Source organism: Halorubrum sp. Ea8, assembly GCF_002252925.1.
Classification (GTDB): domain Archaea; phylum Halobacteriota; class Halobacteria; order Halobacteriales; family Haloferacaceae; genus Halorubrum.
Genome location: NZ_NHPF01000033.1, coordinates 1 through 92,180, shown reverse-complemented (window position 1 = coordinate 92,180; position 92,180 = coordinate 1). Strand labels below are relative to the sequence as shown.

The 92,180-nt window shown below is 69.7% G+C and carries 85 protein-coding genes, 3 tRNA genes, 3 rRNA genes and 1 pseudogene; 44 read left to right on the top strand and 48 right to left on the bottom strand.

Features of this window, described 5'->3' with window-relative positions; genetic code table 11:
• Window positions 1–191 precede the first annotated feature (191 nt).
• Together DJ74_RS02835 and DJ74_RS02830 are read right to left on the bottom strand one after the other, a co-directional pair.
• On the bottom strand, window positions 192–1,238 hold the full coding sequence (locus DJ74_RS02835) for a hypothetical protein (protein ID WP_094526292.1): 1,047 nt from the start codon (window positions 1,236–1,238) through the stop codon (window positions 192–194).
• Window positions 1,239–1,290: 52 nt separating this feature from the next.
• Window positions 1,291–2,010: a DUF1405 domain-containing protein gene (locus tag DJ74_RS02830; RefSeq protein WP_094526291.1), complete on the bottom strand. Its 720-nt coding sequence runs from the start codon at window positions 2,008–2,010 to the stop codon at window positions 1,291–1,293.
• A gap of 120 nt (window positions 2,011–2,130) precedes the next feature.
• Here DJ74_RS02830 and DJ74_RS02825 point away from each other — a divergent pair, with 120 nt between their 5' ends.
• A complete protein-coding gene (locus DJ74_RS02825; protein ID WP_094526290.1) occupies window positions 2,131–2,799 on the top strand; it encodes an FxsA family protein in 669 nt (222 codons plus the stop codon).
• Between the two features lie 106 nt (window positions 2,800–2,905).
• Window positions 2,906–2,979 (top strand) — tRNA-Ile (locus DJ74_RS02820).
• A 253-nt stretch (window positions 2,980–3,232) separates the two neighbouring features.
• Here the strand turns inward: DJ74_RS02820 and DJ74_RS02815 are convergent.
• From DJ74_RS02815 to DJ74_RS02805, 4 genes are all read right to left on the bottom strand, one after another.
• Window positions 3,233–4,417 (bottom strand): MFS transporter, encoded by a 1,185-nt coding sequence (locus DJ74_RS02815; RefSeq protein ID WP_094526289.1) that lies wholly within the window; start codon window positions 4,415–4,417, stop codon window positions 3,233–3,235.
• A 149-nt stretch (window positions 4,418–4,566) separates the two neighbouring features.
• Window positions 4,567–4,704 carry a hypothetical protein gene (locus DJ74_RS19005; protein ID WP_170938289.1) on the bottom strand — a complete coding sequence of 46 codons (138 nt, stop codon included), beginning with the start codon at window positions 4,702–4,704 and terminating at the stop codon, window positions 4,567–4,569.
• Window positions 4,692–4,934, bottom strand: coding sequence for an amphi-Trp domain-containing protein (locus tag DJ74_RS02810; protein ID WP_094526288.1), 243 nt, complete (start codon window positions 4,932–4,934; stop codon window positions 4,692–4,694). The genes DJ74_RS19005 and DJ74_RS02810 overlap by 13 nt, the downstream gene beginning before the upstream one ends.
• Before the next feature lie 6 nt (window positions 4,935–4,940).
• Entirely contained in the window at window positions 4,941–5,360 is a 420-nt protein-coding gene (locus tag DJ74_RS02805; RefSeq protein WP_094526287.1) for a CBS domain-containing protein, read from the bottom strand.
• A gap of 279 nt (window positions 5,361–5,639) precedes the next feature.
• Between DJ74_RS02805 and dhaK the strand changes: the two genes are divergently transcribed.
• Genes dhaK through dhaM form a run of 3 tightly spaced genes read left to right on the top strand, consistent with a single transcriptional unit; the run spans window position 5,640 to window position 7,800 of the window.
• On the top strand, window positions 5,640–6,641 hold the full coding sequence (dhaK, locus tag DJ74_RS02800) for a dihydroxyacetone kinase subunit DhaK (protein ID WP_094526286.1): 1,002 nt from the start codon (window positions 5,640–5,642) through the stop codon (window positions 6,639–6,641).
• Window positions 6,638–7,420 (top strand): dihydroxyacetone kinase subunit DhaL, encoded by a 783-nt coding sequence (dhaL, locus tag DJ74_RS02795; RefSeq protein WP_094526285.1) that lies wholly within the window; start codon window positions 6,638–6,640, stop codon window positions 7,418–7,420. The genes dhaK and dhaL overlap by 4 nt, the downstream gene beginning before the upstream one ends.
• A complete protein-coding gene (dhaM, locus tag DJ74_RS02790; protein ID WP_094526284.1) occupies window positions 7,420–7,800 on the top strand; it encodes a dihydroxyacetone kinase phosphoryl donor subunit DhaM in 381 nt (126 codons plus the stop codon). The genes dhaL and dhaM overlap by 1 nt, the downstream gene beginning before the upstream one ends.
• Before the next feature lie 3 nt (window positions 7,801–7,803).
• Here dhaM and ptsP read toward each other — a convergent pair whose 3' ends face one another.
• The 3 genes from ptsP to yqeC all read right to left on the bottom strand — a co-directional run bounded on the left by ptsP (window position 7,804) and on the right by yqeC (window position 10,803).
• Window positions 7,804–9,522 (bottom strand): phosphoenolpyruvate--protein phosphotransferase, encoded by a 1,719-nt coding sequence (gene ptsP / locus DJ74_RS02785; RefSeq protein ID WP_094526283.1) that lies wholly within the window; start codon window positions 9,520–9,522, stop codon window positions 7,804–7,806.
• Complete coding sequence (locus tag DJ74_RS02780) at window positions 9,519–9,866, bottom strand: HPr family phosphocarrier protein (RefSeq protein ID WP_094526282.1); 348 nt, start codon at window positions 9,864–9,866, stop codon at window positions 9,519–9,521. Before DJ74_RS02780 ends, ptsP begins: the two co-directional genes overlap by 4 nt.
• A gap of 118 nt (window positions 9,867–9,984) precedes the next feature.
• A complete protein-coding gene (gene yqeC, locus DJ74_RS02775) occupies window positions 9,985–10,803 on the bottom strand; it encodes a selenium cofactor biosynthesis protein YqeC (protein ID WP_094526281.1) in 819 nt (272 codons plus the stop codon).
• 155 nt (window positions 10,804–10,958) lie between these two features.
• Here yqeC and DJ74_RS02770 point away from each other — a divergent pair, with 155 nt between their 5' ends.
• Window positions 10,959–12,854: an aldehyde ferredoxin oxidoreductase family protein gene (locus tag DJ74_RS02770; protein WP_094526279.1), complete on the top strand. Its 1,896-nt coding sequence runs from the start codon at window positions 10,959–10,961 to the stop codon at window positions 12,852–12,854.
• A gap of 17 nt (window positions 12,855–12,871) precedes the next feature.
• Here DJ74_RS02770 and DJ74_RS02765 read toward each other — a convergent pair whose 3' ends face one another.
• Together DJ74_RS02765 and DJ74_RS02760 are read right to left on the bottom strand one after the other, a co-directional pair.
• Entirely contained in the window at window positions 12,872–14,074 is a 1,203-nt protein-coding gene (locus tag DJ74_RS02765; protein ID WP_094526274.1) for a redox-regulated ATPase YchF, read from the bottom strand.
• Window positions 14,075–14,197: 123 nt separating this feature from the next.
• The gene (locus tag DJ74_RS02760; RefSeq protein ID WP_094526271.1) at window positions 14,198–14,455 is read right to left on the bottom strand and encodes a hypothetical protein; all 258 of its coding nucleotides are present in this window, start codon (window positions 14,453–14,455) and stop codon (window positions 14,198–14,200) included.
• 114 nt (window positions 14,456–14,569) lie between these two features.
• On the opposite strand from DJ74_RS02760, the gene DJ74_RS02755 reads away from it, so the two are divergent.
• Window positions 14,570–15,055: a universal stress protein gene (locus tag DJ74_RS02755; protein ID WP_094526266.1), complete on the top strand. Its 486-nt coding sequence runs from the start codon at window positions 14,570–14,572 to the stop codon at window positions 15,053–15,055.
• A gap of 42 nt (window positions 15,056–15,097) precedes the next feature.
• On the opposite strand, the gene DJ74_RS02750 is transcribed toward DJ74_RS02755, so the two are convergent.
• A complete protein-coding gene (locus tag DJ74_RS02750) occupies window positions 15,098–16,084 on the bottom strand; it encodes a biotin--[acetyl-CoA-carboxylase] ligase (protein ID WP_094526264.1) in 987 nt (328 codons plus the stop codon).
• Window positions 16,085–16,178: 94 nt separating this feature from the next.
• Here DJ74_RS02750 and DJ74_RS02745 point away from each other — a divergent pair, with 94 nt between their 5' ends.
• The gene (locus tag DJ74_RS02745) at window positions 16,179–16,520 is read left to right on the top strand and encodes a 2Fe-2S iron-sulfur cluster-binding protein (protein ID WP_094522375.1); all 342 of its coding nucleotides are present in this window, start codon (window positions 16,179–16,181) and stop codon (window positions 16,518–16,520) included.
• A 191-nt stretch (window positions 16,521–16,711) separates the two neighbouring features.
• Window positions 16,712–17,284 (top strand): hypothetical protein, encoded by a 573-nt coding sequence (locus tag DJ74_RS02740; RefSeq protein WP_094526294.1) that lies wholly within the window; start codon window positions 16,712–16,714, stop codon window positions 17,282–17,284.
• A 17-nt stretch (window positions 17,285–17,301) separates the two neighbouring features.
• Here DJ74_RS02740 and DJ74_RS02735 read toward each other — a convergent pair whose 3' ends face one another.
• On the bottom strand, window positions 17,302–18,258 hold the full coding sequence (locus tag DJ74_RS02735; RefSeq protein WP_094526263.1) for a DMT family transporter: 957 nt from the start codon (window positions 18,256–18,258) through the stop codon (window positions 17,302–17,304).
• 182 nt (window positions 18,259–18,440) lie between these two features.
• On the opposite strand from DJ74_RS02735, the gene DJ74_RS02730 reads away from it, so the two are divergent.
• The gene (locus DJ74_RS02730; protein ID WP_094526261.1) at window positions 18,441–18,923 is read left to right on the top strand and encodes an Lrp/AsnC family transcriptional regulator; all 483 of its coding nucleotides are present in this window, start codon (window positions 18,441–18,443) and stop codon (window positions 18,921–18,923) included.
• Between the two features lie 8 nt (window positions 18,924–18,931).
• Here DJ74_RS02730 and DJ74_RS02725 read toward each other — a convergent pair whose 3' ends face one another.
• From DJ74_RS02725 to DJ74_RS02715, 3 genes are all read right to left on the bottom strand, one after another.
• On the bottom strand, window positions 18,932–19,453 hold the full coding sequence (locus DJ74_RS02725) for a phosphate-starvation-inducible PsiE family protein (RefSeq protein ID WP_094522378.1): 522 nt from the start codon (window positions 19,451–19,453) through the stop codon (window positions 18,932–18,934).
• A 101-nt stretch (window positions 19,454–19,554) separates the two neighbouring features.
• Window positions 19,555–21,438 (bottom strand): Glu-tRNA(Gln) amidotransferase subunit GatE, encoded by a 1,884-nt coding sequence (gene gatE, locus DJ74_RS02720; protein WP_094526259.1) that lies wholly within the window; start codon window positions 21,436–21,438, stop codon window positions 19,555–19,557.
• A gap of 395 nt (window positions 21,439–21,833) precedes the next feature.
• Window positions 21,834–21,918, bottom strand: a tRNA-Leu gene (locus DJ74_RS02715).
• A gap of 181 nt (window positions 21,919–22,099) precedes the next feature.
• Here DJ74_RS02715 and DJ74_RS02710 point away from each other — a divergent pair.
• Both DJ74_RS02710 and DJ74_RS02705 read left to right on the top strand, forming a co-directional pair.
• Window positions 22,100–22,660, top strand: a complete 561-nt coding sequence (locus DJ74_RS02710; protein ID WP_094526257.1) for a DUF420 domain-containing protein — start codon at window positions 22,100–22,102, stop codon at window positions 22,658–22,660.
• A gap of 111 nt (window positions 22,661–22,771) precedes the next feature.
• Window positions 22,772–23,287, top strand: coding sequence for a metal-dependent hydrolase (locus DJ74_RS02705; RefSeq protein WP_094522381.1), 516 nt, complete (start codon window positions 22,772–22,774; stop codon window positions 23,285–23,287).
• 15 nt (window positions 23,288–23,302) lie between these two features.
• Here DJ74_RS02705 and DJ74_RS02700 read toward each other — a convergent pair whose 3' ends face one another.
• From DJ74_RS02700 to DJ74_RS02680, 5 genes are all read right to left on the bottom strand, one after another.
• On the bottom strand, window positions 23,303–24,052 hold the full coding sequence (locus DJ74_RS02700; RefSeq protein WP_094526255.1) for a halocyanin domain-containing protein: 750 nt from the start codon (window positions 24,050–24,052) through the stop codon (window positions 23,303–23,305).
• Between the two features lie 109 nt (window positions 24,053–24,161).
• Window positions 24,162–25,661 (bottom strand): amidophosphoribosyltransferase, encoded by a 1,500-nt coding sequence (gene purF / locus DJ74_RS02695; RefSeq protein ID WP_094522383.1) that lies wholly within the window; start codon window positions 25,659–25,661, stop codon window positions 24,162–24,164.
• Between the two features lie 147 nt (window positions 25,662–25,808).
• Window positions 25,809–26,192, bottom strand: coding sequence for a DUF5820 family protein (locus tag DJ74_RS02690; protein ID WP_094522384.1), 384 nt, complete (start codon window positions 26,190–26,192; stop codon window positions 25,809–25,811).
• A 47-nt stretch (window positions 26,193–26,239) separates the two neighbouring features.
• Window positions 26,240–28,432 carry a ribosome rescue protein RqcH gene (gene rqcH, locus DJ74_RS02685; RefSeq protein WP_094522385.1) on the bottom strand — a complete coding sequence of 731 codons (2,193 nt, stop codon included), beginning with the start codon at window positions 28,430–28,432 and terminating at the stop codon, window positions 26,240–26,242.
• A 79-nt stretch (window positions 28,433–28,511) separates the two neighbouring features.
• On the bottom strand, window positions 28,512–30,260 hold the full coding sequence (locus DJ74_RS02680; RefSeq protein WP_094522387.1) for a tRNA uridine(34) 5-carboxymethylaminomethyl modification radical SAM/GNAT enzyme Elp3: 1,749 nt from the start codon (window positions 30,258–30,260) through the stop codon (window positions 28,512–28,514).
• A gap of 87 nt (window positions 30,261–30,347) precedes the next feature.
• On the opposite strand from DJ74_RS02680, the gene DJ74_RS02675 reads away from it, so the two are divergent.
• The 3 genes from DJ74_RS02675 to DJ74_RS02665 all read left to right on the top strand — a co-directional run bounded on the left by DJ74_RS02675 (window position 30,348) and on the right by DJ74_RS02665 (window position 32,751).
• A complete protein-coding gene (locus DJ74_RS02675) occupies window positions 30,348–31,862 on the top strand; it encodes a DUF790 family protein (protein WP_094526253.1) in 1,515 nt (504 codons plus the stop codon).
• A gap of 84 nt (window positions 31,863–31,946) precedes the next feature.
• Complete coding sequence (locus DJ74_RS02670; RefSeq protein WP_094522393.1) at window positions 31,947–32,480, top strand: DoxX family protein; 534 nt, start codon at window positions 31,947–31,949, stop codon at window positions 32,478–32,480.
• 13 nt (window positions 32,481–32,493) lie between these two features.
• Window positions 32,494–32,751 (top strand): hypothetical protein, encoded by a 258-nt coding sequence (locus DJ74_RS02665; RefSeq protein WP_241881481.1) that lies wholly within the window; start codon window positions 32,494–32,496, stop codon window positions 32,749–32,751.
• A 97-nt stretch (window positions 32,752–32,848) separates the two neighbouring features.
• Here the strand turns inward: DJ74_RS02665 and DJ74_RS02660 are convergent, their stop codons facing one another.
• Both DJ74_RS02660 and DJ74_RS02655 read right to left on the bottom strand, forming a co-directional pair.
• On the bottom strand, window positions 32,849–33,409 hold the full coding sequence (locus DJ74_RS02660) for a hypothetical protein (RefSeq protein ID WP_094526251.1): 561 nt from the start codon (window positions 33,407–33,409) through the stop codon (window positions 32,849–32,851).
• The gene (locus DJ74_RS02655; RefSeq protein WP_094526250.1) at window positions 33,406–34,353 is read right to left on the bottom strand and encodes an RsmB/NOP family class I SAM-dependent RNA methyltransferase; all 948 of its coding nucleotides are present in this window, start codon (window positions 34,351–34,353) and stop codon (window positions 33,406–33,408) included. Before DJ74_RS02655 ends, DJ74_RS02660 begins: the two co-directional genes overlap by 4 nt.
• Before the next feature lie 112 nt (window positions 34,354–34,465).
• On the opposite strand from DJ74_RS02655, the gene DJ74_RS02650 reads away from it, so the two are divergent.
• Complete coding sequence (locus DJ74_RS02650) at window positions 34,466–35,206, top strand: proteasome assembly chaperone family protein (RefSeq protein WP_094526248.1); 741 nt, start codon at window positions 34,466–34,468, stop codon at window positions 35,204–35,206.
• Window positions 35,207–35,301: 95 nt separating this feature from the next.
• Here DJ74_RS02650 and DJ74_RS02645 read toward each other — a convergent pair whose 3' ends face one another.
• Window positions 35,302–36,663: an isochorismate synthase MenF gene (locus DJ74_RS02645; protein WP_094526246.1), complete on the bottom strand. Its 1,362-nt coding sequence runs from the start codon at window positions 36,661–36,663 to the stop codon at window positions 35,302–35,304.
• Between the two features lie 114 nt (window positions 36,664–36,777).
• Window positions 36,778–37,416, bottom strand: coding sequence for a sulfite oxidase-like oxidoreductase (locus DJ74_RS02640; protein ID WP_094526244.1), 639 nt, complete (start codon window positions 37,414–37,416; stop codon window positions 36,778–36,780).
• A gap of 343 nt (window positions 37,417–37,759) precedes the next feature.
• On the opposite strand from DJ74_RS02640, the gene DJ74_RS02635 reads away from it, so the two are divergent.
• The 3 genes from DJ74_RS02635 to DJ74_RS02625 all read left to right on the top strand — a co-directional run bounded on the left by DJ74_RS02635 (window position 37,760) and on the right by DJ74_RS02625 (window position 40,346).
• Window positions 37,760–37,975 carry a cell surface protein gene (locus DJ74_RS02635; RefSeq protein WP_094522403.1) on the top strand — a complete coding sequence of 72 codons (216 nt, stop codon included), beginning with the start codon at window positions 37,760–37,762 and terminating at the stop codon, window positions 37,973–37,975.
• 116 nt (window positions 37,976–38,091) lie between these two features.
• On the top strand, window positions 38,092–38,370 hold the full coding sequence (locus DJ74_RS02630; protein ID WP_094522405.1) for a UPF0058 family protein: 279 nt from the start codon (window positions 38,092–38,094) through the stop codon (window positions 38,368–38,370).
• Window positions 38,371–38,438: 68 nt separating this feature from the next.
• Window positions 38,439–40,346: a rhomboid family protein gene (locus DJ74_RS02625; protein WP_094526242.1), complete on the top strand. Its 1,908-nt coding sequence runs from the start codon at window positions 38,439–38,441 to the stop codon at window positions 40,344–40,346.
• Window positions 40,347–40,404: 58 nt separating this feature from the next.
• Here the strand turns inward: DJ74_RS02625 and DJ74_RS02620 are convergent, their stop codons facing one another.
• Together DJ74_RS02620 and DJ74_RS02615 are read right to left on the bottom strand one after the other, a co-directional pair.
• Window positions 40,405–41,028, bottom strand: a complete 624-nt coding sequence (locus DJ74_RS02620) for an METTL5 family protein (RefSeq protein ID WP_094526240.1) — start codon at window positions 41,026–41,028, stop codon at window positions 40,405–40,407.
• 3 nt (window positions 41,029–41,031) lie between these two features.
• Entirely contained in the window at window positions 41,032–41,421 is a 390-nt protein-coding gene (locus DJ74_RS02615) for a hypothetical protein (RefSeq protein ID WP_094526238.1), read from the bottom strand.
• A gap of 290 nt (window positions 41,422–41,711) precedes the next feature.
• Here DJ74_RS02615 and DJ74_RS02610 point away from each other — a divergent pair, with 290 nt between their 5' ends.
• The 4 genes from DJ74_RS02610 (at window position 41,712) to DJ74_RS02595 (ending at window position 46,438) form a co-directional block, all read left to right on the top strand.
• The gene (locus DJ74_RS02610; RefSeq protein WP_094522413.1) at window positions 41,712–42,668 is read left to right on the top strand and encodes a transcription initiation factor IIB family protein; all 957 of its coding nucleotides are present in this window, start codon (window positions 41,712–41,714) and stop codon (window positions 42,666–42,668) included.
• Window positions 42,669–42,831: 163 nt separating this feature from the next.
• Window positions 42,832–43,266, top strand: coding sequence for a universal stress protein (locus DJ74_RS02605; protein ID WP_094526237.1), 435 nt, complete (start codon window positions 42,832–42,834; stop codon window positions 43,264–43,266).
• A gap of 27 nt (window positions 43,267–43,293) precedes the next feature.
• On the top strand, window positions 43,294–45,225 hold the full coding sequence (gene menE, locus DJ74_RS02600) for an o-succinylbenzoate--CoA ligase (RefSeq protein ID WP_094526293.1): 1,932 nt from the start codon (window positions 43,294–43,296) through the stop codon (window positions 45,223–45,225).
• 64 nt (window positions 45,226–45,289) lie between these two features.
• Entirely contained in the window at window positions 45,290–46,438 is a 1,149-nt protein-coding gene (locus tag DJ74_RS02595; RefSeq protein ID WP_094522417.1) for an acyl-CoA dehydrogenase family protein, read from the top strand.
• A 28-nt stretch (window positions 46,439–46,466) separates the two neighbouring features.
• On the opposite strand, the gene DJ74_RS02590 is transcribed toward DJ74_RS02595, so the two are convergent.
• Window positions 46,467–47,141 carry an MBL fold metallo-hydrolase gene (locus DJ74_RS02590; RefSeq protein ID WP_094522419.1) on the bottom strand — a complete coding sequence of 225 codons (675 nt, stop codon included), beginning with the start codon at window positions 47,139–47,141 and terminating at the stop codon, window positions 46,467–46,469.
• Between the two features lie 132 nt (window positions 47,142–47,273).
• On the opposite strand from DJ74_RS02590, the gene DJ74_RS02585 reads away from it, so the two are divergent.
• Both DJ74_RS02585 and DJ74_RS02580 read left to right on the top strand, forming a co-directional pair.
• Entirely contained in the window at window positions 47,274–49,121 is a 1,848-nt protein-coding gene (locus tag DJ74_RS02585; protein ID WP_094522421.1) for a DNA mismatch repair protein, read from the top strand.
• Window positions 49,114–49,590 (top strand): hypothetical protein, encoded by a 477-nt coding sequence (locus DJ74_RS02580; RefSeq protein ID WP_094526235.1) that lies wholly within the window; start codon window positions 49,114–49,116, stop codon window positions 49,588–49,590. The genes DJ74_RS02585 and DJ74_RS02580 overlap by 8 nt, the downstream gene beginning before the upstream one ends.
• Before the next feature lie 27 nt (window positions 49,591–49,617).
• On the opposite strand, the gene DJ74_RS02575 is transcribed toward DJ74_RS02580, so the two are convergent.
• Window positions 49,618–54,348 carry a glycoside hydrolase family 15 protein gene (locus DJ74_RS02575; protein ID WP_094526233.1) on the bottom strand — a complete coding sequence of 1,577 codons (4,731 nt, stop codon included), beginning with the start codon at window positions 54,346–54,348 and terminating at the stop codon, window positions 49,618–49,620.
• 112 nt (window positions 54,349–54,460) lie between these two features.
• Between DJ74_RS02575 and malA the strand changes: the two genes are divergently transcribed.
• The 4 genes from malA (at window position 54,461) to DJ74_RS02555 (ending at window position 61,860) form a co-directional block, all read left to right on the top strand.
• Window positions 54,461–56,593 (top strand): alpha-amylase MalA, encoded by a 2,133-nt coding sequence (gene malA, locus DJ74_RS02570; protein WP_094526231.1) that lies wholly within the window; start codon window positions 54,461–54,463, stop codon window positions 56,591–56,593.
• Entirely contained in the window at window positions 56,593–59,256 is a 2,664-nt protein-coding gene (gghA, locus tag DJ74_RS02565) for a glucosylglycerol hydrolase (RefSeq protein WP_094526228.1), read from the top strand. Before malA ends, gghA begins: the two co-directional genes overlap by 1 nt.
• A gap of 77 nt (window positions 59,257–59,333) precedes the next feature.
• A complete protein-coding gene (malQ, locus tag DJ74_RS02560; RefSeq protein WP_094526225.1) occupies window positions 59,334–60,824 on the top strand; it encodes a 4-alpha-glucanotransferase in 1,491 nt (496 codons plus the stop codon).
• Between the two features lie 4 nt (window positions 60,825–60,828).
• The gene (locus tag DJ74_RS02555) at window positions 60,829–61,860 is read left to right on the top strand and encodes a sodium:calcium antiporter (RefSeq protein WP_094526222.1); all 1,032 of its coding nucleotides are present in this window, start codon (window positions 60,829–60,831) and stop codon (window positions 61,858–61,860) included.
• 4 nt (window positions 61,861–61,864) lie between these two features.
• Here the strand turns inward: DJ74_RS02555 and DJ74_RS02550 are convergent, their stop codons facing one another.
• On the bottom strand, window positions 61,865–62,077 hold the full coding sequence (locus DJ74_RS02550) for a PLDc N-terminal domain-containing protein (RefSeq protein ID WP_094522434.1): 213 nt from the start codon (window positions 62,075–62,077) through the stop codon (window positions 61,865–61,867).
• A 95-nt stretch (window positions 62,078–62,172) separates the two neighbouring features.
• Between DJ74_RS02550 and DJ74_RS02545 the strand changes: the two genes are divergently transcribed.
• The 5 genes and pseudogenes from DJ74_RS02545 to DJ74_RS02525 all read left to right on the top strand — a co-directional run bounded on the left by DJ74_RS02545 (window position 62,173) and on the right by DJ74_RS02525 (window position 66,482).
• Complete coding sequence (locus tag DJ74_RS02545) at window positions 62,173–63,441, top strand: Zn-dependent hydrolase (protein WP_094526218.1); 1,269 nt, start codon at window positions 62,173–62,175, stop codon at window positions 63,439–63,441.
• A gap of 72 nt (window positions 63,442–63,513) precedes the next feature.
• Window positions 63,514–64,468 (top strand): annotated as a pseudogene (locus tag DJ74_RS02540) (mechanosensitive ion channel family protein).
• A gap of 273 nt (window positions 64,469–64,741) precedes the next feature.
• Window positions 64,742–65,752, top strand: coding sequence for a transcription initiation factor IIB family protein (locus DJ74_RS02535; RefSeq protein WP_094522439.1), 1,011 nt, complete (start codon window positions 64,742–64,744; stop codon window positions 65,750–65,752).
• Between the two features lie 107 nt (window positions 65,753–65,859).
• Complete coding sequence (locus DJ74_RS02530) at window positions 65,860–66,039, top strand: hypothetical protein (RefSeq protein ID WP_094522441.1); 180 nt, start codon at window positions 65,860–65,862, stop codon at window positions 66,037–66,039.
• Window positions 66,040–66,248: 209 nt separating this feature from the next.
• Complete coding sequence (locus tag DJ74_RS02525) at window positions 66,249–66,482, top strand: UPF0058 family protein (protein ID WP_094522443.1); 234 nt, start codon at window positions 66,249–66,251, stop codon at window positions 66,480–66,482.
• A 207-nt stretch (window positions 66,483–66,689) separates the two neighbouring features.
• Here DJ74_RS02525 and DJ74_RS02520 read toward each other — a convergent pair whose 3' ends face one another.
• Window positions 66,690–67,076, bottom strand: a complete 387-nt coding sequence (locus tag DJ74_RS02520) for a DUF555 domain-containing protein (protein WP_094522445.1) — start codon at window positions 67,074–67,076, stop codon at window positions 66,690–66,692.
• A gap of 88 nt (window positions 67,077–67,164) precedes the next feature.
• On the bottom strand, window positions 67,165–68,091 hold the full coding sequence (locus DJ74_RS02515) for a DNA-3-methyladenine glycosylase (protein ID WP_094522447.1): 927 nt from the start codon (window positions 68,089–68,091) through the stop codon (window positions 67,165–67,167).
• Window positions 68,092–68,234: 143 nt separating this feature from the next.
• On the opposite strand from DJ74_RS02515, the gene DJ74_RS02510 reads away from it, so the two are divergent.
• Window positions 68,235–68,732 carry an SRPBCC family protein gene (locus tag DJ74_RS02510; RefSeq protein WP_094526215.1) on the top strand — a complete coding sequence of 166 codons (498 nt, stop codon included), beginning with the start codon at window positions 68,235–68,237 and terminating at the stop codon, window positions 68,730–68,732.
• 28 nt (window positions 68,733–68,760) lie between these two features.
• Here DJ74_RS02510 and DJ74_RS02505 read toward each other — a convergent pair whose 3' ends face one another.
• Together DJ74_RS02505 and DJ74_RS02500 are read right to left on the bottom strand one after the other, a co-directional pair.
• A complete protein-coding gene (locus DJ74_RS02505; RefSeq protein ID WP_094526212.1) occupies window positions 68,761–70,401 on the bottom strand; it encodes an ATP-binding protein in 1,641 nt (546 codons plus the stop codon).
• Between the two features lie 60 nt (window positions 70,402–70,461).
• On the bottom strand, window positions 70,462–71,349 hold the full coding sequence (locus tag DJ74_RS02500) for a DMT family transporter (RefSeq protein WP_094522453.1): 888 nt from the start codon (window positions 71,347–71,349) through the stop codon (window positions 70,462–70,464).
• A 105-nt stretch (window positions 71,350–71,454) separates the two neighbouring features.
• Between DJ74_RS02500 and DJ74_RS02495 the strand changes: the two genes are divergently transcribed.
• On the top strand, window positions 71,455–71,751 hold the full coding sequence (locus DJ74_RS02495) for a hypothetical protein (protein WP_094522455.1): 297 nt from the start codon (window positions 71,455–71,457) through the stop codon (window positions 71,749–71,751).
• A gap of 27 nt (window positions 71,752–71,778) precedes the next feature.
• Here DJ74_RS02495 and DJ74_RS02490 read toward each other — a convergent pair whose 3' ends face one another.
• From DJ74_RS02490 to DJ74_RS02465, 6 genes are all read right to left on the bottom strand, one after another.
• On the bottom strand, window positions 71,779–72,669 hold the full coding sequence (locus tag DJ74_RS02490; RefSeq protein WP_094522457.1) for a hypothetical protein: 891 nt from the start codon (window positions 72,667–72,669) through the stop codon (window positions 71,779–71,781).
• Window positions 72,670–72,867: 198 nt separating this feature from the next.
• Window positions 72,868–72,989: ribosomal RNA gene (gene rrf, locus DJ74_RS02485) — 5S ribosomal RNA — on the bottom strand.
• A 140-nt stretch (window positions 72,990–73,129) separates the two neighbouring features.
• Window positions 73,130–76,046, bottom strand: a 23S ribosomal RNA gene (locus DJ74_RS02480).
• Window positions 76,047–76,310: 264 nt separating this feature from the next.
• Window positions 76,311–76,382: transfer RNA gene (locus tag DJ74_RS02475), tRNA-Ala, on the bottom strand.
• Window positions 76,383–76,544: 162 nt separating this feature from the next.
• A 16S ribosomal RNA gene (locus DJ74_RS02470) occupies window positions 76,545–78,014 on the bottom strand.
• Together the 16S, 23S and 5S rRNA genes with 1 tRNA gene alongside form the textbook arrangement of a ribosomal RNA operon.
• Window positions 78,015–78,447: 433 nt before the next feature.
• Window positions 78,448–78,777 carry a non-histone chromosomal MC1 family protein gene (locus DJ74_RS02465; protein WP_094524118.1) on the bottom strand — a complete coding sequence of 110 codons (330 nt, stop codon included), beginning with the start codon at window positions 78,775–78,777 and terminating at the stop codon, window positions 78,448–78,450.
• A 326-nt stretch (window positions 78,778–79,103) separates the two neighbouring features.
• On the opposite strand from DJ74_RS02465, the gene DJ74_RS02460 reads away from it, so the two are divergent.
• Together DJ74_RS02460 and DJ74_RS02455 are read left to right on the top strand one after the other, a co-directional pair.
• Window positions 79,104–79,307 carry a hypothetical protein gene (locus DJ74_RS02460; RefSeq protein ID WP_092564125.1) on the top strand — a complete coding sequence of 68 codons (204 nt, stop codon included), beginning with the start codon at window positions 79,104–79,106 and terminating at the stop codon, window positions 79,305–79,307.
• Window positions 79,308–79,440: 133 nt separating this feature from the next.
• Window positions 79,441–80,496 (top strand): quinone-dependent dihydroorotate dehydrogenase, encoded by a 1,056-nt coding sequence (locus DJ74_RS02455; RefSeq protein ID WP_094526209.1) that lies wholly within the window; start codon window positions 79,441–79,443, stop codon window positions 80,494–80,496.
• A gap of 28 nt (window positions 80,497–80,524) precedes the next feature.
• On the opposite strand, the gene DJ74_RS02450 is transcribed toward DJ74_RS02455, so the two are convergent.
• Together DJ74_RS02450 and DJ74_RS02445 are read right to left on the bottom strand one after the other, a co-directional pair.
• Window positions 80,525–83,203 carry a valine--tRNA ligase gene (locus tag DJ74_RS02450; RefSeq protein ID WP_094526206.1) on the bottom strand — a complete coding sequence of 893 codons (2,679 nt, stop codon included), beginning with the start codon at window positions 83,201–83,203 and terminating at the stop codon, window positions 80,525–80,527.
• Between the two features lie 82 nt (window positions 83,204–83,285).
• Complete coding sequence (locus DJ74_RS02445; protein ID WP_094526203.1) at window positions 83,286–83,540, bottom strand: hypothetical protein; 255 nt, start codon at window positions 83,538–83,540, stop codon at window positions 83,286–83,288.
• 199 nt (window positions 83,541–83,739) lie between these two features.
• On the opposite strand from DJ74_RS02445, the gene DJ74_RS02440 reads away from it, so the two are divergent.
• The gene (locus DJ74_RS02440) at window positions 83,740–83,982 is read left to right on the top strand and encodes a ferredoxin (protein WP_094524122.1); all 243 of its coding nucleotides are present in this window, start codon (window positions 83,740–83,742) and stop codon (window positions 83,980–83,982) included.
• 187 nt (window positions 83,983–84,169) lie between these two features.
• Here DJ74_RS02440 and hemB read toward each other — a convergent pair whose 3' ends face one another.
• The 3 genes from hemB to DJ74_RS02430 form a co-directional block, all read right to left on the bottom strand.
• Window positions 84,170–85,150, bottom strand: coding sequence for a porphobilinogen synthase (hemB, locus tag DJ74_RS02435; protein WP_094524123.1), 981 nt, complete (start codon window positions 85,148–85,150; stop codon window positions 84,170–84,172).
• A gap of 96 nt (window positions 85,151–85,246) precedes the next feature.
• Window positions 85,247–85,411: a DUF6757 family protein gene (locus tag DJ74_RS19000; protein WP_170938336.1), complete on the bottom strand. Its 165-nt coding sequence runs from the start codon at window positions 85,409–85,411 to the stop codon at window positions 85,247–85,249.
• Between the two features lie 25 nt (window positions 85,412–85,436).
• Window positions 85,437–86,273: a PHP domain-containing protein gene (locus DJ74_RS02430; RefSeq protein WP_094526201.1), complete on the bottom strand. Its 837-nt coding sequence runs from the start codon at window positions 86,271–86,273 to the stop codon at window positions 85,437–85,439.
• A 144-nt stretch (window positions 86,274–86,417) separates the two neighbouring features.
• Here DJ74_RS02430 and DJ74_RS02425 point away from each other — a divergent pair, with 144 nt between their 5' ends.
• Window positions 86,418–86,702 carry a DUF2795 domain-containing protein gene (locus tag DJ74_RS02425; RefSeq protein ID WP_094524133.1) on the top strand — a complete coding sequence of 95 codons (285 nt, stop codon included), beginning with the start codon at window positions 86,418–86,420 and terminating at the stop codon, window positions 86,700–86,702.
• A 146-nt stretch (window positions 86,703–86,848) separates the two neighbouring features.
• Here the strand turns inward: DJ74_RS02425 and DJ74_RS02420 are convergent, their stop codons facing one another.
• Complete coding sequence (locus DJ74_RS02420; RefSeq protein ID WP_094526197.1) at window positions 86,849–87,895, bottom strand: DUF5784 family protein; 1,047 nt, start codon at window positions 87,893–87,895, stop codon at window positions 86,849–86,851.
• A 147-nt stretch (window positions 87,896–88,042) separates the two neighbouring features.
• On the opposite strand from DJ74_RS02420, the gene DJ74_RS18995 reads away from it, so the two are divergent.
• Window positions 88,043–88,210 carry a DUF5786 family protein gene (locus tag DJ74_RS18995; protein ID WP_170938337.1) on the top strand — a complete coding sequence of 56 codons (168 nt, stop codon included), beginning with the start codon at window positions 88,043–88,045 and terminating at the stop codon, window positions 88,208–88,210.
• A 178-nt stretch (window positions 88,211–88,388) separates the two neighbouring features.
• Here DJ74_RS18995 and DJ74_RS02415 read toward each other — a convergent pair whose 3' ends face one another.
• Together DJ74_RS02415 and DJ74_RS02410 are read right to left on the bottom strand one after the other, a co-directional pair.
• The gene (locus tag DJ74_RS02415; RefSeq protein WP_094524126.1) at window positions 88,389–89,057 is read right to left on the bottom strand and encodes a hypothetical protein; all 669 of its coding nucleotides are present in this window, start codon (window positions 89,055–89,057) and stop codon (window positions 88,389–88,391) included.
• Window positions 89,054–90,004: an NAD(P)H-binding protein gene (locus tag DJ74_RS02410; protein WP_094526194.1), complete on the bottom strand. Its 951-nt coding sequence runs from the start codon at window positions 90,002–90,004 to the stop codon at window positions 89,054–89,056. The genes DJ74_RS02415 and DJ74_RS02410 overlap by 4 nt, the downstream gene beginning before the upstream one ends.
• A 126-nt stretch (window positions 90,005–90,130) precedes the next feature.
• Between DJ74_RS02410 and DJ74_RS02405 the strand changes: the two genes are divergently transcribed.
• The 3 genes from DJ74_RS02405 to DJ74_RS02395 form a co-directional block, all read left to right on the top strand.
• On the top strand, window positions 90,131–91,054 hold the full coding sequence (locus tag DJ74_RS02405) for an MBL fold metallo-hydrolase (RefSeq protein ID WP_094526190.1): 924 nt from the start codon (window positions 90,131–90,133) through the stop codon (window positions 91,052–91,054).
• A gap of 66 nt (window positions 91,055–91,120) precedes the next feature.
• Window positions 91,121–91,726, top strand: a complete 606-nt coding sequence (locus tag DJ74_RS02400; RefSeq protein ID WP_094524129.1) for a hypothetical protein — start codon at window positions 91,121–91,123, stop codon at window positions 91,724–91,726.
• A gap of 4 nt (window positions 91,727–91,730) precedes the next feature.
• Window positions 91,731–92,180: hypothetical protein (locus DJ74_RS02395; RefSeq protein ID WP_254922124.1), on the top strand; the 450-nt coding region annotated here is incomplete at its 3' end.

Sequence of the window (92,180 nt, the reverse complement as noted above, 5' to 3'; positions counted from 1 at the left end):
CGCCTCCCCAGCCTCGTCACCGGCGCTACGCGCCGGTTGCAAGCGAGAGCTTTGCTCTCGCCCTGTCGCTGGCGCCGACGGCGCCAGCGACTCCCTCGCGCGTGCTCCTCGGCCGCAAGGGCGGCCTCGCAGGCACGCGCCGCCGCAGCCGGTTTATAAATAGATTTGGTCGATACCCGGATCCGACGGTCTCAGAACTCGAAGCCGACCGCGTCGCGGTGAGGCCGGAGCGGGCTCATCGGGTACGGCGGCGACGACTCGGGGTCGTTGAACTCGCGGGGAGCGACGTCGTTCGGGGTGTCGGGGTAGAACAGCGCGGCGAGCGTCTGTATTGCGGTCCGCCCGCTGGCCAGTTCGAACTGACCGCCGCCGTAGCAGTCGATGCCGCGCTCCTCGCAGTACGCGATCGTCTCGAACAGGGATTCGAGGGTGCCGAACCGCGAGGGTTTGATGTTACACCAGCCGGGCTCAACCGGGAGCGATTCGAGGCTCTCGACGCCGTCGATCGGGTAGTCGAAGGAGAGCCGGTCGGCCTGCGGCTCGACGAGCGGACTGGTCTGCGGCGTGAACGCCGGGTCCTCGACGATCGCGGCGGGGAACGCGGCGAACACGTCGCGGTACAGCTCCGGGTCGGCCTCGACGTCCACGTCGGTGTCCTCGTACCAGCCCTTCAGGTCGAGGATCCGAACCGCGTCGGTCTCCCTGAGCGCGACGAACGCCTCCTCGGGCCAGTCCGGAGTCGGGTCGAGCTTGAACTCCAAGTCGTCGTCGAGCGCGAGTAACTCCTCGACGCGGTCGGTCGTCGGCGGCTCGCCGAGCCGGGTGGAGACGACGAACCGGACCGGGTCCGGTTCGATCCCGAGGTACTCGCCGAGCGACTCGTCACGCTGTCGGAGCGCTAGGTCGAGCGCGGCGCTCTCTACGGCCCACCGGCGGTAGTTCCGGAAGTACTCGCGCGTGGGCGGCTCGTGGGCGAACAGGTCCTCGTCGTCGAGCCGAGCGGAGAGCTCCTCGATCGTCCACTCGCCCTCGATGTCGATGGGGTCGGTCCCGACGAGGGCCGCGTGGTCCTCGGCCTCGTAGGTCACGTCCTCGCCGCGGCCGACGACGCCGTCGCCGGTGAGCCGGAACTCGGTCGTGGTGCGCTCGAACCCGCTGGTCGTGGCCCCGGTGTATCGGCGCCGGTCCACCGACTCGATCGTCACGGACAGCTCCGCGATCCGCTCGTAGGCGCTCATGCGTCGTCAGACGCCCCCGGAGAACTTAAATCAGGGACGCGGACGGCCGCCGTCAGGGCCGCGCGCCGTCGCCGTCGCGTTCGTACCGCGCCCGGAGCGTCTCGACGTGCGTGCCCAGCGTCCAGAACAGCGGGATCACGGTGAGCGCGACCGCGCCGGCGGCCGCGACCTGTAGCACGGTGGTGGTGAACCACGGCGTCGCGTCGGCGTACGGAAGCGAGGTGTGCGTCACGCCGCCGGTGACGGGGACGAAGTAGTCCATCAGGAGGTCGACGGTGTACCACGCGGTCGCGACGGCGACCGCCTTCGGCGGGAAGTCCGTGATCCGGTAGAGGACGAACGCCTGCACCACCATTCCGAGGTGACTCACGAGGAGGAACGCGTACAGCGGGACCCCCGACGTCTCGACGAACCGCGGCGCGAAGACGACGAGCACGTACGGGGTCCACAGCCCGAGTTTGACGTTGCCGAAGAACGCGAGCGTCGAGAGGGTGTCGCTCGACCGGCCGACGGCCCACGCCGCGAGCGCGAGGGCGATGAGCAGCGTCGCCCCGGGGCTGTCCGGGACGAACGCCCACATCTCGGCCGGGATCTCCCGGAACTGGAACCGGTAGTACCAGAAGCCGAACGCGGTGCCGACGAGGTTGATCGCGACGATGACCCACGCGAACCGGAAGGCGACGTCCTCCAGCGCCTCCGGCAGCGGCGCGACCCACCGCGGCAGCGACTCGCGCTCCGGGGGCTCGCGTCCGAGCGCGCCGACGATGTCCATACGCTCGGGTCGGACCCGCCTGTCAAAGCCGTGGCGGTCGCGGATCGCGAGCCCGGGCGACGCCGTCGGCCGTCGACCGGACGAAAAGGGCTATGAGTCCCCGGCCGGAACGCTCGTGGTATGCGCCCGCGCACGCTGCTCGCGCTGCTGCTAGTCGTCCCCCTCGTGGACGCGCTGTTCCTGATCGTGGTCGCGACGCGGCTGGGGTGGGCGGTCACGGTCGCGCTGGTCGTGCTGACCGCCGTCCTCGGCATGCTCCTCTTGCGCGCCGAGGGGCGGGCGACGCTCGCGCGCGTCCAGCGCAAGCTGGCTCGCGGCGAGCCCCCGACCGACGAACTGCTCGACGGCGGCCTGCTGATCGCCGCCGGCGCGTTCCTGCTCACGCCCGGGCTCGTGACGGACGCGGTCGGCTTCCTGCTCGCGCTCCCGCTCTCCCGAGTCCCGATTCGGATGGCGCTCAAGAAGTACGTCGTGGTGCCGTACCTCGACAGCGAGACCGGCGGCTTCGCCTCCGGGAACGTGTACATCGGGGGATTCCCCGGCGACGGCGGCAGCGGCGGTAGCGGTGGCTTCACCATGGGCGGTGGCGGCGGATTCGGCGGTAACGGATTCGACGGCGACGCCGCCGGCGACACCCCCGGCGACGACCCCGACGACTTCCCCGGCGCGAGCGGCGCCGGCGGAGCGGGAGGCGACGGCGGTGACCGCTTCGACGATCCGGATCACGCCGACGACGTGGTCGATGTCGATTTCACGGTCGAAGACGAGAAGTCCGACCGAACCGACTGACCGCGAGACGGTCGCGGCTCGGGACGCCGAAACCGCGAGACGGCGGAGGAGTGGTGAAAGGAAACCCTTAAAATCCTACCCGCGCAACGCTTGAATGCGCTCACCTGGGCCAATAGCTCAGTCAGGTTGAGCGCTCGGCTGATAACCGGGAGGTCCACGGTTCAAATCCGTGTTGGCCCACCTACAGCGTCCACGGTCTCTGGCCGTGGCGTGTTAGGGGCTGTACGCCTCCCCAGCCACCTAACTTCGTTCCTGTTCTCGATACTGACATGTTTTTCGAGGATTGATAGATAAACGATCCCCGACAAGTCACGCAATGACTGATGCTCAATGGGCAGGTCCTCAGTCTAGTACTTTCCAGCGATTCACACGGTTCTATCTCGCGGTCGTGGATCCAGACGACTCTCTCACGAGCGCTCCGTCTGGAATACGCTCACGACTCAGTCGCACTCGCGACGCGGTCGGCCGCGGGGAGCCGATCGGTCCAGTAGAGCGCCGCTGCCAGCCCGAGGATGACGGCGAGGCCGGCGGCGAAGCCGCGGAAGACCGCGGCGAACGGGTAGCCGGCCTCGACGAGCGCCCCGACGACCCCGCTTCCCGACGCCTCCACGGCGATAGAGAGTCCGCTGAACGCCGCGAACGTTCCGGCGCGGGTGTCGGCCGGAAGCGCCGAGAGGACGTAGGTGTCGAGCGCGGGGAACAGCCCGTGAATCGTGTAGCCGAGGAGGACCGAGATCGCGCCGAGCGCGAGCGCCCCGCGGAAGACCGTCAGTCCGAACACGCCGGCCGTGAACGCCCCGACCAATCCGAGGATGTAGGGGACCGTCGGGAGGCGGTCGACGAGGGTTCCGCTGGCCCAAAAGGCCGGTATCCCCGCCGCGAACGCGACCGTCAACAGCGCGTTCGCGGTCCCCGGGGCGAGCCCCCGAGCGAGCATCACGGAGACGTAGAAGTTGAACAGTCCCTGCCAGACGAAGCCGGCGGCGCTGATGAACAGCATTCCGGCGAGGACCACCCGCCAGTTGCCGAGCACGCCGCGGAAGTTCCGCGCCGGCGGTTCCTCCGGGACCCGGTCGGCCCGCCGGAGGCCGACGGCGAACGCGAGGGTGGTGACGAGGGCCGCGGCCGCGAGGAGCCAGAACACCGCCCGCCACGTCGCGATCGCGACGACCGACACGACCACCGTCGGGGCGGCCACCGCCGCGAGCTGCGCCGCCGTCCCGTGGATGCCGATGCGCTTGCCGACCCGGTCGGGGTACAGCTCTCCGATGAGCGGCACCGCGGAGACGAAGTAGGTGCCGGAGGCCACGCCGACGGCGAACACCCCGACCCGGAGCGTGCGGAGGTCCGGCGACGAGGCCGTGAGGGCGGCCGCCGCGGTGAGGATGACCCCGGAGACGACGACGATTCGTCGCCTGGAGACCCGCGTGAGAACGTAGCTCAGCGGCAGTCGAGGGAGCGCCGTGCCGAACCAGACGAGCGACACGACCGCGCCGACGGTCGCCGGTCCGACGTCGAACGCCGCCTGTAGCGGTTCGACGAGCGGGGCGAAGACGACGCGCCCGAAGTTGACGACGAAGACCATCCCGAGGAGGCCCCCGTACAGGCGGCGAGTCATGGCCCGGTGTTCGCCGCGGGGAGGTGTAATCTGTTGTGATCGGACCGCTCGCGCCGACGGCCGGCCGATCGGATACACAGATCGGATCCGGAGGTCGGATACGAGGGCCGTTCGCGTCGCTCCCCGACTGGCTTCGACACCACCGACGTTCAGCCGGCGTCACCGAGGCCGACGGCCGCGAGGTCGCCGAGGCGGTCGTCGGCGCTATCGAACCGCTCGGAGTCGTATAAAACCGCGTCCGGCGCGGCGCCGACGAGGCCGGCGCGACGCGGGGTTACTCGGTCCACCTGATCTCGTATTCCAGTTCGAGCCGTTGGGCTCCGGTCTCCGAGTCCGTGAGCCGTTCGAGTTCGACTTCGAACCGGGCCCGTTCCGGGATCGACGCGGTCTGCTCTTCCGCGCCGCTCGCTAACGTGACGTCCCCGGACTCGATCTGATCCGCGGCGTCACGCAGTGCTTCCGCGATCTCTCGTCTCTCGATCCCCTCCTCGTTTTTGAATAGCTCTTCTTCGGGCATTGTTGGTCAGTATTCGGGTCGCTGGGCTCGGATGACATCGCCGAGCTGTTGCTGTTCGTCGGCGAGCAGCTCGGCCACGTCGTCCGCCGTGATGATTCCGACGAGCGTGTCTCCCTCACAGATGGGGAGGCGTCGGATTCCGTGCTCGGCCATCAGGTTCATCGCCTCGTAGAACCCGGTGCCGGGTTCGGCCGTGCAGAGCCCGTCGGTCATCACGTCTTCGGCCGTCTGCTCGGTCGGGTCGAGCGCCGCTCCGAGGACGCGAACGGTCAGGTCCCGGTCCGTGACGATCCCGACGGGCGTCTCGCCGTCCGTGATCACGACGCTACCGACGTTCTCCCCGTCCATTGTCGCGGCGAGCTCGGCCACGGAGGTTTCGGGGGGAGCCGTGACGGCGTCGCTGCGAGCGAGGTCTTCGATTGGCATGTGGTTTCACCCACTTGGAAATATGAGCTAGACAACATAATTGAATATCATGATTGTTGATTCGTGGGAACGACTGCGCGGTGTCTCGCGCCACACGTCGACCCGCGTGAGCGGCCCCGGTGAGTTTCGGGCGACGGGTCCCAGCGAGTTTCGGCTGCCGGAGAGAGGCGCGAGCGCCCCGTTCACCCGGTATCGAGCGCGATCGCTCTGGCTGCGCCCGGCGAGGAGCGTGAACTCCCACTATCTTTAACAGATCTCGGAGTGTCATACACGTTGATTATGAAAAAGCTGATCAACGACCCCGACGACGTCGTCGACGAGATGCTGGACGGGATGACCGCGGCGTACCCGGACCGGTTCCGCAGGCTCCCGGATACGCAGGTCGTCGTCCGGGACGACGCGCCGGTCGAGGGGAAGGTGGCGCTGGTGACGGGCGGCGGGAGCGGCCACGAACCGACGCACGCGGGGTACGTCGGCGACGGGATGCTCGACGGAGCGGCCGCGGGCGACGTGTTCTCCTCGCCGACCGCCGACGAGTTCGAGGCGCTCATCGACGCCTGCGACGCCGGCGACGGCGTCCTCGCGATCATCAAGAACTACGAGGGCGACGTGATGAACTTCGAGACCGCCATCGAGCTCGCCGAGATGGAGGGCGTCGAGGTGGAGAGCGTCGTGGTGAACGACGACGTCGCCGTCGAGGACTCGCTGTACACCTCCGGGCGACGCGGCGTCTGCGGGACGATCCTCGTCCACAAGGCGGCCGGCGCGAAGGCCGCCGAGGGCGCCGACCTGTCCGAGGTCAAGCGCGTCGCCGAGAAGGTTATCGACAACGTGGGCACGATGGGCACCGCGCTCACCTCCTGCGTCACCCCGGAGAAGGGCGAGCCAACCTTCGATCTCGGCGACGACGAGATCGAGCTGGGGATCGGGATCCACGGGGAACCGGGCACCGAGCGCACCGAACTGATGAACGCCGACGAGATCACCGACGCGCTGACCGAGGCGGTCCTCGACGACCTCGACCTCGACGAGGGACAGGAGGTGCTCACGATCGTCAACGGGATGGGCGGCACCCCGCAGATGGAGCTGTTCGTCGTCAACCGCCGGCTGCAGGAGCTGCTCGGCGAGCGGGACCTCGAGACGTGGGACGCCTGGGTCGGCGACTACATGACCTCGCTCGACATGGCGGGCGCGTCGATCACCGTCTGCGCCGTCGACGAGGAGCTGAAGGAGCTGCTCGCCGCGCCGGCCGACACCCCCGCTCTCACTCGGACCCAATGAGCCGGGAGGGCCGAACCGACGGGGGAACGGCGGACGAGGCGACCGAGGGGGCCGCCGTCGTCGCGGCGGTCGAGGCGGTCGCCGACCGCATCGAGGACGAGCGCGACCACCTCACGGAGCTCGACTCCGCCATCGGCGACGCCGACCACGGCGGGAACATGGCCCGCGGGTGGGCGGCCGCCGCCGACGCCGCCCGCGACCTCGACGACCCCGACCCGCAGTCCGTCTGCAGGACGGTCGGGAAGACGCTCATGGCCGAGGTCGGCGGGGCCTCGGGCCCGCTGTTCGGGGGCTCGTTCGTGTTCGCGAGCGCCGAGCTCGACGACGGGGTCACCGCCGAGAGCGCCGTGGCGTTCGCCGAGACCTACTTGCAGAAGGTCGAGGACCGCGGCGACGCCCGGGTGGGCGACCAGACGGTGGTCGACGCGCTCACCCCCGCGGTCCACACGTTCAAGAAGTCGATCGAGACGGACGAGCTCCCGCCGCTCGAGGCGCTCGCGAAGGCGGTCGACGCGGCCGAGCGCGGCGTCGCGTTCACGGTCCCGATCCGGGCGAAGAAGGGGCGCGCCTCCTACCTCGGGTGGCGCTCCGTCGGCCATCAGGACCCCGGCGCGACGAGCGCGCTGTACATCCTCGAAGAGCTGCTCGCGACCGCCGCCGACGCGCTCGACAGCGAGGTGCCCGACGCGGACGCGACCTCGCCGACGATCCCCGACGAGGAGCCCGACGACGCGGCGGGCGACGGAGAGGGCGACGCGCCACCGGAGGACGGGGACTGATGGTCGGGCTCGTCGTCGTCTCGCACAGCGGACGCGCGGCCGAAGGGATCGTCGAGGTGGCCGCCGAGATGGCCGGTGACACCCGGATCGAGCCGGTGGGCGGCGACGGGCAGGGCGGGATCGGCACCGTCCCGGACGCGATCGAGGCCGCGGTCGACGCCGCGGACGACGGGGACGGGGTCGTGGTCCTCGTCGATCTCGGTAGCGCCGTCATGAACGCCGACGTCGCCGTCGAGATGAGCGACGCGGAGGCCGTCATCGCCGACGCGCCGGTGCTGGAGGGCGCGGTCAACGCCGCCGTCGCCGCCACCGACCCGTCCGCCACGCTCGACTCGGTCCGGGAGCAGGCCGAGGCGGCCCGCGGCGTGGAGAAGCTGTAGCGCTCACGCCCCGTCGATGCCGAGCAGGTCCCCGACCTCGCTCCGGGCGTCGCAGGCGAGCGCCTCGTCGGCGAGGGCCCTCGCTTCCTCGGTGTCGACCGCACGGACCCGCTCTTTCACCGCCGGGACGGTCACAGCGCTCATGCTGAGCTCGTCGAGCCCGAGCCCGACGAGCAGCTCCGTGAGCGCCGGGTCGCCGGCCATCTCCCCGCACATCCCGACCCACGCGTCGGCGCCGGCCGCGGCCGAGGTCGTCCGGTCGATCGCCCGCAACACCGCCGGGTGGAGCGGGTCGTGGTAGTCGGCGACCCCGTCGTTCTCCCGGTCGGCCGCCATCACGTACTGGGCGAGGTCGTTCGTCCCGACGCTGAGGAAGTCGAGCCGCTCGGCGAGCCGGTCCGCGAGGAACGCCGCGGCCGGCGTCTCGATCATCGCGCCAAGTTCGGGAATCGCGTGGTCGACCCCCTCGGCGTCGAGGTCGGCGGCGACCGATTCGACCGCCGCCACGGCCGCCTCGACCTCCTCGACCCGCGACACGAGCGGGAACATCACGGCCAGCCCCTCGCCGCCCGTGCTGTCCGCGCCGCCCCCGCTCGCGGCCGCCCGCAACACCGCCCGGAGCTGCGTCTCGAAGAGGTCGCGATGCTCGTCGAGCGAGAGGCGGATCCCGCGTCGCCCGAGGAACGGGTTCGTCTCGTCCGGGAGGTCGAGGTACGGCACCCGCTTGTCGCCGCCGACGTCGAGCGTCCGGACGACCACGCGATCGTCGGGAAACGTCGACAGCGCCGCCGCCACAGCCTCGTACTGCTCGTCCTCGCTCGGCCGCGAGTCGCGGTCGATGAAGAGGAACTCCGTCCGGAACAGCCCGATCCCGTCGGCCCCGCGGTCGGCGGCGGCGGGGAGCTCCGCCTCGCTCCCGACGTTCGCCGCCACCTCGACCGGCCGGCCGTCGGCGGTCGCGACGCGCTCGGTGACCGCCGTCGCCTCGGTTCCGGCGGCCGCCGCGCAGGCCTCCGGGTCGGGATCGACGACGACCCGACCGGCCGCCCCGTCGACGAGCAGGTCGTCCCCGTCTTCGACCTCGCGGAGCGGCTCGCCGACGCCGACGACAGCCGGGATCGACAGCGACCGCGCGATGATCGCCGCGTGCGCGGTCCGACCGCCGGAGACGGTGGCGATCCCGGCGACCGCGTCCGGGTCCAGCTCCGCGGTGTCGCTCGGCGTGAGCCGCTCGGCGAGCAGCACGGTCCCGTCGGGGAGGTCGCCGAGGCCGACGACGGAGTCGACCTCCAGGAGGGCGCGGAGCAGGCGGTCCCGGACGTCGCGCAGGTCATCGGCGCGCTCGGCCATCGGACCGTCGAGCCCCTCGAACCGCTCGATCGCGGCCGCGAACCGGTCGTTCACGGCGTGGCCGGCCGGCGTCCCGTCGCCGATCGCGTCCCCGACGTCCCCGACGAGCTCCGGGTCGTCGAGGAACTGCTCGTGGGCGTCGAACACCGCCGCCTCCTCCTCGCCGACGCGCTCCGCGGCCCGGTCGCGGGCGTCCCGGATCGCCTCGCGCGCCTCGTCGCGGGCGCTCTCGAACCGCGCCAGCTCGGCGTCGGCGTCGACCGCGGACGGGTCGGGGCGGTCGGGGAGCGTCAGCGCCGCCTCGGGCCGGTACCAGCGCGCCGCGCCGACGCCCGACAGCGGCGTGCTCCCGACGCCGGTGAGCGTCCTCACGTCGGGTCACCGCCGTCGGCGTCGGTCTCGTCCCCGTCGGCCTCGCCGTCCGCCTCCCCGGTCTCACCGTCCGCCCCCTCGACCTCGCTCGTGAGGAGGTCGCAGATCGCGTCGAGCGCGTCGGCCGCCTCCGCGCCCTCGGCGACGACGCGCACCGACTCGCCGCGGGCGGCGTTCAGCCCGCTCACCGAGAGCATGCTGTCGGCGCGGACGAGCCCGTCGTCGCCGTCCCCGGGGCGGCCGATCGACACGTCGGCGTCGAATCGGCTCGCGGTCTGCACAAGCTTCGAGGCGGGCCGCGCGTGGAGGCCCGCCTCCGGCACCACGGTCACCGTGCGTTCCATGGAGCCGGATACGCGAGGCTCGGCCTTATAAGTGCGTTCGGCCGAGCGCCTCGCGCCGCGAGGTCGACTGGCTCACGCGTCAGAACCGACCGGGTCACGCGGGCGAGGCCGACCGACGTCACTCGACGACGTCCACGACCTCGCCCGCGATCATCCGCGCGAGGACGACGCGCGGCACGGCCGCGCGCTCCCGGACGACGCCGGCGATCTCCCGCGCGACGGCCTCGTCGACGTCGTCGTCGACCGCGTTTATAAGCGGGATCGCCGTCGCCTCCGGCGGCACGTCCTTCAGCCCGCCGGCGTCGTGCGCGAGCACCCGCCCGACCAGTTCGGGGGTGATCTCGTCGCCGACCTCGGCGTCGGTGATCGCGGCCACGCGCTCGGGCCGGTGGACCGTCTCCTCGGTCAGCGGCTCGCCGACCGCGCCGACGCTCGCCACCGGCACCACGCGGTCGGCGCCGGGGGGTATCTGCGGCTCGCGATCGTTCGGGGCCTTGAGAAGCCGCGTCCGGGCGCCGTCCGCCTTCACGAGCACCGGCCCGTCGTGCGCGGCCGCTATCTCGTCGACGACGGCGGGGTCGTACCCCCGGTAGCGGTCGCCGCGATCGCGCTCCGGAACGAGTCCGAGGGGGAACGCGGCCTCGGCCGCCCCGCCCGTCTCGTTCGCCCCGCCCGTCTCGTTCGCTCCGCCCGTCTCGTTCGCTCCGTCTGTTCCGTCTGCTTCGTTCACCCCGACCGCGTCGAGCGCGGCGACCGGATCGGCCGTCACGCGGACGTCGGCGACCTCCCGGTCGAAGATGGGGATCCGCACCGTCGCCGTGAGCACCGCTCGGTCGAGCCGGTCGGCGAGGGCGTAGAGGGTGGTCTTCTTCCCGCCGGCGCCGACGAGACAGGTCGTTCCCGCGGCCGCGTCCAGCGCGTCGACGACGTCGTCCATAGTCGTCGGTACGGGGGGCCAGGGGCGAAAACGCACCGGTCGGGGAGCGGTCGTGCCCCCGACCGCCCCGGCCGCCGGGTCCCGTGTCGGCACCGAGACGCGCTCTCGCGCGTCGGCGTGTGGTTTAATCCCGTCCGAGTGCGACCGTGGTCACGATGACCGTCCCCGACCGGATCCTCCGCGTCGACCTCTCCGCCGGCCGCGTGCGCAGCGAACGCGTCCCGACGGCGTGGCGCGAGCGGTACGTGGGCGGGAAGGGACTCGGCGCGCGCTACCTCTACGACATGGCGGCCGGCGTCGACCCGGAGGCGCCGGCGAACCGCCTCGCGTTCCTCGTCGGCCCGCTGACCGGCCATCTCCCCGGCGAGCCGCGCTACGCCGCCGTCACGAAGTCGCCGCTCACCGGCGCGTTCCTCGACTCCTACGGCGGCGGGTCGTTCGCGAGCCGGCTCGCGGGCTCGCTCGGGGACCACCTCGGCGTCGTGATCGAGGGCGCCGCGGACGACCCCGTCGCGCTCTCGATCGCCGGCGGCGATGCGGCGATCGAATCCGCGAGCGACCTCGACGGGCTCGACGCGGCCGAGACCGACGCGAGATACCCGGACGCCGCCGTCGCCTGCATCGGCCCCGCGGGCGAGACCGGCGTGCGCTACGCGACGATCGCCTCCGACGGCGGCGACCACCACGCCGGCCGCGGGGGCGCGGGCGCCGTGATGGGGTCGAAGGACCTGAAGGCGGTCGTCGCCCGCGACCCGCCGCCCGAGACGTCGCCGGCGCTTGAGGCGCTCCGCGACCGCGACGCGGAGCGGTTCGCCGAGAGCGACGCGGGCCGGTGGCTCGCCGCGGGCGACACCCTCGAAACGGTGTCGTTCGCCGACGAGACCGGCGTGCTCCCGACCCGAGGGTGGCAGGCGCGACGGTTCGAAGGGGCCGACGACCTCGGCGTCGAGCGCGCGGCGGAGCGCGCCGCGGGCCGCGAGCGCCCGGACGAACCGGTCCCTGGCGGATTCCGTATCAGCCCGGGTGACGGGGAGAGCCCCGCGGAGGACGCCGACCCGGACGAGACCGTCCCGCGCGGCGGCACCCCCATCGCGCTCGGCGCGGGACTCGGGATCGACGACTTCGACGCCGCCGCGGCGCTCGGCGGCGTCTGCGACCGGCTCGGGATCGACGTGATCTCCGCGGGGAACGCGGTCGCGTGGGCGGTGCGCGCGAGCGAGGCCGGGCTGATCGACCCCGCCGACCACGGCGTCGATCGAGGCCTCTCCTTCGGCGACGAGGGGGCGGCGCGAGCGCTGATCGAGGAGATCGCGTCGCGGGCGACCCCGCTCGGAGACGCCCTCGCCGACGGTGTCGAAGCCGCGGCCGACCGGTTCGGCGGCGCGGACCTCGTTCCGACGGTGAAGGGGATGGAGCTCGCCTCCTACGACCCGCGGGGCGCCGAGACGATGGCGCTCGCGTTCGCGACGAGCGACCGCGGCGGGTGTCACCGGCGCGCCCGCCCGGTGGAGACCGAGGCGGTGGCGGCGCCCGGGTGGACTCCGACGGAGCGCGCCGCGGTCGTCGCCGAGGAACAGGACCGGCGCGCCGCCCTGTGGTGTCTCGTCGCCGACGACTTCCTCGCGGACGCCTTCGGTCCGGAGACCGCGGCCGAGTGGTTCGCGGCGCTCGGCGACGAGCGCGACCCCGAGGACCTCCGGCCCCTCGGCGAGCGCGTGTGGACGCTCGCGCGGCTGTTCAACCTCCGCGAGGGGTTCACCCGGGCCGACGACGCGCTCCCCGAGGCGCTGACGAGGGACACCGAGGGCGGGCCGGGTCGCGGGGGAGACGAGGGGACCGGCCCCGAGCGCGACGGCCTCGACCCCGATGCGTTCGAATCCCTCCTCGACCGGTACTACGCGTGCCGAGAGTGGGACCGCGAGGGGCGGCCGACCGCGCGGCTGCTCGACCGACTCGGGCTCTCGGACCTGCCCGACGCGTCGACCCCGGTCGGGTCGGCAGCGGACGTGCCGGATCCCGACGGGGACGGCGACGGCGGCGGCGACCGATAAAAGGCGGCGTTCGTCGACTACGGCGCGGCCTGCTTCGTCGACACCAGCTCGATCACGTCGCGGTGGGAGAGCTCGTGGCCGGTCCCGACCTGACGCCCGCTCCGGCAGTCGGTGCCGTGGAGGAGCCCCTCCCCGATGTCAGAGTGGATGTGGAAGGCGAAGTCCTCGGTCGTCGACCCCTCGGGGAGGAGGAAGCAGTCGCGGAAGACGCCCTTCTCGTCTTTGCTCCCGTTCGCGGAGCCGGGGAAGACGGCGATACAGCCGAGCACGTCGAAGACGGCCGCCTCCAGCGCGCCCTGCACGCCGGTCCCGTCGTAGTCGGCGACGAACTCCCCGATCTGGTCGAGGCCGGCCTCCTGCTCGCCGGAGACGTCGCCGACGACGTCGAAATCGCTCTCGCCGGGCGTGTAGTCGACGACGCCGGCGTCGTTGGCGTTCTTGAGGGCCTTCTCGGCGTGGGCGCTCGCGGGGACGAACGAGAGGTGGTCGTAGTCGGGGTCCGACGTGATCGCCTCCCAGTTCGACTGCGCCTCGGGCGTGTCCATCTTGTTCGCGGCGACGACCATCGGCTTCGTGCGCTTGCGGATCTCGCGGGCGAGCGACGCCTCGTCGGCGTCGTCCCACGTCTCGGGGTCGAGCTCCAGTCCCTCGGCGAGGATGACGCGTTTCATCCGGTCCTTGTCGATGCCGAACGCGGACATCTGCTCGGCGAGCTCCCGCTCGATGGCGGCCTCGGAGCCGTGGTAGCGCGTCTCGAACTTCTCGATCCCCTTGCGGAGCACGTCGAGGTACCACTCGTCGAGCTCCTCCTCTAAGAAGTCGATGTCCTCGCGCGGGTCGTGGCCCTCGGTGGCCTCGCCCTCGATGTCGGTCTTGCCCGAGAAGTCGACGACGTGGATCAGCACGTCCGTCTCGTTGAGGTCGGTGAGGAACTGGTTGCCGAGGCCGCGCCCCTCGTGGGCGCCGGGGACGAGCCCGGCGACGTCGACGAGCTTCACGGGGACGTAGCGGGTCCCGTCTCGGCAGACGCCGACGTTCGGCGTGCAGCGCTCGTCGAACTCCGGGGCGGCGCAGTCGACGCGGACGTACGCCTCGCCGACGGTCGGGTCGATCGTGGTGAACGGGTACGCGCCCTCGGGCACGTCGTTCATGGTCGCGGCGTTGAAAAACGTCGACTTTCCCACGGAGGGCTTGCCGACGAGGCCGATCCGATAACTCATTACCGTCAGTGCGCGACCCGCGGTAAAAAGCGATGCGAGACGCGACGTGGCGTGAGAGAGGCTGTCGCGGACGTGCGGAGGGTCGTCTCGGGACCCGCGTCGCTCGGTTCGGAGCGCGCCGAATCAGGCGTCGCCGTCGGACTGGCCCGGCTCGCCGACCGCTTCGATCGGCAGGACGTTCTGAAGCGCCGTGTAGGCGTCTTGGGGGCTCTCGAACCGCTCTTGCTCGATTTCTGTGAGGAGGTCGCCGAGGTCGGCCTCGCCGTCGGCGAACAGCACGGTGGTCCCGGCGCACGCCTCGGCGAGGTCGCTCCGAGCCGCCGGGAAGGAGTGGTCAGCGAATTCGCCCTCGACTCTCGACAGGTGGATCTCGGTCGTCATAGCCGTACGTCGCGTCGAGAGCGCTTAAACACGCGCCTCGGACGGTCGGCCGCAAAGAACCGGCAAAGCCTGCAAAGAGTTATGCGGTCGCAGTTTCTTGATGCATGTGAACAGATGACATTATACGACCGGATCCTGGTCCCGACCGACGGCTCGACTGAGGGGGAACGGGCGGTCGCGCACGCGCTGGACCTCGCCGCGGTCCACGACGCCGCCGTCCACGCGGTCCACGTGGTAGACACGGCGAGCTACGCGGGGATGCCGATGGAGGCCTCCTGGGAGGGAGTCGGCGAACTCCTGCGGGGCGACGCCGAGGAGGCCGTGGCGGCGGTCGAGGAGCTGGCCGAGGAGACCGTCGTCGACGTGGAAACGGCCGTCGTCGAGGGGTCGCCCAGCCGCGAGATCATCCGGTACGCCGAGGGGAACGGCTGTGACCTCGTCGTGATGGGCACCCACGGCCGCGGCGGGATAGACCGGCTCCTGCTCGGGAGCGTGGCCGAGAAAGTCGTTCGCGGCGCCGCCGTCCCGGTCCTGACGGTCCGGATCGACGGCGACGTCCCGACGGAGCCGAGCCTGTCGGAGGCCACCGGACGGACGTAAGAGCGGCCGGACCGCACGGTCTCTGCCGACCCGACCCCGCGGTCAGCCGTCGGCGTCGCGGAGGTGCTCGCAGTCCCCGGCGTGGACGCGTCGCGTCCCGTCTCCCGTGTCGATCACGAGCGCGCCCGGCGACTCGACGTCGACCGCGGTCCCCGTGACGACCCCCGTCGGCGTTTCCACCCGAACCCGTCGCCCGAGCGTGCTCGCCCGCTCGCGCCACGCCGCGAGGATCCGGTCGGATCGGTCCGCCGTCTGCGCGAGCGCCGCGACCCGTTCGAGGAGCGTCGCCGCGAAGCGCCGCCTGTCGACGTCGCCGCCGGTCTCGGCGCGCAGCGAGGTCGCGTCGGCCGGGAGCGCGTCCGGATCGACGTTCGCGTTGACGCCGACGCCGACGACGAGCCACGAGACGCGGTCGGCCTCGCCCTCCATCTCGGTGAGGATCCCGGCGAGCTTGCGGCCGCCGCGTCCCGAGCGGTCGGCGTCGCCCGCGGCGCCTCCCGCTCCGTCGCCCCCGACGAGCACGTCGTTCGGCCACTTGATGTGCGCGTCGACGCCGACCTCGCGGCAGGCGTCGACCGTCGCGACCGCCGCGGCGAGGGTGAACAGCGGGGCGCGGGCGGGCGAGACCGTCGGCCGCGTGACGACCGACAGCCAGACGCCGCCGCTCGGCGCGACCCACTCGCGGTCCAGCCGGCCTCGACCGCCGGTCTGCTCGTCGGCGACGACCGCGACGTCGGCGGCGCCGTCGGCCGCCAACTCGCGGGCGCGGTCGTTCGTCGACGGGACGGCGTCGTGGTACTCCACCTCGTACGGCGCGTCGAGTCCGAACTCGATCCCGGCCGCGCAGTAGGCGGGCTCCGCGGGCGCGGCGTAGCCCGCGCCCGTCGACTCGACGGCGAACCCCTCCTCGCGGAGCGCCTCGACCGCCTTCCACACCGCCGCCCGCGAGACGTCGAGCTCCGCGGCGAGCGCCGGTCCCGAGACCGGGCCGTCCTCCAGGGCGTCGAGCAGCGCGCGACGCGTGTCCATGTCGACGCGGTCGGCGCGGGCGTGGAAAGCCGTTCCGGGTCGCCAGCGGGGACCCGCTCACCTATGGGTCCGCGGGCGTAACGTCGGGTGTCGCATGACCGACGCCGAGACCGTTCCCGTGACCGTCGTCGATGGCGAGGAACGCACAAAGCTGGCTGTCGAGCCGGGACGGAACCTGCGGCGCGTCCTCCTCGACGCCGACCTGTCGCCGTACGCGGCCGCGACGCGCCGACTGAACTGCGGCGGGCGCGGGATCTGCGCCACCTGCGGCGTTCGGATCCGCGAGGGACCGCCGCCGGACCACTGGCACGACCGGCTCGCGGCCCGTTTCGGCTACCCGCGGCTGTCGTGTCAGGTCACCGTCGACGGGCCGATGACGGTCGAGCTCGTCGACAAGCGCGTCTGGGGATCGCGCGAGTCGGGCGGCGGCGACTAGCGGGGAGCGACCGTGCCGCGCGTCGCGGCGCTCGCCTCCGAGACACCTCGTTTCCGGTGAAACGCGGCCGTGAGACGCGACGCGACCGCGTCGACGAGGAGACCCGACGCGACCGCGGCGGCCGCCGCTCGCCGACGAGGCGAGTCGACTGTGGGCACAAGACCCAAGGTCTCACGGGCGAACGCTCCGGTATGCAACCCTCCAAGGAGCGGGAGGCGTCCGACGGCGACCCGATGGACGACCTCGACGACCTCCTCGACGACGACCTCGCCGAGGGCGGAGACCCCTCGACGTCGGACGAGGCCGATTCGCGCGCCGAGAGGAACGAGTCGGCTGGCCGGGCGGCCGAGACCGGCGGCGACGGCGGGCGCGTCGGGACGAGCGGTCGCTGGTTCTCCGCGAAGGCGTTCGCGCTCGCGCTCGCCGCGGTCGCGATCGGCGTCTTCGTCGGCGGCGCGATCCCCCTCATCGGCGGGACGATCGGTTCGGCCGGGGGCGTGTTCCTCGCCGCGTTCCTGATCGGGCTGGCGCTCTCCGCCCGGCGGTACGTCGAGACCGGGCTCGCCGGCGCCGCGGCGGGAGCCCTCGTCGCGGTCACGAACGTCCTCGGCGTCGGCTTCCTCCCGATCGGGGTCGACTACCTCCAGCAGTGGGGGCTTCCCCTGCTCGCGGTCGGCGGCGGGGTCGGGCTCGTCGCGGCCCTGCTCGGCCACTACTTCGGCCGCGATCTCCGCGCGGGCCTGACCGCGGACGTCGAGGGCTGAGCGCCCCGAAAAAACCCTTACTTCCGCCCGATCAGCGCGGGCCAGTGATACGCGTCGAACCCGACGTACGCCGCGATCTCCCGGCGTTCGAGCGCGAGGAAGCCCGCGAGTATCGCGACGAACCCGACGATCGCTTCCGCCTCGACGAGGGTGCCGAGCAGGACCCAGCTCCCGGCCGCGGCGACCACGGGCTCGGCGTACCCCACGAGGTGGAGCTGCGCCGGGCCGACCTCGTCGAGCAGCGCGAAGTAGATCAGGAACGCGAGGACGCCCGACAGCAGCGTGAGGTAGGCGAGCGACCCGATCGCGGTTCGGTTCCACTCGATCGCCGCCGGCGACTCCCCGAGCGCGGCGGCGCCGACGAAGAGGAGCCCGGCGCCGAGCACCATCGCCCACCCCTGCAGGGCGGCGATCGGGAGGTCCGTCCGGAGCGGTCGGAGCAGGACCGCGCCCAGCGAGAAGGCGACGGCGCCGGCGAACGCGAGCCCGACGCCGAGGAGGGCCGAGTCACCGACCCCGGCCGCGGTCGGGTCGGCGATCACGACCACGCCGAGGATACCGAGGGCGAACCCGCCGATCTCGACGGATCCGAGCCGCTCGTTCGGGAGGAGGACCGCGGCGAACACCGCGGTCAACACCGGCGCGAGGCTCACGACCACCGCGGCGACCGCCCCGGAGATGTGGAGCTCGCCGACGTACAACAGCCCGTGGTACGCGGCGATCACGAAGGTCGCCGCGACGGCGACGCCGAGCCACTCGTCGCGTCCGCTGGGCGTCGTCCGTCCGGACATGACCGCGGCGACGCCCAGCACGATCGCTCCGGCGATCGCGTACCTGACGCCGGCGAACAGCAGCGGCGGGAAGTGGTGTAACCCGGCCTCGATCGCGACGAAGGAGGTGCCCCACAGGGTCGCGAGGAGGACGAAGGCGGCGACGACTGATTCCGGAGTAGAGAGGAGGTTTCGTAGCTTCATTGAGTGTTAGATCGAAGTTTCTTGAGACAGTTAAACTATTCTCTCACAATCGGCCGAATTCAGAATGAACAATCACGCATACGAACGAACTGCAATACGCTTCCGAAACGAGGGTCGTTCTTGGATTCGAGTGCAAGTGTGTCGGTCGGAATATACAACAGTCCCTCACTCGAAGGGGGCGTATGGACGAGCGCGACGTGCGGCTGTTGAAGGCGATATCTGACCTCGGAACCGGGAGCCCCGAGCGGCTCCACGAGGAGACCGGGATTCCGGTGTCGACGATCCACTACCGGCTGAACAACCTCCGCGAGGACGGCGTGATCGAGAACGATCTGTACGACCTCGACCACGAGGCGCTCGGGCTCGGCGTCACCGTCATCGTCGAGGTGCTCGCGGGCTACGAGGGCCCGTACGAGGAGTTCGCCGACGAGCTACTGGCGGTCGAGGGGGTCACGGAGGCGTTCTTCACGATGGGCGAAACCGACTTCGTCGTCCTCGCGCGGCTCTCGTCGTCCGACACCGTCGAGCGGCTCATCAGCGACTTCGAGGCGATTCCCGAGGTCGAACGCACGAACTCGACGTTCACGATCGCCACACTCCGCGACGAGCCGCGAGCGCCGGCGACGTACGACCTCGACACGCTGCTCGCGGAGCTGACCGAGTAGCGCCGACCTCACTCCGGCGACAGGGAGGACCCGACCGACCGCTCGACGAACAGTAGCGCTACCAGTCCGAGTATCACCAGCGTGTACGCGAACGCGGCGAAGAGCGCGTCCTGCGTCGATGGGTACTCGGTGGTCCGGAAGATGATCACTTTCCGGACCATCGCGATGACGCCAGTGTAGATCACCAGCCTGACGATCCGACGGGTGTCGCTCTGTTCGATGTAGGCGACGACCGTCTCGTACACCTCGACGATGATGAGGAGCAGCAGTCCGGTCTCGATGAATCCGATGACCGTGTTCGGGTCGGTGATCTCGCCGGTGGGAACTGACTCGGCGATCTGTATCGCGAGGTCGACCACGCCGATCCCGAACAGGAGGGCGAACAGCGCCGCCGCGGCGAGTTCGACGCCGTGGATGAACCGGTTCGTCGCGTCGGAGACCCGGTCGCCGCGCGTCTTCGCGACGGCCGGCTCGGGCGTGCGGTCTGTCGCTGGCGGGTCGTCCGAGGGACCCGGTGGCGGATCGTCCATCTGGTGTTCCCTCTAGGTACGAATCAAGGCCCCGCGACACGTAAAGAACAGGGGCGACAACGTGTGAATCGGGGGCGGAACGGGAGGGATTCCGAGGACCGTTACGACCGCTTGCCGATCTCCTCGCGGAGCACGTCGGAGACGACCTCCCCGTCGGCCTTGCCGCGGAGCGCGCCCATGGCCTCGCCCATCAGCCCCGAGAACGCCCCCATCCCCTCCGCCTCGATCTGGTCGGCGTTGCGCTCGACGACGTCGACGACCGCCTCGCGGACCGCATCCTCGCTCACCCCAGAGAGTCCGGCCTCCTCGACCGCCTCCGCGGCCGTGAGGTCCGGGTTCTCGGCGAGCGTCGTCAGCACCTCCGGCACGCCCTCCTTCGCGAGGTCGCCGCCCTCGACGAGGGCGAATAAGTCGAGGAAGTGGTCGTCGGTCAGGTTCTCGACCGGGGCCCCCTCGCGGCGGATCTCCGTCGTCGTCGACTCCAGCGTCGACGCCGCGAAGGTGGGGTCGACGCCGCGCTCGACCGCGGCCTCGAACAGCGGGAAGCGCCGCCCGAAGGCGACCTGCTCGGCGAGCCCGCGATCGAGTCCGAACTCCTCGGCGTAGCGGTCGGTCTTCTCGTCGAGGAGCTCGGGTCGGTCGACGTCGGACGGGTCCGGCTCGACCGGCGGCACGTCCGTCTCGGGGTACATCCGAGCCGCGCCGGGAAGCGGACGGAGGTAGCGGGTCGTCCCGTCCTCGTTGGCGCCGCGGGTCTCCTCGGGGACGCCCTCGATCGCCGCGGCGGCCCGGTCGGCGGCGGCCTCGATCGCGAGGTCGGCGGTCTCCGGGTCGGCGGCGACGATGGCGACCGCGTCCTCCGGCCCGGCGCCGACCGCCTCGCGGAGGGACTCGACCTCGGCCTCGGTCACGCCGTACGCCGGCAGCTCGTCGGTGTGGAAGATCCCGCCCGCCCCGTGTCGCTTCGCGTGGTCGGAGAGCTCGGTCCCGAGCCGGCGGTCCGGCTGGATTTCCCACCCTACGAGCCCGTCGAAGCCGAACAGCGGAACCGCGGTCACCTTCCCGCCCGAGTCGAGCGCGCCCCGGATGACCCCGGAGTCGGTCTCGGCGAAGACGTCGGTCGCGTCCGAGACGTCGCCGACGCTCGCGTCGCGGTCGCGGAGCTCGTCGCGGATCGCGAGCAGCTCCGCCTGCCGGCCGACCTCGCCGCGGACGATGTCCTCGATCCCCTGGAGGTCCTGGACGCCTTTCACCTCGACGCGGGCGCCCTCGGCGATGGAGACGTTGACGTCCTGCCGAATCGTGCCGAGCCCGCGCTTGACCGCGCCGGTCGACCGGAGCAGCATGCCGATGCGCTCGGCGGCCTCGCGGGCGCCCTCGGGGCTCCGGATGTCCGGACCGGTACCGATCTCGACGAGCGGGACGCCGAGGCGGTCCAGCGAGTAGACGACGCCGTCGTCAGTCTCCTCGACGCGCTTTGCCGACTCCTCCTCCAGCATGAGGTCGACGATCGACACCGCCCCCTCGCTCGTCTCGATCTCCCCGCTCTGGCCGAGCAGGATCGAGCGCTGGAAGCCCGAGGTGTTCGACCCGTCGATGACGAGCTTCCGCATCACGTGCGCCTGGTCGACGACCGAGACGTCGAGCAGGTCGGCGATCTGGAGCGCGACCGAGAGCGCCTCGCCGTCGACGCGCCGGGGCGGCTCGTCGTCCTCCTCGACGAGGCAGGTGGTGTCGTACGCGAGGTAGGTGAACTCGCGGTCGACGCGGCTCTCCTCCATCGCGGCGTCGTCGAGTTCGCCGAGCTCGCTCTTCGTCGGGTGGAGCCGGCGGGCGATCTCGCGGTCGGCCTCGTCGGGGTCGCGCTCGACGGTCGGGGAGTCGCAGAACAGCTTCGTCTCCGTGTCGAGCTGCTGGTGGATCTCCAGCCCGGCGACGAGCCCCAGCTCATCGTGGTCGTACTCGGGGGTCGCGTCCTCGCTCATTACGCCGTACTCCGGCAGGCCGGAACAAAAAGGGTGGCAGTTCGCGCGGGCGATGCGGATCGAGGCCACCGAGGTTCCTTATAAATGACTGGGCGGTGGCGCGTGCCTGTGAGCGGCCGCCCTCGGCGGCCGCGAGTCAGCACGCGCGAGGGAGCCCGCGGCCGCCGGCGCGGCCGCGGCGAGGCTGGGGAGGCGCGAGGGGCTGTGCGGCTGCGGTCGGGTGGGACTCAAAGGGGCAGTCGCGAGTCCTCGCGGCTGGGGCTTCGGCGGTGTTCACGATCACAGCGTTCCGATCACAGCTGTCGCTCGTCGCGTAACGTTCGAAAGGAATTGTGCGTGGATGCTGTCGTAGAGACAACACCGTGCATCGGTGCGGCGGGTGTGCCGCCGAGCGATGCGTGGGACCGGATTTGAACCGGCGGACCTCTACAGGACAGCGCCCTCAACGCTGCGCCGTTGGCCTGGCTTGGCTACCCACGCTCGCGGTGTTCAATCGCGTCCTCACGTACCCTTCCCCCAATTAAAAGCCCTTCCATTCGGCAGTGCCGTGTCGAAGAGTGACACCGGGCGGCGGGGCCGGGCGAATTCCGGGTCGGACACGCCCCCGGTCGGACGCGCCGGAACCGGCACGGGTTTGGGAGTGGCGGCCCTCGGATCCGACATGTCCGAGTGGGCCCGCGAGAACGTCCCGCTTTTGACCGCACTCAGCTCCGTCGCGGCGCTGGCCGTGGTGTTCGGCGCCGTCGGCGGCGCGATACCGAGCGTCCTCCTGCCCCGCGCGAGCGACGCCGTCCTCGCCGCGATCCCGCACTTCAACGCCGCCGTCTCGGCGACGGCCATCGGCACCATCGTCCTCGGCTGGCGCGCCATCTCCCGCGGCGAGGTGCGCCGACACCGCGCGTTCATGCTGACGTCGTTCGGCCTCTTCACCGCCTTCCTCGGCGCGTACCTCTACCGGCTGATCCACGTCGGCACGACCGAATTCCCCGGCCCCGACGTCGTCTACACCTACCTCTACCTCCCGTTCCTCGGGATACACATTCTGCTCGCGATCGTCTGTATCCCGTTCGTCTTCTACGCGCTCCTGCTCGCCGCGACCCGCCAGTACGAGGAACTGTACCACACGCGTCACGCGCAGGTCGGCTTCGTCGCCGCCGTCCTCTGGCTGATCTCCTTCGCGATGGGGATCGGCGTGTACGTCATGCTGTACCACGCGTTCTGAGGCGGGCGCGGGGCCGACCGGCGAAGCCGGGCGCTCCGACCGTACCGGCCGCACCGATCGCCCCGACCGCTCCGACGAAGCTTGATATCGCCGTCAACCGTACGAACCGTCGTGCTGTTCGCGACTCACCTCCTCGTCGCCGCCGGCCTCGGGTGGCTGTCGGGACACCCGCGCCTCCGGCGGTACCTCGGCGGTTCGCCGCCGCTCTCCGTGTGGTGGGTCTTCGCCGGCGCCGCGCTCCCGGACGTCGTCGACAAGCCGCTCGGCGCGCTCGGCGTCTTCGACGTCTACCAGTCGGTCGGCCACTCCGCGCTGCTCGTGCCGCTCGCCGCGCTCGTCGCCGTCGCCGCGAGGCGCCGCGGCCTCGCGGTCGCGGTCGGCTGGGGCTCTCACCTCGCGCTCGACGCGCTCCACATGGTCGTGAACGGGCGGCCGGGCGACGCGGCGTTCCTCGGGTGGCCGCTCCTCACGCGGTCCGACCCGCTCGCGATCCCGCCGGGCGAGTTCGCGCTGTTCTACGTCGGAACCCCCTCCTTCTTCCTCGAAGCGGCGCTGTGGCTGGCGGCCGTCTCACTGGTGTTGCGGTCGCGGGTCGCCGTCGGCACCGACCGGGAAAGCGGTCGGTGAGACCGGTCCGGCCGCCTACCCGTCGTCGTTCGCCATCCGGTGGGCCGCGTAGAAGAGCGGGACGAGCAGCGCACCGGCGAACCCGAAGCCGAGCGCGAGCGCGCCGATGTCGCCCGCGCTGAGGACGCGGCCGGCGCTCCCGCCGTCGTCGCCGTCGCCTCCGTCGCCACCGCTTCCGCCGTCGTCTCCGTCGCCACCGCTTCCGCCGTCGCCTCCGTCGCCTCCGTCGCCACCGCTTCCCCCGCCTCCGCCGTCACCGCTCCCACCGTCGCCGCCGGCGTCGGGCTGGACGAGGTCGTCGTCGACGGAGCCGACCGCGACGGAGCCCTTCATGCCGACCGCCTCGTGCGGCACGCAGAGGTAGTTGAACGTGTCGCCGTCGGACGCGTCGTCGAACGTGTACTCGAAGGTGGTCCCCGCCTCGCTGACGGTCTCGCCGCTGTCGAACGTCCCGTCCTCGGCGACGACGTTGTGCGCGCCGCCCTCGCCGGTCCACTCCCAGACGACGGTCGTTCCGGGGTCGATCAGGATCGCGGCCGGACCGAACCTGAGCCCGTTGACCGCGCCGACGTCGACGGTGACCTCGTCCTGTCCGGTGTAGTCGTGCGTCCCGTCGTAGTTGTCCACGTCGTCGAGCCAGCCGCCGTACTGGGCGGCGGCGGTCCCGGAACCGGCGGCGAGGCCGGTCGCGGCGGCGGCGCCTGCGGCGCCGACCCTGAACAGCCCGCGGCGGCTCATCGTCGCGTCGTCGGCGTCGGATGTCATACCTGTACCTCCCAGCGTGGGCGTATTTAAATTCCCGATTCCCGACTCGCGACGTGAGAACGGGAGGCGGCGACGGGGCGAGTCGTCGGGAACCGAGGTCGGAGCCCGATCAGTCGTCCGCCGGCGTCGGGTCGGGCGTGACGGGGTCGAGGTCGCGGTCGCTCTCCTCGCCCTCGACGTCGAAGGGGTACTCGCCGGTGACGCAGCCGAGACAGAGGTCCGCGCGGCTCTCGCCGAGCGCCTCGGAGACGGCGTCGATCGAGAGGTACGAGAGGGAGTCGGCGCCGACCTCCTGTCGAATCTCCTCGGTGGAGGCGTCGGCGGCGATCAGCTCCTCGCGGGTCGCCATATCGATCCCGAAGTAACAGGGCGCGACGATCGCCGGCGCGCCGATCCGGAGGTGGACCTCCTCGGCGCCGGCTTCGCGGACGAGCTCGACCAGCTGCGTCGAGGTCGTTCCCCGGACGATGGAGTCGTCGATGATGGTGACCGACTTCCCCTCCACGGTCGATTTGATCGGGTTGAGCTTCAGCCGGACCGCGCGCTCGCGCTCGTCCTGCGTCGGCATGATGAACGTGCGCCCGACGTACCGGTTCTTCATCAGCCCCTCGGCGAACTCGATACCGGCGTCGTTCTCCGGACGGGCCTCGCCGTCGGCGGTCGTCTCGCCGGCCGCGTCGGCGTAGCCGGAGGCGAACGCCCGGCCGGAGTCGGGGACCGGCATCACGACGTCGGCCTCGACGCCGGACTCCTCCCAGAGCTTCCGCCCGAGCTTGCGGCGGACCTCGTACACGAGGTTCTCGTCGATGACCGAGTCGGGGCGCGCGAAGTAGACGTGTTCGAAGAAGCAGTGCGCGGTCGACTCGCGCTCGACCAGCTGGTAGGTGTCGTACCCCGCGCCGTCGGGGTCGAGGACGACGAGTTCGCCCGGGCGCACGTCCCGGATCAGCTCCCCGTCGAGGGTGTCGATGGCGGCCGACTCGCTGGCGAGCACGTATCCGCCGTCCACTTTCCCCAGACACAGGGGACGGTTCCCGAGGGGGTCGCGCACGCCGAGGACGGTGTCGTCGTGGGTGATCGCCAGCGAGTAGGAGCCGTGGATGCGGTTCATCGTGTGTTTGACGGCGCGCACGAGGTCCTCCTCCAAGAGGTTGCGCGCGAGGTCGTGGGCGATCACCTCGGTGTCGCCGTCGGAGGTGAACGCGTGGCCGGCCGCCGCGAGCTCCTCGCGCACCTCGTCGGCGTTCACGAGGTTCCCGTTGTGCGAGAGCCCGAGCGAGCCGGACTTGAAGGAGACGGAGAACGGCTGTGCGCAGCTCTTGTCGAGGCTCCCGGCGGTCGGGTACCGGACGTGACCGATGCCGGTGCCGCCCGACAGCGACGCCAGGTCCCCCTCCTCGAACGCGTCCCCGACGAGCCCGCGCTCGACGTGGCTGTGCTGTTGGAACCCGTCGTGCGTGACGATCCCAGCGGACTCCTGCCCGCGGTGTTGGAGCGCGTACAGCGCGTAGTACAGCGGCCGCGCGGCCTCGCGGTCAGCGAGCGAGATGCCGACGACGCCGCACTTCTCTCGCGGCTCGTCAGCGGTGTGGTCCCCACCGGCGTTCATGTACGCGACGGTGAGGCGTGAGGCGATAAAAATCCTCGTGTTCGTGGTGCTATCGGGGTTTACGACGGAGTATATATGCACAAACGCGGATCGGGTCCGGCGAAGTCGCCGACCGGCCGGTCGGCTCACCTCCCGTCGACGTCGCGCTCACTCCCCCTCGATCAGCTCGTCTAATCGCTCGAAGTACGCCTCCCGCGGCACCTGGTAAGCGGCGCGGTAGTCGACGTCGCCGGCGGCGAACCGCTCCGCGACCGCGACGGCCGCGGCCGCGCCCGACTCGCGGTCGTCGCGGGTCTCCGAGACCGCCTCGACCTCGGGCTCCAAGAAGAGCACGACGTGCCACTCGTCGGTCGCGTACTGGCCGGATCCGGGGCGGGCCGTCCGCGCGCCGTTCGTGAGGTAGATGGTCGGCATGCACTCCGCGGGGAGGTCGTCGCCGTCGAACACGTCGGGCCGGTAGACGAGGATCGCCCGTCCGCTCGGCTCCTCGTTCCACACCCGCCAGCCGTCCGGCAGCGCCTCGAAGCTCATGGGCGGAGTCGGAGGCGGAGGCTTGAAAGGATCGCGCTCCGGTCCGCCTAGTCGACGATGTCGGAGCCGCCCGGCGGGAGGAACTCCTGAAGCTGGTCCGCGCTCGCCACCTTGCGGACGAACGACTGGTCCGCGAACCGCCCCTTCAGCTCGCGGTACACCATCATCGCGGCGTCGTTCTGGGCGTACATCCCCGGCTCCAGCGTGACGCTCGTCGCCGCGCGGTCGACGATCGCCGACGGCGGCCCGCCGATGGCCTGCGTGACGGGCTCGCACTGAACGCCGACGGCGATCCGGCAGGGGACGTCCTCGAAGTAGGTCCGGTCGCCGCGGATCACGAAGCTCCCCTTCTCGATGTACTCGCCGCTCTCTGGGGTCTTCGATACCTGATCCGGCTCGACCATGTACGCGTCGCCCGCGCCGCGACCGTCCTTCCAGTCCGAGGAGTACGAGACGGCGAACTGCGCGACCTCCCGCAGCGTCTCCTCGGAGAAGTCGACCGGGTCCGCGGACTCGGAGGGCCCCGCGGCCTTCAGCAGGGTCACGGGCCCGCCGTGCGCCTGCGTGTGGAAGAACCGGTCGTGTTTGCCCATGTACTTCTTGACGAGCTCCTCGTTCTGGTCGGCGTTGCGCCCGCCGATGACGAGGTAGCCGGTCGAGGTGTGGAACCACCGGAAGCGGTCGTACCAGTCGTCGGGGCTCCGGATCGGGATAGAGGCGCGCGAGAGCCAGTCGGTCTCGTACGCCTCGTCGTCGTCTCCCTCGTCGCCGTCGCTTCCGCCGTCCCCGTCGTCCGCCGCCTGCTCCGCCTCCCACTCCGCCTTGCGCTCCTTGACGGCCTCCAGCTCGCGGCGCGTCGACTCGATCGCCTCCATCGCGCCCTCCTTCTTCCCCTCGATCCGCTTCGCCTCCTGGTAGAGCCGGTCGGCGTTGACCTCGACGCCGGCGCTCGCGTCGAGTTCGACGCGGACCGCGTCGACGCCCTCGCCGTCGTCGCTCCCGGCCTCGAGCTCGACCGTCACGGTCCCCTCGCCGCCGTCGACGTCGACCACGGCCTCGGCCGCCGGGATCCCGCGCTCCGCGCCCGCGTCGAGCGTCTCGGCGATCTCGTCCCACGGGACCTCGCTCTCGCGAGCCTCCTGAACCGTCGAGAGCACCTCGTCGACGAGGTCGTAGTTCGCGTACAGGAGTTCGGCGCGCTCGCGCTCCGCCTCGGCCTGTTCCTCGAACCCCTCGATCGCCCCCTCCTGCTGTTCGATGATCCGCTCCTGTTTGGCGATCTCCTCCTCGAAGTCCGGCCGGGAGGCCTTCGCGTCCGCCGGGGCCTCGCCCTCGCCGGTGTCGTCGCGGTCGAGCCGGTAGAAGTACTCGTCGACGGCGGCGTTGAACGAGTCGAAGCCGACGCTCGGGAGCCCCTCGTGCTCCGAGAGGGGGAACGGCGTGACGTCGACGACGCGGGGGTCGCGGTCGTCCGCCTCGCTTTCGGACAGCTCCTCCTCGTACACGCGCGGGTCGACGTCGCCGGAGCGGAGCCGGTCGCCGATCCGTTCGAGCGCCTCGTGGAGCGCGCGGAGCTGGTCGTCGGTCGCCTCGTCGATGGGCGTCTCCTTCTCGACGCCCGCGCGCGTGCACACCTCCTCGGCGTAGAGCCCGCCGAGGTTGAGCTGCGTGGCGAGGGTCCGCACCACGTCGCTGTCGGACTCGCGCATGTTCCTTTTAAACCCGCCGAGGCTCACGTCGAGGGGGTTGAGCCGTGACGCGGGGTACTCGTACTGCGAGCCGGGCGCGACCGTCCGGGACTTGAGCCGGACCGTCGACAGCGAGCCGACGACCTCGCCGGTCTCGTCGAGGGCGGCGACGTTGCCCTGGCCGAACAGCTCTGCGACGAGCGTCGTGTTCTCGTCCTCGCGCTCGAACTCGAAGGTGAGGATCCGGTCGAACTCGTACTGCTCGACGCCCGCGAAATCGGCGCCCGACATGCGGTTACGCAGCATCTTCGCGAAGTTCGGCGGGCGACCGGGGGCGTCGGCGACGTGCTCTGCGTCGGCGACGTGGGCCCGCTTCACGTCGCCCACCTCGATCATGAGTTCGACGCGGCCGCGGTCGAAGTCGCGCAGCTTCAGCCGGAGCAGGTCGTCGTCGTAGAGGTACGCCTTGTCGACCTTCGCGCCCTCGTACCGATTGAGCTCGGTGACGAGGGCCGCGAGGTCGATGCTCGACAGCTCCCGCTTCTGGTCCATACACGACAGAGACTCGCGGGCCGGAAAAAGGCGTGTCGTTGTGGGTGCGGTCGGGCGAGCGAGTCCGACCGAGTCGGCCTCACAGCCGCTTCGACACGTACGGCCCGTCTTGGTGGTAGCCGAGCTTGTCCCGGTAGTACTCCCGGGCGCCGATTCCGGAGATGACGGCCATCTTGCGGTAGCCGGCGTCGCGGGCGAGCTCCTCGGCGCGTTCGAGGAGCCTGGTGCCGTACCCCTTGTGTTGCCAGTCGCCGTCGCCGCCGATGGCGACCTCGGTGCCGTACACGTGGAGCTCACGGATCAGCGCCGCGTCCTCCAGCTCCCGGCGGATCGCGTCGTCCTCGGTGCCGGGCGCGCCGGGCTGGTCGGGCGCGAACGAGGGGAACCGCAGGCGGCAGAACCCGACGAGCAGGTCGCGGACGGGGTCCTCGAAGGAGATGAAGTGTTCCGTCCCGCCGCCGGCCTCGTACGTCATCACGTCGAGTTCGACGTCGTCGGGGTCCGGGTCGGCGTCGTTGTGACCGACCTCGCGGGCGCGGATGTCGCGCTGGACGATCCCCTTCTCCTCGGCGCGCTGATCGGCCAGCTGTCGGAGGTTCGACTTCCAGACGCCGCCCTCGATGAAGTCGGCGGGGATGTCGCGCTGGACGCGCTGGAGCCGGGTGTACTTCGGGACGTGGTCCATCGCCTCGGCGACGACGTCGGCCGCCTCCTCGTTCGTGAGGGGGTCGAACTCCTCGCGGCGCCACCGGTCGTACACCCGAGTCCCCTCGACGACGAGCGTCGGGTAGATTTTCAGGTAGTCGGGGCGCCAGTCCGGGTTCTCGAAGATCTGTCGGAAGTCCTCGATACACATCTCCCGCGTCATCCCCGGCTGTCCGGGCATCATGTGGAACCCCACCTTGAACGCCGCGTCGCGCAGGCGACGGTTCGCGTTGCGGGAGGCCTCGTTTCCGTGCCCGCGGTGCATCTCGCGGTTGATCCGCTCGTAGGTGGTCTGGACGCCGACCTCGACTTTGGTGCCGCCCAGGTCGAGCATCCGGTCGATCTGCTCGGGGTCGCACCAGTCGGGCTTCGTCTCGAACGTCGTCCCGATGTTGCGGATCGCGTTCGTCTCGTTCTCCGCGATCACGTCTTCGAGGTACTCGAACTCGGTCTCCTCGGGAGCGGGCGCGAACGACTCGCCCTCGGCCGGCTCCGGCTCCTCGTCCAGGTCGTAGTCGTTCATCGCCTGCAGGGCGCGCTTCACGAACCACTCCTGGTAGTCGTGCGAGCGCGCGGTCATCGTCCCGCCCATCAGGATGAGCTCCACCTTGTCGACCGGGTGACCGATCTTCCGGAGCTGTTCGAGCCGGAGCGTGACCTGCCCGTACGGGTCGTAATCGTTCTGCTCTCCGCGGGCCGCGGCGGGCTCGTGACCCGTGTACGACTGCGCCGAGGAGAACTCCGAGGCCGGTCCGCCGGGGCAGTAGAGGCACTTCCCGTGCGGACAGAGCTTCGGCGAGGTCATGATGGCGACCGGCGAGACGCCGGACGCGGTCCGGACCGGCTTCCGCTGGACCACCTCGATCACGTCGTCGCGCGCCTCGAAGGGCGCGTGGTCCAATATGTCGGTGTTCTTCGGGACCTTCGGGGACGAGAACTTCGAGCAGGCGTCGAGCTTGGCGGACTCGAGGTCGTCGCGGTCGATCTCGCCCGCGAGGATCCGGTCGACGAGGTGTTCGCAGGTGCGGACGAACGCCTCTGGCTCGTCGCCGTCGGAGTTCCCGCCTCCGTCGTCACCCCCCTCGCCGCCGGCGTCCGCGTCACTCGCCGCGTCGGTACTCATTACGCTCCGATCGACGGGTTTCGGAGTTAAGCGTGTCGCACCGCGGGAACCGGCCGGTTTTAGGCCGACCCGGGCGTAGCCGCCGCCGTGTTACGCAAGGACCTCCTGCGCGTCTCGCGGGCCGGCGGTGGATACCGCCCGCGCTTTACGGGTCGCGAGCACCGCCCGCTCGCGGCCCGGGTGCTCGGGACGTTCGAGTCCCACGTCGGGGAGCGCCGCGGCGACCTCGACGACGCGCTGGCGGCGCTGGAGGCCGACGCCGGCGACTCCGGCGGCGACTTCAAGCTCGTCCGCGGGCTCGCGGCCCTGATCGAGCGCGAGTGCGACTTCGAGACGCGGGCGCCGGTCCCGCCGCGCCGCGTCCGGCGGGCCGCGTTCGAGGCGGCGGAGGCGGTCGGCGTCGCGAGCGAGGCGGAGCGGGAGACCGCGGTCGACCGAGCCGCCGACGCGCTGGGGATCGAGCCGGGCGACGTGGAGGTGTCGCTCTACGCCGACCGCGACGTCAACGAGGTCCTCGTCGACGCCGACGTGCGGTGGGGGCCGGACTCCCTGTTGGAGCAGTACGACCTCTCGCTGGCGCAGACCGCCCTCTTCGACGCGACCGAGGTCCGGATCCGGTCGAACGACCCGAAGCGGCTCGTCTCGGCGGTGAAGCGGCTCCGGCTGATGTACGAGCTGGAGAAGACGCCCGAGGGGCGGGAGCTCGTCGTCACCGGCCCCGACACCCTCTTTTCGCGCACCCGGCGATACGGGACCGCCTTCGCGCGGCTCCTCCGGACCGTCGCGGAGTCCGCGGAGTGGTCGCTGGAGGCGACGATCGACGACCGCGGCCGCGAGCGCACCATGCGCCTCTCCGACGGCGACGTGACGGTGCCGGGCGTCGAGCCGGTCGCGGAGCCGTCGTTCGACAGCGGGGTCGAGGCCGACTTCGCCGGGCGGTTCCGCGGGCTCGACCTCGACTGGTCGCTCGTGCGGGAGCCGGAACCGCTCGAAACGGGGACGCGCGTGATGATCCCCGACTTCGCGTTCGACTACGATCACGCCGACTTCCGGCTGTTCTTCGAGGTGATGGGCTTCTGGACCCCCGAGTACGTCGAGAAGAAGCTCGGCCAGCTCGCAGACGTCGAGGACGTGGACCTGCTGGTCGCGGTCGACGAGAGCCTCGGCGTCGGCGAGGCGGTCGCGGCGCGCGACCACCGCGTCGTGACCTACTCCGGCACCGTCCGCGTGAAGGAGGTCGTCGACGTGCTCCGCGAGTACGAGGCCGAGTTCGTCGCGGACGCGGCGGCCGATCTCCCGGACTCGTTCGAGCCCGAGGACGACGTGCTCACGCTGACCGACCTCGCCGACCGCTACGGGGTGAGCGTGGCGGCGGTGGAGGACGGCCCGTTCCCGGAGCACGAGCTCGTGGGGCGGACGCTGGTCAGGCCGGCGGTCTTAGAGCGGATCGGCGACGAGGTGGCGGACGGGGCCCCGCTGACGGAGGCGGAGGCGGTGTTCGACGGGTACGGTATCGACGACGCGAGCGCGACCCTCTCCGCGCTCGGGTACCGAGTCGAGTGGGAGGGACTCGGCGGTGGAACGGTCCGGAGAAGGAAGTAAAGCGCCGATCGCGGATTACTCTGGGCTGAAAATGAGACTGATTTTATATATTTCGGTAAGGTAATTGTCCGGTTGGAGCACGCTATGGTCACCAACATCCAGACGCGGCTGCTCGGTAGAGACGTATCGTTCCCGGTCGAGGAGTCACGGTTCGCCTACTGGCTCGTCGTGATGCGGCTGATCGTCGGCTGGTGGTTCCTCCACGCGGGGCTCGACAAGTTCTTAGCCTGGCCGTTCGACGCGAGTTGGTTCGTGGGCGGCGCCGCGGCGGGGACCAGCCTCGCTCCGATTGTCACGCTGTTCTCCGACGGAATCATGCTGTCGTTCGTCAACGTCATGGTCCCGCTCGGGCAGACGCTGATCGGGCTCGGCTTAATCGTCGGCGCGCTGACGCGGCTGGCCGCGTTCTTCGGCGCGTTCCTGATGACGTTCTTCTACTTCATCAACGGCGAGACCGGCGGCTGGGCCCACGGCGTGATCACCGGCGACCTCCTGGGGCTGCTGATCTTCGCGATGATCGCCACGCTCGGCGCCGGCCGCGTGCTCGGCGTCGACGCGTACCTCGCGAAGACGGAGTTCGTCAGGAACCACCCGCGGATGCGGTACTTGATCGGCTAACACGGAGACAACAATGAGCGAACTCACCACAGTGGAACGAGTCGGACTGTACGGCGGCGCAGCGCTGCTCCTGATCGGGACGGTCGGGATGGGGCTGCTCGAGATAATCGCGGGAGCCCCGCACCCGGTGTCGGGGGAAGGGCAGGTCGTCCACGAGACGCTGATCAGTCTCAGCGTGCGGTCGTACACGATCCTGCTCGGCCTGATCCTGATGGCCACGTACGGGATCACCAACCTCGCCACCAAGCCGCCGAAGGACACGTCGATCTGAGGCGTTCGACGCGGTGGAGCGCCGTCAGCGGGCCGCGCTCCGACGGGCGGTTTTTACCGAATCCGACGGGGGCCCCTCGCTCCGCGACGGGGACCCCTCACTCCACGACGGGCAGGTCCGCGCGGCTCCCCTTGGGTACCACGGAGCGCAGCTCGTCGTAGAGGTACAGTCCAACCCCGATCGGCGCCGACCCGCCGGCTATCTCGTGGGTCGCGATCAGATACCCCCAGTCGCCGTCCCAATCCGGGAGGTCCTGATCGTCGCCGGCGGCGAACCGGGCGGCCTGCTCGGGGCCCAGTTCGACGACGTTCCGCGTCGCGTGGCGGCCGAACCGGGTGGCCGCGCGCCCGGTGGGCTTCCAGTGCTCCTGTCGCGTCCGGAGGAAGGTCATCCCGATCGCCTCCACCTCGCTGGGGTCGGTCGCCTCGCCGTTGAAGATCCAGACCTTCCCCGCGCCCTTCTCCCAGAAGCTGTACCCCTCGAAGACGCTCGGGTCGACCCCGAACCGCTCGTCCCACCAGTCGAGCACCTCACGCCGGCTCGCGCGCCCGTCGACCTCGCGGTCGTCGGGGGTCTCCGGGAGGCGGTCGAAGCGCTGGCCGTCGTTAGTCGGGGCGTCTCCGTCCGCGTCGTCGACGGATCCGGGGCCGTCGCTCACGCCGCCACCTCCCCGTCGCCCGCGCCCGCCTCGTCATCCCCGCCCACACGAAGCTTCGCGCAGAAGAACCCGCCCGTGTCGTTGTGATGGGGGTAGACGCGGTGCGCGCGCGTCACCGACTCGTCGAACGTCTCGCCCTCCCACTCGGTGACGCCGGGGACCGCGTCGAGCGGGAGGTCGAACTCGACGACCTCGCAGTCCTCGTTCGAGATGACGTGGTCGAGCACCGCCTCGTTCTCCTCGGGCGCGAACGTGCAGGTGGAGTAGACGACGGTCCCGCCGGGGCGGGTCGCCTGCACGGCCCGGGCTAAGACCCCCTTCTGGATCCCCGCGACGGCGTGGACGTGGTCGAGCGTCCACTGGTCGACGACGTCCGGGTTCTTGCGGCAGGTGCCCTCGCAGGAGCAGGGGGCGTCGACGAGGGCCCGATCGAACTCGTCGAACGCGAGCGGCTTCGTCGAGAAGTTCCGGGCGTCTTGATTCGTGACGATCGCGTTCGTGATCCCGAGGCGCTCCGCGTTGTGCCGGAGCGCGGAGAGCCGCCCGAGGTTGTTGTCGTTGGCGACGAGCGTGCCCTCGTCGTCCATCGCGTCGGCGATCTGCGTCGTCTTGCTACCGGGGGCCGCGCAGGCGTCCCAGACGCGCTCGCCCGGCGCCGGGTCGAGCGCGAGCCCCGGGAGCACCGACACCTCCTCTTGCCCGTGGGTCCAGCCGTGGACGTACGGCCAGTTCCCGCCGGGGTTCCCGTCCGGAAGCCGGAGCAGGCCGTCGTGCCACGCCACGGGCTCGTACGCGACGCCCGCTTCGTCGAACGCCTCGCGGACCCGATCGGGCGAGGCCGCCATCTCGTTCACGCGGACGACGGAGGGCAGCGGCCGGTCGCAGGCCGCGCGGAACGCCGACGCGTCGTCGACGAGCGGCTCGTACCGCTCTAACGGATTCATGCCACCCCTTTCGCGGCGGCCCGTTAGTCGGTTTCGGGACGCGCGCGAGGCCACGCAGTCGCACGCCCCGCGCGCCCTACGTTTTAGGTCCCTGCCCGGAGTAGGCGAACGCATGGCACGCATCTCCGTCCTCGACGAGGACGTCTCGCTGGACGAGCCGACGCTGGTGGAGGGGTTCCCGGGCGTCGGACTCGTCGGAAAGATCGCGACGGACCACATGATCGAAGAACACGAGATGGTCCACTACGCGAACGTCCACTGCGACGGGCTCCCGCGGGTGGCCGTCTACCGGGAGGACGACCGGGCGCTGACGACTCCCGTGCGGCTGTACGCCGACGCGGAGAACGACCTCGTCGCGCTCCGGAGCGACGTGCCCGTAAATCCCGGCGCCGCGACCGAGGTCGCCGGCTGCCTGGAGAGCTGGTTCGCCGAGAGCGCGACGTTCCCGATCTTCCTCTCCGGGCTCGGCCGCGAGAAGGACGAGGCGCCGCCGTCGATCTACGGGGTGGCGACCGGCGACGGCGGCGATCGGCTCGACCGCGCCGACGTCGAGGACCCGCCGGAGGCCGGGCTGATCTCCGGGCCGACGGGCGCGATGCTCGCGGAGGCGCTGGAGCGCGACCGCGACGCCGTCGGGCTCGTCGTCGAGTCGGACCCGCAGTTTCCCGACCCCGAGGCCGCGCGGATCCTCATCCGGAACGGCATCGACCCGATCGCGGAGACGGAGACGCCCACCGAGGGGCTCGTCGACCAGGCGACCGAGATCCGCGAGGCGAAGCGGGCGTTCGCCGAGCGGATGCAGCAGGCCACCGAGGAGAGCTCGCAGGCCGAGCCGCTGAAGATGTTCCAGTAGGCGGCGCGCGCGGTTCTCGACCGGGACGCCGGCGGCTCCGGTCGGGCGGTCTCTCGATTTCGTCGACGCCCGCGCCGAGCGGGGCGCCCCTCGACTCAGTCGTCGTCCGCGCCGGGCGACCCGTCTCCCGCCTCCAACTCGTCGAGGATCGGGCGGTACTTGAGCTGGATCTCGTCCCACTCGCGGTCGGGATCGGAGTCGGCGACGAGGCCGACCCCGGCGAAGAGGGTGGCCCGCCGGGGCGCCGCGACCGCCGAGCGGATCGCGACCGCGAAGGCGCCGTTGCCGGCGGCGTCGATCCAGCCCACCGGCGCCGCGTACCAGCCGCGGTCGAACGGCTCCGTCTCGTGGATCGTCTCCAGGGCGCGGTCGGGCGGGAGCCCGCCGACGGCGGGGGTCGGGTGGAGCGCCTCCACGAGGTCGAGCACGTGGCGGTCGTCGCTGAGTTCGGCCGTGATCGGCGTGTGGAGGTGCTGGACCGTCGCGAGCCGGCGGACGCGACGCTCGCCGGCGGAGACCGACGCCGCGAACGGCTCCAGCTGCTCGCGGACTGTGTCCGCGACGAGTTCGTGCTCGTGGACGTTTTTGTCGTCATCGAGCAGCTCCCGCGCGAGCCACTCGTCCTCCGCCGGCGTCTCGCCTCGCCCCGTCGTCCCCGCGAGCGCGTCGGTCTCGACGGTCCGCCCGCGAAGCGAGACCAGCCGCTCCGGAGTTGCGCCGAAGAAGGCGCTCTCCTCCTCGTCCGGCTCGAAGTAGTACCGGTGACAGTCGGGGTACTTCTCCGCGAGCCGTTTCAGCGTCGCCGCTCGCGGGAATTCGGCCGCCAAGTCCGCCTCCAGCGCCTGCGCCAGGACGACCTTCCGTAAGTCGCCGCCGCGGATGCGGTCGACCGCGGCGTCGACGCTCTCGCGCCACGCCTCGCGGCTCGTGGTCCGACGGGTCTCCGCGATACCTGGGCGCGGCGGATCGGCCGCGTCGCCGTCGACCGCGGCGAGGCGTTCGACCTCGTCCGCCAGCCGGTGCTCGACGGCGTCGACGTCGGTCTCCGGGCCGACAGCGTTCACCGTGAGCCAAGTGCCGTTGTCCGCGAACGTGAGCTGGACGCGCGGGAGCGCAAAGCGCGCCTCCGGGAACGGCCCCCACGTGTCGCCGCCGCAGGCTCCCTCGTGGAAGGCGAATCCGCCGAAGATCCGGGGTCGAGCGGCCTCGGTCCCGGCGTGGACGTCGCCGGAGTCGAACAGGTCGGCGGCGGCGCTCCGGACCTCGGCGAACCGCTCCGGGCCGCTCGCGGTGAGGGTCGCGGCTGCCCCGCTCCCGAGGACGAGGGCGTCGTCCGGCGCGCTCCACGTCGTCCGCGGCGTCGAGAGGGCGTCGAAGGCGGCCGCGAACGGGGGCGCGTCGACCGCGGTCGTGCGGCTGACGAGGGGCGGAGCCGAGGTCGAACGCGCCCGTTCCATTAAGTAACGGTCGGCACTGCGGGCCCTTTATCCTGACTATCCCGGGGGTCGGCGCGGGCGACGGGCGCGCGGTCGCTCGCTCTAACGCCTACGGCGTGAAAGCGGACGCCGCCGTCAGCTGTACCGCTCTTCGTTCCACGGGTCGGCGGTGTCGCTGTAGCCGCGCTTCTCCCAGTAGCCGAGCTCCTTCTCCGTGAGGAACTCCACTCCCGAGACCCATTTGGCGCCCTTGTACGCGTACTTGTGGGGGGTGACGACCCTGATCGGTCCCCCGTGGTCGGCCGGGAGGTCGTCGCCGTCGTAGCCGTACGCGAACAGGACGCCGTCTCGAGCGCACTCGTCGAGCGAGAGGTTCGTGGTGTAGCCGTCGAGCGCGTGGAAGAGGACGTGTTCGACGTCGTCGCGGACCCCGGCGTGGTCGACGATTTCGGCGAACTCGACGCCGGTGAACGCGCAGTCGAACTTACTCCACCCCGTCACGCAGTGGAAGTCCTGTCGCTGGGTGACGGCCGGGAGGTCTTGGAACTCGGACAGCGAGAGATCGAGGGGGTCGTCGACGGCGCCCCACACCTCGAAGGCGAACGTCTCGGGGTCCCACGAGGGCGTTCCGCTCTTCGAGAGCACCGGGAAGCGGTCGGTCTCGCGCTGGCCCGGAGGGAGTCGGTCGTCGCCGTACTCGCGGTAGAGCCCCGTGAGGTCCTGAACGTCGCCGTCGGCCTCGGTCGCGGCGTCCGTGCCGCCGGATCCACTCATACGCCGGCGTAGGCGTCGCGCACACCTATGCGTATCGCTCCGCGTCGGTTGCAGAACCCGGGTCGACCCCAGTCACACCCCGGAAAACGACGCCGACGGCGGGGGGCGTCGCCCTGACTCGCGGGCTCAAACGGCTGTCGTTCGCGAGGCCGGCAGACCGCCGATCGGGCGGCGAGGACGCAGGCGCGTCGAACGTGTCGCCCATCGATTAGAAGTTTCGTATAACGGATCTAGAATTTAGATATTTCGAACTGAAGTTTCGAGAATGCCGTCGTGAGATTTCTCATACCCGTACCGTCGACGCCACATTTATATACCCATTCCCATTACTCCCGGGCAGGAAATGCCACGAGTAGAGATAACCGTGCCGGAGCATCTGGAGATGCAGATCGCCCAGATGGTCGAGCAGGGGGAGTTCCTCAACCGAGAGGAGGCGGTGGAAGAGCTCCTGTCGACGGGGATAAAGGCGTACAAGACGAGCGGACCGAGAGACGAGGACGACTCCGGCGGGTTCGAGGACGAGGGCATGATGGGCCACGAAGACGAGTACGTGTTCTGAAGCGGGACCGTCCCCGCGATCTCTCCCCGGCTGTACGTTCGCGTCCGGTACCCCCCCGCGAGCCGTGCGTATTCCCCTCAACAACGCTTAAATTGTCTACGACTCGTATCTCTGGTATGCACAAAGACGAGCTCCTCGAACTCCACGAACAGATGGTGACGATCATGGAGCACTTCCGCGCGAACGAGACCGTCGACGGCTCGCTGTTCGACCCGTACGACGAGCTGGAGGTCGACCCCTCGCACGTCCACAAATCGAAGAGCGAGCACAAACACGCCGTGTTCGTGCTCGGCAACGCCCTGGCGAACGCGATGAGCGAGGACGAGTTCTCCCCCGCCGGCCGCGTCGGCAAGCGGATGAAGGAGCTGGCGGACGACGCCGAGAACAAGATCTGACCGCCCGGTGCCACCTCCCGGTCGACCGACCCGCGGATTCATAAGCGGTCGACCGCTCCCTTTCCCACATGGTCGCGGAGGCGCTGACGTCCGACGCCGCCCACCTCGCTGTCGGCGGCGGGCTCGTCGCCGTGGCGGTCGCGGTCGTTTATACGACCGACCGGCCGGCCGGATCGTGGACCCGCGCGCTCCGCTCGCGCTTCCTGCTCGGCGTGCCGTGGGGGACGCTGGTCGCCGTCGCCGGCGTGATCGGGGTGTACCTCTTCGTCCAGAGCGGGCTGGAGAACCCCGACCGCCCGGTCGTGATCCCGTTCCGCTCGTGGTCGTACTTCTACCCGGAGGGGCTCCTCTGGTCGAGCTTCGCGCACGCCAACCGCGGGCACATCACGGGGAACCTCCTGTCGGCGCTGGTCGCCGGCGGAATCGCCGAGTACGCCTACGGGCACTTTCCGGGCGGACGCGAGGTCGATGAGGAGACGGGCACGCTGCGGTCGGCGCTGCCGAGCCGGGAGTCCCTCCCGTCGCGAGAGTCGCTGCGCCGGGTCCGTTCCGACGGCGCTACCGGGTTCGGCCTCGGCGCCGTCGGACTTTCGACGCTCGCGTCGCTCTCGATGAGCGCGTCGCGCCCGGACACCGATCCGCTCGCTGAGCGTCCCTCCGTTCGGGCGTTCGTCGTCGTGCCGGGCGCAATCGCGCTTTTCGGGGTCGCCAGCGCGCTGTTCGCGCTGGGGCCGGTGATCGGGTTCTCGGTGGTCGTCTTCGCGCTGTGGGGGTTCGCGCTCGTCTTCTATCCCGTCGGGACGATCGCGGCGCTCGCGGGGGCGACGCTCGTGAACGTCGCCTACCGGGCCCTTCGGGACCCGGTCGTCACCGCCGGAGCGAGCGGCTCCTACGGGCCGCCTGGGTGGGCGAACGTCGCCATCCAGGGCCACACCCTCGGGCTCATCGCCGGGATCTTCGCCGCGGTGTGGCTCGTCCGGCGGCGCCGCGAGCGCGAAGCCCGCTCGGACGGCGCGGAGGGCGGTCAGGCGGTGACGGCGTCGAGCGGCGGCTCTGGGACGACCGCGCTCGCCGCGTTCGGCGCGGTGCTCCTCTTCGGCGCATCCCGTCGGCTCTGGGCGGTGTACTGGTACCTCGGGAACGAGCGGTACGAGTTGTACCGGGCGCTGGGATTCGGGCTGCTCGCGGCCCTCGCGGCGATCGTCGCCCTCGCGGTCGCGGGGCGAGACGAGCCGCTGCGTCCGGACGCGGCCGTGCCGGAACCCGACACGATCCGAGGGGCGGTCCGGTCCGCCACGCCGGCCGCGATCGGACTCCTCCTGCTCGCGTCGGCGCTGGCGGTCGTCGCCGGACCGGGAGTGGTCCCGAACCTCGTCGCCGTCGACGACGGCGACCTTCCTGGCGATCCGATCGAGGTCGAGGGGTACCAGGTGACGTACGCCGAGAACGTGGAGGACGAGGTGGTGGGCGTCGTCGACGTCGAGGCGTTCGGTCGGTCGACGAGCGTCAACACCTCGGGGGTCATCGTGAAGAACGCGGACCGGGAGATCTGGACGACCGCGGTCTCGCGGGGGAACCTCGCCTTCTGGGGGTACCGCGCCGTCGACGTGGGCGGGACCGGGTGGCGCGAGACCGTCTGGGTCCAACGAGTGGGGTGGGTGGCGGCGAACGGCGGCCCGGCCTACCGGGTCGACGCGGTCCGGAACGAGACGCGCTCGACGCTGTTCACGAGCGAACCGGCGCGGGCGGAGCCGCGGATCGACGGGCGCAACGTCACCGTCGCGGCCGTCGAGGGGGGCTTCGAACTGCGCGTCGCCCACGGGGGCGAGACCGAGCGGGCGGCGCTCCCCGCGGCGAACGAGACGGTCACGCTCCAGGGGGTCGCGTTCGTGCGCGAGGAGGACGCGGTGTTCGCGGAGCGCGGGGAGACGCGGGTGCGGATCGCGACGCGGGAGCGGTACGAGGGGCGGCAGTAACGCTCGGTCGGACCGAGGGCGGCAGTGAGGGGGTATCGGGGCGGGGAACCCGACGGGCTCACGCCCACTCGATCCGGTACACCTCGGCGTCGATATCGCGCGACTCGTCGCTGTGATGGTCGAACTGCGCGTCGATCGCGAAGTCGGCGGCGAACGCGTGGGTCACCTCGCCGCCCTCGTCGGCCGCGAACGCCTCGACGAACTCCCGGCTGCCCGCGTTGTGGACCGAGTAGGAGACGGTCGCGACGCGGCTCGCCGTCGCCAGAAAACCGCGGTCGGCGTTGCGGTTCCCGTCTCGGGCGCCGAACGGGGGGTTCATCACGACCGTCACCGGATCGGGCACGGCCAGCGGGAGCCGCGTCGCGTCGGCCTGGATCCAGTGGACCGGGGCGCTGGCGGCCACCCGGCGCTGATTGCCGGTCGCGGTGAGCAGCGCGTCGCGGTCGAGTTCGACGCCGAGGACGCGGGCGGGGCCGCGGAGGGCGGCCGCGAGCGCGAGCATCCCCGTCCCGGTGCCGAGATCGAGGACGGTGCGACCGTCGACGTCGCCGTGGAGGTCCGCGAGGTGGACGACGTGCGCGGCCAGGTCCGGCGGCGTGGGGTACTGTTCGAGCGCGACGCGCGGCTCTTCGAACCCGGCGACGACGCCGAGCTTCGTCGCGAGCGAGCGCTTCGACGCCATCCGTCAGGCCGCGGCGGTCCGGACGAGTTCGACCCCTTCGCGGTCGGCGCGCTCGGCCAGCGCCGACAGCGCCGGCTCCGCGGCGTCGGGGTCGGACACCTCCCCCAGCCGGACCTCGATCCGTCCGGCGCCGAGGAACGACGCGGCGCGGACGAACTGACGGAGCCGGTCGGCCTCTCGTTGCGTCGAGAGCGTGTCCTCGCAGTCGAAGCAGGCCTCGACCGACAGCGTCGCCGGCTGGTAGCCGCGGGCTGAGAGCTCGGCCTTGAGCTCGCGGAGGTGTTCGGGCGCGGTGCTGTCGAGGTCGTCGGCGTCGATGACGATGGGGTCGATCTCCGCGGGTCGACAGCCGCGGAGCGTCCCCTCGATCCCGTCGGACTGCGTCGTGCTCATGGAAGCCCATATGTTGTAGTTATACAAAAGTCTTTGTGAATGTCTGATAGTAATTATAGCGCCGATCGTCGCGGCGCTAATATGACCGCGCTCGGCGGTCACGTTTCGTGTTCGATGACCGGTAGCGCCGACGGTCGGCGAGTCGGGATCCTCGGCACTGGATCGTCAGTAACTGGCGTTTGAAGCGCCAACGGACTCATTCACACCAGATGAGAGGAACCGGAACCGACCGGCGACGCGTGCGGATCCGGGACAAAGGTTTAAATAGGACAATAACCAGAAACCTTATAATGGAACGTCCGAGCCGCCAGCGTCAACAGGAGCGGAACACCGAGCGAGAGTCGGACGAGACGGAGACGGTCTCCTGCCCGGAGTGTGATTCGGAAGAAATAGTCACGGACGCCGACCAAGAGCTCGTGTGTGAGGACTGCGGGCTGGTCTTGGACGAGCGGAACATCGACCGCGGGCCGGAGTGGCGGGCGTTCAACCACTCGGAGCGGCAGTCGAAGTCGCGCGTCGGCGCCCCCATCACCGAGACGATGCACGACAAGGGGCTGACGACGACGATCGACTGGAAGGACAAGGACGCGTACGGACGGTCGCTCTCCTCCGAGAAGCGATCGCAGATGCACCGGCTGCGCAAGTGGCAAGAGCGGATCCGCACGAAGGACGCCGGCGAGCGCAACCTCCAGTTCGCGCTCTCCGAGATCGACCGCATGGCGAGCGCGCTCGGCGTGCCGCGGTCGGTACGCGAGGTCGCCTCGGTCATCTATCGACGCGCGCTCAACGAGGACCTCATCCGCGGCCGGTCGATCGAGGGCGTCTCCACCGCCGCGCTCTACGCCGCCTGCCGGCAGGAGGGCATCCCCCGATCGCTCGACGAGGTCGCCGACGTCTCGCGCGTTCCGCAGAAGGAGATCGGTCGGACGTACCGCTACATCTCCCAGGAGCTCGGATTGGAACTGAAGCCCGTCGACCCGAAGCAGTTCGTTCCCCGCTTCGCGTCGTCGCTGGAGCTGAGCGAGGAGGTCCAGTCGAAGGCGACGGAGATCATCGACGTCTCCGCCGAGCAGGGGCTCCTCTCCGGGAAGTCCCCGACCGGATTCGCGGCCGCGGCGATCTACGCGGCCTCGCTGCTGTGTAACGAGAAGAAGACCCAGCGCGAGGTCGCCGACGTCGCGCAGGTGACGGAGGTCACCATCCGCAACCGGTATCAAGAGCAGATCGAAGCGATGGGCTTCCGCTAGCGGCGACGCGTGCGGAGGCGAGCCAGCCGTGTCGCGGCCGGAAACGCGGCGCCGGCGACGGGCCCTCGTCGCGGCGGAAAACGCGGCGCAGACGTGCGGTCTTCCCGCGGTTCGCCGCTCGTGATCGGGTTTTTAATCGGTACCGAGCGTATCTTCTCGCGAGATGTACTCGCATATCCTCGTCCCGACGGACGGTAGCCCCGCGTCGGACGCCGCGATCGAACATGCGATCGACCTCGCCGAGCAGTACGACGCCACGCTCCACGCGCTGTACGTCGTCGACGGCGCGGCGTACGCGACGCTCGAAGCGGGCGCCGAGGTCGTGGTCGACGCGCTCGAGTCCGAGGGAGAGGAGGCCACGCAGCGGGTCGCGGACGCGGCCGGAAGCGCGGGCGTGAGCTGCGAGACGGTCGTCACGACGGGGACCGCGTACCGCTCGATCCGGAACTACGTGGACGAGAACGACATCGACATGATCGTGATGGGGACGCACGGCCGGAAGGGGCTCGACCGGTATCTCCTCGGCAGCGTCACCGAGCGGGTCGTCCGAACCTCGGACGTGCCCGTCCTCACCGTCCGACAGCCGAGCGATGAGTGAGTGCCCGCCGCGACGGGGGTGACCCCCGTGCGAGACTGGCTGTCACACCGGGTCGCCGCCTCCCCGGACGCCGCGGCGCTCGTGCGGGCCGAGGACGGCGAGGCCTGGACGTACACGGACCTCGACCAACTCGTCTCGGAGACGGCGGGGCGCCTCGTCGCCCACGGGATCGAGGCGGGCGACCGGCTCGGCGTGATCACGCCCCCGTACGTCGGGACGGTCGGACTGGTCCACGCGGCGATGCGGATCGGCGCGACTTTCGTCCCGCTCGGACAGGAGCTCACGCCCAGGGAGCTCTCGGAGCGGGCGGAGCGGGCGGACCTCTCCGCGGTCGTCTGCGCGGAGCCGACGGAAGACGACGCGTTGGCGGCCGTCGACGGGATCGACGACACGCCCGTCTTCTCCGTCGACGACCCGACCGACGGGACCGTCACCGCCGTCCACGACGTCGAGCCCGCGACGGTCGATCCCCCAGAGTGGGAGTTCGACGATCACCTCTGTATCCTCTTCACGTCCGGCACGACGGGGGAGCCGAAGCCGGTTCCGCTCACCGCCGGTAACGTGTGCAGTTCCGCCGTCGCCTCCGCGTTCCGGCTCGGTGTCGACCCCGGCGACCGCTGGCTCGTCTCTCTCTCGTTACACCACATGGGCGGGCTCGCGCCCGTCTACCGCTCGGCGCTGTACGGGACGACCCTCGTGCTCCGGGAGGGGTTCGACGCCGGGGGCACCGCCGACGACATCGACACGTACGACGTGACCGGCGTCTCGCTCGTCCCGACGATGCTCAAGCGGATGCTCGACAGGCGCGGCACCCTGTCGGACACGCTTCGCGTGGTCCTGCTCGGCGGCGCGCCGGCGCCGGACGAGCTGTTGGAGCGCTGCCGCGACTACTCGGTCCCGGTGTATCCGACGTACGGGATGACCGAGTCGGCCTCGCAGATCGCGACCGCGACGCCCCGGCAGACGAAGGGGCGGCTCGGCACGGTCGGCCGCCCGCTGTTCGGAACCGAGGTGACGGTCGTCGACGAGGACGGCGCGCCGGTCGAAGCCGGGGAGTCGGGGGAGATCGTCGTCGACGGCCCGACGGTGTCGCCGGGGTATCTGAAGCCCCCGACGGACGCGGGCGACGGGGCGACCGCCGAACTCGATCAGTCCACCTTCGGCCCCCACGGGCTTCACACCGGCGACGTGGGACGGATCGACGAAGACGGCTACCTCTACGTGCTCAACCGGCTCGACGACCGCATCATCACCGGGGGCGAGAACGTCGAGCCCGGCGAGGTGAGCGACGTGCTTCGGGAGTTTCCCACGGTCGAGGACGTCGCCGTCGTCGGTCTCGACGACGAGATGTGGGGCGAGCGGGTCGCCGCGCTGCTCGCGGTCGGCGACCGGACGGGGGAACCGGTGGACGAGGCGGCGCTCGCCTCGTTCGCCCGCGAGCGGCTCAGCGGGTTCAAGATCCCGAAAACGATCGCCCTCGTCGACGAGCTCCCGCGGACGGTCTCGGGCACTGTCGATCGAGAGGCCGCGCGGGAGGCGCTTCGGGAGACCGGTCGGGACCTGAATCGCGATCCGGAGGCCGAACTGAAGACGGCCGGCTTCGAGCCCGCGGATCCGGCCGAACCCCCGGACGACGACGGCGACGACAGAGTCGAGATCGACGATGCCGAAGAGGTCGCGAACGCGGACGACTCCGCGGAAAACGCGGACGAATCCGCCGGCGAGGCGGCAGACGGAGCCGACGGCGTGGACGACTCCGACGTCGCCACCGCGGGTGAGGGCGGTTCCGACGTCGCCGACGCCGACGAAAGCGAAGGCGAAGACGAAAACGGAGACGACGAAAGCGAAGGCGAAGACGAAAGCGGAGACGACGAAAGCGAAGGCGAAGACGATCCCGACGAGGACACCTCAGAGGTCGACGTCGAGGTCGTCGATGCCGACGACGCCCGAGGCGAGTAATAAACTCTCCCGATATTTCTCGTTGTTCCACGAACGTTTTGACCGCGGGGCCCGCGGATCGGACATGGATCTACTGGACGACAGCGTCGTGCCGGAGCGCGCGCGCGACGTGAAGGCCGAGGCCCGCGAGTTCGCCGACGAGCACATCGCGCCGAACGCGGCGGAGTACTACGATTCGGGCGAGTACCCGTGGGAGGTGCTGGAGGCGGCGATGGACGCGGGACTCATCGCGCAGGACATCGGCGAGGAGTACGGGGGGAAGGGGTTCGACCTCGCGCAGGTGCTCGCGATCGCGGAGGAGTTCTACCGCGCCGACGCCGGCATCGCGCTCACCCTCCAGCTCGCGAGCTTCGGCTGCGAGATGGTCGAGCAGTACGGCACCGAGGCGCAGAAGGAGGAGTACCTCCGGCCGGTCGCGGAGAACGACCAGATCTCCGGGCTCGCCGTCTCTGAGCCGGAGACCGGCTCCGACCTCGCGGGGATGACGACGAAAGCCGAGAAGGTCGACGGCGGGTACGAGATCACCGGCGAGAAGTACTGGGTCGGCAACGCGGTCGAAGCCGACTGGCTCACCGTCTACGCGAAGACCGGCGAGAGCGACGACCGCTACTCGAACTACACCCTGTTCATCGTCGAGACCGACAGCGAGGGGTACGAGGCGGAGCACATCCCGGAGAAGATGGGGATGCGCGCCTCGAAGCAGGGCCACATCGTCTTCGAGGACTGCTTCGTCCCCGAGGAGAACGTCGTCGGCAGCGAGGGCGGCGGCTTCTACGTCCTCGCGGACTTCTTCAACCACGGCCGCGTGGTCGTCGGCGGGCACGGGCTCGGGCTGGCCGCGGCCGCCATCGAGGAGGCCGAGGAGTTCGTTCACGGGCGTAACGCCTTCGGCCGGACGGTCAACGAGTTCCAGGCGGTCCAGCACACCCTCTCGGACATGCGGATCGGTTTCGAGTCGGCGCGCGCGCTCAACTGGCGCGCCTGCGAGAAGGTCGCGAACAACGAAGACGCGGGGTACTGGGCCGCGCTGGCGAAGACAAAGTCCACGGAGGTCGCGACCGACTGCGCCGAGAAGGGGATGAAGCTCCACGGCGGGCGGTCGATCCTCACCGACCGCCGGATCGCCCGCGTCTACCGCGACGTGCGCATCCCGGTGATCTACGAGGGCGCCAACGACATCCAGCGGAACCTGATCTACCGCCAGTCGCGGTAGAGCCGGGAGTGCGGGTCGGCCGCTTTTCTCAGATCCGACGGGCCAGCGCCGCGAGCGCCTCGCTTCCGCCCGACGTGAGGGGGTCGCCGTGGCCGACGCAGGCCACCTCGAACGGCGGGGCACGGGCGGCGAGGTCGCGGATGCTCTCCAGTACCGCGTCCGTGTCGTAGCTGATGAACCACTCCGAGGGGTCGAGCCCGCCGTCGGACGCCGAGACGAGGTCGCCGAGGAGCGCGACGCCGAGCGACTCGCTCACGTACGCGACGTGACCCGGGGTGTGGCCGGGCGTGTGGTACGCGGTGAACGAGCCGAGCCGTTGACCGTCGGACACGGACTCGACCTCCAGGTCCGGATGCGTCGTGAACAGGCCGGCGAGGCGCTGAAACGCTCCCTTGTGATTGCGCAGCGGCGGCGACCGCTCCCCGCGGAGGATCGCCGCGTCGAACGCGCCGGTGTACACGGTCGCGTCGAGCTCCGGCGTCAGCGCCGCGAGCGCCCCGACGTGGTCGAGGTCGTAGTGGGTCAACAGCACTCGGCCGATGTCCGCGACGTCCACGCCGGCCTCGGCGAGCCCCTCCCGGATCGCCGCGTCGTCCCACGGCGTCCCCGCGTCGACGAGCGTGGGGACGTCGTCGTCGACGAGGTACGCGCTGACGCCCCGCAGCTCGAACCGCCACACTCCGTCCGCGAGTTCCGTGGGCATACCGAGTGGTAACGACCGACGGGGATTTGACGGTGGCGACCGAGGGACGGCGGGAGTCACCGCGTCCGGTGTTCGCATCGGCGACCGCACCGCCGACGAAAACGCCAAGACGCCGCGGCGTCACGTCGGCGTATGCGACTCGAGGACTACTGGGGGATCGGCCCGAAGACGAGCGAGCGGCTCGTCTCGGCGCTGGGGACCTCGCGGGCGATCGAGGCGATCGAGGCGGCCGACGTCCGGGCGCTCGTCGACGCCGGACTCCACCGCGGGCGAGCCACCCGGATCCTCCGCCGGGCCAACGGCGAGGCCGGCATGGACGTCCTCGCGACGGGGGACACCCGCTCGGTGTACGACGACCTGCTCTCGCTGGCCGCCGGCCACGCGCTGACGGCCCACGCCGCCGACCGGATCCGAGTGCTGACGCCGCTAGCGGACCGGGAGGCGGTCGAGGCCCGACTCGACGGCGTGGTCGCCGCGCGCGACGCGTGGGAGGGGCTCGTCGAGGCCGACCGCGAGCGCGTGACCGAGGCGTTCGACGCGTACGACGACGCCGAGGGGTCGGACCTCGCGGCCGTCGAAACCGCCATCGCGCTGCGGGAAGCGGGGCTCGACGACGGCCCGTTCGAAGCGGTGGGCGCGCTGGAGGCGGACGCCCTGCGGGACGCCGCCGGCGCCCTCGCCGACGTGCGCGGGTCGATCGACCCGACGAGCGTCGACGGCGACGGCGACATCGAGGTCGCTCGCGGCGCCGACGACGAGCTGGACCGCCTGCGCGACCGGCTCGACGCGGCCGAGGAGCTGGCGAACTCCGCGTTCGACGTGCTCGACGCGGTCCGGGACGGCTCGCTGCGCGACTTCGAGGCCCTGGAGGCCGCGACGATCGACCACGTCGCGAGCGAGACCGGCGTCGACCCGGCGACGGTGCGGTCGGTGGCTCCCGACGACGCGCTCGACGCCGCCGACTTCGTCTCGGCGACCCTCCGCGACCTCGCGGCGGAGCTGGAGGCGGAGGTCGCGGAGCGCGAGGCGGCGGTCGCCGCCGACATCCGGGAGCGGATCGGCGGCGCGCGGGCGGACTCGGGCGAAGACGGCGGAGGCGACGGAGACGACGAGCGGGAGAGCCACGTCGCCCGGGCGGTGACCGCCGTCTCGGACGCCGCGTTCCTGCTCTCGCTCGCGCGCTTCGCGGCCGCGTACGACCTCGCGCGACCGACGCTCGTCGACGACGGGATCGCGGTGCGGAACGCGCGGAACCCGTTCATCGCCGGCGAGGTGCAGCCGGTGTCGTACGCGGTCGGGACCCACTCGCTCGCGGGCGACGCGGGCGTGGCGAGCGTCGACGCGCCGCCGACCGGCGACCGCGTGAGCGTGCTTACGGGGGCGAACTCGGGCGGGAAGACGACGCTGCTGGAGACGGTCTGCGCGGTGGCCCTGCTCGCGTCGATGGGGCTCCCGGTGCCCGCAGAGGAGGCGCAGGTCGGCTCCTTCGACCGGATCGTCTTCCACCGGCGCCACGCCTCGTTCAACGCCGGCGTACTGGAGTCGACGCTGAAGTCGGTGGTCCCGCCGCTCGTCGAAGAGGGCCGGACGCTGATGCTCGTCGACGAGTTCGAGGCGATCACGGAGCCGGGGCGGGCCGCCGACCTGTTGAACGGTCTCGTGACGCTCACCGTCGAGCGGGGCGCGCTCGGCGTGTACGTCACGCACCTCGCGGAGGACCTGAGCCCGCTCCCGGAGGCCGCCCGGATCGACGGAATCTTCGCGGAGGGGCTCACGAACGACCTCGAACTGCGCGTCGACTACCAGCCCCGCTTCGGTACGATCGGCAAGTCGACGCCGGAGTTCATCGTCTCTCGACTCGTCGCGAACGCGAGCGATCGCGGCGTGCGCGCGGGGTTCGAGCACCTCGCCGGCGCCGTCGGCGAGGAGGCGGTCCAGCGCACCCTCTCGGACGCGGAGTGGGCGGGTGACGATGACTGACGAGGAGGCGGGCGGCCCCGCGGAGGGCGCGGGAGGCGGGCGAATACGGTCGATCGCGGTCCACCGCGAGGACGTCGCGAGCGCGCTCGAGGCGACGCTCCGGAGCGACCGCGAGGTCGTCCTGCGGGTGACGCCGCCGTTCTCGGGGCGGATGCGCGCTCGACTTCACGCGGTCGACCACGGGACGGCGGGGGAGGAAGCGGGCGGAAGCGAGACGAGCGAGCGCGACGGCGACTCCCCGACCCCTATTCACGTCGATCCCCGCGACCTCGTCGCCGAGGTCCCCCCGTACCCCGAGGTCGACGAGACGGCGGCGGCTCACCCCGACGCCGACATCGAGACCCGCCGAGAGCGTCACGCCGAGGCCGTCGAGGCGTGGCGCGAGCGCGTGCGCGGGTCGATCGTCGACGCCGTCGAGCTGGAGGTCGACGGCGAGACCCGCGCGGTCGACGTGACCGCGCTCGGGTGACTATTTTTAAAAGAGGCCGCGGATCCGTTACAGCCGAAGCCGCTTAACTGACGTGCCGGCGCCGCCGAAGTCGGCGAGCGCCGCGTCCGCGTCGCCGCCGTCGGCCGTCGCCGCCGCGACCACCACCGTGTCGGCGTCGAGGTCGGCGTCCAGTCGGACCTCGTACGCGCCGTCGTCGGGCGTCGCGAGCGTCGAGCCGTCGGCGGCGTACACCGCGACCGCCTCGGCGTCGGTCTCGCCGGAGACGACGAGGTCCTCGCCCGCGTACTCGACGGCGGCGGTGAGGTCGGGCCCCGCGGGGCGGTCGCCTTCGACGTACCGCTCACGGACGACGGTCGGGGTCTCGACCGGCTCCCCGGCGTCGACGCCGTGCGCGAGCCGGATGTAGCCCGCCATCGACCACGCGAGCGGGGTCGCCCCCCCGGTTCCCTCGCCGAACTCCCAGCCGTAGTCGGTCGGGTGCTCGCGGTCCCACACCTGCTCGGGGAGCATCCGCCCGGAGTTGCCGAACCCGGCCATCGTCTCCAGCAGGGCGGCGGGTTCGAGCTCGGCCTCCTCGGTGCCGCCGAAGGCGTCGGGGCCGTCGGCGCGGGCGCGGAGCTCGTACTCGCCGCGCTCGCCGGTGAAGATCGGCCACAGCCGGCCGCGGCCGTCGCCGGTGCCGGCCCAGGGCGCGCCCGGGTCACCGGCGGCGATCTCGCCGTAGGCGTCGCCGACGTAGCGGTACCACGCGGGGCCGTACGGCGTATCGACGCGGATCGATTCGTCGACGACGGAGACGGAGTTCCGGACCGTCTCGTCGTCGGCCGGCTTCACCCCGAGCCGGACGAGTTCGAGGAAGCCTCCGTCGACGATCTCCCGCTCGTCGTAGGTCGGCCCGTCGTTGGCGATCGTCCGCGGTCGCCCGGAGTCGGGGTCGCCGTCCGCGGTGACCCGGAGGTAGTACGGCGTCTCGGCGTGCCGATCGGTCCCCGTCGACGTCGCGCACCACTCCTCGACGCGCGCGGTCCAATCGTCCGCGAGCCCGAGCCACGCGAGCGCGTCGGCGCGGAGCTCGTCGGGGGCGGGGTCGTCGCGCGAGCCGCCAGCCGGGCCGCCGCCGGACTCGATCCGGCCCGCCTCCGCGAGCGCGAGGGCGGCGCCGCAGACGAGTCCGGCGATCTCGGCGGCGATACTCGACGGCGAGAAGCCGGCCTCCTCCTCCCAGCGCTCTTGGGCCGTCTCCGGACCGTTCGCCGCGATGTAGCCGAGCGAGCGCCGGACCTGGTCGTAGGTGTAGTCGGCGTCGGCCGGCGCGGTCCCGTGCTCGTACAGCTGCCACGCCATCACCGACGGGAACGCGATGTTGTCCATCTGCTCGCCGCCCCAGCGGGTGCGGCCGTCGATGTAGGTGTTCTGCGGCAGGAAGCCGTCGTCGTCCTGCTGGGTGTTGTAGAGGTACGCGAGCGCGTTCGCGCCCCGCTCGACCTCGCCGACCTCGATCAGCGCTGTGAACACCTGATAGAGGTCGCGCGACCAGACGAAGTTGTAGCCGTAGCCGCGGTCCTCGGCGGCGTATTCCGTCTCGCCCCACGGCACCGACGGGCTCGCGATCCCCGCGCCGTCGTGGCGCTTGTCCTCCACGGCCGCGAGGGTCATCAGCGCGAAGCGGTACTGCGCCTCCAGCTCCGCGTCGCCGGTCACCGAGTCGGGGAACTCCCGGCCGGCGAGCCAGTCGCGCCACGTCTCGACGTAGGAGGCGGAGACGTCGTCGAAGCCGCGCGAGATTGCGCCGCGGGCCTCGCCGAGCGCGGCCGCGGTGTCGGCGTTCTCGGCGAAGCCGAGCGCGACCGTGTCGGAGACCGCGGTCCCGCTCCCGACGAGCCCGGCGAGCACGACGTTGCCGGTCCCCTCCGCGGTGCCGTCGCCGCGCTCCCCCTCGCTGAACAGGGCGTCGGCCTCGTCACCGCCGGCCGAGAGGACGCTGGCCCACTCGAACCGGTCGTCGCTGGCGAGCGCGAGCGCGACCTCGAAGGAGTCGCCGCCGTCGTCGACGAGTTTCCCCGTGCTCCGCTCGGCCGCGTCGTCGTTGCGCGCGAGGAGGTGGTACCCGTCGGCGCCCGCCACGCGGTCGCCGCGGTCGTTCGTCCCGACGTTCGTGATCGTCGTGTCGACCAGCGCGTACACGTCGTACTCACCCTCGCCCTCGAAGTCGACGTCCGCGAGGACCGCGTCACCGTCGGTGTCGACGGCGTACTCGACGGTCAGCGTCCACTCGTGGCCGTGGCCGTCGCCGGTCTCGCGGATCGTCTGCGTGTACGCGAGCGCGTCGCCGGCGGTCGGTTCCGTCGTCCGCTCCACAGTTTCCGTCGCCGTGACGTGGCTCGTCTCGTCGAACGTCCGGACGGTGTGGCCCGTCTCCGGGTCGGCGACGAGGAAGTCGAACGTGCGGACGTTCATCACGTCGATCCGCGGGAAGCGGGCCTCGGTGAGCGCCCCCTCGGTCAGGGTGAACCAGACCGGGACCGGGTCGTCGGCCTCGTGGTCGGCGGGGGTCCCGACGCCGAACTTCCGGCCCGTCGTCCAGTGGGGCGCCTCGCTCGGTCCGGTCGGTCGGTCGTGCGGGACGGGGAGCGCGCCGTGCTTCGCGAGCGTCACCGTCGCCTCGATCCGGAGCGCGTGCGACCACCCGATCGGCGTCGCGCCGTCGAGGTCCCCGTCGTCGAACGCCTGCTCGGCGAACAGCCCGGCGTCGTTGACGAAGTGACCGTCTGGCTCGCAGAGGGTGTAGAGGTCTCGGGCCGCCCCGAACAACTCGTCGGCGTCGCCGTCGCGCTCACGCACGAGCCCGCCGAGCGAGGCGGCGGCCGTCGCGCCCCACAGCGTCGCGATCGACCACACCTTCGCGGCGCCCTGCTCGGCCGTGCGCCAGTCGTCGCCGGTGAACCTGACGATCCCCTCGACATCGGCCGTCTCCCGGCGGAGCGCCTCGATCGAGTTCCGGACGTGCCTCTCCACGCGGTCGAGGAACGCCTCGAAGTCGGCCGTTGCGACCGCCGCGCCGGAGCCGTCGGTGACCGCGCCGTCGACGTCCGCGCGCTCCTCGCGGAGGGCCGCGTACTCGACGGTCGCGCTCGCCAGCGCGAACGTGCTGGCGTCCGCACGGTCGTCGCGGCTCTCCGCGCTCGCCCGTTGGGGGAACCGCTCGGTGTCGGGGTTCCAGCGGTCGTCGAGCCCGGCGATCGCCTCGTCGGCCGCCGCCGCGGCCGCGACGCGCGTCTCGTCGTCGACTGGGGCACGGGCGACCGCGGCGAACGCGCGCAGGTAGGCCGCGCCGGTGTGGGTGAACCGCCCGAGGGCGTTCTCCCAGCAGTTCTGACAACGCCGGGGGAGCCCGTCGTCCTCGGTCGTCTCGCGGAGGAAGGCGACCGCGTCGGCGATCGTCGCGTCGATCCGCTCGCGCCACTCCTCGGGGAGGTCGGTCGTCCGGCGGAGTCGGGCCAAAAACGCGACCACGGACGCGGGCTGGTCCAACTGGTCGTTCGGTCCGGCCGTCCCGTTCGCGCCCTCGATCCTGGCGTTCGCCCAGCCGGGGGCGACCTTGCCGGAGTCGGCCCAGACGCGGTGGGGCCACGAGCCGTCGGCGTCCTGCGTGCGACAGAAGAAGGAGGCGGTCGCGAGCAGCTCCTCGTCGGCGTCGAGGCCGACCTCCTCGCTCGCGGTCAACAGCGCCGTGGCGGTCTCCGCCTCGTCGCGGAACCAGGTGTAGCCGTAGCCGCCGGAGGTCGAGTAGAAGGGGTCGAACTCGGGGGCGGCGATCCGAGCGCCGGACTCGGCCGTCAGCAGGTCGAGCGCCCGGAGGTCGCTCCTGATCACGTCCCGCCGCGGCACGTCTTCGGGCACCTCCGGCCCACGGCCGGCCGCCGCCTCGCGGAGGTCGTCGGCGTCCGGGTAGGCGGTCGCGATCCGAGAGAGCTCCTCGATCCGCCGGCGGCGGTCGGGACCGTCGGAGAGCGCGGCCAACGCGTCGTCGCCCGTCTCGCGCGTCTCCTGCCGGTCGACGACGGCCCGGCTCGCGAGCGTGACGCGCTCGGTCCGGCCGTCGCGCTCGAAGGGCGCGCGGACGACGACGTCCGGGGTGAGCCGCGAGTCCTCGCGCTGGTCGATCTCCCCGCGGTGGGGGAACCCTGCCCCGCCCTCGCCGAGCAGTTCAGTGATCGTGCGGAGCCGCTGGCCGTGCGCCGCCGTGAGCCCCGTCGACGCCGTGAGGAAGTCGTGCTCGGAGCGGTGGTACACCTCGACGACGCTCCCGTCGTCCGGTCCGGCCCCCTCGTGGACCAGGTTGCCGACGCGGCCCTCGACCATGTCGGGCGAGAACGCGCAGGCGGCGACGAGCTCGGCGCCCGCGGGCGGCGCGCCCCGCAGTTCGATGTGCGTCAGGTGGGTGTCGCTCACGACGAGGTCGAACTGGTGGATCGTGTACCGGCCCGCGTCGTACTCGGTCTCGACGAGCGGCGTGTCCTCGTCGTAGTGCTGTCGCGTCGTCGTGAGATCGTCGAACCAGCGGACGCCGCGGCCGGCCGTGATCCCCATCCGGAGCCGGTCGGCCCCGCCGACTCCCGACAGGGAGTACGAACAGTCGTGGACGGTGCCGTCGGGCCCGACGTGGACCAGACGGCCGTCGTCGCCCGTGAACGCGCCGGCGGTCGTGGGACGCTCCGCCGGATAGCGCTCGCCGCGCCGACGTTCGTGCTCCGTGAGAGCGGTTCGCAGTCGCATAGTCGCCCTGCGATTCCCTCGGTAAAAGCCTTGACGAACGAGGCGACCGACCGGTTTCGCCGCGATCCGGCGAAGGGGAACAACGAATACCCCGGGTGCCGATGGATGGCACATGCACCACCCAGGACCCCCCCGATTCCTCTCGACCGGGGAGACGACGCAGCTCGCCCCGCGGGACCCGGACCCGACGGCGGAGTACGAGTGGCGCGTCGCCGACGCGCCGCCGGACAGCGAGGCGACAGTCGGCGAGGACTCGGTAACCGAGTTCACGCCGGACGTCCCCGGACAGTACCGCCTCGGCCTCGACGCGCCCGACGGCGACCACCTCCTGACGGTCCGCGCGTTCGCGGCGAGCTACGAGGGCGTCGACGTCGCCGGCGGCAGCGGCACGGCGATCCGCGACCGCGACGCCGACCACGCCGCGATCGACTACGGCGCCGAGCGGCCCCACGAGGGCGTCGGCCGTCCCCGCGTCCGGCTCGACGCGACCGTCGAGGAGGCGGAGGGGGGCGGAGCGAGCGGAGACGCAGCGGGCGAGGGAGAGCGCGCCGAGGTCGTCGTCCGAGCGACGCCGACACCGAACCCCGAGTCCGCCCTCGACGCGTCGGAGCTCGCGGTCACCTTCGTCGTCGACGATCGCGACGTCGAGCGAGCGGTCGCGGAGGGGCGGCGGAACCCGCGGGACGCGTTCCGGACGACCGACGACGGACGCGCGCTTCGGATTCCGGTCGACGCCGTCCCGGACCGGCTCCGCGTCCACGCGGTCGCCGTCGCCCGCGAGCCGGGTCGCGAACAGCGGGTGAGCGTCGCCGACGCGGTCGCCGTCGAGCGGGCCGACCGGAGCGAGCTCGCGGACGCTGACGAGGACGAGACCGCCGACCCGGACCTGACGACCCCCGTCGACGCCGACGGCCCCGCCTTCGAGACGGTCCGACTGAACCAGCCGCCCGAGTGGACGGCGGACGCGACCGTCTACGAGGTGTACGTCCGGACGTTCGCCGACGCCGACGAGGGCGAGGCGTTCGAGTCGATCGCGGAGCGGATCCCGGAGATCGCCGACCTCGGCGTCGACACGCTGTGGCTCACGCCCGTGCTCCAGCACGACGGGAAGCCGCACGGCTACAACATCGTCGACTTCTTTGACGTGGCGGAGGACCTCGGCGACCGCGACGAGTACGAGGCGCTCGTGGAGGCCGCCCACGACCACGGGATGCGGGTGCTGTTCGACTTCGTCGCCAACCACACCGCACGCGACCACGAGTGGTTCGAGGACGCCTACCGGAACCCCGACTCTCCGTACCGCGACCGCTTCGAGTGGCAGGAGTCGGGCGAGCCGGGGACGTACTTCGACTGGGAGCTGATCGCGAACCTGAACCACGCGAACCTCGACGTGCGGCGGTTCCTCCTCGACGTGATCGACGAGTGGGCGCCGCTCGTCGACGGGTTCCGCTGTGACATGGCGTGGGCGGTCCCCGACTCGTTCTGGCGCGAGCTCCGCGACCGGGTGAAAGACATCGACCGCGAGTTCCTGCTGATGGACGAGACGATCCCGTACATCCCCGGCTTCCACGAGGGGATGTTCGACATCCACTTCGACGCGACGCTGTACTTCCAGCTCCGGCAGGTCGGCCGCGGCGCCGAGCCGGCCGCCTCGGTGTTAGACGCGATCGACCAGCGCGCGGAGATCGGCTTCCCCGACCACGCCGGCTTCCTCCAGTACATCGAGAACCACGACGAGACGCGCTACCGCGTCGAGTGCGGGGACGCCGCCGCGGCCGCCGCGGGCGCCGCGACGTTCACCCTGCCCGGCGTGCCGATGGTGTACGCCGGACAGGAGATCGGTCAGCGCGGCCGCCGGGACGCGATCGCGTGGGAGCACGCGCGCGACGAGGTCCGAGATCGCTACGAGCGCCTGCTCTCGACTCGCGACGACCACCCGGCGCTCGGGCCCGAGGGCGGCCTCGAACGGGTGGGGTACCACGTCGCCAGCGGCGACCTGAGCGAGCGGCCGATCGTCGCTAGCGGCGACGTCCACCCGGACGACGTGGTGGCGTTCCGCCGGAGCGACGGCGCGGAGTCGCTGATCGTCGTCCTCAACTTCGCGCCCGACGAGGCCAGCGTCGCGGTCGACGCCGACCACACGGACCGCGACCTGGTCACCGGGGAGTCGTGCGTCGTCGTCGACGGGGAAGGGACGGAGCGGATCCGCGTCGACGAGGTCGCTATCGTCAGGGAGACGGAGTGATGAGCGGGGACGCGGGGGACGCGGGGGACGCGTCGCGCGATCGAACGCGCGAGACGCTCCCCGACCGGACCGAAGCCCTCGTCGAGCGGGCGCGGGCCGACCGCGAGGCGGCGGCCGATCGGTTCGAGGCGGCCCGGTCGCTCGCCGAGCGCCTCGGCGCGAATCCGATCAGACCTGAGGGCGCGGACCCGGCGACCGACCCGCCCGAGGGCGTCGGCTTCGGCTTCTGGACGCCCGACCTCGTCGACGCCGGCGTCCCCGTCGACGACGTGCGACTGGAGCTGTTCACTCCCGTCGCCGAGGACGGGGGCGACGGCGACGACACGGCGGTCGACCCCGGCCGCGACGACCTCCGCGAGGCCACGTTTCGCGTCGACCGGCTCCCGGTGGAGCGCGACGAAGAGTTCCACTGGGTCGCCGTCGACGGGATCGCGCTCGGGACGCGCGACCGGCTCGGCGCGTTGTATCAGCTCGTGTACCGGACCGCTGGCGGCGACGAATGGGAGACGGTTCGGGACCCACTCGCGTACTCGCTCCCGTTCGGGGCGTTCGCGCCCGCGGAGGCCTACGACTGGCCGCGCCTCGACGCGACGCGCCCCGACGGCGACCACTTCGACTCGCTCGGGACCGACGAGGAGGCGCTCCCGACGACGGCAGACGACGGGCTCCCGCGGATTGACCCCGCGACGAGCATGGTTGAGATCCACCCCGGCACGTCGACCGAATCGGGGTCGCTCGCGGCGCTCGCGAAGCGGTTCGAGGCGATCGGCGAGAAGCTCCGAACCGGCGAGCCGCTCGCACCTCACGAGCGGAACTACGTCGGGTACGACGCGATCCAGCTCATGCCGGTCGAGCCGCTAACGCAGGCGTACGGGCGCCAGTGGTACTGGCGCCCCGGCGGAACGTACGAGCCCGGAGACGGCGAGGACGCTCGCGGGTCCGGCCCGGAGCGCGGCGGCGGGTCGGACGACGCGCCAGTCGACCCCGCGTCGGCGTTCGACCGCGAGCGCGACATGGAGCGCGCGAGGGTCGGCGTCGAGCGCCCCGACCAGACCAACTGGGGGTACGACGTCGTTGTGAGCGGCTTCGGAGCGGCGAACCCCGCGATACTGGAGACGAGACGGCCCGACGAGCTCGTCGAGTTCATCGCCGCCTGCCACGGGATGCCCGACCCGATCCGGGTCGTCTTCGACGTCGCGCTCGGGCACGCGGACGAGTCGGCGGCGGAGCTGCTTCCCGACCCGTTCTTCGAGGGGCCGGGGATGTACGGCCTCCACCTGAACTACCGCCAGCCCGTCGTTCGGGCGATCATACTCGAGTTACAGCGCCGGAAAGCGAACTTCGGCGCCGACGGCATCCGGATCGACGGCGCGCAGGACTTCACGTACCACGACGAGGAGACCGGCGAGCAGGTCCACGACGACGCGTTCCTCGCCGAGATGGACCGGGTGACCCACGAGGTCGCCGGGACCGAGTACCGCCCGTGGATGATCTACGAGGACGGCCGCCCGTGGCCGCGGGAGGACTGGGAGCTCGCGTCGACGTACCGCACGCTGATCGAGCAGCACCCGCACGCGTTCCAGTGGTCGCCGGTGACGTTCGCGCACAACAAGCCCGCGCTCCTCACGTTCTGGGCGACGAAGTGGTGGCGCATGCGCGAGGTCGGCGAGATGGGAAGCCAGTGGATCACCGGCGTCGCAAACCACGACACGCTGCGTCGCGGCTCGCAGGTCGAGGTGACCGACGACTGGGGCGGCGCGCTGATCAACCCGTACCTCGCCGACTCGCCGCCCGAGACGATCCGCGAGGCGTACGACAGCCCCGCCGCGCTCGTCTGGTTCCACGTCGCGATGCCGGGCGTCCCGATGGACTTCCTCCACGCGAACTACCGGGCGCCGTGGGGGTTCGTCAGGGACACCGACCCGACGTGGAACGTGAAGGTCGTCGCCGAGGAGGCGCCGTGGATCGACTGGCACGTCCCGGAGGGGGCGTACGGCGAGCGCGACTCGTTCACGCGCTTGAAACAGCTCGGATTCGAGACGCGCGCCGAGCTGAGGGAGTTCGTCACGACGCTCGCGGCCCTGGTCGACGCGACCGACTACGACCTCGACCTGATCGCGGAGCTGCTGTCGGTCAAGGGCACCCCCCTTCGAGGTAACGCTCGCGGCGAACTCGCCGCCACCGACCTCCAAGCGTTCTCGTTCGCCTGGAGCGCCGACGTGGCCGAGTACCTCGTCTTGGACCGCTGGGAAGACGCTCAGGGCGATGCGCGGACCGCGTTCGACCGCCGCGTCCGCGAGTTCCGCCAGTCGCGGCCCTGGCTCCGCCGCGACGTCGACCCGGACCGCGGCGAGGCGTTCGGCTACCGGCATCCGACGGAGGGAACCGTGGTGTACCAGGCGCTCAGACGCGACCCCGACGGAGACGAGGCGCTGCTCGTCGCATGCAACGTGGAGGGAACCCCAGTCGAGGTGTCGCCGACGGACGTCCTCGACGACCTCGGCGTCGCCGGGCGCGACGACGGCGGCGAGCGCGACGGGGCGCCCGACTGGACCGTCGCGCTCGCGGCGCCCGACACCGACGCCTCGGTGGGATCGGACGCGGGGGTCGTCACGCTCGAGACCGCGGACGCGGTCGTCTGGCGCGCGGGCCGCGGCGACTGAGTCGGCCGCCTGGCCGCGACATCCGAGCCCCCCGTTCGGACGCAACGCTTGAGTCGGTGGGGGTCACAGGGAGACGCATGCGATTCGACCGCTCCGACGGCGTGTTCTGCCACGTCACCTCGCTGCCGGGACGACACGGGATCGGCGACCTCGGCGACGGCGCCGCGGCGTTCCTCTCGTTCCTCGGCGACGCCGACGTCGACCACTGGCAGATCTGTCCGCTCGGGCCGACGATACACGCCGCCGGGGAGTCGCCGTACCAGTCGCCGTCGGCGTTCGCCGGCAACCCCCTCCTGATCGACCTCGACGGGCTCGTCGCCGACGGTTGGCTCGACTCGTCCGACCTCGAACCGGTCCCCGACTTCCCCGACGACCGCGTCGACTACGGCGCGGTCCGGGAGTACAAGCTCCCGCTGCTGCGCGACGCATTCGAGCGGTTCGACGCGGAAGCGGGAGAGGAGGACGAGGCGGACCTCGACGCGTTCCGCGATCGCGAGCCCTGGCTCGCCGACTACGCGCTGTTCCGGGCGCTGGCCGACGCGCGGCCCGAGGACACGTGGGTCGAGTGGCCGGAACCCATCCGAACCCGCGACCCCGAGGCGCTCGCCGAGGCGCGCGAGGAACGCGCGACCGAGGTCCGGTTCCGCGAGTTCGTCCAGTGGACGTTCGACCGGCAGTGGCGCGAGCTCCGATCGGTCGCGGCCGAGGAGGGCGTCTCGATCGTCGGCGACGTGCCGATATACGTCGCGCTCGACTCCGCCGACGTGTGGGCGAAGCCCGAGGCGTTCCGACTCGACGAGGGGAACCGTCCGACCGCGGTCGCCGGCGTCCCGCCGAACCCGGGCGACGACGGACAGCGCTGGGGGAACCCCGTCTACGACTGGGATCGGCTCGCCGAGCGGGAGTACGACTGGTGGATCGCGCGGTTCCGGCGGCTGTTCGAGCTCGCCGACGTCGCGCGGCTCGACCACTTCCTGGGGTTCGTGAAGTACTGGGCGATCCCGGCCGACCGCGACGACCCGGCCGCCGGCGAGTGGCGGGAGGGGCCGGGGCGTGACCTGTTCGAGACGGTGGAGCGCGAGCTGGGACAGGCCCCGTTCATCGCCGAGGACCTCGGGTTCGAGGAGCGGGCGATGAACGAGCTGATGGCGGAGTTCGGCTTCCCTGGCATGCGCGTCTCCCAGTACGCCGACTGGTGCGAGGAGGGGAACCCGTACCAGCCGATGCACTACCCCGAGGGCGTCGTCGGCTACACTTCGACCCACGACACGGACACGTGGATCGGCTACTTCGAGGACCTCCCGGAGCGCCAGCGGGACTGCTTCCGGTACAACGTCGGCGCCGACGGCGACCGCGCGCCCGAGTGGGAGATCATCGACGAGGTGTGGGACTCCGAGGCTGTGCTCGCCGTGACGACGATGCAAGACCTGCTCGGGCTCGGCAGCGAGTCGCGGTTCAACGAGCCGGGGACCGTCGACGGCAACTGGGAGTGGCGCGTGACTCGGGACGACCTCGACGACGAGATCGCCGACCGCCTGTGGGAGCTCGCCGGACGGCACGTCCGGTAACGCGGTGTTCGGTGGCATCCTCCCGGACTCGCCACTCTTCCACGTCGCGGTGATCGCCGGAGCGACCGCGGCCATCTGGGTCGGCAGCGGGTGGATCGAGGAGTCGGCCCAGACGCTCTCCGCGTACTACGGACTGCCGGCCGTCGTGCAGGGCTCGATCGTCGTCGCCGTCGGGTCGAGCTTCCCGGAGCTGGTGAGCGTGCTCGTCACCGCGCTCGTCGGCGTCTTCGACATGGGCGTGGGCGCGCTCGTCGGCTCCGCCATCTTCAACGTGCTCGTCATCCCCGCGCTGGCCGGGATCGGCGCCCAAGGCCCCTTGGAGTCCAGCCGGACGATCGTGTACAAGGAGGCGCAGTTCTACATGATCGCCGTCGCGGCGCTCGTCGTCACCTTCTCGCTCGCGGTCATCTACGTCCCGGTTCCCGCCGAGGCGATCGCGGGCGAGCTGACCCGGCCGCTCGCGCTTATCCCGCTGACGCTGTACGGGCTCTACCTGTTCATTCAGTACCAAGACGTGGGCGACGCCGACATCGAGACGGTGCGCGACGGTGTCGACGTCAGACGGGAGTGGGGGAAGCTCGCGGCCGGACTGCTCGTCATCGTGGTGACCGTCGAGCGGCTGGTCGCGTCGGTGGAGTCGCTCGGCACGACCTTCGGCATCCCGGAGTTCCTCGCGGGCGTCACGATCGTCGCGGCGGCGACGAGCCTCCCCGACACGCTGGTGAGCCTCCGGACGGCGCAGGAGGGGCGCGGCGCGACGAGCCTCGGGAACGTGCTCGGCTCGAACACGTTCGACCTCCTCGTCGCCATCCCGCTGGGCGTGCTCATCGTCGGCCGCGTTGAGGTGAATTTCTCGACGGCCGTTCCGATGTTCGGGGTGCTCACGGCGGCGACGGTCCTGCTGTTCGCGGCGCTCCGGACGGACCTGTCGCTCACGAGCCGCGAGTCGTACATCCTACTCGCGACGTACCTGCTGTTCGTGGCGTGGATGATCGCCGAGACGGTCGGCGTAACGAGCCTCCTGCGGGGGGTGTGAGCGCCTACCGAGTCCGACCGATGATGAAGTAGAGCACGAGGCCCAGCAGCGGCGCGAGGAAGGCGACGATGGCCCAGAGGAACGCGGGCTGGTCGCTACGCTGCTGCGCGTCCGAGTAGATCCAGACGATGATGGCGAGCTGTACGAGCAGCACCAGCAGACCGAACAGGAAGGCGATCCCGCCGGCCAAGGCCTCCTGCAGCAGTATCGGGGACATCGGCCGATATCACTCGGGGGCGTAATAAGTGTCTTTGGGGCCCGGTCCCGCGCCGACCATGAACCGTTTTGCTCCGGCGGCCCTCCGATCCGCGCATGGACCTGCCAGTCGACGCCGAACGACTCCGCGCGGACCTGGAGGCTAACGCGGCGTTCGGACGCGTGGAGTACGACGACCCGGAGAGGCGCGGACGGACGAACCGGACCGGGAGCGAGGCGAACGCGGCCGCGCGAGACCGGCTGGTGGAGCGCCTGGAGGCGGCCGGCCTCGACGTCGCGGTCGACGGAGTCGGGAACGTGCTCGGAACGTGGGTCCCCGACTCAGCGGACCCGGAGGCTGCTCCCGTCGTGAGCGGGAGCCACCTCGACAGCGTTCCTGAGGGCGGGATCTTCGACGGCCCGCTCGGGGTGTACGCCGCCTTGGAGTCCGTGCGCGCGATGCGGGATGCGGGCGTCGAACCCGCGCGACCGGTCGGCGTCGTCAGCTTCACCGAGGAGGAGGGGGGCACCTTCGGGGAGGGGCTGCTCGGGTCGTCGGTGGCGACGGGCGAGACGGCCGTCGACGAGGCCCTCGCGTACGAGAGCGACGCCGGCGAGACGCTGGGCGAGGCGCTCGACCGGATCGGCTACCGCGGCGACGACGCGATCGACCCCGCGTCGTGGGCGGCGTTCTACGAGCTCCACGTGGAGCAGGACACCGTCTTGGAGGAGGCGGGCGCCGACGCCGGCGTGGTGACGACGATCACGGGGATCACCCACTGCGAGGTGACGGTCGAGGGCGAGGCGAACCACGCCGGCGCGACCGCGATGGGCGACCGGACCGACGCGCTCGCGGCCGCGAGCGAGTTCGTCCTCGACGTGGAGGCGGCCGCGAACGACGTCGTCGACGAGTCGAGCGTCTCCGCGGTCGGCACCGTCGGGTCGCTCTCCGTCTCGCCGAACGCGACGAACGTTGTTCCGGGCCACGTCGAGGCCGGCGTCGACGTGCGCGACGTCGAGACCGAATCGATGGACGCGATCGTCTCGGCCGCGCGCGAGTCGCTCGCCCGACTGGAGCGCGAACGGGGGGTCGAGACGTCGTTCGACCGCCCCTTCGACGTGGCGCCGACGCCGATGAGCGAGCGCCTCCGAGAGGCCGCCCACGCCGCCGCGGCGGACGCCGAACGGGACGCGCTCGACCTCCACTCCGGCGCGGCGCACGACGCGATGCGCGTGGCCCGCGTCACCGACGCCTCCCTCCTCTTCGCGCCCTCGCGGGACGGGATCTCGCACAACCCCCGCGAGTGGACCGACTGGGAGGACTGCGCGGCCGCGACCGAGGTGCTGGCGGGGGCGCTGACGCGGGTCACGGGCGACGAGGCGTAGCGGGGCGACTCGGGGTCGGATCGGACGACCGGACGTCACAACCGTTTTGCCGGTCGGCTGCGAGCGGCTAGCGTGAGACGTCCACTCGCGTCGCCGCCGTCGCGCTCGGCGTCGTCGCCGCCGCCGTTGGCACGATCGTCGAAACGACGGGTGTCCTCGGCGGCTGGCCCGACCTGGGTGGCTACCCCGCGACGCTCGTCGTCGGGCGGGCGCTGCTCGTTGTCGCCGTGGGGGCGCTGCTGTACGGGTCGTACCTCCTCGCGGTCGGCGTCCTGATGCGGTCGGCGAACAAGCGGCGCACGTACAACACGCGCAACCTCCTGCGACTCGTCTTCGGCTTCGTGGGGACGATCGCGACGCTCGCGGTGCTGACCGAGAACTGGCTCGGACTCCTGTTCTCGCTCGGGGTCATCGGCTTCGCGGTCACGTTCGCGCTCCAACAGCCCCTCTTGTCGCTGATCGCGTGGGTGTACATCACCGTGAAACAACCGTACGGCGTCGGCGACCGCGTCCGGATCGACGACGCGAAGGGAGACGTGATCGGCGTCGACTTCCTCGTGACGACGCTGTGGGAGATCAACGGCGAGCTCGTCACGACGAACCAGCCGTCGGGACGCGTGGTGACGGTGCCCAACAGCGTCGTGCTCTCCTCGAACGTCGTCAACTTCGGCGGGGGCGGCTCCCCCTACGTGTGGAACGAGGTCGGGGTCCAGGTCGCCTACAAGACCGATCTCGACTTCGCGCGCGAGGTCATGGCCGAGGAGGCGAGCGACCTGATCGGCGACGAGATGGCCGCCGGAATCGCGGCGTACCGGGAGGCCCTCGCCGAGACGCCCGTGGAGCTGGAGGTGCACGACCGTCCGATAGTGAACGTGACGCAGGGCGAGTCGTGGGTGGAGCTCCGCGTCCGGTACCTCGCGCATCCGCGTCGCGGCAGCGCGTGAAGAACCGGCTGAACGAGCGGATCCTCGACCGTTTCAACGACGCGCCCGGTCGCGTGGCGTTCCCGGTGAGCCGAAATCGCTAGCGCGGAGGCGATCGAGCCGCCGCCGAACGGAGGTCGGTCGCCGTTCCGTCATGATTTATATACTGTAACTATTCGGTCGTCATCCGGCCGCCGATCCCGACGAAGATGCGATAATACGGAAACGGGCGGTATCGGGCCTATATGGGCCGTTAAATGAGGTGTGTGGTAACTTTAAACACGTCACATTTATATACTCTGGTGACTTACTATTGGTTAACGAATCGGCGAGCCCGGCACCAGTATTTCGGTCGGGAGTTCGATCGGAGAGAACCCATGACAGAAACACGTACGCGCGACTACGGCGGGGAGACGGAGCGAGAACGAACGAATCGAAGCGGAACGACCGAGACGGAATCCGAGGAAACGGAGTCGACGACGGCGGAGCGGACCACGACCTGCCCCGAGTGTAGCGGGAGCCTCATCACCGACACGGAGCACGGCGAGACGGTGTGCGACGACTGCGGGCTCGTCGTCGAACAGGACTCGGTGGACCGCGGGCCGGAGTGGCGCGCGTTCAACTCCGGCGAGCGGGACAGCAAGTCGCGCGTCGGCGCCCCGACGACGAACATGATGCACGACAAGGGGCTCTCGACGAACATCGGCTGGCAGGACAAAGACGCCTACGGCAAGTCGCTGTCGAGCCGGCAGCGCCAGAAGATGCAGCGGCTCCGCACCTGGAACGAGCGGTTCCGCACCCGCGACTCGAAGGAACGCAACCTGAAGCAGGCGCTCGGCGAGATCGACCGCATGGCCTCGGCGCTCGGCCTCCCGGACAACGTCCGCGAGACCGCCTCGGTCATCTACCGCCGCGCGCTGAGCGAGAACCTCCTGCCCGGCCGCTCCATCGAGGGCGTCGCGACCGCGTCGCTGTACGCGGCCGCCCGGCAGGTGGGGAACCCCCGGAGCCTCGACGAGTTCACCGCCGTCTCCCGCGTCGAGAAGATGGAGCTCACCCGGACGTACCGCTACGTCATCCGCGAACTCGGGCTTCGCGTCCAGCCTGCGGACCCCGGGAGCTACGTCCCGCGGTTCGTCTCGCGGCTGGAGCTCTCCGAGGAGACCCAGCGGCTGGCCCGCGAGCTCCTCGACGGCGCGAAAGAGTCCGGCATCACGAGCGGGAAGTCCCCGGTCGGGCTCGCCGCGTCCGCAGTGTACGCGGCCGCGCTCCTCTCGAACGAGAAGGTGACCCAGAGCGAGGTGTCCGACGTGGCCGACATCAGCGAGGTCACCATCCGGAACCGGTACAAGGAGCTCCTCGAAGCGAGCGAGGGGCTGGCGGCCTAACACCGCCGTTCGATCCGTTCTCTCCCTGTCATTTCTTCCCGCGTTCGAGCGCGTTCGAATAGCCCTCGCCACGTACGCTTTTAACCCGGCCGCGTGTACGGCAGGCCATGGTGGATGCGTTCGTCAGACTGGTCTGTCCGGAGTGTACGAAGGAATGGCAGGACAACCCCGCTGATCTCCAGAGCCTCCGCTCGAACTTCAGCTGCCCCGAGTGTCACGCGACCCGCCGGCTGACGGAGTTCATGCGGACCGAGCGCGACCTCGAGGCGGTCAAGCAGTTCCAGTAAGTCGCACGCGACCTTCGAAACCGAGTCAGCTCCGCGGCGGGACGGCTCTCCGTCTCGGGCCCCCTCAGCGGGCGCGTGCGAACGAATCCTTCCCGATCGATAACCCGAAAAGACCCGTCTACGCCTCGTATCCGGTGAATACGCAAAGTTGCATGGTAACGTGACTCAAGATAATAATATAAACCTCCGGTAGCAAAGGGCTGTTACTCATGAAGAAGCAGGAGCTCATCCATCTTCACGGCCTTCTCGCGGAGGTACGAAAACAGTGCGAATTCTGGAACGAGGATATTGACCTCGAAGCCTACGAAGAACTTGGCGTCAAGCCGACATCGATTCACAAGTCGAAGACCGACCACAAAGCGGCCGTTTTTAAGCTGACCGAGGGAATCACGGAGCCGATGGAGGAGTCCGAATCGGAGCCGCTGGCCCCGACCGCAGACTGAAATTTCGTCCCGCTTCCTGTCCTTCCCCGCTCGCCGAGCGGTAGCCGTACTCGCGGGCTCGCCTCCCGCGCAGTCGACGCTCGCGTAGTCGGCACTCGCTCAGTCGGTAGTCGACCCGGTGGATCTCTCGGCCCGCGAGAGCGACGTCGACACCAAGGGCTGTCCGACTCGCTCCGGTCCACGGTCTCGCTCGGGGTCGCCGGCGCGTTACGGCCCGTCGTCGGGTAGCGACTCCGACTCGTCGTCCCCCTCGTCGTCCGTTTCGAACTCCTCGACGTCGAGTACCTTCAGGGGGATGTTCCGGAGGCGCTGGCCGATCTCCTTGCGCGCGACCCGGCTGGCGTGTTCGGCGCGTTCGACGTTGAACACGTCCATGCGGAGTTCGAGCGCGACGAGCGCCTCGTCGGCGGCGACGAAGGCCGGCGGCAGCTCCTCGCCGGCGGGAGACGTGCGGCTCCCGGTCTCTATCTCGACGTAGCTGAGGTCCGGATTCAGCATCTCGCCGGTCTTCGAGATCGCGATCCGGACGGCTTCGTCAGCGGTCCCGACGTCGTACACCGGGACGGCGGCCTCCACGACGACTCGGCAGTCCATCACGGTGACGTGTACCACACGCGCGAGTATGAAACTTCGGCCGACAGGTCGAAACGTCGAAACGACGACCGCGCGCGAGCGTCCCGACTCACTCGCCGCCCGCCCGGAGGTAGTAGAACACGTACGTCTGGGCGTATCCAGCGTATTCGCCGCCGAAGCGCTCGCGGATCGCCCGCGACGTCTCGACGTAGCCGCCGCGCTCGCAGTCGGGGTAGTACTCCTCGATCGTCGTCCGGATCCAGGTGTCGAGCGGCACCGCCTCGAGGAAGCCGAGCGAGAACAGCAGCACGCAGTCGGCGACCTTGTCCCCGACGCCGACGAACCGGGTCAGCGATTCGCGCGCCTCCTCGTACGGGAGCTCCGCCGCCGCCAGCGGGTCCGCCTCGCCGGACGACACCATCTCGGCCGTCCGCTGCACGTAGGGCGCGCGGTAGCCCAGCGAGAGGTCGCGAAGCTCCGCCTCCGTCCGGGCGGCGAGCTGCTTCGGCGTCGGGAACGCGTGGTACGCCGCTCCGTCGAGTTCGACGACGTCGCCGTACGTCTCCCGGAGGCGGCGCTGCATCCCGTGGATCCGCGCGACGCGCATCTGCGCCGAGCAGATGAAGGAGATCAGACACGGAAACGCCGGATCGCGAGTGAGCCGCATTCCCTCGTACGCGTCGTACGCTCGTTCGAGCAGGGGGAGGTCGGGGGTCGCGTCGAGGATCGCGTCCAGGTCGTCGTCGAGCCGGAACAGGTGTTTGAGGAGCGGGACGGCGTCGATCGCCGACTCCCAGTGGAGCCTCCCGTCGTGGACCCCGCCCTCGTGTCTGACCCGCAGCGGGACGCGCTCGTCGACGACGCCGGGGATCGGGGAGACGACCGTCTCGTACCAGTCGTCGCCGCCGTGGGCGTGGAGGTCCGCGTACGTCTCGCCGTCCGCGCGGTTCCAGAGGTAGCTCTGACCGCTCTCGACGGTCGCCTGCAGATCGAACGGCCCGTCCAGGTCCGCGATATCTATCGCGCCTCGTTCCATTACCGATCTGAGAGGGTCGCAGCCGTATTCGGATTTCGGTACCGGCGGTGGCCAGCGACGTCGCGTCCGAGACGTCGGGACCGATCGGCGGCAACTCCCACGGGCGAAGCGGGGTTTTTGACCGGTCGCCACGTAGCGGGTGTATGCCGACGTACCGCCGGACGACCCGCGTGCCCGCCCCCATCGACGAAGTGTGGGCGTTTCACTCCACGATCGACGGCCTCCGCGCACTCACACCGGACTGGATGAACCTCCGGATCGCCGGCGTCGAGGGGCCGGACGGGGAGCCGGACCCGGCGGTGCTCGTCGAGGGATCGCGGATACGGATGTCGATGCGACCGTTCGGCGTCGGGCCCCGACAGCGGTGGGTCTCCCGAATCGTCGAGCGGAAGCCCGACGGCGACACCCCGGTCAAGGAGAGCGCGCGCTTCGTCGACGACATGGTCGGCGGCCCGTTCCGTCGGTGGGAACACACCCACGCCTTCTACGCCGACGGCGAGGAGACCCTCCTCGTCGACAGCGTCTCGTACCGGCTCCCGCTCGGCCCGCTCGGCGACGTCGCCGGCCCCTTCGCGAAGGTCGGGTTCGAGGGGATGTTCCGCGACCGACACCGGCGGACGATCGAGCGGTTCGAGGCGTAACGGTCGTGGAAGCGGGCGGTTCGCCGGTTCAGGCGGGAGCGGCCGCCGTCTCCGCTCCGAAGGTGAGTTCGAACACCGCACCGCCGTCGTTTCGAACCTCGAGCACCCAGCCGTGGGCGTCCGCGATCCGGTCGACGATCGCGAGCCCGAGCCCCGAGCTCCCGGCGGTCGAGAACCCCGAGTCGAACAGCGAGTCGCGCGCGTCGGGCGGTACCCCCGGTCCGTCGTCAGCGACGTACAGCCCACGCGCGCCCGAGCCACCGCCGTCGGTTCCCACTTCGATGTTGACATCGGGCCCGCCGTGGTCGACGGCGTTCCGGAAGAGGTTCTCGAACAGCTGCCGCAAACGCTCCGGATCGGCTTCCACGTGACCGACGTCGTCCCCGACCGTCAGCGTCGCCTTCGGCGCCCGCACGCAGTCCCAAGCGCCCTCGGCGAGCGACGCCACCGGGACGGACTCCGTCTCGTCGATCGCGTCGCCGCGCTTCGCCAGCATGAGGAGGTCCTCGATGAGCGTCTCCATCCGGTGTACCGCGCGTTCCATCGCCTCGTACTCCGCGCGCGCGACGTCGTCCTCGACGAGGTCGAGGTACCCGGAGAGGACGTTGAGGGGGTTCCGGAGGTCGTGAGAGACGACCGCGCTGAACTGCTCGAGCCGTTCCGTCTGGCGACGGAGTTCGAGCCGGCGTTCGTTCCGCGCGAGGGTGTGCGCGATCAGGTCGCCGAAGGTGCGGTACGCGGCGACTTCGTCCTCGGTCCACGCTCGCGGTTCATCGGTCTCTAACGCGAGGACGCCGATGAGCTCCCAGTCGCTGACGAGCGGGACGTGAACCGTCGCCGGCGGGGCTCCGTCCCCGGCACCCGGAACCGAACCGGCGTTCGCGCCCGGGGGCGATCCCGTGTCCGACAGCGGACCCTCGTCGGTCGGGGTCGCGTCCCCGGATTTACCGGCGGAGATCGGTGGACGGACGACGTTCTCGAACGTGGACAGCGCCTCGGGACCCGGAAACTCCGCGTACGATTTCGAGCCGGGGTCGCAGTTCCCCGAGGACCAGTGATACGCCGGCTCGAACGCGTCTCCAGCGTCCAAGTAACAGATGATTCGGTCCACCTCGACCTGCCGGCCGACCTGCTCCATCGTCCAGACGATTTTCGTCTCGACCTCGTCCGACCGAGTGCTCATCAGCGTGGTACCGGCGTCCAGCAGCGCCTCCCGAAGCCGTACGACGTCGTCAGCGCCGAGTCGCGTCAGCGCGGGTTCGATCGCGTCCCGGAGGCGCTCGACGAGTGAGTCGGTGCAACTTCCGTCAGTTTCCGCTCGCTCGTTCGGATCGACGCGGACGACGTCGTCCGCGCCCGCGTCTATGACGGTGCGGGTCAGTTCGACTCCCGGCTCCTCCACGGCGACTATCACCGGCACGCTCTCGGGGGTCGCCGCGAGGCGTCTCCGAACGTCTCCCGACGCGAGGGCATCGGCCGTGGTGACTATCCCGCAGGCGTCGGCGAGCGGCGACCGCTCCTCCTCCGCGACTGGCGCTAGCGCCGCCGGGGCGGCCACCCCGTACTCCGGCGTCCGGGGGGCGCTCCACGCGTCCGCGACCGCTTCGCGGACGCGGCGGCGGACGTTCGTGTCGTCACCGACGTAGACGACGGCGGAACGACGAGGCATACAGATAGGTCCGGCCGATAACATTTCAACGTTAACGCCCGAATATCGGCCGTGAGAACGTTAGCTCGCCGTCCCCGTCGACGTCAGCGCGATCCCAGCGAGGACGACGGCGCCCCCTACCAGCGTGATCGGAGTCGGAACCTCGGCGAGAAGGACCAACGCGAGCACGGTCGCGCCGACCGGTTCGCCCAGCAGCGACACGGACGCAACGCTCGACTCGACGTGCGCGAGCGCCCAGTTGAGCACGGTGTGACCGAGCAGTCCCGGGCCCAGTGCGAGCCCCGCGAAGAGCGCCCACTCACGGGGTGGATACCCGCCGAGCGGATGCCCCTTTGCTAGCACGACCGCGAAGAGCGCCACGGTACAGACGCCGTAGACGACGACCACGTACGGGACGAGCGAGACGCGCTGCCGGAGCGAGCGACCGGCGAGGACGTAGCCGGCGGCCGTCACCGCGCCGAACAGCGCCAATCCGTTCCCGTAGAGCGGTCGCGGACCGACGAGCACTCCGCCGAGGAGGTCGCCGACGGACATCGCGACCATCCCCGCGACCGCGACAGCGATGCCGAGGGCCATTCGGCGCGTCACGCGCTCTCGGAGGAGCAGCCACGCGCCGAGCGCGACGAACACCGGCTGCGCCTGGACGAGCGTGACGCTCGCCGCGACACTCGTCCATTCCAAGCTCTCGAACCAAGCGGCGAAGTGGAGCGCGAGCGCGACCCCCGACAGCGTCGCGAACGCGAGATCGCGGCGGCCGATTCGGACGAACTCGGTCCGATACCGCCAGATTGCGGCCGGAAGGAGCGGTAGCGTCGTGAACAGGACGCGGTAGAACGCGGCCACCGAACTCGGCGCCGCGCTGAGCCTGACGAGAATCGCCCCGGCGCTCACGGCGACGACCGCGGTCGCGAGGGCGGCCGTCGGTGGGACGCGAGGGTCGGCGGACATCGTCGTCGGTCGTTTCGCCCCCCGTCGCTTACGGGTTTCGGGACGAGTCGTCGCCTTCGGTAACGTGCCGACGGAGATTTGCGACTCCGGTTCGAACGGCGACGCATGTGCGCTGACACGTTCGGCGTGGGGATCCACCTCACCGATACGGAACTCCAGTTCGTCGTTCACGTCCCGTCGGACGTCGACTCCGGGTGGACCGACCCCGAGGCGTTCCAATCGTTGGTCGCAGAGACCGTCTGGGACCTGCTCGATCAGCAGGTCGTTCTCGGGACCATCGCCGAACGGTTCGAGGCAGAGACGACCGTCACGCTGGGGACCGTCACGCTCGAATCGGACGGTACCGTCGTGTCACACGAACTCAACCCCCCGACTTCAACGCCGGAGGACGAGACGGAGTGAATCGGGCGGGACGAACGCGTCCACCGGTCAGTCGTCGCCGACCGTCCCCGGTCCGCCGTCCGGATCCGTCTCGTCCGCCGACGCCGCGAGGACGGCCCCGACGACCCACATCCGATCTCGATCGTACGCGGTGAGATCGTACCGCGTCGAGCCGACGGTCTCCCCCCACGTGTCGAGCACACCGAGCCGCACGAGCCCCGACAGCGTCGCGCCGAGCGTCCGCGGCGTCGTCTCCGGGTCGGAGAGGGCGGCGTGGACCTGCCGCGACTGGGGGTAATTCCGCGTACAGCGCTCCACCCCCTCGCGCGCCTCTGCCCAGTGGCGGCGCACGTACCCGAACGTCGTCGGGTCGTCACGGTGCAGTCGGTCCAGGGCTCCCGCGACGGGATGGTCAACGCTTCCCACGTCGCCGGTCGGATCGAACAGCGATCGGACGTCCGCGGCCACTTCGGGACGATACGAACACCCGACGACGACGTCGTCGACGCCGGACAGCCCGCGCAACCCCGTTACGAACGACCGAGCCGCAGCGACTCCTCTGTCGGTCACCACCGGAACGATGTCGTCAACGACGATCGAGGGCACTTCCCCCTCGGAATCGGCGACGTACGTCGAAACGGCGTCGACCACGCGATCGAGCTCGGTGGACGCGTCAAGCATCGTGTACGCGAGCCGCCGTCCCGGAACGACCTGTGTCGTCGCCGTCGATCCCCGGGTGGTGTCGCTCGCGGAGACGATCGCCTCGCTGGAGGGCCCCGACCCGGGCGAGTCGCGCCACCCGCGTCGCCACTCCTCGATTCCGGTTCCGAACAGCACGGAGATCACTCGTTCCGACGGCACATCGTCACGAACCGGTGGCTGCCCCGTCGCGGACAGTCGCACCGTGACGTCGTGATCAGGGTCCGTCGGAACGGCCATGTGTGACGTTAGCTTCAGCGACAAAATTCATAAACTTATGGGTAGACATCTCAATATTGAAATTCGGCTGCTTCGCGGCGATCGGTGACGTAAACCGGTCGCACCGCGGTTGCCGGGGTCGTACCACGGTCAACTCTGCCGACCGCTCGCGCTACGCGTCTCCAAAAAAATCGTGTGGGGCAATCGCCCCTATGAATGGGCAGGCGGCGAACCGCGGTTCCCAGAGGATCGCTCACTCCAGTACTTCCCGGTACGCTGGTGGGCTTAACTTCCGTGTTCGGAATGGGTACGGGTGTTCCCCCACCGCTCTGGCCGCCTTTACGCCGACGCTCGGATTCGAACCGAGCCTCTCCGCTGAGAGACGCCTGTGTCGGTGGTTCCGATCTCGCGATCGGCCGACCGTGTATACGTGCGATCCAGTTACCGCCTGAACTCATGCGAGTGTGGTGTCAGTGCCGTATGATTGTGGCTTCGGTCTGTTAGTGCTCGTGGACTCAACACCTCGTTGCCTCGGTGCGTACATCCCGAGTCTATCGAACTCGTCTTCTACGAGTGACCTCAACGGTACCTCTTTTCCATGTGGGTTTCGAGCTTAGATGCGTTCAGCTCTTACCCCGTGTCGCGTGGCTACCCGGCATTGCGTTCTCACACAACCGGTACACCAGTGGCGACCAAACGTAGTTCCTCTCGTACTATACGTTTGTTCACGTCAAGTACCTTGACACCCCCAATAGATAGCAGCCGACCTGTCTCACGACGGTCTAAACCCAGCTCACGACCTCCTTTAATAGGCGAACAACCTCACCCTTGCCCGCTTCTGCACGGGCAGGATGGAGGGAACCGACATCGAGGTAGCAAGCCACCCGGTCGATATGTGCTCTTGCGGGTGACGACTCTGTTATCCCTAAGGTAGCTTTTCTGTCATCTACGGGCCCCATTCCGGAGCCTCGTAGGTTCGCTAGACCACGCTTTCGCGTCAGCGTCACTCGTTGGGAATGACACTGTCAGACCATCTTGTGCTCTTGCGCTCTTCGCCGGATTCCCGACCCGGCTGAGATGATCTTCGGGCGCGCTCGATATCTTTTCGAGCGCGTACCGCCCCAGTCAAACTGCCCGGCTACCGGTGTACTCCTCCCGGAGTGAGAGTCGCAGTCACCGACGGGTAGTATTTCAATGCTGACTCGGTGACCCGCTGGCGCGGGTACCTGTGTAATGTCTCCTACCTATGCTGCACATCGGCGACCACGTCTCAGCGACAGCCTGCAGTAAAGCTCTATAGGGTCTTCGCTTCCCCTTGGGGGTCTCCAGACTCCGCACTGGAACGTACAGTTCACCGGGTCCAACGTTGGGACAGTGGCGCTCTCGTTTATCCATTCATGCAAGCCGCTACTGAAGCGGCAAGGTACTACGCTACCTTAAGAGGGTCATAGTTACCCCCGCCGTTGACGGGTCCTTCGTCCTCTTGTACGAGGTGTTCAGATACCCGCACTGGGCAGGATTCAGTGACCGTACGAGTCCTTGCGGATTTGCGGTCACCTGTGTTGTTATTAGACAGTCGGAGCGCCCGAGTCACTGCGACCTGCTCCGTAGAGAGCAGGCATCCCTTCTTCCGAAGGTACGGGACTAACTTGCCGAATTCCCTAACGTCGGTTCTCCCGACAGGCCGTGGCTTTCGCTGCCAGAGCACCTGTGTCGGATCTCGGTACGGACATCGTGCTTGTCTTTTCACGGGCCCTATGTACGGCTGACTTGCGCTATCTCACGGTTCGCTCGCTTCGTGCCGTGACGGCTTCCACGAGTTTCCATGATTCGACCGGGCGAAGGCCCGGCTCAGCGTTCCACACGGCGTCGACGTTTACTGCACGATGGCACTGGAATATTAACCAGTTTCCCGTTGATGCAGTCGAGTTGCGGTGCATCTTAGGACCGGCTGACCCTCGGCTGAGTGGCAGTGCCGAGGAACCCTTGCTCATCAGGCCGTCGAGGTTCTCACCCGACTATCGCTGCTACTGTGACCAGGATTGTCGTTTCTGAACGGTCCACGCGAGCTCTCGCCCGGGCTTCCATCCGAACAGAACGCCAACCTACGCGGTTGCCCTGTGATGGGCACGGCCAGGTCTCGGTGGTAGATTTGAGCCCCGATCATTTTGGGCGCCTCAAACCTCGGCCGGTAAGCTGTTACGCTTTTCTTAGAGGGTAGCTGCTTCTAAGCTCACCTCCCGGCTGTTTAGGGCTTGAGACCACCTTCGAATCGCACTTAATCTACACTTTGGGACCTTAACCCGGCTCTGGGTTGTTCCCCTCATGGTGCACAGGCTTACCCCGCACACCGGACTCCCTTCGTCTACGGCGCCTGCGGGTTTGGAGTTTGACAGGATGGCCGACTCCTCTCGGAGGCGGGTCATCCAATCGGTAGCTCTACCCCGCGGGCTACCTCGGAAGAGGTCATGCTTCGACATGTTTCGGTTGGAACCAGCTGTTGCCAGGCTCGATGGGCCTTTCACCCCTATGCGCAGATCACGAGAGGATATTGTAGAATACCACCTCTAACGGGCCTCCACGTGGCTTTCGCCACGCTTCACCCTGCCTGCGTATAGATCGCCTGGTTTCGGGTCGCACCCAATTGACTCCCCGCGCTTGAACACGGTGGCCCTCGCACGTATGTGCTGCGGCCGTATCGGTTTCCCTGCGCCTTCCTCGGTTCACGAGTTAGACTTGCCAATCAAGTGCACTCCCTGGGTCGTTTTTCAAAACGCACGACACGACGTCGGCTCGTCTCTCTTCCTACTAGAGAATCGCTTCTCGGTCGTTTTGAGAGACGCCTTGTACGCCCTGTCGCTCGATCGCCAGCTGATTTCAGGCCCTATTGCACCGCCCTTCTCGGGGTGCTTTTCAGCGTTCGCTCACGCTACTTGTTCGCTATCGGTCTCGAGGAGTGTTTAGCCTTCTCAGGGGATGCCTGAGTTGTTCACAGAGGATATCCGACCCCTGCTACTCTGGTATTGACGCCAACGGTACTGCACTCTCGTACGGGGTTGTCACCCTGTTTCACGCTCCGTTCCAGGAGACTTCTGAGAGTAGGTCGCGTTTTGGTTGTCAACCCGAACACCACATTGGTCCGAAGACCTTCGGTTTGGGCTGTGTCGCGTTCACTCGCGGTTACTGACGACATCGCGGTTGCGTTCTTTTCCTTCCCTTACTGAGATGTTTCAATTCAGGGAGTTCCCTATTGCGCAAAGCAATTGTAAACGGATTCCGATTCGGAAATCTCGTGTTCTTTCCCTCCATGCGGGTCCCACGAGCTTTTCGCAGCTTGGCACGTCCTTCGTCGGCTCTCGAGCCGAGCCATTCACCAGCTGGCACAGTAGCCAGTAGTGTTGTTGGACGGTTCCGGAAGGAACCTCCAACGGTGTCAAGTGACATAGTGTCACCCGACTGTATATGGTTCACTGACGTTCCACGAACTCGTATGAGTTCAGTGGACGTCTGGATCGCACGTATACACGGTCGTCATCGAATCTCCCTGGCGGGGAGTTCGTCGAACCCTTCCCATCCGCGGTTTCCCGGGATGGTGCATCGGTCGTCGTAACCCAACGGAATCGCGTCTCCCACTTAAGGGGACGGATTCACGCTGGGGGACATGGACTCACTGGGATTCGAACCCAGGGCATCCTCCTTGCAAGGGAGGCACTCTACCGCTGAGCTATGAGCCCACCTTCCCGTGTGGGAAGGCTCTGCGCTTGTGGTGTGTGAACCGTGGTAGTTCGTCGGTGTCCAGATCGGTGGGTGAACGGACACGTGACCATGCATGAGTAGTGACCGTCTTGAGAGACGGTCGAAAGGTGAGCTCGCCCAGAGGGCGAGTCTCGGGTCTGTGGAGGTGATCCAGCCGCAGATTCCCCTACGGCTACCTTGTTACGACTTAAGCCCCCTTGCGAAGCCCAGATTCGACTCGTGAAACGAGCCTCATCCGGACCTCACTCGGGTGCTTTGACGGGCGGTGTGTGCAAGGAGCAGGGACGTATTCACCGCGCGCTTATGACACGCGATTACTACCGAATCCAGCTTCATGTGGGCGAGTTGCAGCCCACAATCCGAACTACGATCAGGTTTCTGAGATTACCGTCTCCTTTCGGAGTAGGAACCCTTTGTCCTGACCATTGTAGCCCGCGTGTTGCCCAGCACATTCGGGGCATACTGACCTACCGTTGCCCGTTCCTTCCTCCGTGTTGGCCACGGCGGTCTCCCTACTGTCCCCAGCCACTTCGCAGTGCTGCTGGCAAGTAAGGATGCGGGTCTCGCTCGTTGCCTGACTTAACAGGACGCCTCACGGTACGAGCTGACGGCGGCCATGCACCTCCTCTCTGAAACTCGGATAAGGTCATCAACCTGATCGTCATTATTACAGTCGATGCTGGTGAGATGTCCGGCGTTGAGTCCAATTAAACCGCAGGCTCCTCCGGTTGTAGTGCTCCCCCGCCAATTCCTTTAAGTTTCATCCTTGCGGACGTACTTCCCAGGCGGCCTGCTTAGCGGCTTCCCTACGGCACAGCACCCACTCGTAGTGGGAGCCACACCTAGCAGGCATTGTTTACGGCTAGGACTACCCGGGTATCTAATCCGGTTCGAGACCCTAGCTTTCGTCCCTCACTGTCGGATCCGTTCTCGCGACGTGCTTTCGCCATCGGCGGTCCGTCCAGGATTACAGGATTTCACTCCTACCCCGGACGTACCCGTCGCGCCTTCCGGTCCCAAGCCACACAGTTTCCACCGGACGCCCACCCGTTGAGCGGGTGGATTTTCCGATGGACTTGTGCGGCCAGCTACGGACGCTTTAGGCCCAATAAGATCGGCCATCACTCGGGCTGCCGGTATTACCGCGGCGGCTGGCACCGGTCTTGCCCAGCCCTTATTCGTCCACCTCCCTACGGTGGACAAAAGCGTAGGCTCTATGCCTACGCACTTGGGATTCCCTTATCGCACTGTCGTGCAGTGTAAAGGTTTCGCGCCTGCTGCGCCCCGTAGGGCCCGGAATCTTGTCTCAGATTCCGTCTCCGGGTTCTCACTCTCATGACCCGTACCGATTATTGGCACGGTGGGCCGTTACCCCACCGTCTACCTAATCGGCCGCAGCCACATCCTTCGGCGCCGGAGCATTTAGCACAGTCCTCATTCCAGGTGGACTGTGGTATACACTATTAGCCTCAGTTTCCCGAGGGTATTGTAGTCCGAAGGGTAGTTTGGCCACGTGTTACTGAGCTATTCGCCACGAGTCTGAACTCGTGCGACTAGCATGGCTAAATCGAATCCCAATAGCAATGGCCTCCGGCAGGATCAACCGGAATGTATAACCTCTGAACCTGGTTCCCGGCTCAGAGGGGGTGTTGGCGGGTTTTGACTCGCGATGAGTCAAAACACCATTGCATGGTCTATGTGGTGTCCGGGTCAGCCAGCGATCTGGATGACACCGAACTACCACGGCTCACATCAGATTTCCTCTTACGCCGGAGCGCAGGGGGCGAAATCCTCATCTTCGCGGACTTGATTGTACCCTTCGAGGGGACATAAACCCATCGAAGCGTTCCAAGTCCAGCGAAACCGGGCCGAGTTGAACGGCCCGAGTTCGCGGATGCGTTCTTCGCATTAGTCACGATGCCCGGGTTGTATTTAACCCCGTCGAAGCATCGACGCCACGTCATGCGGTTTCATGCCGGGGAACTGTGAACGAACCCACAGCTACGCGAGACGGTATCAAAAAAGGTCGAACGGCCCCGGCAGTTACTCCTCGTCGATGTACTCAATTCCTTGCTTCGAGACGTTGGCCTTCGTGATGTCGTCGAGGTCGTTGAGCCAGAATTCGTCGTCCGCCTCGTCGACCTCGGGGGCGCTATCCTTCCAGGCCCAGCCCTCGTACTCGTGGACCTTTTTTGTGCCTTTCTCACGGAGACGGAGCGTGGTTCGCTCCGCCTCCTCCTCGGAGGGAGCCGGCTCGAGCGTTCGGGCCGCTTTGAGCGCGGCCTGACGGGGCATGTTCCCAGAGAACTCGCTCGGTTCCGATCCGTCTTCCTCTCGAAGGGCGAAGTTTCGCTTACCGTCTTCACGTACCATGGTTTGTGCTCCATGCGAATCCAACACACAGTGTGTAATAAATATATCGGGTAAATGAAAGCTGATCGGCAAAAGATTTTTATATTAACTCCGTCCGGGCTAGCGGTTTTGGCCGGTCAAAATCGAACGATTCTGAACGGCGGGACGAAGGGTAACACAAACCGACCGTCCGTGCGCGGCTGGCGCGGGCGACTGCGAGGCGACGAAAGAGCGAACCGAGGGCACCGAATGAGGGTCTCGGACCGCCCGGTGGGCCCGTGGAGTGCGGATTCGGGTAAACAACACTTATGTGTCTGCTATGGCGAAGTGCGACCAGTACAACCGCGATGGTCCGTAAAAAGAAGCTCAGCCCCAGTGGCGCCAAGGACGACGAGGGGGAGTACCACAACGTCCACGTGAATCTCCACGAGGACGAGCTCGCCGTCGCCGGCATGGAGATCGGCGACGAGGTGTTCGTGCGGGTCCGAGACGGGAAGATAATCATCCAGAAGGCAGATTCAAATCCCGAGCAACTCGAGCACGACTTCTGAACCGGATCTCGTTTTCGGCCTTCGCCCGGGCCGCCGACTCGCCGCCGCGAGCGACCGCGACGCCGGCGTGCGACGCGCGGGCGACCGCCCGTCGGTCGGCGGATTGATGCCCGCTCGTAACGAGGTGGAAACGATGGGCGCGTACGACCTGTTGAAGCCGGCCCTATTCGGTCTGCCGGCGGAGACGGCACACGGGATGACACACCGGTTGTTGCGGACTGTACAGGGGACTCCGGTCGAGACCGCACTGCGCGAGCGGTACGTCGTCGACGACCCGCGGCTGCGGGTCGAGGCGTTCGGAAACTCGTTCCCGAACCCGATCGGCGTGGCCGCCGGGTTCGACAAGAACGCGGAGGTGCCTCGCGCGCTCGCGTCGCTCGGGTTCGGCCACGTCGAGGTCGGCGGCGTGACGGCCGAGCGACAGCCGGGGAACCCGCGGCCGCGACTGTTCCGACTCCGCGAAGACGAGGCGCTGATAAACCGGATGGGATTCAACAACGAGGGCGCGGACGCCGTGGGCGCCCGGCTCGACCGGGATCCGATGCCCGACGTGCCGGTCGGGATCAACATCGGGAAGTCGAAGTCGACGCCGCTCGCGGACGCGCCGGACGACTACCTGTACACGTACGAGCGCGTCGCGGACGCGGGCGACTACTTCGTCGTCAACGTCTCGAGTCCGAACACGCCCAGGCTTCGGGAGCTGCAGAACCGCGAGGCGTTAGAGGAGATACTCGGCGGGCTCGCGGACGCGGGCGCGAGTCCCCTCCTCGTGAAGCTCTCGCCGGACCTGCCGGAGCCCGCGGTCGGGGACGCACTCGGGGTCGTCGACGACCTCGGTCTCGACGGGGTCATCGCGACCAACACCACGACCTCCCGGCCGGAATCGTTGGAGAGCCCGAACCGCGCCGAACGCGGCGGCCTCTCCGGGAAACCCATCGAGGACCTCGCCACCGACCGGATCCGGTTCGTCGCCGAGCGAACCGACGTCCCCGTGATCGGGGTCGGCGGGGTCGCTGACGCGGCGGGGGCGTACGAGAAGATACGCGCCGGGGCCTCGCTCGTGCAGCTGTACACGGGACTCGTGTACGAGGGACCGAGCCTCGCCCGCGACATCAACGAGGGACTGCTCGAACTGCTCGACCGAGACGGCTTCGACTCAGTCGACGACGCGGTCGGGGCGGACCTGTAGAAGACGGTGTCGACGGGCGGCGGTCGGCTTACGCCTCGGCGCGGACGATGACGACGACGTCGTCGGCCTCGAGCAGCTCTCCGTCGCCTCGGTACTGTCGCTCTTCCTCGATCGAGAACTCGTCGCCGACGAGCGTGACGCCGGCGACGCGGAGCTCGTCGCCGTCGATCTCGTACTCCTCCCGCGCGATGGCGGCCTCGATGTCGCCGACTTGGTTCCCGTACTTGGGGCCCACGGTCGCGTAGTCGAGGTCGATCCCGGTGATCACCGTCTCGACCGGTGCGTCCTCGTCGGGGTGGACCGTCAGGTCGGCGACGTGCATCACGCCCGTGATGTCGTCCTCGAAACCGCGAACGTCCGCGTACACCTCGACGGCGTCGAGCTCCGCGTTCAGCGGGAGCTGGTTCTCGCTCTTGTACTTCCGGAGGACGCCGACGACCGCCGTGGCCGCCGCGCCGGCCTCGTGGTCCGCTTCCAGGCCGAGCGGCTCGGGCCAGTCGGCGAGGTGGATCGAGTCGCGCGCGCCGTCGGCGATCGGCGCGTCGACCGCGTCGGGGTCGCTCGCTCCGTCCGCGTACATGTCGTGCCAGAGTTCCTCCGTCACGTGCGCGAGCAGGGGCGCGAACAGCTTCAGGAACCGGCGGTGCGCCGTCCTGAGGGTGTACGCCGCGGCGGCGTCCTCGCGCTGCTTGGCGATCTCGAGGTAGTCGTCGCAGAACGTGTTCCAGAAGAAGCTCCGGAGCTCGTCGCGGGCCTTCGAGAACGCGCGGTCCTCGAACAGCTCGGTGAGCCGCTCGACCCGGTCGTCGAGCTCGGCGAGCAGCCAGCGGTCGAGCTCGCGGAGTTCCTCGTCGGCCGGCGCGTCCGGGTACGGCTCCGGCGCCAGCGACTCGACGAGCTTCGAGGCGTTCCACAGCTTCCGGATCAGCTTCTCGCCCGCGCGGAGGTCCTTCTGCTTGAACGGGAAGTCGTCGCCGACGGCGGTGCCGGCGGCCCAGTAGCGCGTGGCGTCGACGGGGAACTCCGCGAGCACTTCCTCGGGCTCGACGACGTTGCCGACGGACTTCGACATCTTCTCGCGGTTCTCGTCGAGGACGTGACCGTTGATCATCGTCTCCTCGAACGGGACCTCGCCGGTGTGCTCGTAGCACTTCACCAGCGTGTGGAACAGCCAGAAACTGATGATGTCGTGGCCCTGCGGCCGGAGGTCGAACCGGTACAGCTCCGGGTGCTCCATGGTGAACTCCTCGGCCTCCTCGTCCCAGTCCCAGCCGGCGTTGATCAGCGGCGTCAGGCTGGAGGTGGCCCACGTGTCGAGCACGTCGTCCTCGGGTTCGAACGCGTCGTGCCCGCAGGCGGGGCAGGCGTCGACCGGCGGATCGTCCGAGAGGGGGTCGACGGGGAGGTCGGCCTTCTCGGCGACGACGACCTCGCCGCAGTCCTCGCAGTACCACACCGGGAACGGAATGCCTGAGGAGCGCTGGCGAGAGATGAGCCAGTCCCACTGGAGCCCCTCGACCCAGTGCTCGTACCGGGTGAACATCTTTTCGGGGGACCACTCCATCTCCCGCCCGATCTCGAGGTACTCGTCGGTCTTGTCGAGCATCTCGATGTACCACTGCTCGGTGACGAGGAACTCGACGCTCGTCCCGCAGCGCTCGTGGACGTTGACGGTGTGCGTGATGTCGCGGCGGTCGAGCAGCGCGCCCGCCTCGTCGAGGTCCTCGACGATGGCCTCGGCGGCCTTCGAGGAGTGCATCCCCTCGTACCCCTCGGCGACGTCGGTCATGTGGCCGGACTCGTCGATGGCGACGCGGAGGTCCAGATCGTGGACCTGGTACCACTCGATGTCGTTCTGGTCGCCGAACGTACAGCACATCACGATGCCGGAGCCGGTCTCCATGTCGACGCGCTCGTCGGCGATGATCGGCACTTCGTGGCCGAACAGCGGGACCTCGGCGGACTCGCCGACGAGGTTCTGATTCGCCTCGTCGTCGGGGTGGACGAAGACCGCGACGCAGGCCGGGAGGAGCTCGGGTCGCGTCGTCGAGATGACGAACTCTTCGGGGCCGTCGGCGGTCCCGTCATCCCCGGCCACGGGGAAGGCGATGTCGTTGAAGTGGCTGGCCTGCTCGTCGTCCTCCGTCTCGACCTGCGAGATCGCGGTCTCGCACTCGGGACACCAGATCGCGGGGGCCTTCTCGCGGTACTCGCGGCCTTGGTCGTACAGGTCGACGAACGACAGCTGGGAGACGCGCTGGACGCGCGGCTCGATCGTCTGGTAGGTGTGGTCCCAGTCGACGGAGACGCCGAGCGACTGGACGTTCTCGGTGAACTGCTCCTCGTAGTCAGCACAGACCTCGCGGCACTTCGCCTGGAACTCGCGGCGCTCGAAGTCTTGATGGCGGATGTCGAGTTCGTCCTCGGTCAGCCGCTCGGAGGCGATGCCGTTGTCGTCGTAGCCGAACGGGAAGAACGTCTCGCCGCCGTTCATGCGCTCGAAGCGCGCGACGAAGTCCTGGAGGGTGAACCCGTACAGGTGACCCATGTGGAGGCTCCCCGATACCGTCGGCGGGGGGGTGTCGATGGAGAAGACGGTGTTCGGGTCGACCGGGTCGTCGTCGGGGTAGGCGTACGTCTCCTCGTCGACCCATCGCCGCTGCCACCGCGGCTCGACGGTCTCGGGGTCGTACTCACCACTGGGCATTTCACGCTCACCTTCCCGCGGTTCCCCCTTAACGGCCTCGGTTGTAGGGGCGCGCGCTACGCCGCGTCGCCCGCCTCGGGACTCACACCACGTCGTCGAGGTCGTACTCGGCGGCCATCCGCGAGGCCTCCGCGGCGAACCGCTCGGCCTCTTCGTCGGGGCTCTCCCCGAGCGCGCTCTCGTCGACCTCGCGGCCGGCGGTGATCCCGTCGCCCGTGACGAGCCGCTGTTCGGCGAGTTCCTTCGTGTGCATCCGCTCGCCGTCCTCAGTGGCGTAAGTGAGCCGCACGAGCCCCTTCGAGTCGAACTGCCGGTCGACGAGCCAGACCGTAGTCATACGCGGCGATGGGTGCCTGCGAGGCTTAAAAAGGACGGTCGGGCTGTGAGAAATCGGCGGCGAAAATCGATTTCGGAGAGCGGTCGCGGTCGGGGAGACTCAAAGGGGCAGTTACCGGTGATTTGCTTCGAATTCGACTCGGCAGCGGGCCACGCCGCTCGTCGCCAGCGCTTTGTACCGCGTCGCCGAAGTGGGAGGCATGCGCGTGAAGTTCGACCGCGACACCTGCGTCGGGATGTATCAGTGCGTCGCCGAGTGGGACGCCTTCGAGAAGAACCTGAACGACGGGAAAGCCGACCTGCGGGGGAGCGAAGAAGAGGAGGAGGACGTGTTCGTGGTCGAGGTGCCCGACGGTGAGGAGTTCGACGCGAAGTTCGCGGCGCGGGTCTGCCCGGTCGACGCCATCGAGGTGTACGACGACGACGGCGAGCAGGTGGTGTGAACGACCGCGGGATCTCGATCGATCACTTATGAATCGCTACTGGTAGATCGACGGCGAACACCTCCAAAACCCTCCAGTCGCGAGGACTCGCGCATCTCGTTGGGCTCCTCGCACCCTTATCAGGGCGCCCCGAGGCACGCACCGAGATGAACAATCGCTAAGGGCGCCGATCTCCGTCCGCTTCGGTTTATAAGCGATCAGCCAGGTCCTCGGCGAAGTACGTGACGATCAGGTCGGCGCCCGCGCGCTTGAGCGACAGCAGCGACTCGTGGGCGGTCGCCTCCAGATCGAGCCACCCCTTCTCGGCGGCGGCGTGTAGCATCGCGTACTCGCCGGAGACGTTGTACGCGGCGACGGGGTGTTCGAACTCCCGCCGGAGGTCGGCGACGACGTCGAGGTACGGGAGCCCGGGTTTCACCATCAGCACGTCCGCGCCCTCTTCAGCGTCGATCCGGGCCTCGCGGAGCGCCTCGCGGCGGTTCGCGGGGTCCATCTGGTAGTGGCGGCGGTCGCCGAAGGCGGGCGCCCCGTCGGCCGCGTCGCGGAAGGGGCCGTAGAACGACGACTCGTACTTGACGGCGTAGCTCATGATCGCCACGTCCTCGTGGCCGGCCCTGTCGAGCGCCTCGCGGATCGCCCGCACCTGCCCGTCCGTCATCGCGGAGGGCGCGACCATGTCCGCGCCCGCGTCGGCCTGCGAGACGGCGGTCTCCGCGAGCAGTTCCAGCGTCTCGTCGTTCTTTACGGTGAGCGTCGGATCCGTCTCCGCCGCCGCCTCGATCACCCCGCAGTGGCCGTGGTCGGTGTACTCGCAGAGGCAGACGTCACCGATGACGTAGGCGTCGGTCTCGGCGGCGATACGGCGGATCGCGCGCTGGACGACCCCGTCTTCGGCGTACGCCCGGCTCCCCTCGGGGTCTTTCGACTCGGGGACCCCGAAGAGGATCACGGCCTCGACGCCGGTCTCGCGGACTTCCTCGACGCGGTCGACGGCCTCGCTCACGGGGACGCGCTCGTGGCCCGGCATCGTCTCGATCGGGACGCGCTCGTCGGTCGTCGCGTCGACGAAGACGGGCGCGACGAGGTCCGACGCAGACAGCGAGTGCTCGCTGACGAGCGGACGGACGCCGTCGGTCCGGAGCCGCCGCGGCCGGTCGGTGGGGTGCATACCGGAGCGTTGGCTCCGGGCGGTCTTTTATGATCCGTCCGCGGCGAGTCGACGCGGGAGGTGCGGGAGGTCGGCCGAAGACGACGAGGAGGGGCTCTACTCCGACGACTCGACGTCGATCCGGTCGCGGAGCGACGCGAGCTCGTCCGACTCCGCGAGCTCCTCGACGCGTTCCTTGAAGTGCTCCTCGCAGAGGCCGACGACCACGCCGCTCTGCTCGGCCTCGTACGTGGCCTCTCGGTCGCAGTAGTGACACCGCATAGTCGCTACTCTATCGGCGTCGGGCTTAATCTTGTTCGTCGATCAGGAGGGATCCGGTCCCCTTCGCGGGCGGGTCGGGCAGCCGGTCGCGGACGGGCTCGAACGCCTCCGCGGTCAGCCCCGCCTCGGCGAGGGTCCGCTTGTGAGCGTCGCTCCCGCCCGTCAGGAGGAGGTCGCTCTCCGCGGCGACCCGCTCGACCCGCGCGTCGTCGACCGGGCGGCCGTACGGGTAGAACCGCTCCACCGCGTCCAGCTCGCGGGCGACGTCGAGCGCGGCGTCGACGTCGTCGTACCGGAAGGGGTGCGCGAGCCCGACGAACGCACACGCGTCCCGGAGGAGCTCGACGCCGCGCTCCAGCCCGGTCACCTCGCGGGCGACGTAGCAGGGCCCGTCGTTCCCGATCAGCTCGTCGAAGGCGCCCGCGTAGTCGTACGGGGCCGCCGACTCCTCGATGGCGCGGGCGATGTGCGGTCGCCCGAGGCCGGGGCGAGGCTCGACGCCGAGGTCGACGTCGAGCCGCTCCTCCACCGCGTCGAGGATCGCGGCCCCGCGGCGCTGCCGGTCCGCCTGCAGCCGACCGGTCTCGGCGTCGAGCGCCGCGGTGCGGTCGACCGCGTACCCGAGCAGATCGAGCCGCTCGAAGCCGGCGTCGACGCGCAGTTCGATCCCTCGAACGACGAGGAGCCCCTCGCGCTCGACGACGGGCGCGTCGAGGTCGGGGTGGACCCGGTCGTGGTCGGTGACGGCGACGCAGTCGAGGCCCGCGTCAGCGGCGGTCGCCGCGAGCTCCGCGACCGTCATGGTGCCGTCCGAGACGGTGGTGTGCGCGTGGAGGTCGGCGACGATCCGGTCCGTGTCCATGAGTCCCGTTCGTCGACCCCCGTACTAAGCGCCGACGATAGTCGCCTGTGAACGCACACCAATATAAGGAAATATAATTAGATATCCTCGACTAAGGTTGTGCATGGACAATCATTAAGAACCATCGGGAATTTCCACCTGATGATGCGCTTGAACGGCGTCGACGACCGACTCGAACGGCACCAATATCCGACGACCTCGGAGGAACTGATCGCGGCCCACGGGAACGCGACCGTAGAGCTCGCGGAGGGATCCGAGCGTCTCGGTGACGTGCTAGAGCGGTTCGGAGAGCAGACGTTCGACGACGCGGAAGACGTGTTCACCACGCTCCGCGCCGGTGTCTGTCACCGCGGAGTCGGTCGCCGGTTCTACTCGGACCGCGACCCGACGACCGACGCCGAGGACGGGCCGTCGCCGGTCTCGTTCTGAACGGGGCCGCAGACCGGGGTCATTTTTCCGCCGCTGCCGCGTCGCCAGCGCCGCGAGCGTCGCCGACGGTGACGTTCACATCGTGTCCGGCGCGTGGCGGGTGTGCGGCGCGTGGCGGAGACGATCCGAGGCCACACCAGCCGACGCTACACCCAGTCGATCGCCGGCGACAGGTCGATCGGCACCGATCCCTTCCTGTATCCCTCCACGCGCCCGTTCGGGCGCGCACGGAGGACGACCGCCGGGCGGTGCCGGACGTCCGGCTCGGCGCCCCGGACCGCGGCCCAGTCGTCCGCGGGGAACGAGGTGCAGTCGACGCGCAGGGTGACGCCCCCGCCGTGCGCCTCTAGCTGGCCGCTCGTCTTCGTCTCGGCGGTGTCGCGGACCGCCGCGACGGGGCCGCTCGCGGACCGGTTCGAGGCGGGCTGCGGCCGCGTCACCTCGACGAGAAACGAGCGCCCGGTGTCCGGATCGGTCGCGCGGAAGTCGAGCGAGTGTCCGGTCGTCACCTCGATCTCGGGGGTCACGTCGTAGCCGGACTCGCTGAGGATCCGCGCCGCGGTGAACTCCGCCATCGTCGCGCTCATCCGCACGAGGTCGAGGGACGCCGACGTGCCCAGCTTGCCCGCCATCGTCTCGCGGTAGTCGTCGAGGATTCCCGGCCGGAGCGTCTCCTCGACGAACCCGGTTCCCTCTTCGCGCGTCGCGTCCGGGAACCCGGCCGCGTGGTCGCGGAAGAACGCCCGCGTCGTCTCCGCGCCGTCCTTCGAGCAGAACACGGGGAGGAAGTACCACGAGACGTGCGGGTACGCCGCGAGCCACGGCTCGTCGTCGTGCAGCGCCGCGAGCAGCTCCCGCTGGACCCACCGCGAGACCGGGTACGGGACCTCGTCGAAGGCGTACTTGTCCGTGCGCCACAGCTCGCTGGGCGTCTCGGTGTTGCCGATCCAGTATCCGGTCGGGCCGCCGCTCGCCCCCGCGGGCGGGTCGCCGTCGTCGTCGGTCCAGCAGAACAGGGCGAACGAGCCGTCGTCCATGTCGAACCGCCGCGCGTCGTACCCGGGCGGAGGGCTGAACCACGGGTCGCTCGCGGTCGCTCCGAGGTTGTCGTCGAGCGGCCGCTCGAGCTGCGAGCGGACCCGGTCGGCGCTCCACCGACCGGGAGCGCGCCTGAATCGGAGCGGTTGTGCCACGGCGGTGCTACCGGTCGCCGGGTCTAATCGCTTCCGGTGGCGCGAATGCGACGCCGCGCGGCCGCGTCGTCGTTATCGTTTCGATGAACAGACAATTCACCGACACATATATCAACGATTATATCTAAGGTATGGTGTACCATGTCAATGGGTGCCTATGACGAGGCCGAACACGAGCGTCGCGAGAAGAAGACCAGCGAAGTCGACGCCGACTTCGACGCCGAGCGGCCGGAGTACTCCGGATCGCTCACGTACGACTCCGGCGACTCCGCGGAGGCACTCCTCGACAAGTTCCAGGAGCTGCAGGGCGAGTGAGACGGCGACTCGGACCGCGTTTCTGCGGATCCGTCGACTTCCTTCTGAACCAATGACCGCAGAGTAGCGAGCCGACGAGCGGCGGAACCGGCGAGCGGCGGGACCGACGAGTAGCGAGGCCGAGCGCCTCCGAGACCGAAATCCGTGAGCGCGGCGGCTCTCGGAGGGGACCGATCGGTCAGGTCAACGCGATCGCGGCCGAGCAGACGATCGCGACCGCGAGGACGTGACCGACGACGGCGCCGAGCAGGATCGGTTCCTCGAGCAGGAACGGGACGAGCACCAGTTGGAGCGCCGAGAATCCGATGTTCTCCGCGTCGAGACGCCTGACCCGCGAGGCCTCGCTCGGGGAGAGATCGACGTTCACCGCCCGCCAGAGGGCGACGACCGCGCTCCACCACGACGTACCGATCCGGTAGGTGAGGTCCCACAGGATCAACAGGGTGAGGTACACCACCGGGATCGGCGGGTTGGGACCGAACAGGCGCTCGATCAGCGTCCCGTCCCACGCGATCACGTACGTGAGCAGCGCGATGAACGCGAGCACGCCGAGAACGATCTCGATACTCGACCCGAACAGCAGCCGCTTGTGCTCGGGAGGCGTCGAGAGGCGGCGGTTAGCGGCGCCGAGCCGGTGCATCTCGACGCTTCCGATCGCCGCGACGAGGACGGCCACCGTCCCCGCGAGGACCGCGTCCCACAGCCCGTAGTACCAGCCGAGCGCGAGGACGCCGATCTGAAACAGGAGGAACTGGATCGCGACGGCGAGCGTACGGGAGATCCCCAGGCCGGGAATCCCGCCGACGAGGCTCTCGTACACCCACGTCTCGCCGTAGTTCCGGCTCACGGTTCGACCTCGACGTCGGTCGCCGAGACCGCTTCGGTCGGGTCGCCGCGGCGGGGGCGGTCGATCGCCCTCGCGACGGCGACCTCGAAGGGCGTCTGTTCGATCGGCACGAGGTCGCGAATCCGGTCGTCCTCGACGATCACGGTGTTGCGGAGTCCCTCGACGAGCGAGCGAGCCAGGTAGGGGTTCACGTCGGTCACCAGTCGGAGCCACTTCGCCGATAGCTCCGGGCTCAACACCGGCACGCGGATGATCCACAGCCTGTGCCCGAGCTGTCGGCGGGTTCGGCGGAGTATCTCGGCGTAAGTCAAGACGTCTGGCCCCCCGATCTCGAACGTGTCGTCTCGCGTTTCCGGGGCTTCGAGGACGCCGGTGAGGTAGCCGACGACGTCGTCGATCGCGATCGGCTGACAGAGCGTGTCGACCCACTTCGGCGTCGTCATCACCGGGAGCCGGCTCGCGAGCCCGTGGATGACATCGAAGCTCGCGCTCCCGGCACCGATAATGATGGCCGCCCGCAAGGTGGTCAGCGCCGGGTTGCCCGTCTCGAGGATCCGCTCCACCTCGCGGCGGGATCGGAGGTGTTCGGAGAGCTCTTCGCGGTCCTCCCCGAGGCCGCCGAGGTAGATCACGCGGTCGACGCCCGCGGCCGACGCCGCCTCGACGAAGTTGGTCGCGCAGTTGCGGTCGCGTTCCTCGTAGCCGGGACCGCCGTCCATGGAGTGGACGAGGTAGTAGGCGGCGTCGACCGGGTCGCCGTCGATCTCGAACGCCGGCGGGAGGGTGTCGGGCTCCAGGAGGTCGCCCTCGACGACGTGGACCCCGGGGGGCGGAGCGTAGCCGTCGGCGTCGCGGACCAGGGCGACGACGTCGTGGCCGCGGTCGAGGAGCGTCGGGACGAGCCTGGTACCGACGAATCCCGTGGCGCCGGTGACGAGCACGCGCATACCGATCACTCGGGCGGGAGGACTATAAGCACCGGTCACGGCGATTCGCGTCCGGGTTCGGGGGCGGCGGGCCCCTCGGTCGCCGGGACCGATCCCTAGAAGGGCCCGCGCGGTGCTCGTTGGGACATGCACGCAGGCGAGTACGAGCCGGTTCGTGGGGTACCGGACCTGTACGTCCACGACACCGGGATGTTCGACACCGACGAGTACGGGGCCGTGTACGTGTACGACGCCGATCGCCCGATCGTGATCGACACCGGCACCGGCGCGAACCGCGAGGCGCTGTACGAGACGATAGCCGAGGTCGGGATCGGTCGCGAGGAGCTCGCGTGGATCCTGCCGACCCACGCCCATCTCGACCACGCCGGCGGGGCGGGTCACCTCGCCGAGCGCTACCCGAGCGCGGAGGTCGTCGTGCCGGAGAAGGGAGTGCGACACCTCGTCGACCCGGAGGCGCTCGTCGCCGGGACGAAGTCCGCGGTGGAAGACCAGTGGCGGTACTACGACGACCCCGAGCCGGTTCCCGAAGGCCGGATCTCGGGGCTCGCGGAGGGCGACCGGATCGACCTCGGGGACCGCGAGCTGGTCGTTCACGAGGCGCCGGGGCACGCGCCCCACCACGCGATCTATCACGACCCCGACGCCGACGTCGTCTTTACCGCCGACGCGGCCGGGATCTACGTCCCCGCGGTCGACGGGATCGAGCCGACGACGCCCCCCCCGCAGTTCGACCTCGACCAGTGCCTCGCCGACGTCCGGACGATAGAGGGGCTCGAACCGGACGTCCTCTGTTTCGGGCACTTCGGCCCCCGCAAATACGAGCCGAAGCTGACCGGCGAGATCAAGCGCGCGTACGTGGAGTGGGTGGAGGCGATCCGCGAGAAGCGCGAGGAACTCGGCGACGACGACGCGGTCGTCGAGCACTTCGAGGCGGCGGCGGAGCGAGACGTCGAGTTCTGGAACCCGGAGCGCGCCCGCGCCAACGCGAGTCTGAACGTTCGGGGCGTCCTCGGGTACCTCGACTACGTCGCGGAGAACGAGGGGGAGTGACCCACGCCGGTCGCCGGACGCGACACAAACCTCCTAAACCCCGCGTCGCCTAAGATTCACTCATAAATGGGCATCTTCGACACGATCCGCGCCGTGCTCGGGACGAGCGCCGAGACGGACGCGACCCGCGAGGCCGACCCGGAGGACCTCTTCGGGATGTCGACCGCGTACATGACGATGGAGGCGGACCTCGGATACGACCACTGCGGGGAGGCCGCGCTGTGTTTCTCCGGCGTGGATAGCACCCGCTTCGACGACGCCGTCGAGACCGTCGAGGCCATCCTGGAGGCCGGCGAGATCGAGACGGGGACGGGGTTCCACCGCCACGAGGACGACCACGGCTACCAGTGGTTCGTCCTCGAGGACGACGACCCGGAGGACCTCGTGACGAGCGTCCACTTCGCGGCCGATCAGTTCATCGAGGAGGGGTTCGGGTCCAGACTGCTCGCCGCCGTCTTCGGCTTCGAGCGCGGCGACGTCGACGCCTACTGGATCTACTCGTTCCGGCGCGGCGCGTACTACCCGTTCTCGCCGAAGGGGACGAGCGACCGGAACCAGCAGGTCGAGTTCAAGCTCCAGTCCGTCCTCGACGGGGAGCTCGGCTTGGAGGACGACGAGTCGTACTGGTACCCGCTGTGGCCGGACGCCCCCGGGAACCGCCCGTGGGAGTGAGCCGATGAGCGCGTCGACGTCGGAGGGAGAGACCGGATCGGCGCCGGAGCCGGAACCGGACGACGGTCCTTCCGCCGACCCCTCGAACCCCGGCGGGTACGACGCCCGCGACGCCCCGAGGAAACGGGTCGTTCGGGCGGTCGCGGTGCAGGCCGCGGTGCTGAGCGCCGCGGTCCACCTGCTGTGGGCGTGGCCGCGGCTGGGCGGTCAGGGCGATCCGCGCCCCTACGTGTTCCTGCTCGGCGGGGCGTTCACGGTCGCCGTCGCGGTCGCGACGCTGCGCGCGCCCGAGTACCGGCGGCTGTACGCGCTCGGCGCCGGGACCCTCGCGGCGTTCCTCCTCGGTTACGTCGGCTGGCACGGCGCCGCGGCCGGCTCGGCGATCGCGGGCGACCCGCTGGCTATCGTCGCGAAGGGGGCGGAGCTCGTCGGCGTCGCCGCGTTCCTCGCGCTC

What these genes read in the sequence shown, in the direction of transcription:
- DJ74_RS02740 (WP_094526294.1), top strand. Translation starts at nt 16,712, where the DNA reads ATGCAACCCTCCAAGGAGCGGGAGGCGTCCGACGGCGACCCGATGGAC.
- DJ74_RS02690 (WP_094522384.1), bottom strand. Translation starts at nt 26,192, where the DNA reads ATGAGCTTCGAGGCGCTGCCGGACGGCTGGCGGGTGTGGAACGAGGAG.
- DJ74_RS02745 (WP_094522375.1), top strand. Translation starts at nt 16,179, where the DNA reads ATGACCGACGCCGAGACCGTTCCCGTGACCGTCGTCGATGGCGAGGAA.
- DJ74_RS18995 (WP_170938337.1), top strand. Translation starts at nt 88,043, where the DNA reads ATGGGTGCCTATGACGAGGCCGAACACGAGCGTCGCGAGAAGAAGACC.
- hemB (WP_094524123.1), bottom strand. Translation starts at nt 85,150, where the DNA reads ATGCACCCCACCGACCGGCCGCGGCGGCTCCGGACCGACGGCGTCCGT.
- DJ74_RS02410 (WP_094526194.1), bottom strand. Translation starts at nt 90,004, where the DNA reads ATGCGCGTGCTCGTCACCGGCGCCACGGGATTCGTCGGTACCAGGCTC.
- DJ74_RS02505 (WP_094526212.1), bottom strand. Translation starts at nt 70,401, where the DNA reads ATGCCTCGTCGTTCCGCCGTCGTCTACGTCGGTGACGACACGAACGTC.
- DJ74_RS02680 (WP_094522387.1), bottom strand. Translation starts at nt 30,260, where the DNA reads ATGAGTACCGACGCGGCGAGTGACGCGGACGCCGGCGGCGAGGGGGGT.
- DJ74_RS02780 (WP_094526282.1), bottom strand. Translation starts at nt 9,866, where the DNA reads ATGGAACGCACGGTGACCGTGGTGCCGGAGGCGGGCCTCCACGCGCGG.
- dhaM (WP_094526284.1), top strand. Translation starts at nt 7,420, where the DNA reads ATGGTCGGGCTCGTCGTCGTCTCGCACAGCGGACGCGCGGCCGAAGGG.
- DJ74_RS02760 (WP_094526271.1), bottom strand. Translation starts at nt 14,455, where the DNA reads ATGACGACCGAGATCCACCTGTCGAGAGTCGAGGGCGAATTCGCTGAC.
- DJ74_RS02595 (WP_094522417.1), top strand. Translation starts at nt 45,290, where the DNA reads ATGGATCTACTGGACGACAGCGTCGTGCCGGAGCGCGCGCGCGACGTG.
- DJ74_RS02580 (WP_094526235.1), top strand. Translation starts at nt 49,114, where the DNA reads ATGACTGACGAGGAGGCGGGCGGCCCCGCGGAGGGCGCGGGAGGCGGG.
- dhaK (WP_094526286.1), top strand. Translation starts at nt 5,640, where the DNA reads ATGAAAAAGCTGATCAACGACCCCGACGACGTCGTCGACGAGATGCTG.
- DJ74_RS02515 (WP_094522447.1), bottom strand. Translation starts at nt 68,091, where the DNA reads ATGGAACGAGGCGCGATAGATATCGCGGACCTGGACGGGCCGTTCGAT.
- DJ74_RS02430 (WP_094526201.1), bottom strand. Translation starts at nt 86,273, where the DNA reads ATGGACACGGACCGGATCGTCGCCGACCTCCACGCGCACACCACCGTC.
- DJ74_RS02445 (WP_094526203.1), bottom strand. Translation starts at nt 83,540, where the DNA reads ATGACTACGGTCTGGCTCGTCGACCGGCAGTTCGACTCGAAGGGGCTC.
- DJ74_RS02400 (WP_094524129.1), top strand. Translation starts at nt 91,121, where the DNA reads ATGGGCATCTTCGACACGATCCGCGCCGTGCTCGGGACGAGCGCCGAG.
- DJ74_RS02710 (WP_094526257.1), top strand. Translation starts at nt 22,100, where the DNA reads ATGTCCGAGTGGGCCCGCGAGAACGTCCCGCTTTTGACCGCACTCAGC.
- DJ74_RS02460 (WP_092564125.1), top strand. Translation starts at nt 79,104, where the DNA reads ATGGTCCGTAAAAAGAAGCTCAGCCCCAGTGGCGCCAAGGACGACGAG.
- DJ74_RS02725 (WP_094522378.1), bottom strand. Translation starts at nt 19,453, where the DNA reads ATGGACGATCCGCCACCGGGTCCCTCGGACGACCCGCCAGCGACAGAC.
- DJ74_RS02625 (WP_094526242.1), top strand. Translation starts at nt 38,439, where the DNA reads ATGGTCGCGGAGGCGCTGACGTCCGACGCCGCCCACCTCGCTGTCGGC.
- gghA (WP_094526228.1), top strand. Translation starts at nt 56,593, where the DNA reads ATGAGCGGGGACGCGGGGGACGCGGGGGACGCGTCGCGCGATCGAACG.
- malA (WP_094526231.1), top strand. Translation starts at nt 54,461, where the DNA reads ATGCACCACCCAGGACCCCCCCGATTCCTCTCGACCGGGGAGACGACG.
- DJ74_RS02665 (WP_241881481.1), top strand. Translation starts at nt 32,494, where the DNA reads ATGAGCGAACTCACCACAGTGGAACGAGTCGGACTGTACGGCGGCGCA.
- DJ74_RS02455 (WP_094526209.1), top strand. Translation starts at nt 79,441, where the DNA reads ATGGGCGCGTACGACCTGTTGAAGCCGGCCCTATTCGGTCTGCCGGCG.
- DJ74_RS02450 (WP_094526206.1), bottom strand. Translation starts at nt 83,203, where the DNA reads ATGCCCAGTGGTGAGTACGACCCCGAGACCGTCGAGCCGCGGTGGCAG.
- DJ74_RS02630 (WP_094522405.1), top strand. Translation starts at nt 38,092, where the DNA reads ATGCACAAAGACGAGCTCCTCGAACTCCACGAACAGATGGTGACGATC.
- DJ74_RS02835 (WP_094526292.1), bottom strand. Translation starts at nt 1,238, where the DNA reads ATGAGCGCCTACGAGCGGATCGCGGAGCTGTCCGTGACGATCGAGTCG.
- DJ74_RS02635 (WP_094522403.1), top strand. Translation starts at nt 37,760, where the DNA reads ATGCCACGAGTAGAGATAACCGTGCCGGAGCATCTGGAGATGCAGATC.
- DJ74_RS02610 (WP_094522413.1), top strand. Translation starts at nt 41,712, where the DNA reads ATGGAACGTCCGAGCCGCCAGCGTCAACAGGAGCGGAACACCGAGCGA.
- DJ74_RS02605 (WP_094526237.1), top strand. Translation starts at nt 42,832, where the DNA reads ATGTACTCGCATATCCTCGTCCCGACGGACGGTAGCCCCGCGTCGGAC.
- DJ74_RS02585 (WP_094522421.1), top strand. Translation starts at nt 47,274, where the DNA reads ATGCGACTCGAGGACTACTGGGGGATCGGCCCGAAGACGAGCGAGCGG.
- gatE (WP_094526259.1), bottom strand. Translation starts at nt 21,438, where the DNA reads ATGAGCGAGGACGCGACCCCCGAGTACGACCACGATGAGCTGGGGCTC.
- DJ74_RS02495 (WP_094522455.1), top strand. Translation starts at nt 71,455, where the DNA reads ATGTGCGCTGACACGTTCGGCGTGGGGATCCACCTCACCGATACGGAA.
- DJ74_RS02645 (WP_094526246.1), bottom strand. Translation starts at nt 36,663, where the DNA reads ATGGAACGGGCGCGTTCGACCTCGGCTCCGCCCCTCGTCAGCCGCACG.
- DJ74_RS02490 (WP_094522457.1), bottom strand. Translation starts at nt 72,669, where the DNA reads ATGGCCGTTCCGACGGACCCTGATCACGACGTCACGGTGCGACTGTCC.
- DJ74_RS02640 (WP_094526244.1), bottom strand. Translation starts at nt 37,416, where the DNA reads ATGAGTGGATCCGGCGGCACGGACGCCGCGACCGAGGCCGACGGCGAC.
- DJ74_RS02530 (WP_094522441.1), top strand. Translation starts at nt 65,860, where the DNA reads ATGGTGGATGCGTTCGTCAGACTGGTCTGTCCGGAGTGTACGAAGGAA.
- DJ74_RS02440 (WP_094524122.1), top strand. Translation starts at nt 83,740, where the DNA reads ATGCGCGTGAAGTTCGACCGCGACACCTGCGTCGGGATGTATCAGTGC.
- DJ74_RS19000 (WP_170938336.1), bottom strand. Translation starts at nt 85,411, where the DNA reads ATGCGGTGTCACTACTGCGACCGAGAGGCCACGTACGAGGCCGAGCAG.
- DJ74_RS02520 (WP_094522445.1), bottom strand. Translation starts at nt 67,076, where the DNA reads ATGGACTGCCGAGTCGTCGTGGAGGCCGCCGTCCCGGTGTACGACGTC.
- DJ74_RS02425 (WP_094524133.1), top strand. Translation starts at nt 86,418, where the DNA reads ATGCGCTTGAACGGCGTCGACGACCGACTCGAACGGCACCAATATCCG.
- DJ74_RS02405 (WP_094526190.1), top strand. Translation starts at nt 90,131, where the DNA reads ATGCACGCAGGCGAGTACGAGCCGGTTCGTGGGGTACCGGACCTGTAC.
- DJ74_RS02750 (WP_094526264.1), bottom strand. Translation starts at nt 16,084, where the DNA reads ATGGACACGCGTCGCGCGCTGCTCGACGCCCTGGAGGACGGCCCGGTC.
- DJ74_RS02510 (WP_094526215.1), top strand. Translation starts at nt 68,235, where the DNA reads ATGCCGACGTACCGCCGGACGACCCGCGTGCCCGCCCCCATCGACGAA.
- DJ74_RS02735 (WP_094526263.1), bottom strand. Translation starts at nt 18,258, where the DNA reads ATGAAGCTACGAAACCTCCTCTCTACTCCGGAATCAGTCGTCGCCGCC.
- dhaL (WP_094526285.1), top strand. Translation starts at nt 6,638, where the DNA reads ATGAGCCGGGAGGGCCGAACCGACGGGGGAACGGCGGACGAGGCGACC.
- DJ74_RS02730 (WP_094526261.1), top strand. Translation starts at nt 18,441, where the DNA reads ATGGACGAGCGCGACGTGCGGCTGTTGAAGGCGATATCTGACCTCGGA.
- purF (WP_094522383.1), bottom strand. Translation starts at nt 25,661, where the DNA reads ATGAACGCCGGTGGGGACCACACCGCTGACGAGCCGCGAGAGAAGTGC.
- DJ74_RS02500 (WP_094522453.1), bottom strand. Translation starts at nt 71,349, where the DNA reads ATGTCCGCCGACCCTCGCGTCCCACCGACGGCCGCCCTCGCGACCGCG.
- DJ74_RS02805 (WP_094526287.1), bottom strand. Translation starts at nt 5,360, where the DNA reads ATGCCAATCGAAGACCTCGCTCGCAGCGACGCCGTCACGGCTCCCCCC.
- DJ74_RS02590 (WP_094522419.1), bottom strand. Translation starts at nt 47,141, where the DNA reads ATGCCCACGGAACTCGCGGACGGAGTGTGGCGGTTCGAGCTGCGGGGC.
- DJ74_RS02615 (WP_094526238.1), bottom strand. Translation starts at nt 41,421, where the DNA reads ATGAGCACGACGCAGTCCGACGGGATCGAGGGGACGCTCCGCGGCTGT.
- DJ74_RS02535 (WP_094522439.1), top strand. Translation starts at nt 64,742, where the DNA reads ATGACAGAAACACGTACGCGCGACTACGGCGGGGAGACGGAGCGAGAA.
- DJ74_RS02620 (WP_094526240.1), bottom strand. Translation starts at nt 41,028, where the DNA reads ATGGCGTCGAAGCGCTCGCTCGCGACGAAGCTCGGCGTCGTCGCCGGG.
- DJ74_RS02465 (WP_094524118.1), bottom strand. Translation starts at nt 78,777, where the DNA reads ATGGTACGTGAAGACGGTAAGCGAAACTTCGCCCTTCGAGAGGAAGAC.
- DJ74_RS02655 (WP_094526250.1), bottom strand. Translation starts at nt 34,353, where the DNA reads ATGAATCCGTTAGAGCGGTACGAGCCGCTCGTCGACGACGCGTCGGCG.
- DJ74_RS02770 (WP_094526279.1), top strand. Translation starts at nt 10,959, where the DNA reads ATGACCGTCCCCGACCGGATCCTCCGCGTCGACCTCTCCGCCGGCCGC.
- DJ74_RS02815 (WP_094526289.1), bottom strand. Translation starts at nt 4,417, where the DNA reads ATGACTCGCCGCCTGTACGGGGGCCTCCTCGGGATGGTCTTCGTCGTC.
- DJ74_RS02755 (WP_094526266.1), top strand. Translation starts at nt 14,570, where the DNA reads ATGACATTATACGACCGGATCCTGGTCCCGACCGACGGCTCGACTGAG.
- rqcH (WP_094522385.1), bottom strand. Translation starts at nt 28,432, where the DNA reads ATGGACCAGAAGCGGGAGCTGTCGAGCATCGACCTCGCGGCCCTCGTC.
- DJ74_RS02550 (WP_094522434.1), bottom strand. Translation starts at nt 62,077, where the DNA reads ATGTCCCCGATACTGCTGCAGGAGGCCTTGGCCGGCGGGATCGCCTTC.
- DJ74_RS02765 (WP_094526274.1), bottom strand. Translation starts at nt 14,074, where the DNA reads ATGAGTTATCGGATCGGCCTCGTCGGCAAGCCCTCCGTGGGAAAGTCG.
- DJ74_RS02575 (WP_094526233.1), bottom strand. Translation starts at nt 54,348, where the DNA reads ATGCGACTGCGAACCGCTCTCACGGAGCACGAACGTCGGCGCGGCGAG.
- DJ74_RS02650 (WP_094526248.1), top strand. Translation starts at nt 34,466, where the DNA reads ATGGCACGCATCTCCGTCCTCGACGAGGACGTCTCGCTGGACGAGCCG.
- DJ74_RS02545 (WP_094526218.1), top strand. Translation starts at nt 62,173, where the DNA reads ATGGACCTGCCAGTCGACGCCGAACGACTCCGCGCGGACCTGGAGGCT.
- DJ74_RS02830 (WP_094526291.1), bottom strand. Translation starts at nt 2,010, where the DNA reads ATGGACATCGTCGGCGCGCTCGGACGCGAGCCCCCGGAGCGCGAGTCG.
- DJ74_RS02700 (WP_094526255.1), bottom strand. Translation starts at nt 24,052, where the DNA reads ATGACATCCGACGCCGACGACGCGACGATGAGCCGCCGCGGGCTGTTC.
- malQ (WP_094526225.1), top strand. Translation starts at nt 59,334, where the DNA reads ATGCGATTCGACCGCTCCGACGGCGTGTTCTGCCACGTCACCTCGCTG.
- yqeC (WP_094526281.1), bottom strand. Translation starts at nt 10,803, where the DNA reads ATGGACGACGTCGTCGACGCGCTGGACGCGGCCGCGGGAACGACCTGT.
- DJ74_RS02810 (WP_094526288.1), bottom strand. Translation starts at nt 4,934, where the DNA reads ATGCCCGAAGAAGAGCTATTCAAAAACGAGGAGGGGATCGAGAGACGA.
- DJ74_RS02825 (WP_094526290.1), top strand. Translation starts at nt 2,131, where the DNA reads ATGCGCCCGCGCACGCTGCTCGCGCTGCTGCTAGTCGTCCCCCTCGTG.
- DJ74_RS02525 (WP_094522443.1), top strand. Translation starts at nt 66,249, where the DNA reads ATGAAGAAGCAGGAGCTCATCCATCTTCACGGCCTTCTCGCGGAGGTA.
- DJ74_RS02670 (WP_094522393.1), top strand. Translation starts at nt 31,947, where the DNA reads ATGGTCACCAACATCCAGACGCGGCTGCTCGGTAGAGACGTATCGTTC.